Origin of the sequence: Microcoleus vaginatus FACHB-2002 (genome assembly GCF_040004035.1) — a bacterium.
Lineage (GTDB): Bacteria > Cyanobacteriota > Cyanobacteriia > Cyanobacteriales > Microcoleaceae > Microcoleus > Microcoleus vaginatus_C.
The window spans coordinates 1-115,343 of the sequence record NZ_JAMPLN010000008.1; the positions used below are offsets into that span (position 1 = coordinate 1).

Below are 115,343 nucleotides of genomic sequence, written 5' to 3' on the forward strand. Positions count from 1 at the left end.
AAAATAAGTTGTACTGTAATAATTAATTGTTAGTAGTTGTATTAAGTACCTAAACAAAATTAATTACACAACTCAATAATAATGATTTAAGTTGGTAAGCGGGATTAAACCGAGCTATGTAACAATATGTAAACAGGGCTAACTTAGCCACGCTTAGGGCTAAGGATACTTTACAATCTTTAACATAATTGTGTTTTACAGCGCCTACCTACTTAGCTACTTATTAAATTTACTCTTAACTAAGGTAAATTCGACTCCCTTGAGAGGCAAAATTCTGCATCTATAACTCTGAACCAAACTATAAAGTTATTTTTGCCCTTGGCAATTACGTAGCCGCCAAAATGTGGCTATTAGAAGACGAATATTGTCAAATTTTGCCAACGGCTGCTTGAGGTTGGGCCTGAATCAACTAGGCCAAGCTCGATCGCACTCCCTGCAACCTCGATCGAGATTCTCGCCCCATAGCCCAATTGTAAAGTTTTGTGACAATTTTAATTTGGTAGCTTTAGATACAGAATTGTCTGTTATAGTGATAGAAGAGAAGAAAAAACAAGCCCAACATTAATCTAAAGAATACGGAGGAACCCCATATGTCTACCGAAAATCAAGCTCGCTCTCTGATGATGCGCCACCACCAACTGGTGAAGAACCGGCAGCAATCCATGCTCAACCGCACCGCCACCGAAGTCGGGATGGAAGATACGCACTACTGGGGTCACATTCAAGGCAAACCGCAGCCCAGCTTTCAAGCCAGTTACGATCGCAGCAACGCCACTATGAGCTAGGGCAAGCTCAATTTCGACAATTGTCTACGAAGTTATTACCTATAATTTGGAGAAATCAGTTATGTCAACTCAAGAACAAGCCCGCAACCTGATGATGCGCCATCAACACGTCGTCAAAAACCGTCAGGAATCCATGCTGAGCCGTGTGGCTGCTGAAGTTGGTTTAGATGCTGGTTCTCCAGCGAGTATCGATCGCAAATAACTCCTTTTTTCAACGGCGAGATAGTTGAATCGAGTTTGTTGTTTGCCAGCTAAAAATTAATAATGTTCATTACAAAACCGTCGCGACTTCTTCTTGAGTTCTAACTCTAGATTGGAAGCCGCGATTAGTTTTATGGGGAATTGGGAATTGGGAATTGGGAATTGGGAATGGGAAATTGGGTTCAAAAGAATCTAAAATCTAAAATCTAAAATCTAAAATCGTTTGACTGAGCGCTCACGCCGAAGTCTAAAATCTAAAATCTAAAATCTAAAATCTAAAATGGTATAATCCCCTTTCAGCAGATTGAAGGCTACTAGGGAGGTCATCATGTCGGACTGGAAAGAAATTGACGGCGGAGTTACAGCACCCAGAGGGTATCGAGCATCGGGAATTACAGCGGGCTTGAAGCCTTCAGGCTTGCCGGATTTAAGTTTAATTTTGTCAGAGGTAGACGCGATCGCCGCCGGAGTCTTCACAACCTCCACTGTCCGGGCCGCTTGTGTGGACTACTGTCGCCAGCGTTTGCAAGCTAAACCCAGCGCGAAAGCAATTTTGTGCAATGCCGGACAAGCTAATGCTGCTACTGGCGAACAAGGTTGGGCAGATGCCCTCGAAAGTGCCAAATTGTTGGGAGAAGCGCTGAATATTCCTCCAGAATCTATTCTTTTGGCCTCCACTGGCGTCATCGGACAGCGGATAAAAATGGAGCCGCTGAGGGCGGGAATTCCCCGATTAGTTGCTGAGGCATCGGAAACTGGTTCCGATGCGGCGGCTAAGGCTATTTGTACGACTGATTTAGTGCCGAAAACGATCGCCCTGGAAACCATGTTTGGCGATCGACCCGTCCGCATCGGCGGCATTTGCAAAGGTTCGGGAATGATTCACCCGAATATGGCAACAATGCTGGCATTTGTAACTTGCGATGCAGCAGTGTCATCGCATTTGTGGCAAGAAATGCTGAGTCGGGCGGCTAACAGAAGTTTCAATCAAATTACTGTTGACGGCGATACCAGCACCAACGATTCGCTAATTGCTTTGGCGAATGGTCAATCCCGCACACCGGCAATTACGGAAATGGGGGCAGATGCTGAAAAATTAGAGGCGATGCTGACAGAAGTTTGCGTACATTTAGCAAAGGCGATCGCCCGTGACGGCGAGGGTGCAACTTGTTTGGTGGAAGTGCAAGTTAGTGGCGCGCTGGATGAAGTTTCTGCGAGTAAAATTGCCAAAACAATTGTCGGTTCTTCTTTGGTGAAAGCTGCTATTTTCGGACGCGATCCGAATTGGGGCAGAATTGCGGCGGCGGCTGGGCGGGCTGGTGTACCTTTCGATCAAGAGAATTTGCGAATTCAATTAGGGGATTTTTTGATGATGGAAAACGGACAACCTAAAGAGTTCGATCGCGCTGCTGCAAGTAATTATATGAAAGCGGCTGCGGAGGGAGAATATTTGAAGGCTGATACGGTTGTAATTCAGGTTAGTGTCGGGAGTGGCAGCGGTTTTGCAAAAGCTTGGGGATGCGATTTGAGTTACGACTACGTGAAGATTAATGCGGAGTATACGACTTAAATAAGTCCAGGCGGTGAGAAGTCCGGGCGGTTAGAAACCGCGCCTACACAAACAAAACCAGACGAGAGCGGGTTAAAGGCAAATTGCACACAATTTAAACTAAACTTCCCCCCGTGGGGGGAAATTAAAAAGTCTGAAACCTTTACTCACCGAGTTAATCTCAGCTTTTTTGCTCCTCATTGTAAAATCGCTGAAGCCCTTACAGAAATAAGCTTTTTATGATTTTAACAAAAGAGCGCTAAAAATTTTATTCAGACTAAGTTTCAAGACTTTTTAAGCTTATTATTAATAAGTCTAATATAAAGTTTGAAAACACGCCCTAACCAAAACTATCGGAGACAAACACATAGCCGCCACCATAACCAACATTATCATCCACTAATATTAAGCCCTCGTTACCCTGCGGATCGCCACTCTGAGCAAGTCCATAATTCACCACGCGCAACAACCGCTGCGGCGTAAACGATTCCAATTCCACAAAATTGCCTGCATCCAGCCATGCTAGTTCTTCTGCTGTTAAACTTTGCCTTACAGCGTCGGGTAATTGACGGGCGGTTTGTGCGATTGTTTGAGATTGTTGCACAAACATATCGCGGGTTGCTAAGATTTGACGGGGAGAAATTCCCAAATCAAAAATCGTCACCGCTTGATTCGCAAACCACTCTGGACTGGTTTGCAGTTGATGTACCAAGCCAACTCCAGCAGGGCTCGCATTGTGGAGTGCATAGACTTTTAAATCGGCATTACGGCGCAGCATTTCGATTACGGTGTTGAAGATGCTTTGGGGATAGCCACTAATACTAAGAATGGCGCAGTTGTTTTCAAAATGGACGTTGTTGGCAATTAGGAATTGAGCGATGTCGTCGCGGTCACAGATAATTGCGCGATCGAAGCTGTAGGCGCTGACTTCGCGATCGATGGTGGCGGGCAAAGCCTCTTGACGAGCCGCAGGCAGCAGTTTTTCTAATGTACCGTTCACTGTTTGCCAGTCTCGCAGCCATTTATCGCTCTGCGCTTGATTAACGAGAAATATTTCACCCGTTATCTGTGGGCGATTTTTTTGTGAAATGCCGAGCCAGTAGGAAAATAGCCCTAGTGTAATGGCTACGATGTATCCTGGAAAATAATTAAATATCAGGCTTCCTGAAATGCCCAGCACTAAAATAATTACCCCTAAAATCTGGAGATTTTTAGCATTATTTCTTCTACCGCGAATACCTATATCGGGAGATTTGCTGTAGTAGAAAAATAGCCATATCCAAATCAAATTGTAGAGAGCGAAGGGAATAACAACTGCGAATTGTGAGGGAAAAATAACAAGAGCGGAGGGAATGCCGAAGGTTCCCGCAAATAAGCTAAAAAAGAAGTAGAAAAAAATCCAACTGGTTTGTGGGGTGCGAGATTTAAGCTTTTGGTCAATAAAATACAAAAACTGTTTGTGCGTAAAAAACAACATATTTTGGCTCGAAATATTTTCGATTGCCTTTTTGAAAAAGGGATCGGTGAATGCCAACTTTTTATCAGTAACGGTATTGGGTTCAAAAACAAACGGATGGTTGCACTGTTTACAGCGACCTGAGTTCCTGATACGATCGCTCAAAATGTTGTCGGTATTACACTGGACGCATTTCATTCCCATTTCGGTTACTCCTGATTGATTTAATGGATTTATATCGTTGACGATTGTTTTGGAAGGATTTTACCGCAGAGGCCGCAGAGGGCGCAGAGGAAGAGAAGAGAGATAATAAGTAGAAGGAAGAAGGAAGTTCGGCAACGGATTATGTAACGGATGTAACGGATGTAACGGATGTCAGTCCGATGGAAGTCGCAAGAAAGAAGAAACTATGCCCAATGCCCAATGCCCTATTAAAATATTTGCCCGTTTAATAAAATAGAATAGTCTTCTCGCTGTCGAATTAATCGATCGCCCTTAGCATCAATCAACACCTCAGCAGGGCGGGGGCGGTGCAGAAAATGTGACGACATCGCATAGCCGTAAGCCCCGCTATCCAAAATCAGGATCGCATCTCCAATTTTGAGTTTCGGTAGCCAACAGTTGCGCCCCAAATAATCCCGCGAATAAGTCGTGTTGCCGCAAATATCGGTTTGATATCGTGATACATCCCCAGTTTCCCAAGTTGCGATCGCCCGATAGCCCCCGTGCACCGCAGGCACCGATAGATTTGATACAGTCGTATCCACGCCGACAATTTGCCTATCGCCCAACCACTTCACCGACACAACTTTCGCAAGCAAAACGCCACAACCTGCGATCGCCGATCGTCCCGGTTCAATCACCAACTCGATCGGGCGAGATAGCGCACTCAATCGTTCAGTAATCGCCGCACCAAACTCCCGCCAGTCAAACACCGCACCGCCTCGATAGGGATAGCCAAAACCACCGCCAAAATCGAGGGTTCGCCAATCGGGCAACTGTTGGGCGATCGCAATTAGGCGATCGATCACCTGGGTAAAAGCACTCGTGGCGTTAGTTCCCGTCCCCCGATAAAAATGCAATCCGGTAATCCTCAACCCCTGCTGCTGCGCGATTTTGTTGGCTTTCTCAAATTCGGCGGCACGTACTCCAATCCGACTGTCTCCCGTCAATTCCGGTGAGTTGAGGCGGAGTCCAATTTCGGCACGGATCGATCGCGGTTGACTCCCGGAATATTCGCAAAAATCTTGGAGTTGCGACAGACTATCGAAGTTAAATCGCTCAATCTTCCACTCGATTAATTGCTGAATATCCGCCCTGTTGAGGTTACTGCCAGTGTAGACGATGCGATCGCTAGTAAAACCGGCTTTCAGTCCCAAAAAAACATCCCCCGGTGTATTCGCGTGTAGCCCCCAACCAGCCTGCTGAATCAATTGCAACAGAGCAATATTGCCGTTGGTGACGCTAGCAAAATGAAACTGAACGTGCGGATAGTCGATCGATCGCGTAATATGCTCAAGGGTTTGATGGAGGATATCGCCCTGATAAACATATAAGGGCGAACCATAAGTTGACAAAAGTCGCTGGGCCATTGCTTCGGAGAACGGCGCCGAATGTGTTTTGGTTTCATTCTGTAGCAAAGATTCAGTCATATAGAAGAAGTTCGGCAACGGATTTTGTAACGGATGTAACGGATGTTCGGCAACGGATTATTTAACGGATGTAACGGATGTTCGGAACAGGGAAGATTGTAAAATCAACAGTCAACAGTCAACAGTCAACAGTCAACCTCCTTCGATATTTCCAAATGCGCTGCCCGATCGCCGGTGGCAACCAAAACACATGATCAAGCGATCGCTTAACCGGAATTTCGCCTAAAACCTCGGTTCGCCATGCCTGCCACATCAGCAGCAGCCAGAGATTATTGCCAATATAGCGATCGCGCATGGCAACTCCGAGTTGTCCCGATAACATCGAGTCGGCCAAATGGGGCTGCCAGCAATTTTGCGATCGCAACAGATTCGGATTCAGCCGATCGCCGATCGCAGCCCAAAACTCCCGGTAATACCAAACCTTCAACGGCACACCCATCCCGCGCTTTTCCCGCCAGACAATTTCCGGTGGCAGCCAGCGCTCGGAGGCTTTTTTGAGGATGTATTTTTCGCACGCACCTTGCAGTAGAAGCTCGCCAGGGAGTTGAAACGTCCATGCTGTGAGGTCGGGGTCGCAGAAGGGCGATCGCACCCACAAACCGCAAGCAAACGCCAATGCCGTTGCCCTCGGCTGAATATTTTGGGCACCTTTGAGCATCAGCGAAGCGCGCCGCAGCCTCGCTAGCAGGGAAGGACAGGTTTTGGGATCGATCGCGTCTTGCAGGTAAACGCTCAAATCGTGAGACTGGATGCGATCGAGCATTTCTGGGGAAAAAATCTGTTTTTCATAACCATAAAATCGCTGAAACGTCCGCAAATACTGCTGTTCAAAAGTTTCTTTTCCGGCAGGATGTTCTGCACTGTAAACTCCGTTGGCAATCAAAGGCTTGTTTGTCCATCCGGCAAATAGCTGATCGCCATTCTCGCCATTGAAGACAACTCGCACGTCTTGCGCCGCCGCCTGTTTGAGCAAAAACAGTGCAGCCGTCGTGCCGTCTCCATAGGGTAAATCGAGGGCTTTGGCGGTTGGCCCGATCGCCTGCAGGACGGCATCACCCGTCGCCGCCACTCGGATCAGCGGAATCTGGAAAAAGTCCGCCACCTGTTGGGCGTAGGGCAGTTCGGAATAGGCTTCGACACCAAAATCGAGGGCATAGGCGCGCACTTGCAAGCCTGCTTTCACTAGCAGCGCCGTCACTAGGGAAGAATCGATGCCACCGGAGAGTAAAACGCCCACGGGTTCGTCGATCGGCAAATCGGCCACTTGTCGATCGATCGCCTGTTGCAATAGCCCTTGCAATTGTGCGATCGCCTCATCCTCACTCCGCAGTAGTTGGGGCGCTTCTTGCCAAGCCGATGGCAGCGATTCCCTACGGGATAGCTTCGCCGCGCGTACTTTCGGCATATCGTTAACATCGGCGATTTCCCAAATCATCTCGCTTCCGGCTGCTACGGATGCAATTTGCTCGATCGGCGTTAACGGCGTGGGTACGTAGGAAAAACAAGCATAGCTGTGTAGGGCGATCGGGCTAATTTGAGGGGAAGCAATCAGCGGTAGCAGCAGTTGCAGGCGCGTCGAAAACCAAATCGTTTCTCCCAACTGCATCCAATAAAGCGGCACTCGCCCAAACGGATCGCGCCCCAGCCGTAGCTGTTGGGCTTCTACCGCCGCCCAAGCATCTCCCGGAAAATCCGTCGCCCAATCCCGCCCGCAAGCATTCAGCGTCACTCGATCGCCCGCGAGGACTGATGCAGAGGCGATCGCCCATTCTGATAATTTGCCCTGTCGGATGAAGTAGTCAGGCACTAAATGGCTGAGCGTTTTTGTGCGATCGCCCTCTCCCCAGTAGCCTATGAAATGTGAAGGTTTGCCGATCGCACCCATTAGATGTCTCCAATAATCATTGTGAAACAGGCCGGAAAGCCTGTTCAAAACAGGCTTTTTTGGATAAGTCTATTTAGATATCTCCAATAATCGTGGAACAGGCCGGAAAGCCTGTTCAAAACAGGCTTTTTTGGATAAGTCTATTTATTTCACAGTAAAAGGTTCACTGCTGATGACGCGCCCATCCAGGGACATCCGAACTTCCCATTTGCCTGGGGCAGCAGCCGATCCGAGATCGTAAAAGCAGTGCGTATTCCAAACGGCAGTATCGATCGTGCGAGTTTGATACCTGCCCTGATGAACAATGTCACCGCTGGGATTAATCCAGTCGCATTGTAAAGACAACTCACGACCGATCGGAGCATTTTTCAACGTCACCTGGTAGTAGATGCGGGGATTAATTTGACGGTTGACTTGAGTAAGGCTGTCACCGCCCTTTTGAGATAGGGCAATTCGGTCTTCTCCTCCCACAACTTGAGCAGTTTTTTGTTGCTGATTTTGCCCGAACAGTACGCCTATACCGATCGCAGAGATGACAACGGCTGTCGAGGCGATCGCGATCCAACGGTTGCGTCGCTGCTGTTGTTCTAGGGCTTCGCGGCGGCGCATTTGGGCGATCGCATCTTCTAAAAGCTCATCAGGAAGATTCAACTCCCGTAAAATTTCTCTTACCTGATCTGGGGCCAATTCTAACTCGCGCTGCTGCGATAACTTGTCGATTTCAGCGACTACCTGTGCTAACTGAGTTTGAGTGAGTCGAGTTTCCATAAAGTTCACGATTAGTATCTGTAATGTTCTTTCCCACTAGAAAGTTAAATATAGCGATCGCCTCTCTCTTCTTGAACTCAGCGCCCTCTGCGCTCTCTGCGGTTAAATTACTCATATTATTCAATAAACAGCTCTCTAATTCAATTCATAAAAATCATAACTTTAACCTCATAAAATTCATATTTATAGTTCTGGACGCATGGGTAATCATGCGAAACCGGTTTTTTTTACGAAAAGAGGCGTTGCCATCCGCAGAGTAGGTAAAAAACCCGGTTTCTTTGCCGGAGTGCGTCCAGGACTGACTTATATAAAATCCAGACTAGGAAACTCTTCTACTTTTTGGGAATCAGTTAAATTCAACTTTCCTGAATCTATTTTTTCTTGTTGGCGATTCAACCAAATTGCGTTTAATCCCGCATTTTTAGCACCACAATAATCAGCCTTGAAGCTGTCGCCGATATGCAACACATTCTCGGCAAGGCAGTTGTGCTTTTGCAAAGCTGCGGTGAAAATTTGAGACTGGGGTTTTGCTGCACCAACTTCGGTGGAAATTGTCACTGATGTGAAATATTCAGCTAAATTTAGTGCTTTTAATACTGCATAAATTCTGGAATCGAAATTCGATACTACTGCTAATTCAATTCCTTGTTGCTGCCACTTATTTAATGCTGGCAATACGTCGGGATAGACGAACCAAGGTTCGGCGGTGGCAAAATAAGCGTAGAGTTCGAGAAAGAATTTGGGAAAGTCTGAAAATTGGTTGAAAACGCCTGCTATTTGAAAAGCTTTCGCGGCAACTGCTTGCCACCATTCAAATTCTAGCTGGGGAATTTTGGCTAATTCTCTTCCGGGAAATGCCATCGGATTTGAGTCGGCAAAACTTTGGAAAAATGCTGCATTTAACTCTTCGTTAGAAACAGTTACTCCCCAACGGCGGGCAAATTTTCCGTAGACTTCGCCGACGCTGCCGCGCACGTCAAATAGCGTGCCTGCGGCATCGAGAAAAATAATTTTGGTCATTTGAGAAGAAAAAGGGAAGAGGAAAGAGGACTTATCGCACATCCGGTTGCATCGGAATGATTTAACCACAGAGGACACAGAGAACACAGAGGAAAAGAAGAGAAGAGAAGAGAAAATAGATTTGAATAATTCCTTCTTTCTTCTTCCTTTTTCCTTCTTCCTTCTAATTAGTTGTGTGCGGATTTACTATACCAGAATGATTGGCAATGTTGCCGGCAGGTTCAAATCTGCCTCCTAAATATTTGGCTAGGAATTCTTCGGCGATCGCATAAAAGTGCAGGCGATTTTCTGGCCGCGCAAATCCGTGTCCTTCGTCTGTATAAAGCACGTATTCTACAGGTTTGCCGGCTTGCTTCATGGCATTGACAATTTGCTCGCTTTCTGCTTCTTTCACTCGCGGGTCGTTGGCACCTTGGGCGATTAGCAAAGGTTTCTGAATGCGATCGACAAAAAATAAGGGCGAGATCGATTTGAGAAACTCTGGTTCTGTTTCCAAATTGCCGACGCGGTGATACAGACTTGCTTTTCTCGGTTCCCAGTAAGGGGGAATAGTTTGCAGCAGTGTAATCAAATTGCTTGGCCCGACAATATCGACGGCGCAGGCAAAAACATCGGGACTAAAAGTCAATCCCACTAAGGCAGCATAACCACCGTAGGAACCGCCCATAATCGCAATTTTATCGGGTTGGGAAATTCCTGTTTCTACAAGCCAATTAACGCCATCTAGCAAGTCGTCGTGCATCTTAGCGGCCCATTCGCGATTGCCGGCATTGAGAAAGGCTTTGCCGTAGCCGGTGGAACCGCGAAAATTGATTTGCAAAACGGCGTAACCTCGGTTTGCCAGCCATTGGGCTTGTGGATTGTAACCCCAGGTATCGCGTCCCCAGGGGCCACCGTGAACAAGCAAGACTGTCGGTACGGGTGTTGAGACACCAACCGGTTTTGTCAGGTAGCCGTGAATGGTTAAACCATCTCTTGCGGTGTAAGAAATGGGTTCCATTGATGATAGCGGTAGCCCTTCGAGTTTGGGTTGGTTGCTGAACAGAAAGGTGAAGGTTTTGGAGGCGCGATCGAACGCATAGTAGTAAACTGGGCCGTCGTCTGTCATGTAAGCGACTAGCCAAGTGGTATCGGCGAGGTTGCGGCTGGTGATGGAGAATTCGCCGGGGCGGAATTTGCCGATTTCCTCAAAATCCTCTGCTATGCTTTGGTCTAAAATCTGCCATTCTTGCTTGTCTTTGTAAAAGGAAACTGCCTGAATCTCTCGCTTGGTGGGGTGTATCAAAATATCGCCAACATCGTATTCTGGGTCAGAGGCGATCAAACTTTCTTGCTTGGTTTCCAAATCGAATGCGATCAAACGTTCGGTGTTAGCATCGTGATCGCCTCGGATGTAGAGAATTTTGCCGTTTTCTGAGAACATGACGGCAGCGCCTTCCTCATCGGGACCCCAGCTTCGCAGGCTTTCCCAAGACTTGTCCGCAGTTTCCCTCCATAGCAATTCTTTACCGCCGTCGGCAGTTGTGGCTGTGGCCGCCCGCACTTGAAAGTGGGCGTCAGCAGCCCAATTGACGATGTTACCTGGGTTGTCGGTGTCGAGTTCAACTGCACCGTTTTGCAGATTGATGCGGTAAAGATCGTGTTTGCGCCGATCGCGGATGTTCATTCCCACTAATATTTGATTGGGGAAGTTGCGGTCAACGGCGATCGGATGAGCTCGAACACCTTGAAATGGTGTCAAGTCGCGAACCAGATTTGACTGGATATTAACTGAGAATAAATGCCATTTTTCATCACCATCAATATCTTGCTGATAAATGAGTTCTTCGCCGCTGTAAGTCCAGAAAAAGATGCGGATGCCGCGTTTTTTATCGGCTGTTAGTTGGCGATCGTCTGCTTGACCGACGGTACGCAATTGCACTTGCAAGACGTTGTTTTCATCGGGTGCAATGTAGGCGAGATACTTGCCATCTGGTGAAAGTTGGGGGCGGGTTTTTTCAGGATTTCCGAACAGAATTTCCCGCTCGATTAACGGTGGCAGTTCGGTTTTTGGCTGTTCCACTGTAGAAGTTTGCATTGTTTATTGTGCGTAATATTCTATTATCAACTGTCCTGGAGGTATCTACGATTACTATCAAATTAGTTTGTAGTGAGGACGAAAGTCCTCAGCAAGCAGTGAAGGGCTTTAGTCTTCACTACAAACTTTCTCGATCGTGGTGATTGAGCGGATATCATATGACTGAGGCTTAAGTCCTACCCTCGACAGTCAACGGTCAACAGTTAACACTTAACTTTTAAGCAAATCCTGAATCGGTTTACTAATCCAATTGAAACCAACTTTTAGCTGATGATCAAATGTTGGCATCCGATATAGATAAGCTAAGCGGCGAGCAATGTGTGCTAGTTGTCCGTCGAGTTTAATTCCTAAACCGGCTAGGGTGGCGTTGTCAATTCCTAATGTCATCATTTCTCCTAGCGGCTGATAGCGGAAAGGAAGTAATGGGCGGCCGGTGAGGGAGGCCCAAATGTTCCAGGCGGTGTAGTCAGCTTGCTGGAAGGCTGTTTGGGCTGTTCCGGGGACTTTTTGACCAGTTGCATCGTAACATTCAGCTAAGTCTCCCAAGGCAAATATATCTGGATGGTCGATAATTTGCATCTGCGGATTGACGATTAATTGACCGCGCTGGTTTTGTTTGAGGGGTAGAGATCGCACTGCTTGACTAACTTGAGTTCCTACTGTCCACAGCACTATGTCTACGGGGAGAACATCTAATTGTCCTTTGTAAAGTAAGGATATTGTGTCTGCTTCGATCGCCTCTACTGCTGTTTCTAAGTCGATCCACACTTTCCGTTTTTCTAAAGCTTGGGTGGCGGCTTCGCGGTTAAACTCCGGCGATGTCCGCAGAATCGTGTCCCCTTGCTCGACTAACCGCACGCGACCTTTGTCTCCGAGTCGATCGGCTAATTTACAAGCTAATTCTACTCCCGCATAACCGGCGCCGACGATCGCAACCCGAATTTTATCGGTGTTGCTGGCTTCTAAAAACCGCAGTCTTTCTTCTAAGCGGTAGGCGTCGTCGAGGGTGCGAAATGAGTAAGCGTATTCAACGGCACCTTTGACCATATCTAGGGGGGTTTCGCCGCCTAAAGCTAAAACAAGGCGATCGCACGGAATTTCTGGCCCGTCGTGCAACTGCACTCGCTTTTCCTCCACATCGATGCCGGAAACAGTGCCTTGACAAAAGCGCACGCCTGTGTTTTCCAAGAGTTCGGCAAACGGCGGGGCAATTTCCCAGGTTTGGAGTTCGCCGGTCAGCAGTTCGTACAGCAGGGGAACGAACAAAAATCGATCGCGACGGTCAACTAGGACAATTTCGGGTTTTTCGGTTTTGGAGAAGGGTAACTGACTCAAGCGCAGGGCTGTGTAGAGTCCGCCGAAGCCTCCGCCGAGAATGCAAATCCGGGGTTGTTGTTGAGTCATGGTGTTTTGTTTGAGGGGCGATCGGTAGCAAGGAAACTTATCTTATTCTAACGAGAGTGAGGGAGTGGGGAAGGGGGAGAGTGGGAGAGTGGGGGAGTGGGAGAGTAGGGTGGGAAAATCTTCTCTGTTTCCCTAGAACCTCAACACCCATCCGTTAAATCCGTTAAACTCACCGAATACCACCATTCTCAATAAGCTTTTTATAGGCGGGATCTCCTGCCCAACCCCTACTCCCCACAAGAAAATGCACTTGTTGTGGAACAGGCCGGACAGCCTGTTCTTGATAATGGTGCTATTCGGTGAGTTAAATCCATTAAATCCGTTAGACAATGCGTTTCCGAACTGTTTTCTAATCTCTATAGCAATCCTAAATAATTTGTGAATTTCTTACTCCCTCCCCGCGGGTTCGGGGAGGGTTGGGGTGGGGTAAAAATTTTACGACTCATTTATAATTGCTATAGCCTTGATTAGCTTTACCTATTACCCGCCCTCAAATTTTCTGAATGTTCGCAGAACTAATTTTGTACTATATTAGTTTATAACGAATTATTTCGCACATTAAATTCACTTTTTATAGGGTCATCTACGCTAACACTTGCCCCCGCACTCACAAGTGAAAAAAAACCATGCAAACTTCTTCCAATTCTTCTAAATTTAAGAACGGCGATCACAATAACGAAGACGGCTCATCTTTGTTAAAAAGCGAAGAACGATATAAAAATTTAGTAGCTAATATTCCCGGTGCTGTCTACCGCTGTACCTGCGAGTATACGGACGCCGGGGAATTAACACGGACAATGGCGTTTTTGAGCGAGGCTGTTCAAGAAATATCAGGCTATCCCTCTTCTGATTTTATCAACGATCGCGTTCGTTCTTTTTCCAGCATTATCCATCCTCAAGACCGCCAAAATGTGGATACTACTGTCAAAAAAAGTGTAGCAACCAGAACTTCGTACATCCTTGAATACCGGATTGTCCGGGCTGACGGCGAAATTAGCTGGGTTTACGAAAAAGGCAAAGCTGTTTGCTGCGAGGCGGAAGAGGCTAGAGGAAAACAAGAGGGACAAGGGCAAATTGAGGGCTTGTTGTCGGCTGTGGTTTCGCCGGTTTCGCCGGTTTCGCCGATCGCAAATTCTCTGTGTCGGGTTGTCTATCTCGACGGAGTAATTTTGGATATTACGGAACGAAAGCGAGCTGAGGAAAACTTGCGAAACACTCAAGATTTTCTGAATGCGGTACTGCAAAATCTGCCGATTAGCGTCTTTATTAAAGATGCTGTAGAGCAAAAATTTATTTATTGGAATACTGCTAGCGAAGAATTGTTTGGCTATTCCAGGGATGAAGTGATTTTAAACAATGCTGCTGACTTGTTGGAGTCAGATCATGCCAATTACTTGCAAGCACAAGATTTAGAAGTGCTGGCAACGAGAAAAGGCGTCGATTTGCCCGAACAAACTATCGAACTTCCGCACCGAGGAAAGCGGATTTTGCACACGAAAAAAGTTCCTTTGTTTGACGATTCGGGCGCGCCTAAGTACATTCTGGGTATTGCTGAAGATATTACGGAAAGCAAAAAAACTGAAACAGAATTGTCGCGGTTGGCTATTGTGGCTCAAAAAACGCAAAATGGTGTGATTATTACTGATGCTCAAGGCTGCATTGAATGGGTGAATGAAGGATTTACTCGGATTAGTGGTTATGTGCTGGCAGAAATGCAGGGAAAAAAACCGGGTGATGTACTGCAAGGCCCTGAAACAGACCCGCTAACTATTGCTCAACTGCGATCGGCTTTGGCTGCCGGCGTGCCGTTTAATCAGGAAATCTACAATTACAAAAAGAATGGAAATGGTTATTGGGTGGCGCTTTCGATCGCCCCCATTTATCAAGAAAATGGGGAACTCGAAGGTTTTATTGCGGTGCAAACTGATATTACCGATCGCAAGCGAGCAGAGGAAACACTCAGGGAGAGGGAGAATTATTACCGCTGCATTGTCGAGACGGCTTCTGAGGGCGTTTGGATGTTTGACAGCGAAAGTATCACGACTTTTGCTAACTCTCGGATGGGGGAAATGCTGGGTTATACTGTGGAGGAAATGCTGGGGCGATCGCTATTTGAGTTTATGGACTGCGAGTCTAGGGAAATAGCTGAAAGTTACGTCCAGCGCAGGCGGCAAGGCCTTCGCGAACGCCACGATTTTAAGTTTACTCGCAAAGACGGATCTCACTTGTGGGCGATCGTGTCGGCGACGCCGATGTTCGACGGTGAGGGCGAATTTTCAGGTGTGTTGCGGATGATTACCGATATTAGCGATCGCAAACAAGCAGAAGCAGAATTGCGCCAAACTCTCAAAGAGTTGGAATTTGAAAAATTTGCTTTGGATCAATCGGCAATTGTCTCGAATACCGACGAATTCGGAGCCATTACCTATGTCAACGATCAATTTTGCGAACAATTTAAATATTCGCGAGAAGAACTGATCGGCAAAACCCACAGACTTGTCAATTCTGGCTATCATTCAGCAGATTTTTTCAAGCAGCTTTGGTCAACCATCCGCCAGGGAAAGGTTTGGCGAGGAGAAATGAAAAATCAAGCTAAAGATGGCACATTATTCTGGTTGGATACTACGATTGTACCTTTCTTAAATACGAACGGCGAACCCCATCAATATGTAGCAATTCGTAAAGATATTACCGATCGCAAACACGCAGAAGAAGCGGTGCGACTTTCCGAAAGTCAATTGAGGGCTAAAAATCAAGAATTGGCAAAAGCCTTACGAGACGTGCATAAAACTCAAAGCATGATGGTTCAAAATGAAAAAATGGTAAGTTTGGGGCAATTAGTCGCTGGCGTTGCTCACGAAATCAACAATCCAGTTAGCTTTATTTACGGCAACGTCATGCACGCTGACGATTACTTTAAAGACTTGCTAAAACTGCTCCAACTTTACCAGCAGGAATACCCGCAGCCCACACGGGCAATTCAACAAGAGATAAATGATGTCGATTTGAATTTTCTGCTCAAAGATTTGCCGAACCTGTTAAATTCGATGAAAATGGGAGCAGAGCGAATTCGCCAAATTGTGCTGTCACTGAAGAATTTTTCGCGATTAGATGAAGCCGAACAAAAGCAGGTGGATATTCACGAAGGGATTGATAGCACTTTGTTGATTTTGCAGCACAGATTGAAAGAAACGGCAGGGCGTCCTAAAATTTTGCTGCTCAAAGAGTTCGGCAATTTGCCCCGCGTACAGTGTTATGCAGGACAGTTAAATCAGGTTTTTATGAATATTATTGGCAATGCAATTGATGCTTTGGAAGAGGCAATGGAGACTGGACAGTGGGCGGAGGGGGAACAGGCGCCTATTCCTTATTGTCCTTCGCCGACGCTGCGGATTTGTACGGAGGTAAAATATGAACAGGATGCTTTGAGGCAAGCAGATTCTACTGTTTCTGATGATTCGATTCGGCATCCTTCTCATATTGTGATTCGGATTGCTGACAACGGGCCGGGGATTCCGATAGATGTTCACGAAAGGCTATTCGATCCGTTTTTTACTACGAAAGAACCTGGTAAAGGTACTGGTTTGGGGCTGTCGATCAGCTATCAAATTGTGGTAGAAAAACACGGCGGGCAGCTTAAATGCCATTCCGCACCGGGTCAAGGTACGGAATTTGCGATCGAGATTCCTGTGGGCAATAGTCAGTAGTCAGTAGTCAACAGTCAACAGTCAACAGTCAACTAATGAAATATAACGTAATTTACGACGGTAATTGCAATCTCTGTGTCACCTTGGTACAGTTACTAGAAACCTTAGACCAAGGCCAGCGGTTTGAGTATATTTCCATGCAAGATTTAGAGCAATTAAATCACTTTGGGATTACGTCTGAAGACTGCGAAATGGGGATGATTTTGATAGATGGCAACAGCCCGGAACGGCGCTGGCAGGGCAGCGATGCGGCGGAGGAAATCGGGCGGATACTTCCTGCTGGCGAGGTGTTTGTGGCTGCTTACCGGGCAATGCCGGGGATGAAGTGGATGGGCGATCGCGTGTACGAACAAGTCCGCGATAACCGCTATACTTTATTTGGCAAGCGATCGACTACTTACAAATCTGTTTATCCGGTTGGCTGTAGGTCGATCGACAATTGCGATAATAGCAAGGACTAAAGTCCTTACTACAAACAGGTTGGCCGAGAAAACTGAATTCCTCAAAAAGATTGATTAAACAAATCGAATATCTGCTGGCAAAAGTCTTTGAGTTTTTGCGCCGACTCCACCGCAGGTTCGGTTTGGCCGAGAAAATTCCAATTTTCCACAGTAGAAAAGTGCCACTGCTGACCGCTATGATCGTAACCGGCAGCCTCAACTCCGATCGCCCGCCGATATCCTTCCACCGGATCTTGGTAAAATCGGATTTGAATCAAAATGCTGCGGCTTTGCAGCAAGCGGCTTCTACCGGGAAAATGGAAGCCAATGTCGATCGAATCTGGATCTACAAGTTCTCTGGTATCCTGGTCATTCATCCAAGGTTTCAAATCGACTTTTGCATCCGGGAATTCGGACTTGAATAAATTAACAACCGCAGCAATTTTGCTGGCAACTTCTATATTTTTGGCTTGTTCGGCAGCGTTCACTCGAAAAACTCCTATCAAATATAGTTATTACATTTAGCTAATAATGTAACTGCATACTGCCGAATGTAGACTGTGAACAGCGGACTTTTTCATAAATAACTAGGCATTGACAAATTTTCATATATGTGTTGTGCCGTTTTTAGCCGAGTCTCGATCCCCCTAAACCCCCCTTAAAAAGGGGGACTTTGAGTATGCTCTTGTCCCCCCCTTATTAAGGGGGGTTAGGGGGGAGCTCCGGGTTTTAAAACACGCCATAGTTCCATAATCTTAATTCAGGGGAAGGGCGATCGTAAATTCTGAACCTTCTCCCAGCACCGATTCGCAAGTTAGTTTACCGCCGTGGGTTTCTTCCACAATTTGCCTGCTGATAGACAACCCCAAACCAGTACCTTTCCCTACTCCTTTGGTAGTAAATAAATGGTCAAATATTTTCGACTTGACCTCTGATGACATCCCTTGACCGTTATCTTTAATTTTAATCACCACGCTGTTGTTATCCTCCCCGATATGAGTGATAATGGCGATCGTATTCGGTAAAGCTTCAATTTCCGCGTAAGTGCGACCCTGATTGAATTCGTCAAAACACTCGATCGCATTTGCCAGCAAATTCATAAATACCTGATTTAGTTGCCCAAAATAACATTTAACTGGCGGGATATCTCCGTATTCTTTGATAATCTTAATCGCGGGGCGAGTATCTTTAGCTTTCAGGCGATACTGTAAAATCATCAAAGTGCTGTCGATACCGTCATGAATATTTGCTGACACTTTAGTCGCACTGTCAGCGCGGGAAAAAGTCCGCAAAGACTTGCTAATATTTCGGATGCGCTCTGTACCTGATTTCATAGATAAAAGCATTTTCGGCAAATCTTCGATCAAGTATTCTAAATCAATTTCCGATACTTTATCCTCTAACTCATCTCCAGGATTAGGAAATTTTTCTTGGTAAAGTTGTAAGCAATCAATCAAATCTAAGCTCGCCTCAGCAGCAGCATCAAGATTGCCCGCAATAAAACCAAGCGGATTGTTAATTTCGTGAGCAACCCCTGCAATCAAGTTACCGAGAGCCGACATTTTTTCGCTTTGAATGAGTTGCAGTTGCGCCTGTTGCAGTTCATTGAAAGATTTTTCTAACTGTTGAGATTTTTCTTTCTCGCGCGCGTACAAACCAGCATTTTCTACAGCAATAGCAACTTGAGAAATTAACACTTTGAATACTTCTACTCTCTCTGCTGTAAAAGCTCCTACTGTCAAAGCATTTTCTAAATAAATTATTCCGCGCCGCTGAGATTGATAAATAATAGGCAAACAGAGAATTGATTTTGGTTGATATTTCTGAATGTAGTTGTCCACTTTAAAAGGTTCGGCGACAGTCGCATTGTCTAAAACCAGATGCTTTTGACTGCGGTGTACGTAATTAATCAGAGACAGGGGAACATCTTGACAATTTTCTACGGGAATAGACGGTAAAAGTGTCACTTTATCCTCCGCAAAACTGCCAGTAGCTTCTATGCAGAGGATCTCGTTTTTCAGCAGCAGCAGCACTACTTTTTGAGCCGCCGCATTTTCTAAAATAATTTTGATTAATTTGGTCAACAATTTTTCGAGAACTATTTCACCGTTAATGGCTTCCGCCGACTTAATAAAAGTAGCTAAGTCTAAGAAATCACATAAACTACTACTGGTAGTATTTCCCGTGGCAGTGCGGGTGACATCGAGGGTTGGGGTTGGAATTGTGCGCGTCTGTGCTGCTAAGAAAGGATGTATTGATTCTAAATGTTTAACTTTAGCTATGGCTCCCCAATGGATATATCCATAATAGGCTTTAGTCAGATATGCTTGAGAAACTATCTCTTTACCCAAACCTTGATAAAATTCTCCTGCTAATTCATAGGCTAATGCTTCCTCTTGAATGTAACCGTTTTTAGCGGCTCCATCAATTGCGCGATCGTACAATTCCCTGGCTTCGGTATTTTGCCCTAAAACTCGCGCTGTTTCCGCTGCTACCAAGTCGTATTTGTGTTGATAGTTCATCGGAGCATGAACTGCCCATTTTTTCATCTTATTTTGGTTTTGCAGCACTTTTTCCAGATATTGCTTTTGTTCCCCTTTGCCAGTTGCTGGATACAAAGCTATGATACTGAGAGAGGAGTAAAAATTATTCAGAGAAACCACATAAAATCCGGCTGTGGCTTCTTCATATTTCTCAAATAGCCTTGAATTTTCCAAGGCTTCTCCGTAGTTTCTGAAGATAAAATTAAGCTGAGTTTTGGCATTATAAACCAAACTCACTAAAAAAAAGTTTTTATTTTCTATTAAAACGGGGAGCGTTTTTAATTCATTAAAGTTATCGCCGACTAAATGGCAGGGTTCGACAGCTTGACCGCGCAAATTGAGGGCTGTCTGCCTGCCTATACTTATATACTGTACAGCCATTTCTAGTTGAGATTGCTGCATTAGTTTCAGATACTTACCAGTCTCCTGCTCCACCAAATCTAGAGGCTCTCCTATCGATAGTTTTTTGAAGCAATATTCACCTATAGAATAACCCGCATATTCCAACTCTCCAGTTTCGATCCCAGCTTGAAAACCTTCTTTGAGCTCGTCTAATCCTGACTTGACAGAGGCTTTCCAGTGGTTAATAAAAGAACCAAAGGGTGTATAAACTCTACTTTTGATTGAACGGGATGGAAATTTGTCTAACAGCCTAATTGCCAGTTGACCGAATTGGTATGCCCAACTACTGTCCCCTAGCTTGTACATAACTACGCCATAAAAAACGTAGGCAATACTCGCGTAAGGCGAATTACCATATTTAATGCACAGCTTGACCATCCTAAATGCCAGCAGCGGTACCAGTGAGGGCTTGGCCTGAACAGCAGTGCTGAGAATCCCTGATAAAATCCGCATAGCTGCTTGTTTGTCGGGATCGGTCATTTCTGGCAAGTTAGCTAAATCCTCAATTCGTTTCAATCCCAAGCTCAGTTTTGTATTAATCATTCCCGCCACAATATTTAGCGCCTTGGGGTTTTGAGGAAAAGAAATGCCTAACAGTTTCAGCACTTCCAGTCCTGTATTGAGTGCTTCTACAAGTCTATTTTGAGCGTTATAAGACTGGATTTGAAGTTCATAAACATTCACTTTGTCCACTAAGTTTTTAGATTTTTGCAGTACAATATCAACCAGCTTTTTTGAATCTTCATAGTTGATGTTTAAGTATTCAGCTTCTGCTGTTGACTCGTAAATTGCTAACGTCAACTCATAGTGACTTTGCCAAGAATCTGCTGGCAATAATTCCATAGCAACCCGCAAATACCTAACAGCAGCTTCATAAGCAGCAGCAGCTTTTCCCTTGCGTCCAGCAGTTAAATTTAATTGGGCTAACTGCATCTTTTCTGCTGGCTGGCTAATCGTGTCTATTCCGACATTCAATTGATTGACGATATCAAAGATATTTTCTTCTAGCTTGTCTGGGGGAGTATTCTGTAACAGTAATTGACCTATCTTTAAATGGGTGGATTGCTTTTGGTCTTCGGGAATTAGCGAATAGGCGGCTTGCTGAACGCGATCGTGCAAAAATTTGTAACTAACCCGCGAAGTGTCTAACTTGAGATTGATTGATTCGGCTCGATCGAAAACTAAAGGAATGCGATAGGCATCGCTCAAAGGCAGAATTAACCCTGCTTGCAAAGCTGAATAAAGTTCAGTAGCTGTAGTATTAGCTGACTTTTCGCTAACAAGTGACAGCACATCTAGAGCAAATTTATCTCCCACGCAAGCTGCTAGCTTCAACACTTCTTGTGTGGGTGCGGGCAGCTTTTCAATGCGAGAAGCTACCAGTTCCACCACACTTTTATCGGTGATTCCAATGGCTTGGATTTCATCGATACTCCAATACCAGCCACTTTGACTTCCCTCATTGGTAATGTGATTAAATTCAAATTTCAAAAGAGAGTCTTGATAAAGTGCTTGGAGTAATTGGGTCAAGAAAAAAGGATTCCCACCCGTTTTATTCCAAATTAAATCGGCTAGATTTGTTACTTTTTCTGTGCAAGTGTTAAGTGTTTCAGTGACTAATTCCGTCACATTTACTAAATCCAGCGGTTGCAACACGATATTGTTGACTATTGTACCAGTTTTTTCAATTTCTTCTACAGTCTGAATTAAAGGGTGGGTGGGACTAACTTCATTGTCTCGATAGGCACCGATAAGCAACAAATATTCCTGGTCAGGGTCAGTTATCAGTATTTGCATCAACTTTAATGTTGCTGAATCTGCCCACTGCAAATCGTCTAAAAAGATAACTAGGGGGTGTTCTTTTTGGGCGAAAACGCGAATAAATTCTTTGAATACCCGATTGAATCGATTTTGGGATTCTACAGGGGCGAGTTCTGGGACTTCTGGCTGTTTGCCGATGATTAATTCAACTTTTGGAATTACGTCGGCAATTACTTGGCCGTCTGTTCCCACTGCTGTTAAAATTTTACGGCGCCATATTTCTAATGAAAGTGCACTTTCTGTTAGCAATTGCCGCAGCAAGGAGTTAAATGCTTGGATTAATGAGGCATAAGGAATGTTGCGTTTTAATTGGTCAAATTTGCCGCTGATAAAGTAACCTTTTGACCTGGTAATTGGCTTGCTAACTTCGTTGACTACGGCTGATTTACCGATGCCTGAGTAGCCTGATACTAGCATTAATTCGCTGCTTCCTGATGGGGCCGACTTTTTTTCTAAGGTTGCTGGTTTTTCTAACAAATTGTTAGCTAAACCCGCTCTTACACGTTCAAAGGCTGCTAGCAATTCATTAACCTGATTTTCCCGACCGTACAATTTTTGGGGGATTAACAATTGGCTGAGAATATCTAAGCGTCCGGGGATGAAGTCGGCAATTTCTCCGGTGGTTTCTAACTGATGCAAAGAAATTTCTAAGTCGGCTAACAATCCGGCCGCACTTTGATATCTATCTTCGGCATTTTTGGCCATCAATTTCATCACTATCTCAGAGATAGCGACAGGTATTTCTGAATTAATTTGATGGGGATATATTGGTTGAACTGCGATGTGGCTATAAACTATTTCTAAGGGGTCGTTGCTGGGGAAAGGCAATTTTCCTGTCAGCATTTCATATAATGTGATACCAAGGGAATAAAAGTCTGTGCGGTAGTCGAGGGTGCGGTTCATTCTCCCGGTTTGTTCCGGTGACATATAGGCTAAGGTGCCTTCGACTGAGTTGGGGTTGTTAAATTGCGGGTTTTCTTTGTTGAGTTTTGTAGCAATACCGAAGTCGGTGAGTTTTACTTGTTTTGTTTGCGAGTTAATTATGATGTTGCTGGGTTTGATGTCTTTGTGAATAATGTGCTGAAAATGCAGGTATTGTAAGGCTTTGACTATTTGGATGGCGATGTTTAAATTTGCTTGCAGGCTCAAGGTTTCTCTTTCCAGCAGTTTTGCGAGGGATTCGCCGCCAAAGTCTTCTAAAATGATTCCTAATCGGTGGTCAAATGTTTCGAGACTGATGGCTTTGACGATTTGTTCGCTGTCTAAATTTTGGCGGATTTGATATTCGTGTTTGAGCCTGGTGATGGCTTCGAGGGTGGGATATTCGGCTTTGAGGACTTTCAGAATTGCTGGGGGCGCGTCTGTCGGTGTTTGTCCGCGATAGATTATTGTTTCGACGCCTTCGTGCAGAGTAGAATTTATTTGGTATTCTGATAAGGTTAACATCACTTAACTTAGAAATTACTGGATCTAATTATTATTAGATTAACACTACTTAATCTGGATTTTATGTGATTCCGATCGTGTATTGGGCGATTCCAAATCACACGGAATATACACTAAGTGAAAATGTGGGCTTGCTCGTTTGTGTCAACCAACATATTATATGTAATATTGGTCTTGTGTGTGAGTGCCGAATGCTTTCGCTGCACCGTTTTTCAGGGGGATGGGAGCGATCGCACTCCGCGTCAAACAACAGGAGATGGGAGCGAACGCACTGGGTCTCAAACAGGCAATTGAACGGGTTATCAATCGCTGACTACTGTAACTTCACAGATAGTAGAAATAGATTCCGGTTCAGGCAAAATACGCACGCGGGCGAATTTTAAACCGCTAACTCCTTGTTGTGATTCTACCATGCCCGTCTGAACTTTTGGCTCTACCCAACCTTCGCGAGACAAGTAGCGCAAGTATTGCTGATATTCTTCCCACTCTTCCTCGGTGGAATAAACGACAGTCAACATCCCCGACTGGGTAATCCGCTCTTGTGCGTCTTTGTCAACGGCTTTTTCAATCCGCTTTTTGACAAGTTCGTAGCGGATGTCGCGAGTGCCTTTGACATCAAACATTTTTTCAGTATTTTCGTTGTGAAAAATGTCGATCGTGGTATTCTGCACTAATACTAAATGTGCGAGTTCCATGTTAATTTGAGACTCGGCTTGCAGGCGAAAAACTGTGCGACCACAATCGCAAATAGCTCGCAGTTGTTCGTACCGCAAACTGTGTAGGTGAAACTGACTAAATTTGGGATCGATCGATTTTCCTACATAAATCATGTGATCCATGCCGTCGGTGCATTCGATGTCGCAGTAGTGGGGCAAAATTTGCTGCATTTTTTCTTGCCAGCGGGCCCAGGTTTCTTGGAGTTTGGTGCTGATTAAGTTCAGCATTTGGTCGTAGCGATTGCGATCGCTGTAAACGCAGTTATGTTCATTTTCACAGGCTGCTTGGTAAGCTTCAACGGCTGCCTGAACCTTGGGCCCGCACTGCACAAAATAGTCAAAATATACTTCTAAATGCTCGTTTAAATACTCGGCGGCTCGCACCTCCATATCGACTGTTACTTTTTGTTTTAAATGCTGGATGTAGTCGAGCAAGTCGAGCCGCAGTTGCTCGCCGAGGTGGGTAGTTTGTGTTTCGCAAACGGCATCAACTATGACTAAACCTAAGCGGAATTGTTCGAGCAAATCAGTTTGAATGGCTCGGTTTCTTTCGTCGCTAGAACCGCGAATGTCCGAAATTCCGTACAGCGGATGAACGTCAGCAAATACGATTGTTTCTGGAGGCAGTCCCCAACTTCGCCTTTCTGCTTCTTGGGCGAACCGCCACTCGACTGCGGGGTGGATGTTGTGAATGTGGGTAAACCGCTCCTGGATGGCTTGCCGCAGGGCTGCAATGAAGGCGGGAATGAGTTCTTGGGCGTGTTGAGCGTCAATGCCGTTGAAGTGGTTTGGCCGATCGCACAACAGCCCCACGACTCCCAAAATCCGCACCCCGCACCCCTCACGGGTGACGGATTTGACTACCAGGGGCACCAGCAGCATCGATCGAGTTCCCATTCTCCGCAAAGTTCGATCGCACTCGGTTTCGCACTCCCTACGCAAGTCTGGCACATTCCAAACTTGATTTGCTGCTGTGGCCTTCAAAAAGTGAGAAGCTTCTAGGGAGTGCATTGAATAAAGAATCGGCTGCAAATTTTGGCCGTCTTTTGCAACTAATAGCTGTACCTGTTCGCCGTCGGGTCGCAGCAGCAAAGTGCCGTCAGCATTGAAAAGCGATCGCAAACACCGATCGATTTTCTCAAATTTGTCTGGCCGCAGCATCGAATCTTGATCGATCAATAACTGAGTCAGCCGCCGAATTTGCTCCTGCACAGTGACATCAAAACCTTCTAGCAGCAGCAAACCTTCTACGCGGTAATTATCCAACTGCAATCGATCGGCTAAATTTTCCAGTTGATTCGGCTGCATCAGCCAAGCTTCCCGTTCCGCAACAGGCATTAATTTTAAAGGGATATCCGCAAATTCATTTATTTTTGAGTCAATTCGAGTAATTTTTAACTGTTCCGAACCCAGCCAAAATTCTATAAATCTGGGTTCTCGGTGTTTGGGGTTTTTTACACTCGCCGTGACAGGTTCGTCTAGCACCCGCAAACCGTCGATGTCAATTTGATAATATTGCTTAAATACCCAGTGCAAAAGGTGGCGGCGGTACAATTGTTCTGCTGTTTTAGCGTCCCCATCCTCGAACAGTTGCAGCAGAGAGATGTCGGTTTCTGCAAACAAACCGTTGGTAGATTGAGTTGCCAAGGACGTTTCCTCCCAACCGGCTAAGCGGCAAAATGCTGCGTTAGCGTACCGCAGGGCAAAACTTCCTGGTTGCATTACTGCGATTAAAACACGGCGGTCGCCGAGAAATTGAAACAATCGCTGTAAATCTTGTTTCCACGTTTTCAAGGGTTCAATTTCAGAAGATTGACTGGGTACTTGGCCCGCCAAAGCTTCCAGTAGCTGTTCTATACTTGGTTCGCTGGGCAGGTTGTTACTGTCTTGCTTTGTTGGGACGATATCTGTCGCTGTCGATTTTACGGAGTTGTTGTTGTTTTGATGGGAAGACGATTTAGGAGTAGACATGAGTAAAACACCTGAAAGCAGTGGATTTTGCCAAAAAATGTCAGCGATCGACGATTATGGCTTTGTAAAGAACTTAGAGCCTGTTTGTAAAGTTTGTGTGTGGGTATCGGAAGCTGGGTTTTTTCTCGGAGGATGGGCCCAGGGACTTTTACTTTTCTTCACAAACAACCTGTCAGTCTCGACGTTATAGGTGATATTAACGTGTTTACCGCCTGGGGGGTAACACCCATTATAAGCGGTAGACAGTAGCGGATAGTGTCAGCAACTAATGCTATTTGACTCTGATGCGATATCTATAGCAGGTTTGGGTTGAAGGAAGCACAGCCCTGGTAATTGGTAATTGGTAATTGGTAATTGGTAATTAATAATTGGCAAGCTGGCGGCTGGTCACTAATTTAGCAAATAAACGTGCAACATAAATTCAAATATTAGTTGCTATTTGGCAATGCAAGAATTAACATATATAATACAGCTAACAGGATTTTTGAAAGGACATAGTTATGGCTTTAACGGTTAACAATCTCATTGCCGATGTGACGGGATTTCCTGTATTTGCTGGGGGCGGTCCACGTCTTTTGGCATTCGCTACATCAGATGATATTGACGTAAGGGAGGGAAATTTATCGTCTTTTCCTTGGGGAGTTTGGGGACTCGACGGCAACGATACTATAGGAGGTTCGTCGGATTCCAACGAACGTCTGTTAGGAAATAACGGCAATGATATTATCGCTGGTGGGGGCGGAAATGACATAATTTACGGCGGTAAAGATACCGACCTCTTGGAGGGAAATGAGGGCAACGATGTAGTTAGGGGCGACGCCGGAAATGACATTATCTTTGGAGGTTTCGGGAACGATATCCTCCGGGGAGGGCAAGGAGACGACGATTTAGTCGGCAATGAGGGCGACGATTTCTTGGTGGGCGATCGGGGAATTGACCTGCTCACGGGAGGTCTCGGTGCTGACATATTCGTGATCAGAAGCAACGATGAAGCATTTGGTATAAATGCAGCAGATGTCATTACCGATTTTAACTTTGACGAGGGCGATCGCATCGGTTTGACGGACGGTTTAACAGAACTAGACCTTTTCTTTGAAGACGACAATTTGATTGATTACGATAACGACGGAATTATCAACGACATGGTGATTGAAAACATAATTACCGGACAGATTGTGGGGGTAGTTTTAAACACCAACAACTTTGAACTTCTCGGTGCATTTGAACAAGCGAGTCCGTTTGCATTGGCAGTTAACGGTTCTCAATTCCAGTTTTTAGCTTAGTTATTTGTAGGTAATTAGACGAGCTCTAGAGCGAGTTCCGGGTAGGGACACGGCACTGCCGTGTCCCTACAGATAGGGGGCAATCTATCTATACGCCACCGTACTTTGCAGCATTGATATTAAAACATTTATGCCTTTAGAGGTTTTTTAGCCTCATCTAAAAGTAGAAATTCAAAATCGGGGAAAGTATATACAGCACTTTCCGATTTTATGAGGTTCAATTAAGTGAAAAGCACCTGATAGCTAAAGCTCATAAAATCCTATTTTTTAGACCTCAGCTCAAAAATAGTGACAGCGAACTTGGCAGAGAAGATGTCAAGCGAGAAAAGTAGCTGCCCGGTTTGGCGTTACTAAAAGTCTAGTTCAAAAACTGGTCAACCAACAACAAACTGAGGAAAATTTACTTCCCAAACAGAGGGGAAAACCCCGATTCAGTCATTTAACTGATGCAGAAACGGAAGTGAGAGAATGCTTTAGCTAGTCATCCCGATGCTACTTTGAGCGAATTGTGTGAATTATGGGGGCAGAAGACTGGAAAATGGGTGAGTCGGACTGCCTGTGTCGCCCCAAACAAAAATTAGGACTCACTCGAAAAAAAAACATGGTACAGTAGCCAAGCCGGAACAGAAAGAGTACAAAAACTCAGAGTTGAGTATTGGGAAAAAATCCGAAATATCGAGGCCCAAAACAAGCGTATTTTTAGACGAAACAGCGATGATGCGCTCGTTTGGCTAGCAGTCATGCCCATTCTCCTTTGGGGATAAGAATAGGAGGAATTAAACCATTTTATCGAGGAGCGTTCGTCACAGCTATTGGCGCAATGAATCTTAAGAAAGTGCTGGCAGTAATGACCCTGAAGGACTCAATGGACGGTGCAGCATTTTCTGTATTTATTGAGAAGTTTTTATGCCGTCAGTTGTGGCTCTTGTGCGGTAGTAGTAATGGATAATTTACCCGCCCATAAAGTAACCTCAATCAATTCAATGATTGAAAGCGTAGGTGCAAGGGTTATTTGTTTATCCCCTTAGTCTCCTGATTTTAATCCTATTAAAATAGGGTAGTCGCAGCTTAAATATTCTTTGCGAATGTTTTCTCCCAAGACCCCAGAGATGATTGACATGATCATAGCAGTTGCCCTTAATTTGATGAATCCGAACCCTTTAAGACATTGGTTCACTCATTGCTCCTACTGTACCTCATAGCATCGGAAAGTGCTGTAATATGGTGTCTGATTACACCCTCATTCTGCCTATTCAGGACGGCGAATGTCTGATGGGTTTGACCCATCAGACATTCGCCAACAGTCTCTTTCTATCGCCGATTTTTATCTTAACTTTTTGAGTTTCTTCAAGTGCGATCGCCTCAAGTTTTCCACCAACTGCCGCAACTGGTTCAAATTACCCGCTTCGCCGCCATACTTCCACCGCACGTAAGCTTGCGAAACTTCATCAATCACCTCAGCTTCATCAGTTGCATGATTGCCGCGCATTGCCTCAGCATATTCCAAAGGCGTTTGAGCTTTCTGCTTGGCAAATCCCCTACTCGCCAAATCCTTCAACATTTCCTGATAAACCCCCTCCACCGGCGGCAACTTCGCCAGCCAGCGGCGGTGGCGCCACTTGCGCCACAGTTGCCAAATTAACCAGCCAATAAAGCCAAAGGCGATCGCAGCAATCAAACCAGTAAATAACCCCACCCAACCCTTAGCAAACTGTCCCAGAAACCAGCCCACAATCAAAGTTATCCAGCCAATTACAAAACCTATGACTGAATCGAGCCCGCTTCTGAGAGGAGTCGGTAGCCAACCCGCGACCCACTTCCAAAACGATTCCAGCGCACTAAAAGTCTGGTTGTCTTCCACCGAAGCCGGAATCAGCGGATAACCGGGAATCGGATTAAAACCAAACCAGCCGTTATTGGGAAAATATACCTCCGTCATCAAAAAAGCATCGGTATTTTTCACAACGTAGTAACCAGTAAACGGGTTAAATTCCCCCGTATCGAAGCCGCCCGCCAGTCGCGCCGGAATCCCGATCGATCTTAGCATAATTGTCAGTACCGTCGAAAAGTGGTCGGGATATCCACCTGTAACTTTTTTGCCATCCTGGGTATTTTTGTAACCAAACAGAAAACCCTCCACTAAATCTTCACCTTCCTCTAAGTAAGGCAAAGCTTTTTCTATTTTATAATTAGGGTTTTGCTTCAAATATTGAGCTAAGTACAAAGCTTTTTCGTAGGGAGAATCGATCGGTCTGTCCGACTGAGCTACTCTAGTTCTTGCCGCCAATATTTCTTCTGTTTTTTCTCGCACCTTCTGGGCAATTTTCGGCGGCACATCCAAATAGAAGTTGCGAATATTTTTCGGGTAATTAGTGCCAGTTTTCCCCAACAAAGAGCGATCGCGAAAAGGTACATTAGAAATAACTGTATAAGTCACACCCTCTCCCAATTCCGCAGGCGCTCGCAAACCCCCCTCCGCATCAACGGCCACCTCTGGACTGGGAAAATAAAGCTCCTTCGGCTTGTTTAAAGCCGGAATCAAATTAGGCAATGGAGCAACAATAGTATAACTTTGAATCACCTCTTGAGTCCGAGGCGCATTGGGAAAAGGATTCAAATAAAATTGATAAGACCAGCGAGGTCTAGTAACCTTTTGAGCTTGTTCGTTGCGAGAAATTTCCCAACCCTGACCGGTGTATTTGTCAAAGCCTAATACCCGCCAAAAACCCGCAGCCTGCGATCGCACCCGCATCACCACTTGGGGTTTCATTTCCCCCCGCAAATTTTGATTAATGCGCTGGTTGAAACCGTAATAAAAAGTAGAGTCTACCTCTCCTGGCCCAGAGTCTGGGTTTCTCCCCCTTCCTCCGCCAGTCCCTTTTTCATTTCCCCCTCTAACATACCCCGGATTCAGAATGCTGCGCTCGTCAAACTCCCCCTGATATTCAATAGGAGCACTCACCGGAAAAGTCCGCAACTGATAGCCAGGGAGGCGTGGCAAAAACGCAAAAATAGTCAGCCCCAACCCGACAGTTATCAGCAGCAGCCAAGCAAAATTCTTTGGGGATAAAGTAGCAGCAAATAGCGACAGGCTTTCATTTTTCCCTTTACCTTGTGCTTTTTCGCCAATGGCTTCTGGCTTCACAAATCCCAAGCGCGATCGATAATCCAAAACTAAAGTCGGAAGCGCTAAAGCCAAAAACACGAACAACAGCGGCGCAAAAGTCAAGGTTTGGCTGAGAGTCGCTGCTACCCCTAACAAAATTAGCCCGATTACCATCGAGTAGCCTAAATCCTTGCGACGAGGCAAATCAAAACTGTGCAGAACTTGAAGTTGGATTAACAGTTGCGCCAAAACTAACCGCGTATCATTCAATTCTCCCACCAAGCGGCTAAAAAAAGCGAACAGCGCCACCAGCATTCCAATAGCTATGCAGAACTTAGCAGCTACATTGCGATCGCGGCGGCGATACCAACTCCAAGTTGCTCCCACAATACTAACAGGCACAGCCCACAGGTTCAGGGCTTCTTCAGCAGCAACGTCAGTAGCTACAATTCCCACAATTACCAACAACTGAACTAGGATTCGCAGCAGTAAAGAATCCTCAATCACCGGCGGAGGCATGGCCTCAATCTGCTCCCACAGCTTACCCAAAACAGGTATATTTCGCAGGTTATCAGTTGTCATGTGCACCCATCCAACTATTGTAGATTTTAGATTTTAGATTTTAGATTAAATCCACAGATAAATCTGGGTTTGACCTAATCTCTAAACCTTATTTCCCTGTCAAACGCTTTTAGATTTTAGATTTAATCCACAGATAAATCTGGGTTTTAACTAATCTCTAAATCTTATTTCCCTGTCAAACGATTTTAGATTGAATCCACAGATTAACTTCACTGATGAATCTGGGCGCTTCAACTAACATCTAATTTTTTTGGCTTTCCACGACCGAAGTCGGGGAATTGCATTTGTTTTTGTGTGAGGTCAAACCAGCGAGTAAAAACCTAAATTATTTACTCTAATTACCCCTTTCTAGTTGCTATCTTGTCCTGCCCAAATTGGACGAATAGCAAACATCAAAGGTCTGGTCTCGAAGTTTTGGAATCGAACTTCTAGAGCATAAGTCTTGTTCGGTTGTGGGTCAAACAACTCCACACTTAAATGCCCGGAATTCGGACGATGTGCAGTTGCTTCGGCATCTTCTCCCTTTAGTTCCAAACTTCCTGCCCCCGGAAATTGGCAGTCAACTCTTAAACACGGCATTGGTTGTTCTCTGTTGCGGTTCGACAGGTATTGAGCCTCCAGAGTCAGCGAACCCAAACCAGTCAGCCACTCCCGCGAAACCGGCGGCTGATTCACAGGACAATCCAAAGTTAGAGAATCAATGATTTCCCTGGCTGCCAACAGCGACAGCACCATTTGTTGATCGGTACTCGCTGCTTCGTAATTCGGGAAATCTTCTAAATCTAGAAGTCCCCGCAAAGAACCTCGGAGCACTAAACTAGCTAATTCGTTGAGTTCCTGAGACTGGCCCGGAAATAAGCCATCTACAGCGCGCACTAACTTTGAGCCTTCCCGCAGCGACGACATTACCAGTTCCTGACAAGGTTCTAGCAGTTGAGCAAAAACCTTTTGGGCGATCGGAATTGGCAGGCGGCCCCACCTGATATTTTGTAGTTGGGGAGTCCAGAGGTGTAGGGGGGGAACCCATTGCGGGGCTACATCGTCTGGGTAATCGTGGTCGTAGCTTTTGAATTCTGTTTCCCAGGGGAACAGCGGCGGGTTGGATTCAATTTCGGCTCTAAGCCTTTCTTTTAACAAGGTCTGAAAACGGTCTTGCACGGTCGGTATTTCTCCAATTGTCTGCGGTTGTGCGGGTGCATTGCTGTGCGCCCCCACTTGATAGTCCAGCGGGTCTGGTTCGTCCCATTCCCAGTATTCCACCCCGGAATTCTCTTCTGTGTCGCCCCACTCTTCTGAGCGAGGGGATGGATTGAGGTTTTCCTCATCTTCGTTAGAGGCATTCGCGATCGGCGCCTGCAATATCCAGTCTAAAAAATGGCGATCGAAAGCCTCTGCATCCCTGTTCGTTTCGTTATTCATCACTAGATGCCCCTTCTCCGGAATCTGAACGATTTCGCAATTCCCAGGCAAGTTCCAGCAATTTAAACCACCGTTTCTGTACCTGGGCTACCGTGCTGCCGAGGCTTTGCGCGATCGCTGACTCTGACAGACCTTGTTGTTTCAACTTTAGCAAACGCTGTCCTTCTGGGCCAATTTGCTCGCCAAAAGCCTGCCACTGAGAAGGCAGCAAACCTAGATTTCGATCTAAGTCTGCTTCCAGCCACTGGTGAACGAGTTCCCAGCGGTGCGACATGGCGAACCTGAGCAAATGGTACTTGAAGCGCTGCTGCAAATAATCTCTTTGGCGGGGAGTTATGCCCAAAAGCGACTCTATTTCATTAGTCGGCAAGTCTTGCAAGCGCAGCACGAAATAATCGGCGCAGTCTTGTTGATTGCGCTCTTTCAAGTAACCCACTAATTCGTCAATCACGTTTTGCCGCAGAGATTCTGACTCGTCGCCTAGGGGGCGAATTGCCGCCGAACCCTGTCCGGCCATCGCTTCCCGCACCGAGTGCACCGAGGTGTCGTTCCAAGTTTGGTCGGAATCTGAAGCCCCTCCGTCGGCGGCTTGTTCCATATCTACGGAGGTTTCTTTGGGCTGCTGCTGGGAAAAGGTTTGGGCCCGTAAAATAATTAGTTGCTGGCTGCGGTTCCGAGGTAAAGGAATGCGCCGCTTCCCGAAGCGCTCTACAAAGGCCATGTACTCTGCTAGTTCTAAGCGAGTGCGGGGACTGTAGGTGGGTGGTAGTTGGGTTTCGCGCCGGAATGCCTTTAAAGCTTCGAGATAAAATCCTTGCAAAAAATCTTTGATCAGTTCTACTCGCGCCTGATAGCTAGACTGCACCTGCGGAGGAGTGATGTAGCGATAGACGATCGCGCTGAGGGTACTGTGCAATTCTACTCGCCCGGGCCCGGAGCCTAAATTGTAATAATGCAGGCATTGTTGCAAGCGGTGCTGAGCGAGGCTCTGGGCTGAACCTTCTATATCTCCGGAGGCTTGAATCCGCTGGCTTTCAGTGCATATCCTGTTGACTTCTGCTGCGAGTCGCCCTGCTACATCTTGGCAGTTCTGCTCTGACGCGCGAGTGGACTTTTTGAGTTCGTCTAACAGCAGTTCAAATATGGTTTCCACGCTCTGGCAGATTTCCCGCATGATGGTTTACAGCTAACAATGAAAGTACCACAGTTAGTAAAAGTATGGATAAATCTTTCCTACCGCTACTTTACCCCGTATTCCCCAGATAGGACAAACTGCAATGCCCTCTTTCTCCTCCTTCGCGCAAACACAGAGGACGGCTTTTTTTATCTGTCCTGGAGGCGCCATCCGTTAAGAACCAGGTTTAAACAGTTGCCACTGCAACGATGCTTCATCAGAGTGTTGGGTTTGACAAAGCCTTCATGCGAGCCGAAAACGCTACACTGCCGTTGATACCTTCACTCTAGTCATTGTGGTGGTCACAGCAGCCCAAGTCTTGCTGAAGGTGAAGCGAGCAAACAGGTTCTCTCTTTCGGTCTACTAGATGGGGCCAAGGGTTTCACGGCTGTATTTGATCCGGGTCTTCAGCCACTTTTGCCATAAAGTCTCGACGGCGATCGCCCGTCTGTTTCTTGGCAGCATCCTTGAACGTCTATCTAACGGTTTGACTCAATATCATTTGTAGCATCCCAATCACACTGATCAGAAGCGCTCATGTCCGAACATCTGTTTCCTAGCCTTCTAGGATAAATAGGGTTATATTTAATTGCAAGTCCCTTATGCCGTCATTTAAACCCGATCGCACAATTAAGTGTGTGTGATGTTCGTTAACTTCGACATAAATTCCTTTATTTTTACTAACAATCAGAGTGCAGCCTTTTTATAGCCGGATTGAGCGGGGGCTCACCTGCCGCCCAATCGGTGTGCTCGCCAAACAAAGGGGTTCCGGAACAATAAGTTTCATTGCATCTATCTAAGGGTATCAATATTGCGATTACTTTCACCTGAAATGCTGATATTTTACTAAAGTTCGCTCGTCTTCCATCGTCCTCTGGGTTGATGTAAGTGGCTGGCGAAATTTGTTCTAATAGTAAAGTTAGAGTTGAAGGAACAATTTTCAATGCGTAAGTTAAACATAGGTCTATCTGACGAGCAACGTGCAGGCGTTATCGAACTATTGAATCACGACCTGGCAGATGCTTATCTGCTGTTAATCAAAACCAAAAAGTATCACTGGGATGTAGTTGGCCCACAGTTTAGATCGCTCCACCAGTTGTGGGAAGAACACTATCAGGCGTTAACATTAAATATCGATGCTATGGCTGAACGGGTGAGAACTTTAGGTGGCTATCCAATTGGTACTGCTGAGGGTTTTCTGAAGTATGGCTCGATTCAAGAACATATCGGCGATTTGCCTTTAGCGACCGAGATGGTGTCGCGTTTAGTTGACGACCACGAACTGATTATTCGCAATCTCCGCAAACACGTCGAACAGTGCGGTGAAGAGTTTAAAGATGACGGCACCGCAGACTTTTTGACTGGTTTGATGGAACAGCACGAGCAAATGGCTTGGATGTTGCGCTCGTTTATTGAAGGGGAATCCCTTGCGCCAGACGGCCAGCACCCAAAAGCTCAAACGGCTACAGCTTCTCACGCTTAGAGAGATTAAGTAGAAGGAAGAAGGAAGTTCGGCAACGGATTCGCAAGGGCGGATGTAACGGATGTAACGGATGTCAGTTGGATGGAAGTCGGAAGAAGGAAGAAGGAAGAATGGAAAACTTAGATGTTTTTATTTAACCCTCTTTCCTGATTCTTGATTGAGTAAGCTGGCATAATTAAACACCCTCTACCTTCCTATAAAACCCGGTTTATTCAAAAAACCGGGTTTTTCAATGTTGGTTTTATTTAGATTTTAGATTTCCTAAACTGTTGAATCGCATTCTTTCGTATACCTGCGACGGCAACATTCTGTGAGCCTTCGTCCGCGTCTCAATCCTCGCCAGTGTCGTCCCTTCACTCGATTCAGATGCTGGTTTTAACTCTAACCCTGATGCAGTTAGCGGTGTAACTATTATTTTTAATATACTTTCTATTAAGAGCCGATACAAATTATGGCGCAAAAGTGCCATAGATAAATCTTCTTTGAAAGCTCGGTACAGCCAAGATAATGTACTGCGGTGATTGCCGCTGCGGTTGCTTTTAACAGCTAAGTAAATGTAAAAATTGCTGCTAGACCAGCGATAAATGCTGCTGGGAATTCCGGGATGTTGCCGCCGGACATCTGCCATAATTAAAGAGTGAGATTTTGCCATTGCTGCATAGTTGCCAGAATACTTAGTTGGCTATCGGCAGATTGCCAACTAAGTATTCTGGCACGACTTTAAATTGATAATGTTCGGCTATGCGGAGGTTAAGTTCCCAGTCTTCGCAGCCTTAAGCGTTTTCTAGTTTAAGTTTGCCGTTGTAACCGCCGACTTTTGCAAAAAAACGCGGCGGATTAGAGATGAGCTGGCATTGCCTATAAAATATTTATAAACTAATGCTGTCTAAACTTCTCGTTCGATGGTGGAGTTATAAAATCCACCTGTGAGGAAGTCTTTTTCATTTATATCAACTGATACCAATTCACTATGAAGGTACACTAAATTTAGGCTAAAAGTAGAGGAGATGCAATATGGCCAACAAATTTAAGGTAGAAATTCAGGAAACGGTTGAGGAACTAGAGCATCGACTCGAACGGGCTATAACCTCCGTAAGTAAAGAAAAATTACTGCTATTATACTGGATTGCCACCAAAAAAATCAAAACAAGAGAAGAATTAGCCACGATGCTGAAGCGAGACGAATCAACAATATATCGTTGGTTAAGAGCTTACAAACAAGGTGGAATTACCTCATTACTCACAGTTAAAAAAGCTCCCGGGAAGACTCCACATATACCACCGGAAGTCAGAGAAAAATTAATCAAAAAACTGCAAAAACCAGAGGGGGAAACAAGTTATGGCAAATTACAGATATGGCTCGAAAAAGAATGCGGGATCAAAGTGAGCTATAAAGTCGTACATGACCTAGTTCATTATAAATTAAAATCTTACCTCAAAGTGCCAAGACCCCAAAGCAATAAGGTGAACGAAGTTGCACAGACCAACTTCAAAAAAAAACTGTGGGAGATTATCAAAGTAATGATTAAATATTTCGGAACAGGACAGCCTGTAAGGATATGGTGTCAGGACGAGAGTAGATTTGGATTGATTACTATGCAGGGCAGAATGATTACATTGAAGGGGATAAAACCCGTCGGAAAAAAACAATAGAAGCGAGGAAATTTCTATGTTTATGGAGTTGTAGAGGCATCAACAGGTGAACAATATTATCAAGAATTTTATCAGCTCAATCACAACTGCTTTCAAGAGTTTTTAAATGGATTTGCTCAAAAATACTCAGACTATTTTAATCTAATTATCATGGATAATGGTAGCTTTCATAAAGCTCTCTTATTAGACTGGCATGACCATGTAATGCCAATATATTTACCTGCGTATAGTCCTGAATTGAATCCGATTGAAAGATTGTGGGAACATACAAAAAAAGACCTGAAGTGGGCAAATTATTCGAGTTTAGATAAACTCAAAGAACAGGTAAATATAATTATCGAATCTCTCACGAATGAAGAAGTTTTATCTCTCTGTGGTTGGGACTATATCCTTGAAGCTATATTAAGTGCAACTTCATAGTGAATTGGTATGACCAGGAATAGACAACTCCGACAGATGGTGCTGAGTAAATCAGGAATTTCACGGGTTTTTAGAGGTTTTGGGTATACCAAATATCGTCGGCATCGAGGGGAGTAATATATTCGCCTTTTGATTTTTCAAGTGCTAGGTTGCCAGCGATGGCGACGCCGGCATTTGATTGGTGGGATAAGCTGACTCGGCTATCTTTTTGAGCAAAAGATTGGACTATTTCGGCTGTTGTATCTGTAGAGCCGTCATCAACTACTAAAACTTCTATGTTTTGATAAGTTTGAGATAAGACAGACTCTCAGGTTTTAGCAATAAAATTGTCAGCCTTGAAAGCTGGCATGATGGCTGAAACTAATGGCTGATTTAAAGTGTTTGGGGAGGTGTTCATGTAATATAAAAAATGGTTTAGGTAAAAGTTTAGGTTCGGAGCTAGCTAAGGGTATGTTAGCAAATTACCAAACCTCGATCGTACAGCGTCGGAAATTTTAAGAGGTATATTTAAAATATATTGCCAAAAGTCATAAAATGTGCAGTTAGTCCGCAGTCGGGATCGAGACTTGGTGCAGGAGTCACTCGCGGATGAGGTCTGTAAAAGAAATTTTACCGCGCAAGTGCTGACAGTCCCGGGTGTCCGTATAAACGATGTTTGATTTTATACGGTGTGCCTACTTATAAAATCAAAGTCTTGTGCATTGCAACACAGTCATACCAAAATGCAGGTGGGGCTTTTTCGCAAATTTACACAAACAATCATATATTTAAAGATTTTGTGAAGCTGTTGTCGGCATCCGGTCACTCTCAGCAAGCTATGGCTTAGAATACAGGTATCAGGGGGAAAAATCCAATGGAGAATGACCGCAAAAAATCTAGTTGAAGATAAACAGAAATCGAGTTATAAATAAAAAAGTAGAGCTAATTTTACCCTTCGTAAAGTAGCACCAATAAAATTCAAGCAAACTTTGGTTCCTGCAATTTAAATAATTTAGGTAATGATTTCTACCGCCGACCCCACTGTATCCATCATTATCCCAGTCCACAACGGGGGCGCTTACTTCCGCACCTGTTTGTCAAAACTGGCTCAAGCTGTGCCCAAACCGATCGAAATTATTGTAGTAGCAGATGGCGAAAGCGACGGTTCCTGGCGTCTGGCCAAGGAATTCGGCGCCAAAGTCATCAGGATTCCCGAATGCGGGGGGCCAGCGCGGGCAAGGAATTTGGGTGCCCAAGCTGCAAAGGGAGATATTCTGTTTTTTGTGGATGCTGATGTCGCTGTTTGTCCAGAAGCTGTGGGCTATGCGATCTCGGTGTTCAAAAATAATCCCTACTTAGCTGCTTTCATTGGCTCTTACGACGATGATCCTGGAGATCCTGATTTTCTATCGCAGTACAGGAACTTGCTGCACCACTACGTGCACCAAACCGGTAACGAAGAAGCTTCGACTTTTTGGGGCGCTTGCGGAGTGATTCGCCGGGAAATTTTTTTGCAGATGGGCGGCTTTAATGAGAGTTACCGCCAAGCTTCGATTGAAGATATTGAGTTCGGCTACCGTTTGAAACAAGCAGGTTATAACATTCGGCTGTGCAAAACATTGCAGGTGAAGCATTTAAAGCGGTGGAAACCTATAGGTATGGTGAAAGCTGACTTTTTCTACCGAGCACTGCCTTGGACCGAACTGATTTGGCGCGATCGCCAATTGAATAACGACCTCAACTTGCAAGTCTCGAACCGCATCAGCGTGATTTTAACTTATGCAGTCCTGCTGGCAATTTTGGGAACCTGCTGGTCACTGAGCTTTCTGCTACTGGCTGGTTTATTGGCCATACCCCTGGTAGCAATTAATGCACCGCTTTATCGATTTTTTCACCGTAAACACGGTATCCTATTTGCCTTGAAAACTATTCCGTGGCACTGGCTTTTTTACTTTTACAGCGGACTGGCATTCGCGATCGGCACTGGTCGCTACTTATACCAAAAAAAGCCTGTGACTGGCAAAGTTAGCTTGCCAGTATCCGCTCCATAAATTAAGGCCAATCGTCCTTTAACATCAGGTCGCTCGATAGTGTCTCAGGGTATTCACGGGTGCATATATCACTGTGACAAGTTATAAATAACTGTATAGTTTGGATCAAAAAGCTGGAGGTAGGCTGAGTGAAACATTATCCTGTTGCAATCGTCGGTGCAGGCCCTGCGGGCTTGACTGCTGCCTACGAGCTAGTCAAGCAAGGCATCATCCCTGTTGTACTAGAAAAAGGTGATAAAGTTGGGGGAATAGCTCGCACCGAAACCTACAAAGGCTATCGTTTCGACATTGGCGGCCACCGCTTTTATACTAAAGTTGAAGCCGTGCAGCAGTTGTGGCAAGAGGTACTGGGAAATGAGTTTATTAAAGTGCCACGATTGTCGCGAATTTTTTATCGAGGGAAATTTTTTAATTATCCGATCAGTGCCTTCAATACTCTCTTTAATTTGGGGATAATTGAGAGTACGCTGATTATTTTGAGTTATCTGAAAGTGAGAATTTGGCCACTTCGGGAAGAAAAAACTTTTGAACAATGGGTGATCAATCGTTTTGGCGAACGCTTGTATAAAACATTTTTTAAAACTTACACTGAAAAAGTTTGGGGCATTCCTTGTTCGGAAATTCAAGCAGATTGGGCGGCGCAGCGGATTAAAGGATTGTCCCTGACGACTGCAATTATTAATGCTTTGTTTGGCAGCAACGACACCAAAACATTAATAAAAGAGTTTGACTATCCGGCTTTGGGGCCGGGGATGATGTGGGAAAAGTTCGCCGAAGCTGTGGAGAATAAAGACGGCAAAGTTTATCTCGATACTAAAGTGGTTAGCTTTGAGCGTGAAGGTAATACGATTAAAAGTATTACTGCGGAGCAAAACGGAGAATTAGTTCAATATTCTGCTGATAATTTCATTACGAGTATGCCGATATCGGCGCTGGTAGCAAGAATGAAACCGCAGCCCCCCGAAGAGGTATTGCACGCCGCGCGATCGCTCAAATATCGAGATTTTTTGATTGTATCACTGATTGTCAATCGCAAGGATTTGTTTCCTGACAACTGGATTTACATTCACTCTCCCGAAGCCAAAGTTGGACGAATTCAAAACTTTAAGAATTGGAGCGCAGCTTTAGTTCCTGATGTCAACAAAAGTTGTTTAGGAATGGAATATTTCTGTAGCGTAGGCGACGAGATTTGGGAAATGTCGGACGCAGAACTTGTCGAATTAGCAACTCGCGAGTTGGTTGCTTTGGGGTTAGCAACAACTGCCGAGGTGGAAGATGGAGTTGTCATACGGCAACTTAAAGCTTATCCAGTTTATGATGGGGAATATCGAGGACACTTGCAGGTACTTGAAGGTTTTTTGAAGGGAATTGAGAATTTGCAGACGATCGGGCGCAACGGTATGCACCGATACAACAACCAAGACCATTCTATGCTGACGGGGATGCTGGCTGTGAGAAATATTCTCGGCGAAAAGCACGATTTGTGGGATGTGAATACTGAGCGATCGTACTATGAAGATTTTAGTGTCGATCGCTCAAAGGACAAAAAGGATTCGGATTTGATTTCGCAGTCAATATAGCCAGCCGAAATAGGGATTGCCATGAAAAAAGCGAACCTGCCAAACTTAATCGGCTTCGCAGCAAGCATCTTCTTGCTCATGCTTTCAGTGCAGTGGTTTGTCCCTATCCAACTCGACTTAATCGAAGCGATAGCCGCGATCGCTTCTGCTTGGAGCGTTTGGCTGCTTGCTAAAAACAATCCCCTAGGCTGGTGGATCGGCTTAATCGGAGTTATCGCCTACGCTGCGGTGTTTTATCAAGTTAAACTTTACGGCGAAGTTGCGATTCAATTCTTCTATTTAATCACGAGCTTGCGAGCAATTTATATTTGGCTGCGGGGCGGCGAAAACAGCACAGAAAAACTTGTATCTCGCATGGACCAACGCTGGCTCATCCTCACCGCAGTCTTAGTTACAGTAGGCGTATTTGGCTTGCGAACAGTATTAGTATCTTTGGGCGGTGCATTACCCTTTTGGGACGCTCTGACCACCGTCTTAAGCGCGATCGCCCAGTTGTACCTGATGGGACGCTATCTCGAAAGCTGGTATTTGTGGATTGTTGCAGACACGATTTACGTTCCCTTGTACGCCTCGCGCGGGCTATATCTGACGAGTATTTTGTACGCGATATTTTGGTTGATGGCAATTTACGGACTGCAAAATTTTCAGCGGATTTACTCGGAACAAAAGTTAAAACAGCAGCAATCTTTATGATACTGGGTGTTACTGTAGGCAAATTTTACCCCTTCCACAAAGGACACGACTACTTAATTCGAGAAGCTAAAAAAAAGGTTGACCGTTTAGTCGTTCTCGCCTGTTACAAAACAAATCAAGCAGTTGCAGGAAGCGTTAGAGCCGAGTGGATTCGGTTTTTGCATCCCGACGCAGAAGTTATCGAAGTGCTCGACGATTTGCCGGAAGCCCCCGAACCTTGGGCTCAGAGGACTCTTGAGGTGCTTTCCGGGCGAAAACCAGATATCGCTTTTACTTCAGAAGATTACGGGGAACCTTGGGCAAAACTGATGGGAGCTCAACACTTTGCAGTCGATCGCGAACGGCTCAAATTCCCGATTTCTGGAACGCAATTGCGATCGAACCTAGCCGAACACTGGCAAATGCTGACTCCCCCAGCCAAAGCCTACTTTGCCAAACGAGTCTGCGTGCTGGGTGTAGAATCGAGCGGCACGACTACCCTGGCACGATCGCTCGCACAGCACTACCAAACTGCTTGGGTTCCCGAATACGGCAGGTGTTACTGGGAAGGCAGGCAATATTCGCCCGAACCTGAAATTTGGGACAGCTATGAATTTGTAGAAATTGCCAAGAAACAAGCTGCTATAGAAGACGATATTGCTACTCGCGCTAACAAAGTCGTTATCTGCGATACAGATTCTTTAGCTACTTGTATTTGGCACAAACGTTACGTTGGTTCAGAACACCAGACAGTCGAGCAAATTGCAGACAGCCGCCGCTACGATTTGTATATTTTGACTCAGCCGGATTTCGGCTTTGTTCAGGATGGAACGCGAGAAAGCGAACATTTACGAATGACTATGCACCAGCAGTTTGTGGAGGTTCTTCAGAATAAAGGAAAGCGGTATATTACTGTCGGAGGAACGCACGAGTTGCGAATGTCGGAGGCTCTACGGGCGATCGATTCAGTGTTGGTGTTTGAAGCGTTAGAAAAGCTAGAGAATGAGGGATAAGTTTCGATCAAATTCCTCTACTAATAAATCGATTCGTCGCTCAATAGAAAAAAGCGATTCGTCTTTAATCTCGCAATCTAGTTAATATTTGGCAACTGTTGCACTGAGGCGATCGCGCATCTTTTGTTTGTGGGCGATCGCTCAACTATCATTAGGTAACAGCGGTAATAATACCTCTACTTGTACCAGTAAACTAGGCCAAACACTTGTAACAATATTCCAAATAACTTCTGGTCTCACTTGGCCATAACGGTGAACCCAAATATTTCGTAAGTTAATGGCATTTCGCCAATCAATGTCGGGATGGAACTGCTGAAACTCGCTCGAAATTCTCCGAACTCCCTCCCCCAAAATCCCCAACTGCCGCTCTACGGCACTTTGCATAAAAACACTTTCAAGATAAGTCTCGCAAATCGACCATCATCAGATTAGTTTGATGTTTGGGATAATTTTCCACTACCTGCCGTCTAGTAATGGTATTCAAGCAACTTAAACCATACGACCTATAAGCTCACGTGATTCAGTCCACGCATAAGTTATTTCATGTGTTTCTGGGTTTCGATACCATGACTCATCACAAGCACTATTTCTACTATACACACAAATCACTTGCGCTCCTTCTTTAAAGAGGTTAGGCGAGGTTGGATGGATGGTGTATCCTGCCAAGACGTTTCCAGGGTGCTGTCTGTTATCAAGGATCACACCAGTTCTATCTGGTCTTCGCTGTTGACAGCCTGGATCGGAGTATAAAGGCACATCTACCCAACGAACAGTTCTAACCACATTATCTGGCTTAACTTCTTCTATAGGCAAAGAGTCTTGATGATGTGGATCGTGAAGAATTTGATATGTAGGTTTAAAGATGACTGTTCCAGAAAAGTCAGAATCAATCAAATAGCTTAAACGTTGAAGTTTCTCTAAACTTAGGGAAGGAAGTTTGCGTACTATATCTTTGATATCAAGGATATCTCTTTGCGGATTAAACTCAAATAGATTGTAAGTGTTAAAAACCTGTGAATACTTATTTTGCTTCCTCCCTAGGATAAAAAACTTGAGATGGCTAAAATTTTCATACTGCTTTTGACGAATGAAAATTTCTATAGTCTCCTCAATCTTTTTTGGCGTCTTGGTAGCCGTGACTTGGAAAGCAACTTTTCTATAAGGGTCTCCTAAATCTATTGCAGGATATTTAGGTCCATCACCATCTAGATTGATGAGATCGTACCCGTATATAATATTGAGAAATTTGGCAATGAAAGATTGAAGAATAAAATTTTGATCGAGCAATCCGATCGCTCCTCGATACTCTACTGAATATTGTAAAATTGCTAAAAAATCACAAATTTTCTTTTGAATATCTTCCTGAACAAGCACCGATTATCCCTCTTTAACTCATGATTACAATTTTACTATAAATTGAGCCGGATCATCCCAACTACAGCGATGAGCAACTCCTGCCGGAATAATGGCGATGTCTCCGGCACTGCGCCTTTCTCGCTCCTGCTTGCCCTGTTTGGCGATCGCGTACCGGGTGCATTCGATCGCCGATAGGGATTTTCTAACCGATTCTTTTCAACCAAATCCACAGAACGATGAAATAAATGCTCTATCTCCTCCTGCATACTCAATAGATTGGATAGTGTGAGGCGGTGGGATAACTTATAGGTAACTAATACATCCACATCGCTATCAGGGCGAAAATCATCCCGCAGCACGCCCGCCAAACAGGGCAAATTCGACAATGTTCCAGCGCTGGCAAAATTGCGCGATCGCATCTAAAGAAACTTTTAGGCGATCGCTCACTACATATTGTAAATCCGCTTGTAACTCAATCATGGGCGAGTCAACCTCAGACTACAAAATTCAGAGAATCCAAGCATTGCTATAGCAGCCGCTAATTTACCACACTTGAGCATCCCAGACACATTTAAGTTTTCGATGCAAACAAAATTTACTAGACTTACTGATAAGATGAGAGGAGCTAGATTGAGAGGTCATCTTATGTCGCCGATAAAACAACGCCTTCTAGAAGCGATCGAACGGACTCCTGAATCGCTTTTAGAGCAAACTCTGACATTCCTGGAATTTTTGACCAGTCGGACACAGACCGCGCTCGCCCCAGACTTCGACTCGGATTTTGACTCAGACACCGACTCCAACGACAAAATCCTCGGTGACCTGAAAGCCTCCCTCCACCAAGCCAAAGCGGGACAAACCTTCCCCATCGAGGAGCTCTGGGACGGCATCAATGTCTGAGATGCCAGTCCAACTCAAATTCACGGCACTTTTCAAACGTCGCCTCAAAGGACTCGCTAAAAAGTATCGCCAAATTCAAACCGATGTTCAGCCCGTCCTCGATGAGCTTATCCAAGGAAACTTCATCGGAAACCAGATTGCAGGCACCCAATACACCGTTTACAAAGTCCGGGCTAAAAACAGTGATGCCCAAGTTGGTAAGAGCGGTGGCTATCGTTTGATTTATCAAGTTGAATCACCGACTCAGGTTGTTTTACACCTGATTTACTCGAAATCAGAACAAGCAAACGTCTCGGCCGAGGAAATCCAAACTGCGATCGCACAATACCAAGCAGAAGCAGGCGAATAAGACATTTTTCAAGTCTAAACTTTGGATATCGCCGACATTGATATCACATATGGCCCAAGTCCCGACCTTCTTGCGGCAGCAGTGTATCTTTGAGAGTTGACACAAATTTTTTAAACTTGTGCTAACTCTTGACTACATACTGACTAGAGTGAAAAATATGCAAAAACGCCAGCAACAAACCAACCAACCTATGAACTTTTCAGAAAAATCAGGGGGCAAAAGTCCCACATCCACAAAAACCAACCCAACACAGAATCTCGGCGTCGTAGGATTGCGGAAATTACTTTTTGCCGCCGGAATAGCCTCTCTGTGCGCTAGCTGTCAAAATCCTCAAGCACCCACCGCCACAACTCCCGGAGGCAGCCCCGGAACCAGTCCCGCAGCCACTCCCGTCGCAGTCAGCAACCCCGGAGACCCAAATACTGTCAAAATTGTCTCCATGCTGCCGATGACAGGCAGCGCCTTGGGTCAAGCTCAAACAATGGTCAACGGCATCCAACAAGCCCTCGCCGAAACCAACTCCAAAGCTTGCGACGGCAAAATCCAAATCCAATACGAAGTTTACGATGACGCCACCGCCGCCGCCGGCAAATGGGACCCGGCCCAAGTAACGTCCAACTCCAACAAAGCCGTCGCTGACGGTTCGGTAGTTGCCGTCATCGGTCACTATAACTCCGGTGCCGCCAAACTTTCCATTCCCGTGCTCAACCAAGCTAACATCGTCATGATCAGTCCGGCTAACACTTATCCGGGACTGACTAAACCAGGAAAAGGCGAAGCCAAAGAACCCAACGTTTATTATCCCGCAGGCACTCGTAATTTCACCCGCGTTGTCCCCGCTGACGACCTTCAAGGTGCTGTAGCTGGCAACTGGGCGAAATCTTTAGGGGTGCAAAAAGTCTACATTCTCGACGACCAAGAACTCTACGGCAAAGGCATCGCTGATGTTTTTGAAGCCACTGCTAAAAAGTTGGGAATTCAAGTCCTCGGAAGAGAGGGAATTGATATTAAAGCTAGCGACTACAAGGCGTTAATGAATAAGATCAAAGCTTTAAAGCCCGACCTGATTTACTTTGGAGGCACTACTCAAAGCAATGCCGGACAAATAATTAAAGATATGAGAAATGTCGGAATGACGCCTGATGCAGTTAAATTCATGGGGCCCGACGGCATCAAAGAGCAAGCTTTAGTTGACGCGGCGGGCAAAGATGCCGAAGGAATTTACGCTACTTTTGGGGGCTTGCCTCCTCAAGAATTGACTGGTGCGGGCGCGAAGTGGTACGAAAGTTACAAGGCAAAATATAATGCTGAACCGGAAGCTTATGCAGCTTACGCCTATGAAGCTGCTAAAGTTGCGATCGGCGCAATTAATAAAGTTTGCAAAAATGACCGCGCTGCTATCCGCGAAGCTGTCTTGGCAACTAAAGATTTTAACGGGGTACTCGGCACTTGGAGTTTTGACACCAACGGCGACACGAGCTTGACTACAATGTCAGGAAATGTTGTTAAAGGTGGCAAGTGGGAGTTCGTGAATGCGCTCAAGACGGAATAATTAATCAGAAGGAAGAGGGAAGTTCGGCAACGGATTTTATAACGGATGTAACGGATGTAACGGATATCGGGAAGAAGGAATAAGGAAGAAGGGATAATAAAAAATTATGCCTTTTTCCTTCTTTCTCCAATGTCCCATGCCCGATGCCCAATTCCCAATTCCCAATTCCCGATTCTCAATTCCCAATTACCAATTCCCAATTACCAATTCGTCAAAAACATGAATAACTGGAAAAGTATTCTCTTATATGTAGGTGTAGTTTATATAGTTTTGCTATTAGGCCCGATCGCAGGATTTGATTTGCCAAAAATTGTTGGAGAAATAGTCAGCAGTCCTGAAGTTTTTATCCAACAATTATTAGTGGGTCTTGTCAACGGCGCGCTAATTGCAATTATTGCTTTGGGTTACACGATGGTTTATGGCATTATTGAGTTAATCAATTTTGCTCACGGCGATTTATATATGTTGGGGGCTTTTGCTTCCCTAACTGTGTTCGGGGCTTTTGGGATGCAAGATGGCGCACCTTTAGGTATTGCTATACCGGTAATGTTAGTCGCTTTAATTGTATGTTCGGTGTTTTGTGCTGGGCTGAATATTGTTGTGGAAAAGTACGCTTATCGGCCCTTGCGAAATGCTCCCCGTTTGGCTCCTTTAATTTCAGCGATTGGAGTTTCTTTTATTTTCCAAAATATGGGTCTGTTTTGGGGAGGATTGAAAGCTTTTATTCCGGTGATGGGTTCTAATTCTGCTGCACCGAAAAGTTTTCCCGATTTGTTACCGCGAGTTGATATTTTCAAAGCTTTGGGAATTCAAACGAGTATTGTATTTACTACGAAAGATTTAATTGTGTTGGTGGTGGCGGTTGTATTGATGGTTTTGCTTCATGTTTTTGTGCAGTACACTCGTCTGGGAAAGGCGATGCGGGCAACTGCTCAAAGCCGCGATGCTGCTAAAATTATGGGCATTAATGTGGATCAGATTATTGCTCTGACTTTTTTGATTGGGGGAGCTTTGGCGGGTTCGGCTGGGATTCTGGTTGGTCTGTACAACAATACTATTGTGTTTACGATGGGGTTTACGGCAGGTTTGAGGGCTTTTACGGCGGCGGTTTTGGGGGGGATTGGCAATATTGTGGGGGCGATGTTAGGAGGGGTTTTGATTGGGTTGCTTTCGTCTTTGAGCGATCAGTATTTGTCGAGCCGCTGGACTAATGCTTGGGTGTTTGGGGTTTTGGTGGTGATTTTGGCTTTTCGGCCTGGGGGTTTGTTGGGCGAGAATGTTCAGGAGAAGGTTTGAAGTTGCAGTATGTTTGAGATTGGGTTGTAGTGAGGACTTTAGTTCTCATAAAATTTTGAGGACTAAAGCCCTCACTACAAACATTTTATAAATTTGTGTGAGCTTCTTTGATGAAGAGACAGAAGTTGGGTATCAGAGAGCGCGATCACGTTTTACGTTTTAGTTTTACGTTTTAAATATTCCCTGGTTTGAGCCAGCCAAAAACTTCGCCTAAAGTCAACTGCATTTCCGGCATAAAATTGGGCATCGGAAGTATATCTGTGGGTTCTTGCAAGGAAATAGGCTGCTGCCTTGCGGGATAGGCTAAAATGTTTTTTTCATCGGGATCGAGCAACCAACCCATCTGACAACCGGCATTCAAACAGTGCAAAATATTGTTTGTGACTTTGGTTTGGCTTTGGGCTGGGGACAATATTTCTATTGTCCAGTCGGGGTGAGCATTAAATGTATTGGCAATTTCGCCGTCAGCGTCTAGGGGAATGCGATTCCAAACAAAAATGGCGACATCGGGGACAATAGAACGTCCGCCAAACGTGCAGCGAAGTTCTGGTAGGGCTAGGGCAATTTGCGGTTTCTCTGCGATGTCGTTGGTGACTGTTACGAGTCTGCCTTGTAGTTTGCTGTGTTTTCCTTGCGGCATAGGTTTTTGGACGATCGCACCTTTGATGTATTCGCTAGCGGGTTTGGTTTCTGGGAGTTGCAAAAACTCGTCGAGGGTGATAGTTTTTTGAGGTGCTTCTACCATATAGCGATCGCCCGTTTGAAGTGTGTTGCGGTAACAGTTCCAGTATATTTCAATTTTCGATCGCGATCGAGAAACAATCGAGTTCAAAAGATTCTACACTGTAGCTAGCCCGCTCAGCAGTTTCCAGAGCCAGCGGTCGATCGACTTGCTTGAGGCAGAAGTTGGCACTGCGCGCGTCAGCCGCATCTATAACTGCGATTCCTAGCATTCTTTCATCTAACTACTGACTGCTGACTAATGACTAATGACTAATAACTTCTTCCTATGTCAAACAAGATAATTAAAGCAATTAAATCGACTGGTATTTTAGGGGCGATCGCCTCTTTGACTGTTTTGTTATTCGGCGGTTGGAGCGGCACCGTGATCGGCTGGCTGATGGGTACGGCGGCGGGCTTTATTAGCTGTCGGGCTCAGAAGGTTTACAGCCCGAAAATGGGTGCTACTATCGGCAGCTTAGCCGGATTGGGATTGGGAGTTTGGCTGTTAGTTGCGAGTGTGGTAGAAGGGGTTTTGATTAGACCTTTGTCTGGTCAACCTGCTGTTGCTTTGCCGACGACACTGCTGTACGGGATTTGCAGTTTGACGATCGCAATTTTGACCGCTACGTTAATGGGTGCTTTGCAGGGTTTGCAGGGAGAACGCCAGCGGCTGGCAACTCTGGTGACATTAGCTTTTATTCTAATTCTGTTTCCGTTTATCGACATTCAGGCTCAGACTGGCTGGATTGCTACTGTAGTACAGATTCAAATCTTTATTATGTTGGCGCTGGGTTTGAATATTACTGTGGGTTTTGCGGGTTTGTTGGATTTAGGATATGCGGCGTTTTTTGCGATCGGCGCTTACACGACGGCTTTGCTATCTTCTGGGCAGTTAAATATTGCTTGGAACTTTTGGGTGGTACTGCCGATCGCGGCCGGTGTAGCTGCGATCGCGGGCGTAATCCTGGGTATTCCGACACTGCGGCTCAGGGGCGATTATTTGGCGATTGTTACCCTCGGTTTTGGCGAAATTATCCCGGTTGTCTTTAGGAATTTAACGGCGATTCGCATCGACGAACCAGTCTCGAAGATTGTTGCGGCTGTTTTGGGTAAACCTGAGTTGGTGCTGTGTCTGGTTGGGTGCGATCGACCTTTTAACCTCACCGGCGGCGAAGCGGGAATAAACCCGATCGGGCGTCCCTCTCTCCCCATCGTCGGCACTTTCAGCACCGGCAACTACTTTCCCTGGTACTACCTAATTTTACTGTTAGTTGTCTTTGCTTACTTCATGATTTCGCGGCTGCGAGATTCCCGCTTGGGCAGGGCGTGGAATGCGATGCGCGAAGATGAGTTAGCGGCTAGTGCGATGGGCATTAACCTAGTCAAAACCAAACTTTCGGCTTTTGCGATGGGAGCGACGTTTTCGGGCTTTGCAGGCGCATTTTACGCCGCCTATATCAGCGCTATTTTTCCCAGTGTTTTCGATTTCTCGGTGTCGGTAATCATCCTGTGTATGGTGATTTTAGGCGGTTTGGGCAACATGACCGGGGTTATTTTGGGCGCTATCATTATCATGTCTGCCGATCGGCTTTATCTGCCACAATTAGCGCAAGTCCTCAAGGGTTTTCTGAATACTTTTGTACTCCCCAGGATTGCAATTCCCCAGTTGCGAGACTTTCTGGCCACCAGTTTAGACCCGATTCAAATGCGCTTATTTCTATTCGGCCTAACTCTTGTTGTCATGATGCTCGTGCGGCCGGAGGGGCTGATTCCTGATAAGATACACCAAGCTGAACTGCATTCGGATGGTGAAGCGAGCAATGAGTCTTTAGCAGATGCGAGAAGTCAATAAGTAGGTAAGGGCAAAAACCATAGTATTTTGTAGGCGGGTTTAGCTAAGAATCTAGGATGCAAGGGAGTTTAGGGGTGTAAAAACCCCGTCCCCATCTAATGTTGATTTGTAACCAACTACTTAGTAAGGGTGAAAGATTAGCCATGAAAAATGTAACTGCTACTGCTTTTATCGTTGCGGAATTTAGAGCAGAAGAGAATGAAGAGGTCATTCCTCTCTATACTGATCATGTAGTAAAAATATGGCTCAATGAGGAAACAAAAAAAATAGCTAACCAAATAGCTCAAAGCTCTCCCGCTGCTAAAGAAATGGTTAAGTTGCGGACTAAATATTTTGATGATGTTTTGTCAAATCAAATTTTAGGAGGTTGCAAGCAAGTAGTTATTTTAGGTTCGGGTTTGGATAGTCGCGCTGCTAGAATTAATGGAGAAAAAGTCACTTATTTTGAAATAGACGACCGCGCGACTCTTCAATTAAAAGAAGAAACTCTCAAAGCTAACAAAGTTACCGCCAATGTTCGCTACCTTCCCGGCAATTATGTAAAAGACGGTTTAATCTCCTTGCTGAAACAGAGTGAATTTGATTTCGCTCGACCGACATATTTTTTGTGGGAAGGCAACACTACCTTGCTTGACAAAAAAGATGTAATACTTGTGTTAGAACAAATTCGCGACAACGTTCAAAATTTCCGATTGTCCTTTGATTATATGTCGGAAAAGGTGATTTTGAGAACGACGGGCTACCACGATATCAATGATTACATAGATAAATACGAAAGTATGTATGCACCGTGGATTACTGGGTTTGAAAAAATTACAACTTTGGCTGACGAACTCAATCTCAAAGTTATTGAAAACTTTTCTACTGCCGATTTACACGCACAATATCGCCCTGGCCGTTCGCTAGAATCTAATCTTTTTAAGTTTTATTTTGTCTGTACGTTAGAAAATGTAGTAGGGGGCGCCAGTCAAGAGATTTGACTAAACTCAAACAATTTGCTGCTGAGGCACCTTATCAAAGCAAAGACGATCGCACTTTGTCTGTACGCTAGAAAATGCAGGAGGGTGCGTCAGTGATTTCTTGGACAATCGCAAACCATTTATTAGGTCAAGCGAATTCGTAAAGAATCAATAAGGTCATGTTTAGCCAACCAATCTTTTACCTCTGGCGTTAAAAGTCCCAGGGTAGCACCCTCATTAGCAGCCTCTTTCAGAAAACAGAGCACTGCTTCAGGAACCTCATCAGAATTTAAGCCATCCCAGCACTGCTTTAATTCCTCAATTAGCCGATCGACTCTTTCAAAATCCTCACTGCTTTCGGGAATTGAGTTTGATTCCTGAATTTGCAAATCTAACCTTCTAATCCGTTGGACAGTTGGCTTAAATGCCGAAACTTTATCCAATAAATTCAGGATTTCATTATTAGTGCTGGGCATTTTTTGACTTCGGTAGAGCTGCCAAGATTGATCCAATTGCCATCTCAGAGAATTTTGTAATTGCTCTATCCTAGAAGTGAAATTCTTTTTGTTGAAATTTTCATTTGGTGGTATAATCCATTCAGGATCTTTTTTAAATTCTGCCTCAACATTAACAATAAATGTCAGCAGAATCTCAGCTTTTTGAGTTAAATCAAAATTGGTAATTCCTTTTTGGCGAAAAGCTCTCAAAGATTGAACAAGAGGTAGAGTTTCAGCGACAGCTTGCTCAATCTGTTGTTGTCTAGATTGAAAACCTTGCAAATTTTTTGCATATTTCTGAAGATTAATTTGTTTTTGAGATAACTTAATCAGTTGAGTGGATTTTTGTAAAATCATACGATCTATCCTTTAATTTCAGTAATGAGATTTCGCAGTTTAGTTAATCCATCTTGAATAGCTCTATGGCAAGATTCTACTGTTGCACCACCTGACACTTCTAATTTCTCAATTCGGTTATTAACCTCGGTTATAGAAGCATCAAGAAAATTGTTAGTGCTGCCGACAAATTCGGAACCCTCTGTCATTGCTTTTTGATGATTTTCGCTGAGATACTTAAGCAGCTTGCTCGGTTTACTATCGGGATTATCTTTCTCAGCTTGCACGCGCTTCATTGTTTCTAAATAGCTAGAAAGCCCAACTCGTCTAAACTGTTCCAATACTGATTTTAGCTCATCGACACTCTTTCTGCCTCCAAATACACCAGATTCTTGCGAGCTATCGATCGCCCGCTTTACTAAATCGGTAACATCTTTTTTCTTGATGTCTTCCCCTAATTCAGCTACTAGATAATTGTAAACAGCAAGTTGGCGATCGCACTCTTCCTGAATTGCTTTTTCTAGCAGCTCGTCCGCAGCTTGACGCGCTTTATCGATTTCGGGAAACTTCTCTCGAACATCTGGCGGAATTTCACATTGAGGTTGCCAAGATTTGCTAACCTGTTTCAAAGGTTCCAAAATTTGAACAGTATCAATAATTTGAAATCTCGGAGAGCTACCTTTTGTGCAAGCTGTGCGACTGGTAACAATTTCTAGTAAAGCCTCGCGGTGTTTTTGTAAGCTATTAAATAGCTTTTTCCAAGTAGCTGAACGATTTTCTAAATCTTTTGCTTCTAAATCGAGAAACAAAGCATTAATCAAATCTTCAATCGAATTTGTAGGATGTCCTGCCATTGTTGCTGCGATCGCCAGTAGCTCAACTGCCGCAGGGACAGGGTTCCAGGGTTCCCCAGACTCGCGGGGATACAGGCGAATCTGCTCTAAAACATATTGACTCCATTTTTCCAGTTGTTTGGCGTAGGTGCGAAAGTAGCGATCGCCATCGGGGAACTTCCAATGCTTGTAATGGTTGTATTGTAAAATGCCTTGGAAGGCGATCGCGCTTTCTCGGAAATCATCAGGATCGTCAGGATTAAGAGGAAGAGATAGTTTAACTCCAGAAATAGTCTCTCTCGTAACTTTTGGACTGTAAAAAACCAAGTTGCGGCGCTTAAAATATTTACTCTCGCTACCAAAACTCCCCTGAAGCAGCATTTCTATATCCCATTCTATCCGCCCAAAGATAGCTGAGTAAATCAACTGTCGCAGTTCTCCACCGATATCTTGTGGGAGAATTTCTTGGTTATTCCAGCTATCAAGAATTTGCAGTTGTTTAGTCAGTTTGTCTGGAATTGGTGCGGCTGTTATCAGATTTTTTTCTGACTGAGATTGTGGATAAGCTTCATAATTACTAACTGAAGACCTAGACTCTTTAGCACGCGGAAATGATGGGATTTTTGTCGGCTGAACCTTCACGCCAAGCGCAGGAATATCAAATGCCGTGTGAACTTCTGGAGGTAAGTCGCAAAGCTCGTTACTATCCGTCCACAAATCGAGGAGAATTTGGCGGCGATCGTAGTTTTGTGAATCTTTGGCCTTAATATCTGCTTGCAGCATTGCACTCAGTCGCATTTTGCCAAAGTGTTCCCGCAGAGAGATAGAAGGAAAATTTCCTCGCTCAATATCAGCGGCTGAATTTTCTAGCGTCCATTTTAGAACATCTTTAATTAAAATGCGGGGGTTAAAATCTTGAGGATTTACTCTAGCAAGCATCTGTTCTAATGCCTTCGGAGTGAACGGATACAAACCAAAACCGTCCGCTTCTCCAAAACCTGCATGACAATCTCGTTGATGTTCGCATTCACTGCAAGCACTTGTAAGTGATTCCCTTTCTGAGTCTTCCTCTGTTCTGATAAAATTAGCCCAGTTGCGAATTGTTTTATCTTCTAAGCGAACAGCATTGAGGTATCGGGCAACGAATTTTTGGATATCTCCCTGAGTAATTAAAGATTGTTCGCCAACTGTACCGATATCGAGATTGACGCTGAATGTAACACGAGTCCGCACAGTGTCAATTAAACTTTGGAAATAACCTGTAGTGCAGGCTAATGCAGTTCGGATGGGACATAATTGTTTGCGTCCGGGTTGTTGAGGGCGCGCTAAAACAGCTTCTAAAACTTCGCGGTCAATTCCTTGCAATTTGGCAAAGTCTTCAATCAGTAAAACTAACTCTATTTCTTGTTCTGCTAGAGTTTCGCGAACTTCTCGGATTAATCTTTGCAAGTCTTCCCGTCCGAGGCTCAAAACCTGAGCGATCGCTTCATCTAAATGCCGATTCAACCAATCTACAGTTGCCTTTTGAGTATCCTCATCGCCAATTAGAAAGCTATAAAATTCCTGTGCTGGCTGCCCAGCTTTTTGCAAGTCTAAAACATTTAGAGGCAAGTCATAAAGCGAAAATTGCCGCCGTTCTTCAACAATTTCTACCGTATCTCGATGTCCGAGAATATGGACAACTAATTTATGAATAATACCTCCATCTTTTAGCCAGTGCTTTCGGAAAAATGGATCGTATAGTAGAGAGTCAACAGTATCAACGAGGTAATCTTCCAATTCAGAAAGTTTGGCGCGATCGCGCTGACCATTAGGGCCAACCGCAGCAGCAAGCTGATTCAGAAGTTGTTCCCGCGCTTGCGCTTCAGTCAAGGTGCTAGTGGCTCGATTTAGGCGTTTTCGATATTCATCAAAGCTGGCTCCTTCCATCCCTTCTAATATTAAGCTGATAATATCTTTGAGATTTGTTCCAATTTTGGGAATGAGCAAAACTCGGCGCTTGTCGGTCGATTTTATATTCGCTGCTAACCAGCGAATGAGGTGAGATTTTCCCGTTCCCGAACTTCCTAAAACTGGTACAAATGCGAAATCTTTTTCAGCGAGAAAGTCTTTCAGAAATTGTTCTTCACTGTAGGGAATGCGTGACGGTGCTTCGATAAGTTCCTGGCGGTACATCGAGATCGAATGGTGAGTTGCCAGAAATATATGATCCGGAGTTTGGGTAGCCTCCACATTCATGACCCAACGAACGCGCTCTAACTCCCAGCAAACAAATTTTGTAAACATTATGGTTCTACTCCTGTCCAGATAATATGAGAAATTCGTTCTGCGTTACCTACCCTTGGAAGGATGAATAAATCGGCATCCGACTCTTTTATAAGCTGGATGTAACCATCATCCTGAAGGCGAAATAAGGCAAAAGCCGTGCTAGTGGATAGGTGATTGGGTAGGCGAAGAGCTATTTTTTCTTCAACTTGTTCTCTAAATTTACCTGTTTCAAACAGAGGACATTTTTCGGCTAATCTATCAATAAACTCCCTAATAGAAAGTTTAGCTTGTGCTTCTCCTTGAAACAAATCTTTTAAATTGCGTCTGAGGTAAGCCGTTGGTTCAGGAACAAGAATTTTTTTATTTAACTCTAAAGCATAACCCCAAGCAAACCCTAAATAACACATCCAGTCCGCGACTTGACCGAACAGACTATCGCTGGATATTTTTAAATCTAAAGACTCAGCAACTCTCTGTTCTGCGACACGCTGTTCTACTTCTTCCCACGTACCGGGAGCATCATAAATATCTTGGGCTAAATACCATGCTATTAAGCGACCTAAATCTTCTTCATCTTCGTTATCAGAAGCAAAAAATAGCTGTACCAGCGTATCCGGTAACAACTTATCGCCAGTTTGAGGATGTCTGGATGCTGCGGGAAGATGACCATTTATAGCAATCTCCTCGTTTTCTTCGATTAATAAGTCGCACTTGATACTTTCTCGCAGTGCAGCATCAAACATCGGATGTTCCGCACTTTTGTTTCTCCCTTCTGATAATTTCTCTGGAGAAAGCAGGCGAGTGAGTTTTTCCCTGTTTTCACGCTGCTTGGGGGCTTGAAGCAAATATCTAAATATGCCTCGCATTCGGCTAGGAGCAGCCAAAGCAGTTTTTAATACGCTCATAAATTAACCTCCGTGCAAAAGTGGTTAAACATAAAGTATTTACCTGAAAAAATATCGATCAGCTTGCGGTCATTGCGACTGGGATCTCGTGTATCTAAGGGAAGCACGATAATCAGCGGCGCGTCAGAAGTTCGGTTTGGTGACAGATAGTTGTCAGGGATAGCCTTTCCGGGCGGATGAAAGATGAGGGTAGGAATGCGCGGCATCAGAATGGGTTGGTATTTTTCAAACAAGAATATAAAAGGATATGAGATGAGATTTGGTTCTTTAATAAATGTACTATAAAATTCCTGAGTCACAACTAAATTACTAATTCCTTGCTCGCTCAACCATTGAAAAAGTTGAGAATTTTTGAGTTTCCCATTTTTATCCTCCATAGATTCATAGAAAATCAGCATTAATTTATCTCCTGCTAGCAATCGTTCTAGTTCTTCACCTACCCAAAAATTAGGCTTTTGCCATACAGGTGATGGTGCGGGCATAATTCCCGAAAATCCTGATTCCCCCTTTTTTCTGCACACAGGACATCCACCACAAGCAGGAGAAATCCTAACCATTTTTCGCGGTTCTGGTATTGCACGATCGCGTATTGTGTAAGCTTCCGCTAATATTTCCGAAATACAGCGTTTTGGTCGTAAAGCCTCGCGCATCAATTCCAAATTTTTATAGCTCCAGTTTTGGCGGTGTTGGCGAATTGGTTCTACTTTACGTTCCCAGGTTTCGGCTTTCAGATGCGATTCATCTAAAATACGAATAAATCGGGATTCTCGGTGCAGTTTCCACGCTTTTTGATAAGCGTCTTTCGATTCAAAATTTTTTCTTAGCGGCGGTCGATCTGCATCAATTTCGATTAAACCAGCGCGACTCATCAGCGTTAAAGTGCGGATGTTCCAAGCCTGATTTTGTTCGCTGTTCATGTCAATATCTGCTAGTTGGAAAGATGGAGGAATATTGACGGGAACGCGAAACCGACCATCGGCAAGAATTGTTTTCTTTAAAAACATACTTTCCCACCGCTGCAAACCCCGTTCGATCGTAATTGCAGAATTTTCATTAAGATACTTGGCAATTTTTAGGTCTTCAGTGGTATGCAATGTGAGCGAGATTGCTGCCTTGCCATCTCGACCTCCTCGACCGACTTCTTGATAGAAACGATCGATAGTTTCTGGGATGCAGGCATGAATTACGGCTCGAACATCGGACTGATCCACGCCCAATCCGAAAGCCGAAGTAGCAACGACTATATCAACTCGTCTCTCGCGCAAGTCTTCAATCAGTTGAGAGCGTTCTGCTGCACTAGAATCTCCGGTCATAATGGCACACCGCTTGAATCCAGCACGCAACAAATCCTGTTTCCATCGCCTCACATCTTCGCGTTTGGTGGCGTAAACAATCAGAGGGCGAGGGAGATGATAAACAGCTTCAATTAGTCGCTGTTTTCTGATTTCTTCACTTTCACACCAAGCAAACCAGTAAGAAGGTTCGGGTCGCAACTGCACGGCAGATATCACTTGAAACGGGCCGGGTTTCCCGAATAAAGTTTCCAGGGTATCCAAACAGGATTCTGTTAGGGTTGCAGTCAGCAATAAAGTCGTAAAAGAAGTTAAACGCAACAAGTCTCTTCGCAATCCGGGAAGTTCTTGAAAGGCTGGGCGAAATTCATCGCCCCACTGCTCGACGATATGAGCTTCATCTATTACGAAATACCTCAACATTTTTGACATTGCGGCTTCATAAAGAGAGGGTGCAAGGGAACTCATCAAGCTTTCGGGTGAGGTGAAAACGATGCGCTGGGTGCCGTTGCGAATGCGATCGCGAATTTCCTTCCGTCTCTGTTGTCCTTCCTCAGACTCATCGCGATAATAGGCAGTCGCATGGTTGAAAAAGGGTTTCAAAGCTCGTTCTTGGTCGATCGCTAGTGCTGTAGTCGGCACAACGATCGCACTGACACCACCAGTTTGCGATCCCAAAAGCGCTGGCAATTGAGCGCAGAGACTTTTTCCCGAACCCGTAGGCAGATTAATCACAAGTGTCGCACACTCAGGAGCAGTCAAAACAGCACGAATTGCTTCGCGTTGCCCTACACTCCGATATTTCTTCAAATCCACCAATTCCAGAAACGGATCTCCCGCTACAGGCTCGTAGTTACGGCGATCTTCCTCTTTAAATACGGGTTTGTCTGGATGATATTGTTCGGAAAAATCCAGCCAATTTGGTTGCCAAGGATCAGCGCTAATTAAATAGTAATCCGAACCTTCACGCAAAATATTGATACCGCTTTGCCGCCAAATTTCGCGATTCGGGAAAGAAGAAGTCCGACGTACTTTTATAGTTTGGGGCATTCCGCCCTGCAGCTCATCTTCCCGCCGCAGTAGGTGACGCACTAAAGCAGCAATATCTCCTTTTCCTGGCGCGTTAGGAGTTTCCACAGCAGCCAAAGCATCAAGCAAACGCCTTTGACAAGCTTCTGAAAACTGACTTGTATCAGCAGGTAGATTACCTGTTTGTAGAATGTCTCTGAACTCTTGGAATGAATCAGTCATCACTCATCCCCCTCTTTCAGAAATTGAATGGGAACTCGCCCAGAAACAATGATAAATCCTACAGAATCAAGCTTGATTCGAGGATGGCGAATTCCTTCTAAAATAGCTTGACTTAAAGCAGTTTCTGTGTTTACTTCTTGCGCTAATAATGAATGCGAAGTTTGTTGGCTTTGAGCTAAGCGGTTAAGACGCAGGCGCAGTTGAGTAAGTCTTTTTCCTAGTTTCTGTTCGGCAATTTGGGCCTGTTGTTCGCAGAGTTCGATGAAAGAGGTGCGATCGCCCAACAATGTTTCAGAAGTCCGACGCGCCTGATGACAAAATTCCTGCCAATTATTAGCATCAATAAACTCATTCAGAATCGGCAATCGACTTTTCGCCAAGTTGTAATCTCGGCATGGATGACTGCTTTTACCTTTATAGGGACGTTGCAGGATATTGACAAGTGGTTCATCTTCAACAATGCTCATTGGTTCATACCGAGCATCCATGAAAATTGTCTCTATAATTGGGGGAAGTAGCGCATCTGTACGTCGCTTTAGAGCCTGGTATTTGTTATTATCTATCCCAAAATCTGTTAAAACTTTTTGGGCTATCTCTAAATTGGCTTCGACTATATAATTAAAGCGAAAACCGAACCATTCCATCCCTTCCCCAGCATCCCAAGATTCATCGCATCGCCATATAGCAAATGCTTGACCCCTGTCATCCCAATGGATATAAGATGCTAGTGCTTCCACAAATCCTTCCCCAATACGGTAGAGGTTGACACCAGGATATTGAGTTGATATTCTCCGGTTATAAGTACCAGAGGGTTGTGCATAAGCACCAAAGCGAGTTTGCAGATCGTGGATGGGAATTAGAGTGCGCTTAGTAGGTTGATAACGCCCTACTTTTTCTAAATTGGGATCGTCAATTTGTTTGAAGTGCAGTGCTTGACATATCCAGTCTTCTGTTGCTCGTTTAATTTCCTGATGGCGAGCATCATAATCATCTAAAGTTTGAAAATATTGGGTAGCGTTTTCATCCTGGGCATCTATTTCATCTAAAGCGTTTTGTTCGCTAATTTTTACCTGTTCTTCAGCAATTTGTTGTTGGATAGTCCCTATCATTTCCACTAGTCCACTAGCACCAGTTTGAAACAGAGTGGTTAGCAGTTCTGGTAGTTTTTCATCTACATAAAACTGGAGACTGGCAATTGATTGATGAAAGATGCCGAAACCGTCTTTTAATAATTGATACCAAGCATCGTGAGGGCTATCTTCTAAGTCTGAGCCGGCGAATACTGTAAATTGAACATTTAAAGGGCGACCAATGCGATCGATCCTACCAATCCTTTGTTCTAAACGATTTGGCGACCAGGGAAGATCGAAATGAATCATCCAATCAACAAATTGAAAGTTCCGACCTTCTTCAGCAGAGGAATCGCAAACAAGGATAAAACAATTTCGGTCATTTTTGAACTGGTTGAGGCTTTTCTCAACATGAGAACGAGACAGTCCTAATTGATGGCTAGCTACAGATGCCTGACCAAAGGTATCTGATAAGCACCGGAAAATTTCAGCGCCTGTTTGGGCAAAACTGGTGAAAATGACAATTTTAGGTAGGCGAGTTCCCGATATCGGTCTGCGAATTTGCTGTTGCACCTGTTCGAGCAATTTATGAAGGGTGCTGCGATAAGATTGAAGTTTAAAAGTCTCTGAAAGATGATAGAGTATCACTATCTTTAGTAATTCGAGGCGAGATCCTTCTTCTGAAGGTTGCTGAATAATTCTTAGTAAAGATTGCAAAATCTGTTCTTCCCCAGAAAATTTAGGGGTTTCTGTCAGAATGCGGATATTATCAGCACCAAATTCTTGAATCAAGGCAGAATGGGAAATGCCGCTTAAACGGGTTTCCAGCACTTGCGCTAAAATCCCTAACCAAGTCCCGCTAGCACGGAATAAAAGTAGAAAAATTTGCTGATATTGTTGTTGGTTAGGAGCGACTGTGCGCCATTCATCAATTAGTTCGTGAATTTCGGGCGATCGCTCATCTAAGTCATACTCTACTTTTGGTGTCACATTTCGGGCAAAAATTACATCTTCCACCGCATCGCGACGGTTGCGGAGCATTCGACGGTGTAACCGATAGGTGTCGCTGATGTGGGTGCGAATCGATCGCACAATTCGATCTCGATCGGCCGGGAGTGTTTCTTTAGAAAGCAAACAATTTTGTGATTCCTCTACGAGATTTAGCAGATATTTATCTTCAGCAAAAAGGTTTCGCAGTTGGTTGAGGTTAGTTTTAAGCACAAACGGATTTGCTTTCTCTTTAAATGAGAGTAAAACTCGACCAATTTGTTGGCGGTTTTTCACCCTCGCACGAAAACCTTCTAAATCATCAAGTTGATAGGTGATCGGATCGAGTAAGTGCAGCATCGCCAGGAAATCTTGCTCGTGATTGAGAACTGGAGTTGCAGATAATAGAAGTAGGCGATCGCTTTTATGAGCGAGGTGTTTGCAAGTCTGGAAACGCCTGCGCTGTATCGAATCTGAAGAGGTCGCCATTGCTGCAATATGATGTGCTTCATCTAAAATCAGGAAGCCCAAATCGGCATTCGGGCTCACTCGATCGACATCCTCAACTGCAAGTACCTGGACACGATTGTCCAAGTCAGAGACATAGAATTTATGTTCTAATTCTTGAAGCCACTGTTCCCGCAGGTATTGCGGTACAAGCACCACTGCACGTCCCTGCGGTTGATCGAGGAGATACTGGCGAAGAATAGCACCTGCTTCGATCGTCTTTCCCAGTCCAACTTCATCAGCTAAGAGGTAACGTTGGATGGGGTCTTCGAGTACGCGGCGGACAACTTCAACTTGATGAGGATAAAGGTCAATATTGGCAGAAATCAGCCCTGTCATCCCGCGACTGACAGCGCGTTGTTGGATGAGACACTGGACAAAAGCTAAACGTCGATCGTGAAAGTAGGGCGTTTCCTGACCTTTCATCGCTAGAGTTTCGATGGGGTCATCGATGGGTAGGTTGCAACGAACGTAAATTTCCTGTTCAGCAACTAATGCTATCTTTTTATCGGGTAGGTCGATTCGATACTGACCTTTGTCTTCGTCCCAGTCAAAAATTCGGCCAATTATCCATGTATCCTGGCTTTCTGGCTGGATGTAGCATCGTGTCTGAGGCGGGAGTTGAACTCTATAAAGCGAAGTTAAGGGTAAGGTTTTTTCCAAACGTTGCCCAATTGAGCAGAAGTATTCAACCGTTGCTGTAGAGTAAGATAGCTCGATAACTTTTCCGATTCCTAAGTCGTTGTTTGGCGATTTTTCTGCGGAGACGCTTCGCGATCGGACCAGCCAACCAAGCTTAATCATAGTTTCGGCCTCAACACTACCTCTTACTAGAGTAGCCGATCGCCATGAAAAACTAGCAGTGTAATTTAATTTTCCACCCTTTTTGTCCTTACACTCAAGGGGAAACCTTAAACCGAAACGCAGTCATGAAGCTTAGCCCAAGACTTTCTGTAACACATTCCGATCCCCAAATCTTTCCATGTCGTAATGAGCATCCCACCAGAGCCAAGCTGACGCACTTTAACAGAGCGGATTTGGTATTATATAGAATCCCAGCTAGAACAGCTTAACTAATATTAGGAATTACAACCAAAATGTCACTATTAGAAGCACAGCAACTTACAATGCGATTCGGCGGTTTGACTGCGGTCAACCAGGTTAGTTTAACATTGGAAAAAGGCTCGATCGCCAGTTTGATAGGCCCCAACGGTGCCGGCAAAACTACCTTTTTTAATATGCTGACGGGTATCTACAAACCGAGTGGGGGACAATTGGTACTTGAAAATAAAAATATCACGGGTTTGCCTCCGGATCGCCTGACAACTTTCGGCATTGCTAGAACTTTTCAAAATATCCGTTTGTTTAACAATATGACTGTGCTTGATAATGTTTTAGTAGGCAGACACTGCCGATTAAAAACAGGTTTGTTAGGCGCAATCCTCCGCACTCCGGCTGTGATGATTGAGGAACGAGAAGCTAAAATAAAAGCGCTCACTATGCTTGATTTTGTCGGTTTAGGTGCTGCTAAAGCGCCGGAGTTGGCAAAAAACCTTTCCTACGGCGACCAGCGCAGATTGGAAATTGCGAGGGCTTTGGCATCTGACCCGAAAGTTTTGCTTTTGGACGAACCTACGGCGGGGATGAATCCGAACGAAACGGCTGATTTAACTCGCTTTATTTACCGAATTCGCGATGAGTTGAATTTGAGTATTTTGCTGATTGAACATGATATGAAAGTGGTGATGGGAATTAGCGATCGCGTGAGTGTTATGGAGTACGGTACTAAAATTGCTGAGGGCACTCCGGCAGAAGTTCGCGCAGATCCTCGCGTGATTGAGGCATATTTGGGAAAAGAAGAAGATGGACATGGATAATGGGTATTGTGTGCCGACAGATAAGTGAGGTGGGCAGTGTTTATCCTGGGAATAAATGATATAATGTCCAGCCAATTAACCCAATAAAATTAGGGGCGGGTTTCACCAAAAATCTGTCATTCAAACCGATAATATTTATCAACCCGCCCAGGGCGACAGCATTTTATAACGAGCAATTCAACGGCAACGATAGGATGTGCGCCTCGCACACCCTACGGATTAACATTCGGGGTTTTTCCTAAACTTTTGATTTGACTTCCGACTTTGTTTTCTTGTGTTTTCTCTGCCTGACAAACAATCCTAAAAATATTGCAGTACCTAATACTGTGCTCGGTTCTGGAACTGCTTCTGCTTCTGCTTCTGTCTCTGCGATATTGTTCTTAACTTCTACTAACCTTAAGTTAGTGGCGCTGTTGAATGTCCGCGAATATACCCCAGAAGTGTACAGGAGGCTAGCTGCTGCACTTTCTTGAGCCAGAAAATTAAAGTTAATTTGTGTGGGTTTAAAGCTGTTGCTAACGAAGGCATTTCCATAAAAGCCACTAGAAGAGTCTAAACCGATGGCAAAGTGAAAAGAGTCTAACAAAATGTTAGTAACAGTGTTAATCACCCAGAAAGATATACTCCCATTCGCCCTAGCGCGTTCGGATTGGGGGTTGTCAACTGAGGTTAAAAGAGCTAAAAATGTCTGGAAAGTAAAGGAAAAAGTTTCTTCGGCATCAATGAAGAAGTCGCCGATCACTGCTGCTTGACTTTGGGCTAAACCGGAATAGTTATTCCCGCTGCCTATGACTGCACTTAGCGAGAGATTTGCTGCCAGCAATTCGTGACAGTTAGATATAAAAACTGCATCAGCAGTCGCCGCGCTAATAACTGAACCGCTGTTAGCTATGGCCTGAGTGTAAGTGTTAATGTTAGTAAATGTACCTGTGTCAGTCGGTGTGTGACTGATGTTGTCAATCATTACTGCTGCTGCAGAACCTGCTATTGTGGCAGCACGGCTGGGCGCTACACCTACACTCAAGCTGGTTACTAAAGGAGTTGCTAATAAAAATGCGATCGATCCACTAATGTGATTGAATTTCATGGTGAATTTCCTTAAATTTGAAACATTTTAAGTGTTGTTATTGGTGAGTTGTAGCGGTTGGTTTCGCTTACGTATCAATACTACCTATTTACTTAGAGATTTTTGTAAAGCTACTGTCAAGAAATCGTATGTTTAAGTAAAAATTATGTAAAGTTGGCCGCCACAGCTACTAAAAATACATTGTATGGGAGCTAGGGCTGGTGTCGATCTAGGTAAAATTACTGCTTACTCTAAAAAAGCTTGATTTTAAATAAATGCAATAAAATTTTATAATAAGTCGGGATAATATAATAAGGCACAAAGCAGAAAGAGTAATTATGTTGGAAATTAAAGACATTCACACCTACTACGGGAATATCCACGCTCTCAAAGGAGTATCGCTAACAGTCTCGCAGGGAGAAGTTGTGACATTAATCGGCAGCAACGGGGCGGGGAAAACGACCACTCTCCGCACGATTCAAGGACTGCTGCGCCCGCGCCAAGGCACTGTATTATTTGAGGGAAAGCCTTTAGAAGCACTATCTACAGAGGCGATCGTCCGTTTGGGGATTTCTCAAAGTCCCGAAGGGCGGTTGATTTTTCCGCGCATGACGGTGCAAGAAAACCTGGAAATGGGTGCTTATCTCCGCAATGATACTCTCGGTATCAAGTCCGATATGGAAAAAGCATTAAATTTATTTCCCCGTTTGCGAGAAAGAATTAGTCAAAAAGGGGGAACTCTCAGCGGCGGCGAACAGCAAATGTTGGCGATCGCCCGGGCTTTGATGTCGCGCCCCCGCTTGTTATTATTGGACGAGCCGAGTATGGGATTGGCACCGATGTTAGTCAGTCAAATTTTTGCGATCGTCCGCGATATTAATGCTGAAGGAACAACTATTTTACTGGTGGAACAAAACGCTCGCATGGCTTTAAGTGTAGCCCACCGCGGCTATGTCATCCAAACAGGTCAGGTTGTAGTCGCCGGTAGTGCTAGCGATTTGCAGTCAAATGAAACTGTTCGCAAAGCATATTTAGGTGAAAGTTAAATATGGGCCTTGGGCATGGGGCATTGGTTATTGAAACTGACAACTAACAACCAAAAACCAACAAATAACAAATAATATCGTTTCCGGTTGCATCGGTATTGTTCAAACAGTCAACAGTCAACAGTCAACAGTCAACAATTCCGGAGAAGTGCAACCGGAATTGATATAACACATTATCCTATTTGCGATCGCAACTTCCCCGTTTCCAATTCCGTCTCAAAAGCCGCCCGCACCTTTTCCCACTCTGCTTGAGCTTCCAACAGGCGATCGCGCGCCGTACTCACATCAAAAACCTGTTCCCCTCCAGACTCAACCGCCACGCGGCCCATATACTCCAACTCCTTGCAAACAGCAGAAAAAGACACGGCTCCTAAATTGGCGCTGCTCGACTTCAACGTGTGAGAAGCTAGCTTCAAACTATCAGCATCGCCGAGAAAAATAGCCTCCTTAATAGTTTCTAAATGTTGCGGTGCGTCTACCAAATATATCTTAATCAGCTCCCCCAAAAAATCTGGGTCTTCATCATCGTCTAGCTCGCGGAGATTTTGCAAAATATGAAAATCAATCGGCGAATCTGCTCCCGGTTGAACGCTCGAAGATGCCGCAGCATCACTGTCAACTTGATCGGAAATATCTTGATTGTTTTGCTCAGTAACCGCATCCAATTCATCCCGAATCAGAGGTGAGCACTTGCTTAAGGCGATCGCCAACTCTTCCCGACGCACCGGCTTAGTAATATAATCGTCCATACCTGCTTCCAGACACTTTTCGCGATCGCCCTGCATCGCATTAGCAGTCATCGCAATAATTCTCGGCTTCTTGTTAGCAGGCCATTCCTGACAAATGCGGCGCGTCGCTTCCAACCCATCCATGTTCGGCATCTGCACATCCATCAGCACAACATCGTAAGATTGCCGCTTCAGCGCCTCCAAAACCTCCAACCCATTAGCCGCAATATCAGCCCGATATCCTATCCTGTCGAGTAAATGCGTAGCGACTTTTTGATTCACCACATTGTCCTCAGCCAGCAAAATCCGAATCTGACTAGAATTAGTTGCATCCTGTCCGGCAGAATTCGCCGCAACCTGCCTCAAAACAGCAGGCGTCCGCTGCACGCGGTGTTGTTCTTGAGAATTTTCAAAATACTTCAGTCCCGAAGTCAAAGTCACCACATTTGAAGCTTCTCCCCTGCCGCTTCTGCCAGTAACATATCCAAAAACTTGCAGCAACACATTATAAAACTGGGACTGTTTTAAAGGCTTAGTTAAAAAAGCCGAAAAATGTACTTCTGTAGTTTCAAGTTTTTTCCAAACTTCCGCCTTACTTAAATAAGTAAACAGCACCAAAGGTAGTGCTATTTTGCGAGGGTTTTTAACGATGACATTCGGGTTTAGACCGTCGCCGCCGGACAACTGGCTCAGCTCAAATTTCCGAATCTCCACAGCCAAAGCCACACCGTCCATATCTGGTAGATTCATCGCCAAAATAGCTAAATCGAGCGGCGAATTTCCTTTGATGATTTCCAACGCCTCAGCACCGGAAGTTACAGCCACGGGTATCATTCCCCAAGACTCTGCCTGCCGGATCAAAACTTGCCGGTTAATGGCATGATGCTCAACAATTAACAAGCGCTTACCAGTGGCAAATTCGGGCCTTTTTTCCTCAGCCCGGATGTCATTCGCTTCAGCAGTCACCGTGAAATAAAAAATCGAACCCGAACCCGATATCGACGGCGGAGTAAATTCTGCAGGCGACCTTCCAGCAATACTTTGTCCGATCGCAGAAACGGCCGGTTGAGACTTAGAACTTCCCGGAGTAACCTGGCTGACAACCCACATTGTACCGCCCATCATATCGCTCAAACGCTGGCTGATAGCCAGTCCCAAACCCGTCCCGCCGTAATGTCGCGTTGTCGAAGCATCCACCTGCGAAAAAGCTTTAAACAGGCGATCCATCCGGTCTGGCGGAATGCCAATTCCCGTATCTTGGACAGCAAATTGAATCTCGTATTGTCTGCTACGTGCCACCTCTCTCTGGTTAATTGCTAGCGGTTGTGGCTCTAGAATATTAATTTTTTCCGGCAAACTATTAGCAGCTACCTGTTCAATTTGCCTAGCCGTACAGCACACCACAATTTCTCCAGATTCTGTAAACTTAACTGCATTGCCCAGCAGATTTACCAAAATTTGGCGCAGCCTCGTGACATCTCCTAAAATGTTTTTCGGAACAGAATCATCAATAAAGTAAGCCAGCTCTAAACCTTTTTCGGAGGCTCTCGGAGCCAGTAATTCTAGAGATTCTTCTATACAGTTTTGCAGCTCGAAGGGGCTGCGTTCTAAATCCAATTTACCCGATTCAATCTTGGAAAAGTCGAGAATATCGTTAATAATAGTCAGCAAAGCATCGCCGCTGGTACGAATTGTCTCCACAAAATCCCGCTGTTCAGGAGTTAATTCCATATCCAGCAGCAAGCCCGTCATCCCGATTACCGCATTCATCGGAGTGCGGATTTCGTGACTCATAGTCGCTAAAAATTCGCTCTTAGCTCTATTAGCAACTTCCGCCGCTTGTCGTGCTTGATCCAAAGCTTCATTTTGCTCGGCTAACTGCCGCTGTCGCTGAACTTCCGTTTCTAAAAGTTGTGCTTGAGCTAAGGTAATGCCGACTTGAGCGGCCACATCTTCTAATAGTTCTATTTCGTCCGGATTCCACTGGCGAGTTGCATCGCACTGGTGCAAAGTAATAATTCCATTCGGTTCTCCTTGATAGGAAGTGCGAACAGCCAACATAGATTTTAATCCAATGCGGCGGCACATCGGCCCCGAAGATTCCAGCAAAGGATCGGCAAACACATCGGGAGATGCCAGGGCTATATCTTCAGCGAGGAGTTTTTCTGTGTAGGGGTTATAAGTAACAGAAAGTTCTAAATCTAAAGCGGATTCGTGACCGGGTTCTAAGTATTCCGCAACGCAAGGAAGGTGGGGATAAGGTTCGGAAAGATAGGTGTGAATTGTACAGCGATTGACACCAAATACGCGGCCGATTTGGGTGGCGGTAGTTTGAAAAATTTCTTGAGTGTCTAAGGTCGATCGCACTTTTTGAGTAATTTGTTTGAGTAGTAAAACGCGCTGGTACTGACGTTGCAAAGTTCGCTCTCGCTCTTCGCGGGCAATTTCTGCGCCGATGTAATTGCCCATCAACTTTAAAATTTCAAAATTCAGCGGTTTAAAAGGAGATTTAGTGGTGCGAGAAGTAAAGCTCAAAGTGCCAAAAATTCGCCCTTGCACCATTACCCTCGTCCCCACAAAAGCCTCCAACTTGCGGACGCTGTAAGCGGGGTGGTTGCGCCATTGAGTAGTGCCGGCTGATTCGACAGAAATAGGTTCACTCGATCGCAAAACCTCTCGCTCAAAGGTTCTGCTCAAAGCAAAACCGTCTCCTTTCGCAAATCCAAAGGGAAAATCTTCCGGTACATAAGCCGCAATCACTTCGTAGCGATCGCCCAAAACCCTGCCCAACAGCCCGATATCCATCCCAAACTGACTACAGCCCATTGCCAGCAACCGGATCGTTCGATCGTCAAAAGAGCCTTCCGAGCTCACCATTACCTCGTAGAGCGATCGAATTGCCCGCTCGCTTTCCCGCAGTTCCTCAACTCCTTCGAGGCGGTTGCAGACATCGTGCAAAGTCCCGAAAATTCCCGCTATTTGGCCTTGCGAATTCCGCCGGACTTGGGCAAATAGTTCCACGGAAACAAAGCCGGAATTACTGTGAATTCCCAAGGAGTTTTTCCCCGGAACAGACTTGGACTTAAATCGCAGTTCTCGCCGTTCAAATTCCGACTTACCCGACAGCAAAGACTCCAATAAGTTTGCACATTGCTCGCGCTCATCTGGATGCACCCACTCTAAAAAATTAGTTTCCAAACTTTCGGACACCGAGAAATTCGTAATTTCCGTCCAAGCGCGGTTGAGAAATTTCCAAACCCCCGCCGCATCTATGTGAAAAATTACTGTTGCTTTCAAAGAGTCAAATAGATGGAATTGTTCTCGATCATGCTCGCGGTTTTTGACTTCAAACTGCTTGTTTGGAGTAATATCTGTATGAGTTCCTACTACCCGCAGCGGTTTCCCAGTAGCGCTGCGTAAAACTTGACCTCGGTTCAGCACCCAGACAGTGCTGCCGTCTTTACAGTACATCCGATATTCTGCTGCAAAATCCGGTGTCTTTTGGGCGAAGTGGTCTTCTAAAGCTGCCTTTACCGAGTCAATATCATCTCGGTGGATGCGACTCCACCATTCCGATCGGCGATTCGAGATTTCCCCTTCTTGGTAGCCCAGCATTTCTTGCCACCGCGCCGAATAAAAAAACTCATCTGTTTCGAGATTCCAGTCCCAAATCCCCTGATTATTGACTGCAGGGGGGAGATTTGGCCGCTCTACCAAACTGTGGTGAGAAATTTCAGCCACCTCGTAGCTATTTGCGGCTGTCCGCTGTATTTCTGCAGAGAGTTTTTTGTATTGAGCGTTGCTAGATTCTAGCTGGCGCTGCAAAGCGATCAAGCCAGAATGCAGAGATTTTGAATCCAGCGCTTGTAAAAGGATAGTTTTAGGATTGATAATCCCGAGCGGGTGATTTGTTTCGTTGATGACTAATAAAGGCAACTGGCAGTAGTGTTTTTGCAGCAGCGCGACGGCTGCTTCGAGGGTAGAGTGCGATCGCACCAGCGGCGGCGAACTGCTGCAAATTGCTGCCGCTTTAATTTTGTTAGAGTCTCTGCCCAGCGCCTGCAACTGCACAATATCCCGCGAACTTACCACCCCAACCAGTTTGTGAAGGTTGGGATTTGTAAATTTGGAATTGTGAGCCGCACCAGTCGAGTGTTGATCGGGGGTTTCAGTGATTAATACATAACTAACATTGTGTCTAAACATCAGTTGCGCCAAATAGCGAACCGAGGAATTAGAAGGAGCATGAATTATTCGTGAGGCTGCTATTTGAGGAATTTGATAAAGTTTAATTAAACTTGCAGGTAGCTCTAATTTCTGATTCACAATTGGCAGCGGCGGAGGAAACGCGAAAGCCGCAGGGGGCGAAGCGCTGCTAATTGCTTTTGGTGTCGATTCGCCAATTCCCTGCAACATTTGCACCAAGCTTTGAGAGCTAATTAAACCGACAAGTTCTTCAGTCTCGCTGACGACGGGCAAATGACTGATCTGATTTTTCTCCAGCAGATTTGCTAAGGCAAAAAAGTCGGGAATTTCCGATTCTCGGGCTACAGTTACGGTTCTGATCATGATTTGCTCGATCGCAAATCCCCTCAAAGCAGCGCCGATCGAATTTAGCTGTACGATATCTCGCGTTGTAAAAATCCCCAGCACTGTCTGGCTGCTCGGATAGGGAGCTTTTGAGCCGTTGAGACGCAGCCCATTGCCTCCTGCGTGTACCGCAGGCGGTATGCCGTTGTAAAAACCCGACTGTTCCCGCGATTGTGGGGAAGCCCCGTTGGTGGGATTTCCGAGTCGAGAATGCCCGCGCGGTTCTACCACGAGGACGTAACTGGCCCCTGTGCTGCTCATCAGCTCGATCGCCTTTTCTACAGGCGTCTCAGGGGTGACAGTGAGGGGATTGCGGTTGATGACCTGACTGAGGGAGGGAATAAACATCAGGGGGCATAAAAGTGATATTTGTTGGAAAAACCCGATCGCAAGCAGCAGATTGATTTAGAGGCTTTGCCCGCGAGATTTCCCAGCGCGCTCAAAGTTTCTGTACGATTAAACTCACCCCTACTTCCAGCATCTTGGCATTTAAAATTAATTCCGTGCCATATCCTGATCATTGACGGCTTCTGACTTTCAGAACCAATGCCATCTGCCAGAGGGCCCAGATGAAGGCGGACGGGTAATTCCTCGCCAGCCTAACTGCTGCGGGTTTACGAGCAAGAATTTCTGCGATTGTCTAGACTGCACCCTACTTTCTGCCCCTCAACGGAACTCTCGCTCGCATTCTGTTTGAGGCAAGATACCTGCACGCTACCAATTTACCAGCGACAGGAGGGGAATCACAACAGGACGACTTAGGTATGGCAACTGTGCAATTAGGGGTTCGAGGGTTCAAGGGTTCCAGGGTTCCAGGGTTCCGGGGCCAAACAGCCAGAAAATAAATAATTCTGAGCATAACTAATTCTATCTTATCCCAATTATGGCCGAGAGGATTTGAGCTTCAATTCTGGCGATCGAACTTGATGAGAATAGCGCTGTTCCCCGCCAGTGCAAAACTCGCATTGCCGCCCTTGAGCCTTAAGCTACCAACAACCTCATCCATTGTTTTAGAACTGAACTCCCGCACCGTGCCATTACCAGTTTTTATCAGCTCCGAAATATCAGCATTAACAGTGTAAGATGTTGCTCGGTCATTGACAACCAGCAAGTAAACATTCTTGCTAGCATCAAGAGTTGCAACTGCCATTAAATCCGAACTGTTAGTGATAGGAAAAAAGGTAGCTTTCCCGCCCTGCAAAGCACTAATTCCCATCCGCAAAGCATAGTAGCCTGCGCGCCGTTTTCCCCCGTCCCCTAGCAAACCTTCCGCCCCTGCGGGCTTGCCCCAGTCGTACAAACAGAATATGTGACTGCCGTCAATATAATTATCCCCCGGTTGGGAACCTCGAATCAAATTCTTAATCAAATTTAAAGCTAAAGATAAATCGCCGTAGCTCATGTTGTAAGTTCCCCATTCTCCTACCCAAAGCTGCGAGTTAGCGCGGACAGTACCGTTCATCCAGCCGCGCACTTTACGGGTGTAGTTAGAAATATCTGCATCGTAGTTGTGGACATTGACTGTATCGAAATAATTCGGTATTTCCTGCAAAGCACTAGCCGGCCAATTGCTGCCACCTACGGTTTTCGGGCCGTGGATGCGGTAAGTGCGATCGGGCAAATAAGTTTTATAAACAAAGTCGATCGCCTCTTTTGCCACCTTAACCAATTCAAAATAGTCAGCCCTAGTCCCGCCCCAACCCTGATCCCGATTATCCGGTTCGTTGTGAATTTCCCAATCATCAACGCGGTAATCATTGCGAACATTCAGCCAATAAACAGTAGCAAAAACGTGTTCCCACCACTCGTTCCAATCTTCTCCTGTGCGCGGCGGATTTAGTTGCAGCGCCCAACTCGGCTTCCAGCCATTATCTACATTGCGAATGCTGACAACCGGGCGAATATTTGCTTGTTTTAGAGTATTAAAAATAGTCCTGGCATTGCCTTGCCAAACCGTACCCGGTTTTCCCGACCACCAATAATCGCTACCCTGGGGCGGATTAGTCATAATCTGATCCCAATGTGCCCAATTAATTATATTTGGATTTGTCTTAATTTCGTCAATAGATGGCCAACCGTATTTACCGTCGTCGTCTTCGGCTTCCCACCGGGACATCCCGCCGTAAATGCGGTAGGTATTAATTCCCAAATCTTGCAAATCTTTGATGTCGAAATTGATATTGCCTTCGACTGCACCGATGTAGCGAGTGCTAACACCCGCAGCATTGCCGGAAATTTTAATTGTTTCGATGTTTTGAGAAAAAATTGTCGTTCCGCTGAACAACCCTATGCCAATAGCCATTAAAATGGCGATGGTAAAATTCCGAATAATTGTTTTTGATAACACGTGATTATTACCTACTAATTTAGGTTATTTTATGCCCCATGTAAAGAAACCTATCCCTAATCTAACTCGACGGGCGATCGAGTTTGTTAGCTGTTGTAAGAAAAAAGCATTAACTATACCAATTTTAATAATTGATACATAAAGTAACATAGCACGGGTAGCAGTCAAAAGTGAAGGTTCACATCGAACAACAACAGTAAAATATTTCGGTATAACAATTAACCCGATAAACTGCGTCAAATATCTGGCGGATGACAACGCCACAAGGAACCCAGACAGCGCTCATATTTGATATAGTTGTGTTAAAAAAAGATAGGTAAAACTAAAGTTAAACTCGACCTATCAAAATATATTTTACCTAAATTCTATCAGACTCACTTTCAAAGGCAACTATCCCGCTCTCAGTTTTTAGTTCTAGAAAGAGTGCTTAACCTCCAGCCCTCTCAAGGTAGGTTTTAAAATCTCTCTAATAGTCTAGAGATTTGGAATTCAGGCTTGAGGCTTTAAAAATTTTTAGTCTATTAACCAGCCCTGTCAAGGTGGTGAAGAAGACCCTCAAACCCGTGAAATATCGAAGGCTGCGATCGTTAAATCTGATTCTTTTAACAGGTGATTAAGAATCAACTAGGTTTATTGTCGATCGCCCAATGGTAGGATGAGGTAAAGCCGGTCGATCGCACCAATACGCTATGAGGGCAGTGTGCACCCAAAAACTACCAGATTTCAAATCGTTTGAGGGAGTTATAGACCAGGCTCGGCAGTCACCCCAGACAGGGCGGGTCATCAGCGTCAAACCGATCGCATTTGCCACATAACCGCAGCGTGAACCATCACTAAATTGCGCGCTGCGGTTATGCGGCAATGTTTTTTGAACACGGATTATATCTAGTGTTAGAGGAGTAAATGTTGAGATTTATTTGGCTGTTCAGTCGTCTTTAGACGACTGCGATCTGTGAGGCTGGAGTTTGAGCACCCGACGGGCTATAGCAAAAAGGGCGTTGCTTAATACAGGGATGAATTGAATAGTTCGGAATTGCCATCAGCCAAGTATGGTGAGTTTTGTAACTTCCGACAAAATTTGGTTCATACCGTTAATCAGCAACGCCGCAAAAAGTTCTTTGCCGTGTAACTGGTTCCCAGGCTCTTCCTAGGGACGAGGAAAAATATCTGCGTTAATCTGCGTGCATCTGCGGTAAAAAAACTCCCTTATTTCAACATCAAAGCAACTTCCTTAGCAAAATAAGTCAAAATTAAATCGGCACCAGCTCGTTTGATACTCGTCAAACTCTCCAAAATTATCCGCTTTTCATCAATCCAACCCAACTGTGCAGCAGCTTTGATCATTGCGTATTCGCCGCTGACATTATAAGCAGCTACGGGCAAATTAGTTGCTTCGCGCACTTGGCAGATAATATCCAGATAAGCCAAAGCAGGTTTTACCATCACAATATCTGCACCTTCTGCTATATCCAAAGCAATTTCTTTCAGTGCTTCTCGTGCATTAGCAGCATCCATTTGATAAGTCTTTTTATCTCCAAATTTTGGGGCAGAATCGAGGGCATCTCGAAACGGGCCGTAATAAGCAGAGGCATATTTTGCTGAATAAGCCAGGATTGCTGTATCGATGTATCCTGCCGCATCTAAGGCTTTGCGAATTGCGCCGATTCTGCCGTCCATCATGTCGGAAGGTGCTACCATATCCGCACCGGCGGCGGCTTGAGAAACTGCCATTTTTACTAAAACTTCTACAGTTGGATCGTTGAGAATTTTACCAGTTTCGTCAACTAAACCGTCGTGTCCGTGTGATGTGAAAGGGTCGAGGGCTACGTCGGTAATTACTACTATTTCGGGAATGTTTTGTTTGATAGCTTTGACTGTTTGTTGGACTAATCCTTCTGGGTTGTAGCTTTCGGTTCCGGTGTCATCTTTTTTGCTGTCTGAGATGACTGGGAAAAGGGCGATCGCATTAATTCCTAACTCCCAACATTCAGCTATTTCTTTTAGCAATAAATCCAAGGAATAGCGATAACAACCCGGCATGGATGCGATCTCAACTTTTTGCCATTCCCCTTCCATCACAAACATTGGATAGATGAGATCGTCAACGGTTAGGTGATTTTCCCGTACCATCCGCCGCAAAGCTGGTGTACGGCGGAGGCGGCGGGGACGGATGGTTGTGAGGGAGGGATTTTGATTGTTTGGAGTGGGAACGGCGGACTCGACGTTATTTGGGGCTGACATAGGAACTGGATGCAATAATGATAATCATTATTATTACATTCTTGCGCGCAGTGGTAGCGCCACGGAATTGAAAAAACAACTCCTCACGCCTGTGTGACAAGCTATTTCACCAATCTGTTCTATTTTGAGCAGAATAGCATCGCCGTCGCAATCGTAAAATATTTGTTTGACTTTTTGGATGTGCCCAGATGTCGCGCCTTTGTGCCAAAATTCAGAGCGTGAGCGGCTCCAATAGTGTGCTTCTCCTGTAGCTAGAGTCTGCTTAATTGACTCTTTGTTCATCCAAGCCATCATTAAAATGGTACCATCTCGATCGTCCTGGGCGATCGCCGGAATCAAACCTCGATCGTTAAATTTTAAAGCTTCAATCCATAAATATTTTTGATCCATATTCAGTTTACAGGAGTTGTATTTTCTCAAGTAAGATTTTTTACCGCAGAGGGCGCAGAGGGCGCAGAGGGAGGAAAGGGAAAGAAAAGAGAGATAACAGGATGGAAATCAAATTCTGACTCTCTTTTCTTTTGTCAGCGCGGGCGGACGAAAGTTTGTATATCAGCGAATTTTATTCGCAGATGATTCTAGTGAAAGCTTGATTTGTGCGCGATTAAACTCATAAATTCTTGACGAGTTTTAGCATCTTCAGCAAACACTCCCCGCATCGCTGAAGTCGCCGTCCAAGAACCGGACTTTTGTACGCCACGCATTACCATGCACATATGAGTAGCTTCGATAACAATTGCTACACCTTGAGGTTTTAGCAATCCTTGAAGTGCATCAGCAATTTGTGCAGTTAAGCGTTCTTGCACTTGCAATCTGCGCCCGTACATTTCACAAATTCGAGCAATTTTTGACCGTCCAATTACTTTCCCGTTGGGGATGTAAGCAACGTGGGCGCGACCAATAATTGGCAGGACATGATGTTCGCAAGAACTGAAAATATCAATGTCCCGCACTAACACCATTTCGTTAGCATTTTCTGTGAATACTGCTCCGTTGAGCAGTTCGTCGAGAGATTGACGATAACCTCCAGTTAAGAACTGCAAGGCTTTGACAACTCGTTTCGGCGTATCTCGCAACCCTTCACGGTCGGGGTCTTCTCCCAATCCTAGCAGCAATGTACGCACTGCTTGCCTCATGTCTTCATCTGAGACTGGGGGTTGAGATTGGGTAGAAATCGATGACACTACACCATTTGGAGAAGTTAGTTCTAGACGAGTAGATCAAGTCATGCTTGCAGTTTGTGAAATGTTTAACAGTGGATATGGACTTTTAGTTACTAGATACTGAGATTGACGCAATCTTAAACTAAACAACTGTTAAGTTGTTCTCGAATTTGAGCGGTATCTAAGTTACGGCCGATGACTACGAGTTGATTCTTAGGTGGAGTCAACCATTCGTAAGCATTTAGTTCATAGCGCGCGCCACTAAGTTGAAATATGTGTCTCATCGGACTTTCTTCAAACCAGAGAATGCCTTTTGCCCGAAATACATCTAAGGGCATTTCTTCTGTGAGAAATTCTTGGAATTTGTGGAGATCAAAAGGTCGATCGCTCTGAAATGATAGCGAAATAAATCCGTCATTATCTAAGTGATTGGAGTGATGTCCGTGATGGTGATGTTCGTGATGATGCTCATGATGGTGATGTTCGTGTTCGTGTTCGTGTTCGTGATGCTCGTGTTTTTCCTCAGTTTCAAAACTATCGAAAAGTTCTGCTTGGGTTAAACCTACACCCAAAATTAAGGGTAAAGGAACTTCACCATATTCAGAGTGTAAAATTCTCGATCCTTCTTTCACAGTGCGAATGTAAGCTTCTAATTCTTCTACTTTTTCTGAAGGAGCTAAATCGGTTTTGTTCATCAGCACGATATCTGCAAATGCTACTTGTTTTAAAGCTGCTTCGCTGTCAAAATGATCGGTGGTGAATGTTTCGCTATCGACTACGGTTAGTACAGAATCTAGACAGGTTAAATCCCGCAATTCCGTGCCGAGAAATGTCAATATAATCGGCAGCGGATCGGCAACTCCGGTGGTTTCAATTACCATGCAGTCGATACGGTCTTCCCGTTCTAAAACTCGGTATACTGCATCAACTAAGCCTTCGTTGATGGTGCAGCAAATACAGCCGTTGCTCAGCTCTACCATGTCATCTTCGGTAGAAATTAAAAGCTGTGAATCGATGTTAATATCGCCAAATTCGTTAACTAAAACTGCTACTTTTAAATCTTGGCGATTTTTGAGTATTTGATTGAGCAAAGTGGTTTTGCCACTGCCGAGAAAGCCGGTAATTATGGTTACGGGCATTCCTCTTTTGGGAAAATCGGAAATTAAATCTGGGGTTTGTACAGCGAGATTAGTCATTGTCCCTCATTGATTAATTGTAGAGGCCCTGCTGTTAGTTCAGAAAGCTGCTAAGTATCCCAAAGCTCTTGTGGATAGCACTTCCTAGCCAAAATTTAGGTGCGATCGCCTGTATCACACTCAATCGACTATGATAATCATTATCATAGTTTAGATGTGCTTTAAGCGCAAGCCCTAGAATTATTGCTCAGCTAGCTGATGACTCATAAACACTTCACTGTCATCCCTTTTCCAGATAAATCCCCTGTTATAAACGGGAATTTAAAACAATGTATTGAGGGCGAGTGCGATCGATAATTCCCTCCTCCTCCAGCCGACACATCAGGCGCGTCACCGTAATCCGCGTAATTCCCATCGCCTCAGAAATCTCTTGGTGAGTCAATCTCAGATCGATCAAAACTCCTTGTGCTACTCCCCGACCAAATTTTTTTGCCAACCAAGCTAATAGTTGCAACAGTCGATCGCGCAGACATTCGCTGCGAACAATGCAGAAAAATTCTTGAGTTTGCTGAAGATGTCGGAAAACTTCATCTAAGGATTGATAGCACAAATTTTGAGGAATGTAACTAATTTCTACATGAGTTTTGCTCTCAATTTGATAAGGTTGAACGCCTGACAACGACTGACCGAGTACGTCTCCAACTCCCCAATATCCGAGGGTTATTGGTGTTCCCTGTTCGCTCCAAGTCATGGTTCGGACGGCTCCCCGCTCAATTCGCAGTAAGCCGTTAAAGGGCATGGGTATCAACTGACGGCAGGTGAAAGTCTGCTGTCTGAGATTAGGGTCCAAGGCAGGAGTGTAGGTTAAAAGAGTCATAGGATTTAGGTTTAGCGTCACCGCTACTTTGGATAGAACGTACAGCTTAAGCTAATTGATAATTTATATCAACTAGCTGGAAGTAATTGCAATGCCCGACTGCTAAGCTTGAAACCCTTTGCGGGTGGTGTAAGAGACGTTTCGGAACTTGACAGTATCCGTGTCAGGGTCGTAGAGAGTATAATTTGCTTGTCCGCTGAGCCGACCCACATTCCCTACTCCGTTAGCGCAGCCCTCGAAGAGGATCGCCCTTCGCGCTGTTGCAGACACGGTTGCAGGCGGCTCTTGAGAGTCCAGAGTCATTACCCAGTTATTGATAATGGTGGGCTGTAATTGATACTCAAATGCTAAGCCCGATCGCCCGCAAAACAAAGTATTGGCATCAGCGCGGATAACGCGATGGAGCATCACAGGCGGCGGAGTCTCCGGGGTAAGCTCATCAGACGCGCTAACCGTACTCCCGTGAATCAACAAACAATCCAATTCATGAAAACCAAAATTCAAAGAGCGCAACCACTCTACAGTTTTCCGACTAACAGAACCCCAGAGCAACTTAATCGTATCTGTGCCGTATTTTTCTCGCAATTCTGCAGCATCAGGGCTAGAACCTATTCCGTGTAAGTTAAAACACTGTTCTTCCCACCACCCGATACAAATTTGAGGTTCGATTTCTCCTCGTTTGGGCGATCGGACTCGCTGCACTAATTTTTCGCAATCGGGATTCGGACCGACTAAATCGCCTAAGATATACAATTCGTCAACACGGATTCTCAGGCGCTTGATGTCAGCTAGTACAGCTTCATAAGCAGCCAGATTCCCTTCGATTCCAGTTAATATTGCCCAGTTTTTCATGTGTTTCAATTGTTGGTGATGTTAAAGGTTTTTGTGTGGTTAGTTTGGATGGTTTTTTCGGAATTTGTTTTGAACGGATATCTTACACCAATGTCAAAAAATTGTAGGGGCGGGTTTTACCAACCATAATCGCCAAAAACTAACAATCTCATAAACCCGCCCCCACCCAACGGTAAATCACAATCTACCTCTTTATTGAACAGTCAACAGTTAACTGTCAACTGTCAACTGTTTATCTACCTCTCACAAACATGAGTAGGATCGTCGGCTCTTTCTGCATATTCCAAACCCCTAGCCAAACGCCAAGCAAAAATCGGAGGTAAACCTTTTTCAATAATTGCAGCGCAAGTGGCTTGATAATCATATTCCACTTCTCGCAATATCACCTGTTGAGCATCAACATCGTAAATCACGTAGGTAGCATTCGGCCTGCAGTGGCGCGGTTCTCCCACGGAACCGACATTCACAATCCGCTTTAAAGGAACAGTAAAACTTAAATTTTTGTCTCCTTCGATGCTTGATCCACTGACTCGAACCTGCATATTTCCAGCATCTAAAGTGCGAACGTAGGGTACATGAGTGTGACCGCAAAACAGCACGTCAGCATCGGCAGAAAATACCCGCTCTAACGCAGAAAAAGCATCCATTGTCGGCAGTAAATATTCATGATTGCTGTGAGGGCTACCGTGAACGAAACACATATTGTCTTCTCGCAAACTGTGCGGCAAAGTGGCTAAATATTCCCGCGTTTCCGGGAAGATTTGACTGTTCGTCCATTCGTGAGCTAATTTGCCTCTTTTTTCTGCTAAAACTGAGGGATAGCTGCATTCGCATGAGTTCAAACCTTCGACAATATCTTGGTCCCAGCAGCCGACGCAAGTGGGAATGTCGAGGGAGCGAATCATTTCTACTACGGCGTGGGGATGCGGGCCGTAACCGACTAAATCTCCCAGGCAAAAGATTTTTTCTGCTTGTTGTTCGTCAATGTCTGACAAAACTGCATTTAAGGCTTCATAGTTGCCGTGAATGCAGGACATAACTGCTATTTTCATCCGGTTTCTTCTTCTCCTAATAATAGTGCTTGTTTGACTTGCTGTTGGTAATTCAACAGAATTGTTTCGGACAGACAGCAATCTTCTAGGGTTTGTCCTAATGCTGTTTCATCGAGATTTTCGCCGACAATTTCTATGCCGCTAAATCTTTGGGGCCGGCCTTCGAGCCAGCGGGGAAGTGGCAATTCTTCGTGGGCGGTTTCATTGAATTTGGCAGCGAAATCGAAGTAAAAAGATCGCCCGTCGGCTATGTCAAAAATGCCTTTGGCTCTGTGAACCTTGCCGTAGGCTCCTTGGGTCATTTCTTGGTACCAAAACAGATCGAGGCTGGCGGGATCGAGGACTTGTCCGCTAGCGGGGCTACGCCAAATTGATAGTTTTTCTGGTTCGCCGCTAACGGCTATTCCCTCGACAATTACATCTGCCCATTGATGCCATTCGGTGTCTTTGATTTCTGGCGGGACTACAGCAAATCGGCGGCTGGGAAAGCTTTGGAGTAGGTTTTCTACTGCTGTCAGTTGCAGGTAAAATCCCAGTTCGATATAAGCTGAAACGCCGTTGTTCAGGTGTTTGGCGAGCTCGGATTCTTGGTCGTCTGTCAAGGTAGTGATTTGCCCAAATTCGGCGGCGATGCAGGTTTGGTCGATCGGCACATTGCCTGTTCCGGGACACAAATAAAGTGCTGGCGAGGTTTCGGCTGCTAGCTGCTGTCGAATCCAGGTTGTTTTTCCGCTTCCGGGCGGGCCCGCTACGGCGGTGATTGTTGGTTGACTCATAAATACAATGATAATCGTTCTCAATCAAGTTAGCTCTTCTATATTTAGATTTAATTTGGCGGGCGGGATGCCCGCTCCACCAGGGTCAATCGATTTTAGATTTTAGATTTTAGATTTTAGATTTTAGATTTGAAGCATTGACCCCACGGATAAATTCGGGGCTTGTTTATCAGATACAGGTTTTTTATTTCTCCAGGGATGAATCCGGGGGCTTGTATCCTGGATGCTTTCGGTCAATCGATTTTAGATTTTAGATTTTAGATTTGAAGCATTGACCCCACGGATAAATTCGGGGCTTGTTTATCAGATACAGGTTTTTTATTTCTCCAGGGATGAATCCGGGGGCTTGTATCCTGGATGCTTTCGGTCATAGGATTTCAGATTTGAGATTGGTTCTGGGTGCCGGTGCGTCCTGGACTATAGATTTTAGATTGAAGATTCATCCTGATACGAAGGTAAAAGTATGTGATGCTTGTCACATACTTTTATGCGTTATATCATTGTGACAAAACTTAACAATTTGTTACATTTATTTACATAAAGCAACAAAACAAGGAAAAACACATGACTTCACGTAAAATGATGGTCGATGACCAAGGCCTGCTCAACAACTTCGCGATCGAACCCACGATGTATGTAGACGCCAACGTCAGCACCGGATTTACCGAGTATGCAGAGAAAGTTAACGGACGTTTTGCGATGATCGGATTTGTTTCTTTGCTGGCGATCGAAGTTTTGACTAAACAAAGCTTTATAGGCTTTATCAAAGATATTTTAGGATAGGGCGATTTCTCAGCTTGAGTTTTATTCAGAAATAGGACAACTTTTTACCTACAGTCTAGCCGCTGTTGCCCTAACAATTGCTTTCTGAGTCTATATTTTAAAGCTGTTTTACATACAACAAATTAGAGAATAAAGTCTCAGCAATTGTTGAGGCTTTATTTGTTACTTTTACATCCGTTACATCTTGTACACTGCTCGTTGCCGAACTTCCGTGTGCTATATCAATTCAAACAGCTTTGCTTGCCAAAAAATCTCTCATGTACCGATTCACTAACTGCGGCTGTTCCTGCTGCACCCAGTGGCTGCAATTAGGAATGTAATGAATATGAAAATCCCGGACGTAATCTGCGGTTCCATAGGTTAACTCTTTGCCGAGGGCGGCATCATTTTCTCCCCAAATCATCAGCGTCGGAACTTGCAGCACGCTCCAATTCTGGCGATCGAGAAATCCGCCAGCTAGATTGCGGTAATAATTGATAGTAGCAGTCAGAGCGCCCCGTTTGGCAGCCGCATCTTTGTAAGCTTCGATATCTGAGGGGCTAAAGGTGCTTTTGTCAACTGCCATACCTTCCAAAGCAGCCGAAATTACCTGATAGTCGCCCAACTGAATTAACAACTCCGGCAAAACTGGCAACTGAAAGAAAAAAATGTACCAAATTTTCAGCAATTGTTGGGGAGTGCGTAACCCTTCAGCCAACTTGGCTGGATGCGGTAGATTCATCACTATTAATTTATCGACCATTTGGGGATAAGCATAAGCAAAACTCCAGGCGATCGCACCTCCCCAGTCGTGACCAACTAAGACGCAACTTTCGTATCCCAAACCCTGAATAATGCCCTTGACATCTTGCACAAATTCGGCCATCACGTAAGCAGATTGATCGTGAGGTTTGTCGCTGTCGTTGTAACCCCTGAGATCCACAGCGACGACTTTATAATCTGATGCAAATTCCGGGATTTGATGCCGCCAAGAATACCAAAATTCAGGAAATCCGTGCAGCATCAGCATCAGCGGCCCAGAACCTTGAGTGACATAGTGCAGTTTAATGCCGTTCGTAGCGATAAATTCGTGTTTCCAAGCAGCTTCTAGCACAGACATATTTGATGCTTCCTCTAGCTATCGAGATAGCTTAGCAGTTCCTCTCTTTAAGAGGAACCAACTTTAGGCATATCTAGCAATTCTCCCAGCACTTGTAAACTCTTCCTTTTCCCTTCATTTGTGGAACAGGCGTCCCGCCGGTGGTTCTTCGCGCAAAAAAAGCCGTAGCTTGCGGCGCCCGACACCATCGCCCGTTTGCCAAAAAGATTGCTATCTCTGTCAAAATAATAGTATAATGTTGCTGGCATCCAGACAACTGTTAAGCCAAAAATTACTCATTTTCGAGCGCGCGAAAATCCCGAAGCGCAACAACTTGAGGTGTGATGATTGTGCAAGTTAAATAATTCAGATCGGGCGAGTGTACTAGGAATTAAAGGAGTTAATACTATGTCGGGCGATCGCCTGCAAAACATTGTTAACCGGTTGACAGATCGTCTAAAGCGCGATGTATTAGTTGAAAAATCCCTCTACGACATTCGAGAAGTTTTGCAGAGCGATCGCGCCGTACTGTACTATTTTTACAGACAGTGGCAAGGTCGAGTGACTTACGAGATGTTAAGTGCGATCGAACTCTCAATCTTGGGTTCAACAGGGCCAGACGAATGTTTTAACGATGAATACGCTGCTTTGTACCAAGCCGGCAGAGTTAAAGCAATTGCAGATATTGAAGTAGAACCAATTAACCCATGCCACCGAGATTTTCTGCGTAGCCTGAAAGTTCGCGCCAATTTAGTCGTGCCAATTTTAACGAACAAAGGACTATGGGGGCTGTTAATTGCTCATCAGTGCAGCGGGCCCCGCACTTGGTCGCGATCGGACATTGCATTCATGCAGCAACAAGCACAATATATGGCAATGTCTCCCACAATTCAAGATAGTTAATATTGAATGGCTTCAACTGCACTTTAAGCTCGAATCACTGTCACCGATCGCCCCATTGGAGTAAAATGAATCTCAGTGTTCCACCGTTGTTCGAGTTCCGGTGCATTCTCGCGGCGATCGCATATTACCAACCAACCCGAATCCTGTCCCAATCTAGCCAAATATCCATCTAACTGTTCCACACCTTTGTCTCTAAGAATAGTTAGCAACAAGGAGTTTTCGGATGCTGGGGGAGCGAAACCCAAAAATGATGTCTTGAGGAGACACGCCGCGTTGAATCAGTTCTCGATCGATATAGATTTCGGTACTGTTGTGTTGAATCCAGATTTGATTTTCGATGATATCGAGCTGCATAGCACACCCATAGATGCGATATTCGTCGCGCCATTCGTTGTGCATAACGAGGTATCTATCGCGGGCAATATCGAAGATTAACTGAGCATTTGCGTCATTTTTAGAAAAGTCTTCGAGAAAGTCACAAACAATTTTGCGGTATTCGTTTAGTCTATCCATTGGTCGATCGCCTCACGAGTTGGATTGTAAATAATTAGTCGGATTTCATAACGTTCGATGACAGTTTTTGCGGGTTCAAATCTGAGAAACATTTGGTACGTATCGGTGGGTACTGCCAGATACAGGACACGTTCTGGTTCGCTAGAGACTTCGATAGCAACGCGATAGTTGAGGAATTGACCGAGGGCGGTGTGGAATTCAGAAATAGTCGAGCCACCTGCGAAACTTTTGACTTCTACAGCTATTTTACGTCCTTCTTTCTCAGCGGCGATCGCTTCTTCGGCTGCAAGATCGATGTAGACATCAGCAACACCATAGCGTAACTGGTAGGGATCGTGGGTAATCTTCCAGCCATCTTTTTGTAGGGCGATTTTGACTGTATTGTGGAAGAGATCCTTTGCCATTTTTAGATTTTATTCAAGTATTTACATCGGATACTATCAGTACATATTATACCAGAATTTTACGCCAGAATAACTGTAACCTATCGTCCCCTTAGAGTAGTATTAGTTTCAGTTGTAAGGTGCATCAGATATTGTCACTCTCAATAATCGTTATAAAAGCTCACCTGACGCACCTTACAATTGGATTTTAGTATGCCAATTGCATAATTCCTGTTACTATTAACTAACAGCTACAGCCTCCCCTAAAGGATGCTGCTGCAAAACCGCTTGCAAATACTTTCCAGTATAAGACCTCTGATTTGCCGCCACATCCTCCGGCGTCCCCGCCACAATAATTTCGCCCCCCTTATCTCCCCCTTCCGGGCCCAAATCGATCGCCCAATCGCAGCACCGAATCACATCTAAATTGTGTTCGATTACCAAAATTGAATTACCCTTATCCACCAATCTTTGCAGCACATTTAACAAATGGTGAACATCATAAAACGACAAACCCGTCGTCGGTTCATCGATCAAATAAAGCGTCTTCCCCGTAGCGCGGCGCGATAGTTCCGTTGCCAATTTTACCCGCTGCGCTTCGCCCCCAGAAAGAGTCGGCGCCGGCTGTCCCAACTGAATGTAACCCAAACCAACATCAACCAAAGTTTGCAGTCTGGCACCCGCCCTGGGAATATTTTTAAACATTTCCAAAGATTCCTCTACGGTCATGTTCAAAACATCAGAAATCGACTTGCCTTTGTACTTAACTTGCAGCGTTTCCCGGTTGTACCGTGCACCCTTGCAAACCTCACACTGCACGTAAACATCCGGCAGAAAATTCATCGAAATCACGTTCACACCTTGGCCGCCGCAAGCTTCGCACCTTCCTCCTTTGACGTTAAAAGAAAACTGTCCTGCTTTGTAACCTCTTGCCTTCGCTTCAATGCTTTCGGCAAACAAATCCCGAATCACGTCAAAGACTCCCGTGTAAGTAGCGGGATTAGAACGCGGAGTGCGGCCGATGGGAGATTGGTCAATTACAATTACCTTATCAACCACATCCTCTAGAGAGCGTTCGCCTTTAGTTTTGAGGGCGTCCATATCGGGTGGTAAAGGCACTTTTTTGGTGATATAGTGTTGCAGCGACGGGTACAGCAATTCATTGATTAAAGTTGATTTTCCTGAACCGGAAACCCCCGTCACGCAGACGAGTTTTCCCAGCGGAATTTCGACATCGATATTTTTTAAATTGTTGCGCCTCGCATTTGTGATTGAAAGAGCTTTGCCGTTGCCTTTTCTCCTTTCATTAGGCGTTTCAATTACTCGCTTTCCCGACAAATAAGCACCCGTCAAAGATTCCTCTGCCGTTAGCAAATTTTCTAAACTTCCTTGCGATATAATTTTGCCACCGTGAACGCCGGCACCGGGCCCGATATCGACAATGTGGTCGGCCGCTCGCATGGTTTCTTCATCGTGTTCTACGACAATCAAAGTATTGCCTAAATCGCGCAATTTTGTTAAGGTTTGCAGCAGGCGAAAGTTGTCTCTTTGGTGCAGTCCGATGCTCGGTTCGTCCAAAACGTAGAGAACACCCGTCAAACCAGAACCGATTTGAGTCGCCAGCCGAATTCGCTGGGCTTCTCCGCCAGAAAGTGTCATTGCTGCGCGGTCTAAAGTCAGGTAATCTAACCCGACATCAAGCAAAAATTGCAGCCTTGCTTTGATTTCTCTCAGGGCTAAATCGGATATTTGGAATTGGCGATCGCTCAATCCCAAATTATTTACTCGTTCGCGGCATTCGCGAATCGAAATACTGGTTAAATCCACAATTCCGTACTGTCCCAACCGCACCGAAAGCGCCTCGGGTTTCAAGCGTTTGCCCTGACAAACCTCGCAAGAGCGATCGACCCGATACTGTTCCAACTTCTGCTTAATCAAATCAGAACCAGTATCGTCGTACTGGCGCTGCAACATGGAAATCACGCCATTAAAATCTCTCCTAAAATCAGTGCTGCCGTCGCGCTTTTTACTTTCTGCGCTGCGCTTAGACTCATTGCCGTACAAAATTACCCGCTGGTGTTCGGGCTTTAATCGATACCAAGGAGTGTCGATATCAAACCCGCAAGTATCCGCAATACTGCAAAGCAAAGAGAGATAATAGGAATTGTCTTTGTCTGACCAAGGCGCGATCGCACAATAAAGAGGCGCTTTCTCGTCGGGAACTACCAACTCCGGGGCAAAAGCCCGCAAACTCCCCAAACCGTGGCAGTTCGGACACGCGCCGTAAGGCGAATTAAAAGAAAATAACCTGGGTGAAAGTTCCTCCATTACTGCGCCGTGTTCGGGACAAGCAAAGTTTTCGGAAAATACGATCGGCCCCTGTGGTTGGGAATTTTCTTCAGTCGGTAACTCTTCAATTATCGCAATTCCCTCAGAATGGCGCAAACAAGTTGCCAGAGAATCAACTAAACGTTCTTCTAAACCGGGTTTTTTAATTAACCGATCGACAACTATCTCGATATTGTGCGTATGATTTTTATCTAATTCGATATTTTCCGAAAGTTCTAAAATTTCTCCGTTAACTTTGACGCGAATAAATCCTTCCGCAGCTAAACTCGACAATAATTTGCGGTGAGTGCCTTTTTTTCCGCGCACAACTGGTGCCAGAAGGTGAAAGCGAGTGCCATCGGGAAGTGCCATGACTCGATCGCACATTTCATCAATTGTCTGCGGCGCAATGCAGCGATCGCAAATCGGACAGTGCGGTTCGCCGGCTCTGCCGTAGAGCAATCTGAGATAATCGTAAATTTCTGTAACAGTGCCAACAGTCGATCGCGGGTTGTGAGAAGTTGACTTTTGGTCGATCGAAATAGCCGGACTCAAGCCTTCAATCGCGTCCACATCCGGTTTGTCCAACTGTCCCAAAAACTGGCGCGCGTAAGCGCTGAGAGACTCCACGTAGCGTCGCTGTCCCTCGGCAAAAATTGTATCGAAAGCCAGGGAAGACTTACCAGAACCAGAGACGCCAGTAAAAACGATCAGGCGATCGCGCGGCAGTTCCAGATCGATATTTTTCAGGTTGTGCTGTCTCGCACCGCGAACCCGAATCGTATTTTGGTTGTTAGAGTGAGAATTCGTCAAATTATGCCCGTTGCGGGATGCACTTGGCTGGCTGTTTGAGGTTTCGGCGCGTTGGGACATGAGAGTAGTGCAAAACAGTGCTTAACCATCTTAGCGCTGCCGATCGAATAGCTGGCATCCAAACTCAAGAATATCAAAGAATTGTCAAATAAGTTTCCGTCGGCCCGTCGGGCAAAACCTTCAAACTTTGATGCTTCAAATCCACTTCAATTCCCAGCGCTTCCATCGGAATCACGCCTAAAAGTGGCGTTTTCCCCTCCGGCAATTCCAAACACTCAAAAGTCCCTTCGCGGCCGCACAGAGAAATCGAAGCATCCCGAAAAATCCTCGCCTCACTAATGCCCGTGGCTGTTTCCACAACCACTTGCTTGAGGATTTTCAAACCCAGTCTGGCGATGACATCTTTAGGCAAACACAAAGTTGTCGCGCCCGTATCCACCAAAACATTTTCTAGAGTAACAGACCTCACTTGCTCGATTGGAATCAGATTATCTTCTGCTTTAGCTTCATCAATCCGATTCGTAATTACTAGGGTTGTGATAACTTTTCCCATTGGGGTTTCCGTAGTTGTTTCCATTACGTTCAAATTATCATAAATTGCTGCTTTAATTATAGCGCACATATTTGCACAGATTCTAGGGCGATGCACTCCCCATTCTGCACCGTCCCCTGACGAATAGCTCTGGCTAAATCATCAAATTATTGCACGCCAATAAACTTGTGAGTTTGCAAAGATAGCCTGTAACTAGGATTTTTTTTCAGCAATTCCAAAATAATGGGAATCGCTGAAATTTTTGAATTCCATTCTGGTTGCAAGAAAACCGGAATATTCACATTACTTGCCAAATGCTTGTGATAAAATTCAACTTCTTCGCCAGTGCTAATCACTAACTTGATTTCATTGGCTCTAGTCCAAAAAAGCTCTTGCACCGGATATTTAGGATTGACGTGTTCTTTAGGAGAAAGAGTAATCCAAGCCTGCGGGGAAACATCCTGCCAGCAAGCACCCGAAGTTTCAATACTCACCTGCTTGTCAGCTTCTAACAAAGCTTCAACTAACTCAGGCAAATCACGGTGAATGAAAGGTTCGCCGCCAGTAATGACAACTCTCGGAGACTGCAATTGAGCGAGCAATTGTGCGATCGACTGCGGTACAGACGGCAAACCTTTGCCCCCATTTGCATAGCCTGTGTCGCACCAAGGACACCGCACAGGGCAACCGGCCAATCTGATAAAATCAACTAAAGTCCCCGTCCAATAACCTTCGCCTTGAACCGTACACTGAAAAGTTTCATGAATTGGTAATTTTAGTTGTAAATTAGACACCCGAAGTTACGCCTCAAATCAATTAATTACGTTGTTTAGATAGAATATTCTTAAATTGTTATTTCTTCGCGGTTTGCAGCAATTAAAAACAGTCCTGGACGCATAAACGGGGTTTATGAAAAAAATTATCGGTTTTATCCCAGAAGCTTGACTCAGAAATCCGGTTTCTTCATAGCTTTTGTATGAGTCCTTAGAAATCCACCACAAACCGCAAATAACTCTTTAATTATCCTGTTCAGGTTCCATCAGAGTAGCCCAACGGCGTTTCAATGCCAAAGTCAGCCCGTCAGCAATGGGGACAACACTGAGAGTAACTCTGGGATCGTTACGCAATTTGTCGTTAAAAGTACGAATGGCGGTGGTGCTTTCGTCTTGTACTTGAGGGTCAGCAACTCGTCCTGACCACAGAACATTGTCAATTACAATTAAACCCCCATTGCGTACAAGTTGGAGCGATCGCTCAAAATAAGCCTCATAATTTTCTTTATCGGCGTCGATGAAGGCAAAATCAAAGGTTCCTGCTTGTCCCTCGGCTATTAGTTTGTCGAGAGTATTTATTGCTGGGCCCAACTGCAAAGAAATCTTATTAGCGACACCCGCAGCTTCCCAATAGCGTCGTGCGATCGCAGTATATTCCTCGCTGACATCGCAGGCAATAATTTGACCGTTTGGAGGCAGCGCTAAAGCTACGCACAGCGAGCTATAACCCGTAAAAACGCCAATTTCTAAGGTTTTGGTGGCTCCCATAAGCTGCACTATGAGCTCCATAAACTGACCTTGTTCGGGAGCAATCTGCATCATCCCCATAGGATGTTTAGCAGTTTCTTCCCGTAGTGAAGCGAGAATATCTGGCTCCCGCAGAGAAATAGATAACAGATAATCGTAAAGTTGATGTTCTAGGCCAAGAGTTGAGTTCGCCATCGGTTTGTCCTTGCTGCTCACTTTTGATTTTAGATTGTAGACGCGCAGTTAATGGAAATCGGAGACTGTAGAGTTAATTTTGGCACCTATTTTGGTGTGGCTGATGACAGGTTGCAGTAGCAGTGTCTCGGTTACACAGAGGCAACTTGCAAAACGCGCGCTCTACTTCCAAATCAGTTTATCTCAGCTACAGGTGATTTAGCACCTCTGGAAAATAAAAATGGATAGAAGGGAGCATTTTGAGATTGCTGCGTTGCTAGCAGCGTGTAACGCCGTTAGTGATAGCAGTTCAAAAAATGAATGCAACTCTACACAAGCTGCAAAGTCATACATAATAAGCTATTGCCCATCTCAAATTTCAAATAAATCTCAAATGGTATGAGTTGGGGAAAAAGTGACTGCATCCCGCTCGCGAAGTAGATGAACTGCGAAAAATATAAGTATGTCATTGCCAGTGAAATGAAGCAATCCCAGAGCTTGTGATTCGTTTACATTTTGTTACATTGTCAAGTTTTTTTGTGTCGCTCTACTTAATCGCCAATGAGTAATTATTCAGGACTTACGCACTCTCAAATCAGCAAACCCTTTCATTTAATTAACTCTTATGGATGGGTTCAAGCCCGTGTATGTTCTGGAACAAGCCAGGCGTCTGGGAACCCTTGTCTTCCTGAGTATTACTAATCACTAATAAACTGGGTTCAATAGGACGATTTCTTAACTGTCACACCTTATGAATCCATACCTAAACAACCTACCCTCAAATCTCAACTACCTTCCACGATTGAGGTAGAGCAAGTATTTGTGGGAAAAAACAGGTTTATCGCCACCCTTGCCCAGCACTTTTACTCATAACTAATGAACGGCCATTAATAGGACGCTCACTTAACTGTCACAGTTTATTACTCCAGACCTAAACCACCTACCCACAATCAAAACAACATTCCACCAAGGCATCGCTATGTATTACACTTTCGCAGGTTTTGGTGCCGTCACAGGCATATTTTTGCTGCTAGTTTTTGCCATTCTGCAATGGCTGCACGTCTCCGCCGGCAGTTTTATTGATTGGGTAATTGCCATTGCTATTTTTGAATGGCTGTTGTTGATAGTTACAGTTCCCTGGAATATCCACTTTGAAGCTAAAGAAGTTTTAGCGCAAGCCGCAGAATCTACTAAAAAAAACATTGTTGTCGATCAGGAACAACTCAAATACGTTACTGTATTAGTTAGCCGATCGCTCTTTGTGGCGATCGCACTTCACCTGTTTAGCGCGATCGCACTTTACGCCCTAGCGGCCGCCGGAATTAGTGCTATTGGCTATCTCAGTTCCGCTGCTGCACTGCTGTTAACTGTACTGCGTCCAGCTATTCGAGGTTATCAGTATTTAGCCCAGCGGCTGACAACTATCCGCCGCCAATTTTTGCACCCCCGCGAAGATATTGTCGAACTCCGTAGCCGCTTTGCAAAGTTAGAATCTACAGTTACAGATTTGGCCAATCAATTAAGTTCAGACAATCCGAATTCGTGGGTGGCTGTCCAAAATCGGGAACGGGAAGCTATCAGAAGAGAATTAACTACGGTATCCGCATCTCTACAATCTTTGCAAGCGACAAATCAGGCAGAACACACTAAACTGAGAAGAGATGCAGAAAGTGCGATCGCCCAACTCACCGATGACGGACAATTTCTCAACCACGTCCGCGAAATCATCCGCTTCTTTAAAGAATCCTGAAGTTAGTTGATAGTTGACTGTTGACAGTTGTCTGTTGACAGTTGACAGTTGTCATTAGTTACCAAGGCCCGATGCCCAATTCCCTATCTTTAGATAGATGCCAAATAGTCGCCGATAGTCAGGCTTTTAATAAAAACAGAATTTTATCAGTCTTCAGGAAGACTCAATCAAGGTATTTTCCCTAACAGCAATTTTTATCCAACTATAACCAAAGATAGTTTGTGAATGAGTTAGCTTTGGCATAATATTTAAATATAACGCAAAGACCTTTTTGAAAAGATAACCCAGGAATAAATCATGACTAATCGCCAACCCATACCCCCCAAAGAAGAAGTTAGCAAATCCACACCTGCCGACGAACAAATCGAAGCCAATATGGAAGCCCCCCACTACGACAGGGGCATTACTCCTGCGGAGACAGCAGCACGGCAAGAACGGGAAGGCGCTAATTTCATGCACACCACCAACGAAGGGAAGCAGAAAAGTGCAAAAACTGATGACCAAACCGATGACGAAAGCATTCACACCACAGATGGTTATACAGTAGACAAAGAAGGTCTGGTTAACAATTACGCGATCGAACCGGAAATGTACGTCAACGAACCGGGCGATTTGAGAGCAAAAGAAGAAGCCGAAGCCGCAGAACGCGCTCGAATTCTCGCAGAAATCAAAGATAAAAAAGGCGAGGAAGGAAAACTGACAATGGATGAAGACACCCGTGGCAAAGGGCCGGGGATTATCTAGATTGTGTGGTTGGTAGTTGCATTTGGGCGCGCGAGGTTGCAACAGCAAAGCAAAGGGGCGGGTTTTTATAGTTCCGGCAGTTATCGATCGATATTTCCGGTACAACCCAGCCTCTATTTTGTTTTGCACATCTGTTTTTTGAGTTGAGAGATTACATCGTACATCTCTCAATTACCGTATCAATCGGCAAGTTTTCAGACCCAGCTCAAAAACGCCTTAAAATTCCTCAAGGTTTAACATTTTCCCTCAGCCAATTAAACTTAGCCTCAGCTAGCGCCAAATTTTCCAGGACGTTAGGATTGATATCCTCTCGTTCAAATTCTGGTTGATCTAATTCAATATTGCGACCATATTCTATATGTCGGATCGTACCGCGCATCCTGTCTGCCAGACACAGTGAAATTCCATAATAAAACCGGGAAGCAAAGCCCATATCGTTTTGAAGTTTTATTACTAGCTGCCGCCTAGGAATTGCCAGCAAGTGAGTTTCTTCGATCGCCTTCACCGTTGCCAAAGGAGGGCGAGCGTCAATGAAAGAGACTTCTCCCACCAGTTCTCCGCTGGCTATTTTAGCGAGTTCTCTAGTCTGCTCAGCCTCGATTAAAACGCTCAAACTCCCATTCAAAACAATGTAGAGCGCATCTATCTGTCTCCCTTCATGTATCAAAATCCCGCCTGGATCTAAAACTTCCTTTTTGCCTTTATTGACGATCCAGTTGATATCGTCATTATTTAACTGGCTCAAAATAAAAAGTGCTTTTTTTCTGCTGCTGTCGGCCATAAGTTTTCGCTCTCGATCGCTTCTTCTTTCATATAAAATTTAGATGGTGCGCGATCGCAACTTCTTCCGAAGCAGTCCTCGCTCAATACAGTTTTTTTTACCCTGCCTAACTTATTCGCAAAACCCATATCCGGCAGGCTTTGCCAATAGCAGATGAATCACGCTGAATCATGATCTCTCAATACTAGCATTTGTTAAACAATCTTTTTTAACTCGATCGACCTCAAAAAACTCGTGTGAAATTTGCGTCTCAAAAGCAATTGGGTTCACCCGCCCAGCTTTGCTGCGGGATGGGGCGCGGCAGACAATGCTCCGCGCCCAGTCTTGCTCACTAAATCGATCGTAAATCAGGATAGCCGGCCAACATATCGTCAGCAGTCAGAGTGTCCCCGTTCGCTTGAGGAGTCCACAGCACCTCAACCGCCAGCAACTGCTCGCTCGATACTCCCCCAATCTGACGCAAAGCTTGGCGCAAATCTTCAGAGTTTTTCACTGCTGGCAATTGCAATTTACCTTGAGTACCGACAATCACCGTCACCACAATAAATTCCCCAGGCTCTGAATTCAAATCAGAAGCAACCAGCGCCCCATTTTCCTGTAAACCTGGCAGGATATTGCTGCTCCCTGCTTGGCGGAGCTGATTGTTATAATTGGAGAGCGTTTCTTCAGTAAATTTACTGCGTTCTGCCAAAGAAAGTTGATTAAACTTAGCTTCGGCTGCTTCCAAACGAGTTTGCACAGATTCAGCGCCCCCGTAAACCCAGTATTCAGGATGCCGCAGCAGCGCCAGAGTAGATTCTTGCAGCACTTGAGCGCGACCGGCTGCTGTATCGGTATCCGCTTTTCGCGCTAGGGCGTCGAGTTCGGCTTGCAAACCGCGGGCCTCTGCTAGCAAACCAACTTGCAAGCGGGCGACAGATACGGTGGTAGTGGCGGCGGTGTTGCCGAGTTCGTCAGTTCCGCCCCCGGCGCGGCGGAAGCTTTGGACGAGGAAATTAGCGATCGAAATAAAAATCAAAATCGAGAACAGGCCACCAAACCCGCCCCCAAAGCCAAAAAACGGCAGCAAGAACGGGAAACCAAAGCCACCTCCGAAGCCACCGCCCGGATAGTAGCCTCCTCCCGACGGCGCGTAAGTGCGACTAGGAGACGAGTAACTGCGCGCCGGAGCTCTAAAAGATCCGCCGCCGATGCGTCCTCCGCTGCGGGCAGCCAGAGCTCCGTCAGCGTTACCGAGGGCTAGCGTCAGTACCAGACCGATCGCAAATAGTGATTTCAAAAGCGGTTTCATCTTTGAAATTAGTTGCTTGTACATAAGACCGTTACTATTCGATACATTTATAATTTACAGTCTATCCTCGCTTCTGGGCAGCCTGGTTATAGGTATGAAGCCAGCGAGATATCCGTACCAACCGATCCAACCACACTTAGGCCTGAGTCTGCAAACGAGAAAAGCTAGAAAGGACTTGCATTCCTTACTACTTAATTCTTCCACTATTCTCAAGAGCCGGCTTTCCGGCCTGTTCCACAAAGACTGAATTTCTTGTGGGGAGTACGGGTTGGGATCTTCTAGCCCGCCCATAAAATGGTTATTGAGAATGGTGCAACATCTCAGTTACTACAAACAATCAACATCCTGGCTTTTACAGAACTTTACTTAAGTACAGGGCGATCGGCCAACAATAAGCTCTAGACTTTTAAAGAAGCGCCACGAGTCCTCAAAAACAGGGCTTTATCTACCGTAAAAAAAACATTATGTTTCCAACTCACCGCCCCCGCCGCCTCCGCAACCATCCCCAACTCCGCCGGATGGTACGCGAAAATATCTTGACAACCAGCGATTTAATTTACCCCCTATTTGCCGTACCGGGGGAAGCTTTTGCTAAAGAAGTCACCTCGATGCCGGGAGTTTACCAGCTATCGGTAGACAAAATAGTAGAAGAAGCAAAAGAAGTCTACGACCTCGGCATTCCCGCTATTATTTTATTCGGCATTCCCGCAGATAAAGACACAGATGCTACAGGTGCTTGGCACGACTGCGGCATCGTCCAAAAAGCGACGGAAGCAGTTAAAAAAGCCGTACCAGATTTAATCGTCATGGTCGATACTTGTCTGTGCGAATATACCAGTCACGGTCACTGCGGCTATTTGGAAGTCGGAGATTTAAGCGGCCGCGTCTTGAACGATCCCACACTAGAATTGCTGAAGAAAACCGCAGTTTCTCAAGCTAAAGCGGGTGCTGATATTATCGCACCTTCGGGAATGATGGACGGTTTTGTCGGAGCAATTCGCGAAGGATTGGACAGTGCTGGATTTGAAGATATTCCCATCATGTCTTACGCGGCAAAATACGCCTCAGCTTATTATGGCCCATTCCGGGATGCTGCAGATTCTGCTCCGCAATTTGGCGATCGACGCACCTATCAAATGGACCCAGGAAACGGCCGCGAAGCTCTTAAAGAAATTGCTCTCGACATTGCCGAAGGCGCAGATATGCTCATGGTTAAACCCGCTTTAGCTTACATGGACATCATCTGGCGCGTGAAGGAAGCAACTAACCTGCCAGTTGCTGCTTACAACGTTTCTGGGGAATATGCGATGGTGAAAGCCGCGGCTCTCAACGGTTGGATAGACGAAGAAAGAGTAGTGATGGAAACTTTGACAGGATTCAAGCGTGCTGGTACTGATTTGATTTTGACTTATCACGCCAAAGACGCCGCCCGCTGGCTGCAAAACTGATTCACTCGATTAGAGATTAGAGATTAAAGAATTGACTCCACAGCACAATCTTCGGGTGTTTTCGTGGAGTCAATACCTCTCTCGATAGATGATTTTTGAGCAATTAGGCAACAGACTAGCTATCACTTACGCTTACCGATAAACGACGCCTCGAAACCTGGTTTTTACAGTTTCCGTGGGCTGTAACGAAATAGACGTGAGAAAAAACCCGGTTTCTCTGCAGACAAACTCCAAACCCCTAAAAAATCAGTCAATCCCCATCTAAAATCTCAAATATCAAATATCAAATGGTATGAGTTATAAGTTGTGAATTTGGAGTCAAAGACTTTTTTACAAAAATCACCCCAAAAAGTATTAATAATCACCGAAATTAGTTAGAAAATATGTATGAATAAAAATAGTTTTGTAAATCGGGGATTAAATCATTGATTGTTCCCACGCAAAATCAACTATACCCGCTAAGACAGTAAAAGTAACACAGTTTAGATACAACTTGAAGGCAGATTGAGCATGACATCAACGACTAGGGATTCCAGTCACATTCAATTTTGTATAGGTCGCGATCGCGCAGACATCGTACAGATCCAACAACTATTTAAAGCCGCCGCCTTTTGGGCGAGGGAACGCAAGATAGAAGATTGGGAAATTGCGATCGCCAACAGCGAACCAGTGGTTACAGTTTGGGACGGCTCACGGGCGATCGGCTTTGCCAGAGCCACCTCAGATGGGATCTATCGAGCTACCATCTGGGATGTCGCCATTCACCCGGATTACCAAGGTGCAGGACTCGGACGCAAATTAGTGCAAACCGTCTTGAGTCACCCCCGGATGTGCCGAGTAGAGCGAGTTTACCTGATGACAACTTACAAGCAAAGCTTCTACGAACGCATCGGTTTTCAGCAAAACGCTAGCACCACCATGGTACTTGAAAATCAGCTTCTCGAAGAGAATCTCGAATTAGAAATTAGCAACGGCGAATTGCTAACTGCTAATTGTTAAATAATCACAACATTGGCACCAAAATCTATAATATGTAGGGTGCTCTTCGGCGCACCTTACTACTTATAAATTATCCACAATCAGGACACAGCAGTGCCGTTTCCCTACAATTACCGGCAATCAGGACATACCAGTGCCGTTTCCCTACAATTAATCGAGCGATAGTTATATTAAATCCGTTAGGATCGCAACGATCTAAATGGAGGACACGGCAGTGCCCTGTCCCTACAAAGTTCTCTCCCTTCTTCCTTCTTCCTTCTTCCTTCTTCCTTCATCACAAAGTTGCCAAAGGAATAGAACACTGAGTCCGGTTAAAATTGCACTCTTCGGACTCAGAAGGCACAGCCAGAACCTCCAACTTTCCGCTCATCAAACTTAAAAGAGTCTGATTCATCAATAACCTCATTCCAGAAGACACCTGAGAATTATCGCTGCTCTTGGTAACATCACACTCCAAATCGTGCTTCAGCAAATCCCAAGACTCGCTCCAAGCACTCACTGAACGCTGATCGTCCACCCAAATGTGAACGCATCCAGATTCCGGCGAAGCATGGGCAGAAACAGAAATACTCCCCTCCTCCATCTGAGCAACAGCAGTATCTACCAAATTGACTAAAACTTGCCTAAACCTCGGCAAATCTGCCAATACATAAATCCCCGGATCTGGCGGCAATATCTCCAAACGAATGCCGCGATTAGCAGCTTGCAAGTAAGTTAAATCATCAACCTCGTCAAAAACCTTAGCTAACTGAATCGGCTCAATATCCATCCTTTCAGTGCCGTGTTCAGTTTTAGCAACAGAGATAATTTCATCTATTAATTTCACCAGCTTGAGTGCCGCGGCGTGAGCTTGCTCGACAAACTCTCGTTCCTCAGCAGGATCGTCGCACAAATCCGAGAGAATTAATTGCAGCGTACCAATCATAGTGCTCAGGGGCGATCGCAACTCGTGAGAAGTTCGAGCCAAAAAACCCGCCTTAAATTGGCTCATCTCCGATGCCATCTGATAAGCCAATTGAGTTTGCTTAAGTTGGTCGGAAAGGGCATCAAACTTCTCTAAGTGAATTTCTTGAGGAGGTGGGGCTACTTTGGGCGCAGGTTCGGGCTGTTGCGAGCTTTTTTGCCGCAGGCGCCAAATCAAACTGCTTCCCAAACCCAGCCCCAGTCCCATACCTAAATATATAAAGTCGCTCCAGCCGATCGGCGCCATATTGCTTTGCCTTGGAGTTTAGCTTTTAGCATTCTAACTCGATCGCGCCTTGTCGCAATATTTCCCACTCGCTGCCCGTCCATTTAGCCACAGTCGAAGGCAAACTCGAAGCTGTTGCCGCTGTTGCTAATTCAGAAGGAACTAATGTCAAGACTTCGGGAAACTGAGCCTCAATTTCTGCCACCGACTCCAGAGGCGGCTGACCTGATAAATTAGCACTGGTAGTAGCCAAAGGGCCTGTCTGCTCTAGAATCTTTAGGGCAAGGGGAAGGTTAGGCACTCGTATTCCGATTGTAGTCGGGTCGATGGGATTCATCGCCGCCGGGACTTTTGGCGAAGCCGGCAGCACCAAAGTTAAGGCCCCCGGCCAATAGGATGCGGCTACTTGCTGCCACAAGTTTAACTCTGCTGGACTTCCCTGCACGTAGGGCCACAAGGCTTGGGCCGATGCTGCCATCAAAATCAGCGGTTTGTCTTGACTGCGACGTTTAGCTGCAAAAATCAACTCCGAGCGATCGGGACGCGCAGCCAAAGCGGGTACAGTATCTGTAGGAAAACTGACGATATGATTACCAGAAATTGCCCCTTGAATCAAGGAGTCGATCGAAACTTGTGTCATGCCATTTGAGATTTTAGATTTTAGAAGTACGACATATTCTTGAAACCTAACGTCGATACGCTAAGGCAAACCGATCGATTCCTGCTAAATCAGAAAATATCTGAACTCGATCGTAACTCCCGTGACTTTCGAGCATATCAGCTACCGCCTCAGCTTGTCCCGCCATCATCTCCACCAACCAAACTCCCCCGGATTCTAAATAATCGGGAGCCGTTTCTACCAAATGCCGGATGCAATCTAACCCGTCAAAACCGCCGTCTAAGGCCAGATGAGGTTCGTGCCTCAAAACTTCCGGTTGCAGGGTAAGAACCGTGCTGCTGGGGATGTAAGGCGGGTTAGAGACCATGCCACTAACGCTACCTTTAAGAAAGGTTAGGGGTTCCCACCACAAACCTTCATAAAAATTAATTCGCGATCCAAAACCCAAATTCTCAGCATTCAGTCGAGCAACTGCCAAAGCTTCCGAACTGCAATCTACCGCATAAACCTTAGCACTTGTCAACGCAGAAGCCAAGCCGATCGCGATCGCCCCGCTGCCCGTCCCCAAATCCACCCAATGCGATTTGGCAAATTCTCCCCCCCGAAGCTCGGATAAGTTTAAATCTTCTCCCCCCCTTAGTAAGGGGGGATTGGGGGGGGTAGATTTTTGATGGATATTTTCTGCTTCTAAACGGCTTTTAACAGCTTCTACAGCCAAATCGATCAGCAATTCCGTTTCAGGACGCGGAATTAGCACCGCCGGCGTTACTTTGAGCGAACAATGCCGCCAATGTGCAACTCCCGTTAAATACTGCACCGGCACCCGTTCCAGCAAGCGCCGCTGCCACAATTGAGCAAGTTCAGATAAAGACAACTTTAATTCAATTTTTGGCAAATCTTTAAACGACTCCAAACGCAGAGCCAACCTATCCAAACCAGCCAGCTCTTGCAGCAGCCAGTCGATTTCTGCTAGGGGAATGTCATAGGTAATCGCCTCTGTTTTAGCTTGATTCACCCACTGCCAAAGCTCTAAACCAGAAACAAACATAAGGCTTTTTAGTAATCGGTAATTGCTAATTGTTAATTGTTAATTGCTAATTGCTAATTCGTAAATAGTAGGTTGAGTCGAGAAACCCAACCTACTAATTAATGACTGATAACTGATGACTGATGCTGCTGGCTAACTATTAGCGAGCCGGTCGAGCTGGAGCCGGAGCTGGAGCCGGCCGAGCTGGAGCCGGAGAGGCCGCAGGAGCCGGCCGAGTTTGATTCGGAGCAACCTGTGGATTTTGGCCCGCACCGGCAGGTTGGAGCGATCGCACAAATTCCAGCGACTCCCGCGACGGAACCAAAATCATTTGGCTCAAAGACGGGTCATTTTCAGTGCCCAAAACTTCCAAAATCCTCTCCAAGTTCACCACCTCAATCTTAATTGTGGTATTCAGGTTCGGCTGCTGCTGCTTAAAAAGATCGACCATTTCCTGCAAGTCCTCCTTGTTAAAAAACAGGGGAAGCTCCTCTTTCTCGCCCTGCTGAATAGTCAAATAAGCATTTTCAGGGCCACCTCTCGCCAAAAACAGAGGTACACCGTTTAACTCGTTAACTTGTTGTCCAGTCTGCTGAAGAAGTGTTTTAGCCGACTGCACCTGCTGCGCAGCCGGAATAAAAGCAAACAGCAGCCGATCTGGCTGGCCTTTATTTTCTTGAGCGATCCGATAAATTTCCCCCAGCGACACGGGCGTCACCCGCGCAGACGCAGCCAACTGAGGATTTCTGGTTTTCAGTTGATCGACAAAAGCTTGAGCATCTTTCTGGCTGATGAAAATTCTCGCTACCGAAGCATTACCAGTTTGACCCTCACCCTGCTTGGGAACAGAATCGATGAAGAACCCACCCTGACCGTCTGTAATCGTAAATACCGGCACCGGGCGCAACTTTTCTAAAACTTGCGGCACAGGCAGTGCCACTGCAGACATCTTGCCAATTGGGGAGGGGCTCAGCAGAGTGCAGCCGACAATTCCCAATATTGCGCCCAAACGAACTAATGATTTCATGTTTTTTCCATCAGGAGCGATCCTGAAACACATTAACGCAAAGACTGGCGACTTAACACGATCGGCAAAAACTGCCTCAATTTGTTTTCATTTTGACGGAATGTAAACATCTGAGACAGTTCTGCTTGAATCTATTATTTAACATTGTGCGATCGGGATGACAGGATTTGAACCTGCGACATCCTGCTCCCAAAGCAGGCGCGCTACCAAGCTGCGCTACATCCCGGTGTTATAGTTAGCTAACCTCTAACCATTAACACACAAAACCGCTTGCTTGTCAAGCTTTATTAAATATTTAGCTCTCAATGCAGCTAAGGCGAAGTTTTTTTTCAGGTTGTGCAGTTTGACCCCAACCAAAAACCGATACCCGCCCCTGACTCCTATCGTGAACTGCTCACAATTTTAGAACCTAGTTCAAGCTCCCAGATTCATCTGTGGAATAAATCTCAAATCTCAAATAGTTCCTTCGACTGAGGGCAACTCGACTGACGGGGACTTGACCCCTCGACTGAGCGCCGATCGTCTGAGCGCTCGCCGAAGTCTCACGCCGCCGTCTCAAATCTCAAATCGACTGCCAATAATTGCCCAGGTTCCTAACGACCCTGATGCCGAGATACATCCACGCGTAACTGACCGCAGCGCACAGGTGCATTCAGTGTTGTCAGCGTCAATTTTGTATTGTATATCCTCAACAAATCAACGCCGACCTGCACCTCGCTTGCTAATCAGGATACCAAAACATACCTTTAATCCCCTCTGGATCGGACATAAAGCCCAAATTGCGGTAAAAGTCCACCACTTGAGGGTCAGCAAATAAGGTAATGTTGCTGATATCTTCACTGCGGAGTTTTTTAATGATGTATTTCATCAGCGCCTTGCCCATGCCTTTGCCCTGGTAGTCGGGATGAACTACCACATCCCAAAGCGTGGCATTAAAAGCATGGTCTGAAGTCGCTCTGGCGAAACCCACCAGCCGTCGCTGGCTGCCCCGCATCTCCCACATAGAGACGACTAGGAAGCTGTGCTGAATAGCTTTTTTGACTTTACGCAGGGGACGGCGGGACCAACCCACTGCATTACAAAGTTCTTCGAGTTCGTAGAGGTCAATGTCCCGATCGCAACTGAAAAAGATGCGAGCGTTGCCGCTGGCGGGTTTGCGAAACGTTGGGGAAAGCGGATCGCCTAACCCAACAGCCACATCTTCCTCAAAATCCGCTGTTTGGGGTACAGAGGCAGACTCAGAACTACTAAATAAGTTTTTCCAAAAACCCATGCAGGCGCGGTTAAGGTAGTAGAAGTTGGACGACGAGAAAGAGAACCAGACAGATAAACCCACTCCGATCGGCGTAGGATCAATTGCCGGTAGCCTCTTGAGGAACAGTTTACGGTACACTCATCTTACGCCGAAAACAGGGATTTGTCGTCCAACATTGAGTCTGCGCTTTTTTGATTCTGTCAAGTTTGGTAGAACTGTTCTGCTAGCCAGTGCCCGGACAACCCGCTTTTAAGGTAAAATTTGTTGCCGAACCAGGACAGAGGCATATTGGGAAATGCTTCTTTTGAGTGCCGCCGATCGCGCCGGAACTTATACCCTTGGTGGAAAATACCACTGGAATGGCGCAACGGTGACATTCTCGTGATAAGTTCTCAGACAGATTTGACTTTTGCTTTTAGTGAGGAGACGGGCACAATTTAAGTCGAATCGTCGAATCGAAAATCCCATTGCCATAAGGCATGGAAGAGTCAATACCAGTATATCTCCCGCACCTTCTCCTCAATTATGGCTTCGGGTTTAAAACCATCTACACTAGAACTTCTCAAGCGCTTTAACCGAGCGTTTCCACAGTTTTATGAGCAATTTGTCAGCAGCGAAATCCAGTTGCAAAACCTCAAATTAGCTTACCAACTTTACAAAACTCGGCAAGCAGTCATCGAAATCCGAGCCGAAGGTAACAAAAGTGCCCTGCATTTTGCTTACCGGAACCAGTCTTTTCTACTGAGCGATATTTTTGGAGTGCTCGCCGCCTACGGACTGACGATTCACAGTCTGAGTCTGTACGGTCAAATTTACCCGCCCATGCTGGTATTTATCAAATTGGTCGTATCTCGCGGTGGCAAGGTACTGGCAGATAAAACAGCAGAAAACGTCTGTAGAGCCGTTCGAGAGGCATTGGCGGGGCATTTTGAGGTTGAAGAGATGTTGGCGGTGGAATTTAATTTAGACGCGGGTTTGGAAGATGTGGCAACTGAATTCTACGTCGATCCGGTTTTCCACTTGCCAGCTTTGCTGATTGAAGCAGATAATCAACCTGGACTTTTTTACAAAGTTATGTATGCCATCTGGCAAGAGGATTTGTTGGTCGTAAATGCTAATTTGCTGGTTTGGCGGGGGCGAACTCGCCTAATTCTCTACTTGTTGGGGCCCAATGAAAGTTTAATTCCCGAGTATTTGGGGCAGAAAATCGCTGAGGGGGTGCGACAAAGATTGCTGGGCGAGCGATTTTAGGGCAAGCGGCCGATCCCTAAATAACTAGATTTCTATAAGTAGACATTAGTTTGCAGAAGTTGTCCAGTGAGATAGGATAAAAAGCTCGGCAAAATTGTTCGTACAAACGAGTGTAGATAGCGGTTCTCATAAACATGAGACACGCCGAAACGATGTTGTCAAGTTTTTTAAATTTGATGGCGTACTTTAAATTGAAGCGCAAACAGCGCGTGGTGAGTCGTAAAGCCCGATGTTATTACCGTATAAATGCAGTAAATAAGCTCGCACAAATACACGCAAAAGTCGCAAATATCCGCAAAGATGCGCTCATAAAATTACGTATTACTAGCCCACAATCATGGCAAACTAACAATATACAAGTAACTAATAATAGATTGAAACATTTGTGAATTTCACAATTCTGGTGATAGTTCAATAGTTTAATATGGGAACTAGGAATTTAAGGCTAACTAGCCTACAAAAATATTTTTTTGTCTAAATTGACACTGCTATTCCGATGGTCTACGACTTTCAAATCGGCTAAAGTTGGGAAAATTATTGCCGCAAAATGCCCTTAAAAAATCGCGCTGATGTATGTCCCCCTTGCGATCGTACAGCAGACACAAATTTGAATACTGCAAAAAACCTAGAACACTGGTTTGAAGGAATATTTATTCCAGGGCGATCGCATAAAAGGGCAAGCTATGCCAAGATTGCCCGTGCAGTGGACAAAAATCTTGTAGCGTCAACTTAAGACCGCGCGTTGCAGCAGGAAGTAAGCGGTAAATCGATAAAGTTGAGTCTTTTTGGCTTACTTATAGCGCTTCTTGGGTAGATGAGGTACACAATTCAACTGAAAAAGCTTGAGAACACAGGGTTTCGGCGTACTCTCTCTTTCTGAGAAAGGCTATACATAGGTTTACATAGGTCTTATGGAGCGGGTAGGATAAAAGTATGGCAACAATCGACATCCTAGGGGTTCGGCACGCTTACGATTTGACGGCTCCGACTGCAACTTCCCCGGTTCTGGTATTTGTCCACGGCTGGCTGTTAAGCCGCCACTACTGGCAACCTTTGACCGATCGCTTGGCATCAAACTATCAGTGCCTTACCTATGATTTGCGGGGGTTTGGCGATTCTCAATCGGACTCCGGCGACGATCGCCCATGTTCCGAACCGCTAAATTCCTGCTACACTCCCGCAGCTTACGCTCGCGATTTGGAACTTTTACTCGAAAAACTCGATATATCTTCTGCTTGGCTGGTGGGACACTCTCTGGGCGGTACGATCGCTCTATGGGGAGCCAGCAAATTGTCCGATCGCATTAAAGGCGTGGTGTGCATCAATGCAGGAGGCGGCATCTATCTTAAGGAAGAATTCGAGCGGTTTCGAGCGGTCGGCAAGCAGCTAGTAACAATGCGTCCCGCCTGGCTGCCTCACTTGCCGTTAGCAGATTACCTGTTTGCCCGCGATTCTGTAGCCCGCCCGATCGGCAGATCCTGGGGACGGCAGCGCTTGAGAGATTTCGTGGGAGCTCATCCAGAGGCAGCTTTGGGGGCTTTGTTGGACTCCACCACAGAACCGGAGATTCACCTGTTGCCACAAATTGTCTCCCAACTCAAGCAGCCTGTTTATTTTATTGCCGGTACTAAAGACAAAATTATGGAACCAAAATACGTGCTGCATTTGGCTAGCTTTCACTGGATGTTCCAAGGTTGCGGCGAGAATGTCCTTCAGCTTCCCGATTGTGGTCATTTGGCAATGGTGGAACAGCCGGATGCAGTGGCTAGTTATCTGCAAAATATTCTGAAAGAACACACGTGAACTACCAGGCACCGACCGCTAAGCGGTACCGTGCTGGCTTCCAACTTCAACCGGAACAGCCGATAACACGGAAGATTTCCTTCCAGCCTTCGGACTTACATTCCGTCCATTGGCAGTAGCGCTAGTTCCTAACGCTAATATTCGCAAGCCTTCCTCTCGAATGTTGATAGCTGCATTTACGTCTCTATCGTGCTTTGTCTGGCAGTTGGAACAAGTCCAACTGCGGAGGTCTAGAGGAAGACTACCCACCTGATTTAGGCAAACGTGACAAGTCTTACTCGATGGGAAAAACCGACCTATTTCTAGATAGGTTTTACCGTCTCTTTCCGTCTTGTATTTGAGTTGACGGGTGAATTCTGACCAGCCACAATCACTGATTGCTTGAGCTAGGCAGTGATTCTTCACCATGTTCTTGACTGCCAGATTCTCGACAATGATGACTTGGTTCTCGTTCACCAGTTTGCGAGATAGTTTGTGCTGGAAGTCCTTGCGAGAATTTGCAATTCTTTCATGCACCCGTGCCACAATGCGACGGGCTTTCTTGCGACGATTTGAGCCTTTCTGTTTACGGGATAGTTTTTGCTGCTTACGCTTCAGGTTTTTAGCGCGTTTCTTCAAGTGCTTGGGATTGTCGAACTTAGACCCATCAGACGTAATCGCAAAATGAGTTAGCCCGACATCAATTCCCACCGCTTTACCGTTTGAGGAAATCTCAACATCCGGTAAGCCATCATCAAATAACAAGGAAGCGTAATACTTCCCTGTACGGTTCATGCTAACTGTGACGGTTTTGACTTTTCCCTCAAACCTGCGATGAATCTTGGCAGAAACAACGCCTAACTTGCCGGGAAACTTCAGATGACCATCATCAACAATTTGAACTTTTTGTGGGTACTGAATCGATTGTTTATCGTGCTTTGATTTGAATTTGGGAAATGATGCCCGTCCTTCAAAGAAGTTGATAAACCCTCTCGACAGGTTCAGTGAGACGCTTTGCAGCACTTGGCTGTAGGTTTCACCTAACCATTCATACTCTTTCTTGAGCGCAGGTAAGCGACTGTTCATCCCAATCTGGGATAAGCCTTTACCCGTCTCTTTGTAGAGCTCGTTCGTTGCGTTCAGTGAATTGTTCCAGTACCAACGGGCACAGCCAAACGCCTTTGACAGCGTTTCTTTCTGCTCATTGGTCGGATAAATTCGTACCTTGACAACGTTTTTCATATATCTAGTTTAACACGAATCCCATTTACCGTAACTGGTTGTGCCGTAGAGGTTGGCTATTTCTTGCCTATCCCGATTGTTCTACAGCTTCGGTGAAGACCACAATCGGGACGGCAAGAAATAGCCTGGCTTTCATCCCGACGCTCAATCGAAGCGATTAGAGCGCGGGACGAACCGCCGAAGAGTTAAAACATTCTTCCCTGTTCCTTGTTCATTCTTACCTCTTGCTTCTTCCCTGTTCCTTCTGCCTTCGCCTAAATCTGTTATCTTAAATAGATAAGTCTGCCCGCTCGCCCTCTTCGGACAGACGTTTCGATTCAATAGTGGCTTTCAACTCTAAATTCTAATTCTGCTTAAATATCTGTGCGCGTTAACCTCACCGATCGGCAACAACACATCCTTTGGGCAACGGTTCGCCACTACATAGCTACAGCGGAACCCGTTGGCTCAAAAGCTTTGGCTGACGAATTCAACCTCAGCGTCAGCCCAGCTACAATTCGCAATGCGATGGGGACTCTTGAAAAAGCTGGACTGCTTTATCAGCCCCACACTTCGGCAGGACGAGTCCCCTCTGACTCTGGCTACCGAATTTATGTAGACCAGTTGATTCAGCCGTCTGATACGCTGGCCCGCAAGGTGGAACAGGTACTAGACCAGCTCAATTGGTCGGATGGTCGCATGGACGCGGCACTCCGCGGCGCTGCTCAAATCCTGGCAACTATCAGCGGTTACATAGCCATGATCACCATACCGCAAACCAATATGGCTTGCTTGCGCCACTTGCAACTGGTGCAGCTAGAGCCGGGAAAGGTGATGCTGATCGTGGTGACGGATGCTTACGAAACTCAGTCGGTTTTGGTGCAGTTGCCGAGAGACGCAGAAGGTAACACGCCTGATGTCGAAATCGTCGATCGCCAATTGCAGATTTTGTCGAATTTTTTGAACAGCAAGTTGCGGGGACGATCGCTCTCGGAACTCTCGACTGTAGACTGGAGCGAGTTAGACCGGGACTTTGAGCTGTACGCTGAGTGGATGGAAACCATGCTGACTGCTTTGAGCAGCCGCCAAAGCAATCCAACCTACACGCGGATTCTGATCGGCGGTTTGGCAGAAGCGCTGCGCTTGCCTGAGTTCTCGCAGTTGCAGCAAGTTCAAACCCTGGTGCAATTGCTCGAACAAGAGCAAGAACTGCTTTGGCCTTTGATTTTTGAATCGCCTGAGTTAGACACCCCCGGCAAGCGGGTAACGGTGCGTATTGGCTCGGAAAATTCCTTAGAACCAATTCGCGGCTGTACTCTGATTTCTTCCACTTACCGCCGGGGATCGGTGCCGGTGGGTAGTGTTGGGGTTTTGGGACCGACGCGGATGGTTTACGAAAATGCGATCGCGGTTGTGGAAGCTGCAGCCGATTATTTGTCAGAAGCTATTGGCGGAAATCGAGTGAGTTTTCCTGATGGCGAGCGAGGGCGATCGGATCATCCCTTGTTAGATGCACCCTAATTTGATAGCCCCAAGCTTAACTGGTTTGGGGTTTTATTGTCTGTGGACGTACTTGCAACCTGGAAAAACGGGGTTTTGTGACAAAAAACCTAGGCTTTTATCCCACATTCGGCATCCTGGGCTCTCACACAGCATAATTACGCAGAAAAATCTATCTTTAAAGTAATAAATTATGCCTTTAAAAAGTTCTTTATCCGTTAATGTACGGTATTATAGTATCGTTTATAGTTTTATTGCTCGATCAAAATAAGTAAAAACCGATAGTGAGAGTTGAGGGTGCGAAATGTGGGTTTTATACTATTTTTGGGGTAAGAAACTAAAGCTTCGCGCTTGACAAGAGAGTTTCGTAAACAACCCGGTTTCTGCGTCCATTAGCGGCTCGGAAAGTGGCAGGAGTTACGGGCGATCGACTTTCCAGCGATCGCGAGAAAGAGATGGCGATGGTGAGCGATCGGCCATTCACAGAAAGTGGTCGCGGAGCGTTAGTCGAACGGCGGGTTGAGCAGCCCAACTGACGAGTTTTGTTGGCAACCGGGTGGGCTGCTCAACCCGCTCTAGGGATAGCGGCTACGACCAATGAATAGATGAGGCGCGTACCCTGGGAGCGTCGATTCCCAAGGCAGCAGAATGTCAAAATATTAAGACATTTTAGAGAGTTCGTCAAAAACAACTAAAAAAGATTAGTGTGGAGATGAAAGCAATATTTCTTTTGGGAATAGCCCGGGTTAGACAATTGCAAATAACTTGCAGTGAATTTAGCTTGATTGCCACTCCAAAAAAAATTTAACCGCTGAGTTAAGATCGAAACGAAATTTAGGGAATTTTCTTTTAGCATTCAATGAAATCGACTGATAAAACTAAGAATACCTTTGCGATAACAACGCCTCTGTATTATGTAAACGATTTACCTCACGTTGGCAGCGCTTATACGACTATGGCTGCGGATGCCCTAGCCCGATTTGAGCGGCTGCGGGGAAAATCTGTTTTGCTGGTGACGGGGACGGACGAACACGGGCAGAAAATTCAGCGGACAGCCGAGAGTTTGGGACGATCGCCCCAAGCTCACTGCGATTCAGTGGTTCCGGCGTTTGAGGCGCTTTGGGAGCAACTCTCTATCCAGTACGATCGCTTCATCCGCACAACTTCGCGGCGCCACGAGTACATTGTCAAAGAATTTTTCCACCGCGTCTGGAACTCCGGCGACATCTACTTGAACCAGCAACAAGGCTGGTACTGCGTCTCCTGTGAAGAATTTAAGGATGAAAGGGAATTGTTGCCGGGAAATCGGTGTTCCGTCCACACCAGCAAGGAAGTTGAGTGGCGCGACGAGGAAAATTACTTTTTCCGTCTCTCGCGGTATCAAGACCAACTGCTGGCATTGTATGCAGAACGTCCCGACTTCATCGCGCCCGAAAGCCGACGCAACGAAGTGCTTAGTTTCGTCAACTCTGGACTGCAAGACTTTTCGATTTCTAGAGTGAATCTCGAATGGGGTCTGCCACTGCCCGTTGACCCCAGTCACAGCATCTACGTCTGGTTTGACGCTTTGCTGGGATACGTCACCGCCTTGCTAGATCCGGACAGCGACCCGATGTTGGAGAATGCTTTATCTAAATGGTGGCCGGTTGACTTGCACTTGATCGGCAAAGATATTCTTCGCTTCCACGCAGTTTACTGGCCGGCAATGCTGATGTCAGCAAATCTACCGGTGCCGGGTCGCGTTTTCGCACACGGGTTTTTGACCAAAGACGGCAAAAAAATGGGGAAAACGGAGGGTAATACTTTAAACCCTGTCGAATTGGTCAACAAATACGGCGCTGATGCAGTACGTTACTATTTCCTCAAAGAAATTGAGTTCGGAGAGGACGGCGATTTTAACGAAACTCGGTTTATCAATATATTGAATGCTGAGCTAGCAAATGATTTGGGAAATTTGCTTAACCGCACGTTAAACATGGCTCGCAAATATTGCGGTGCCTGCGTACCAAACGTGTTGGGAGAAAACATTGAGGGCGACAACCTTCTCAAGGCTATGAGCCTGGATTTGGGCGATCGAGTAGCGGGTTTTTACGAAGGCTTGGCTTTTAGCAAGGCTTGCGAAGCCGTGCTTGCATTAGTTCGAGCCGGGAACAAGTTTATTGACGTGCAAGCACCTTGGAGTTTGTACAAGCAGGGACAGATCGAAAGTGTTGAACAAGTGCTATATTCTGTTCTGGAATCTGTTAGACTAGCATCTTACCTTTTATCGCCGATTATTCCTAATATCAGCAACGCTATCTATCAGCAGCTAGGTTTTTCAATTGACTTTAACGATCGGGTTACAGTTAACAGTTTAGCGAATTTTGCAGCTCATGCTGCCTGGGGCGCTTTGCCGGCAAACCAAACTCTGGGGGAACCCCAACCTGTTTTTAAGCGGATCGAACTGCTGTAAACAGTACCTTCATAGTTGGCAGCCAGCGCTCTGGGTGTTATGACAGACTACGAATTAGCAGTTATTTCCTTACCAATCTTTCATAAAAATTGAGGCATAACAATCATGTTGAATAGAATAGAAAGCAATGACCTTTTTACGCCGGAACAGGTGCTAGAAAATCGGGGTCGAGTAGCAATTTTTATTGACGGCTCTAACCTTTTTTACGCGGCTTTGCAGTTAGGAATTGAGATTGATTACACTAAGCTGCTGTGCCGTTTAACTGCGGGTTCGCGGCTGCTGCGCTCTTTCTTCTACACGGGTGTCGATCGCACTAACGAGAAACAGCAGGGGTTTTTGCTGTGGATGCGCCGCAACGGCTACCGGGTGATTTCTAAGGATTTGGTACAGTTGCCAGATGGTTCTAAGAAGGCGAATTTGGATGTAGAAATCGCTGTGGATATGATGGCTTTAGTGGGGTCTTACGACACGGCGGTACTGGTGAGCGGTGACGGCGATTTGGCTTATGCTGTAGACGCTGTGAGCTATCGCGGTGTGCGGGTTGAGGTGGTGAGTTTGCGATCGATGACCAGCGACAGTTTGATTAATGTAGCCGATCGCTATATCGATTTGGAGATGATTAAGGACGACATCCAAAAAACATCTCGTCCTAATTATGCTTACCGCCCTTTGTCAGGTCTGAGCTTGATGGAGGAACACGACGACAGATAGGGATGTGGTAATGGGTAATCGGTAACAGGTAATGGGTGATGGTTAATGGGTTGAATTATTGAGAATTAAAAGTTAAAAATTTAGACAAAACATGACACATTTTTAATTTTTGATTAAGCGTTTTTCAATAGCAAATTATCAATTACCAATTCCCCATTCCCAATTCCCAATTACCGATTACCAATTTCCAATTGCCAATGATTAATCTCAAATCCCAAATTCCCAATCTCAGATCCCCAAAATTGAGGCTGCTATTTTTACCAGCACTGATTTTGGGGATTGGTGCTTGTGCGGTTCCGCAAGAGACTCAAAAAAACAAATTAGCTGAGGATCTCCAAACTGCTCAACAGTCAAACAGCACTTTAACTTTAAACAAAGTAACTCTAGAACAAGCAAACGAAAAGGGCGAGACGTTCTGGAAAGTCAACTCGCAAAATGCCGTTTACAGCAAAGACAAAAAAATAGTTAACGTTCAGAAACCTGTGGGCAAATTGTTTCAAGACGGCAAAGAAATTTACGATATTCAGGGAGAAACGGGGCAGGTATTTCAGGAAGGAAATCAGGTTTTTCTCAAAGGTAACATAGTCGCTACAGACCTGAAAAATGGAGTCGTCTTGCGGGGAAATGAGTTGGAGTGGCGACCAAAAGAAGATGTTTTAGTTGTCCGCAATAATTTGACGGGAGAGAACAAACAGGTGACGGCTTCAGCGAAGGAAGCGCGGGTTTTCAGCAGGGCTAAGAGGATGGAGTTATTCGGTTCGGTGGTGGCAAATGTTAAAGATCCGGTTTTGCAATTGCGAACCGAGCACTTAGTGTGGTTTGTGGATCAACAAAAAGTAAACAGCGCCCAACCGACTCAAATTGACAGATACAAAGATAAAATAGTAACAGACAGCGGTTTTGCCGACCAAGTAGATGTAGACTTAAAAACCAAGATTGCGACGCTGACAAAAAACGCTCAGTTGATGCCATCAGACCCGCCGCTGCAAATAGAAAGCAGTTTGATGAGTTGGAATTTTCCGGCGCAATCTGTGGTATCGCCTGGGCCTGTGAAGGTTTTGCACCGTGTGGAAAAGGTGACGATGACTGGCGATACGGGGCGGGGAGATTTAGAGAAAAAAATTTTTTATTTGACGGGAAATGTAGTAGGAATCGGGGAAAAACGTCAAGCTCAATTAAATACCGATCGCGTAACGTGGTATTTAACTAATCAGACTTTTGATGCAGAAGGAAATGTGGTTTACAAGCAACTAAATCCGGTGTTTAATTTGACTGGCCCGAGGGCGGCGGGAGAGTTGAAAAATCAAACTGTGATTGTCAAAGGCGACGGTGGCGGCGGCCAAGTGGTTACGGAATTTGTACCGGACGAGTATAAGGGAACTTTGGGACAGTAGAGAGGGTTGCGATCGCAGATGCGGGCAGATGAACACCCATCAACGCAAATCTAATTAAGATTAGATTGAGTAAGCAGGGGTTGGGATGACAACAAATTTACAAACAATTTTAGAAAGGCTTGATGAACCTATCTTAATTGACGGATTAAGTTGGAGAGAGTTTAAGGCTGTTGAACTGCATATCTAGCCTCCGGGGGTGCGACTGCCGTTTTGAGATGGGGTGTTGGAGATTAGACGTATCCCTGGAAGAAAAAACGAAACTGCCAAACACCAGATTTCAATGCTATCTCGCTCAGCCCCCTACGTTTCCGGCGATCGCCCGTGCAGCCAAATCTTCTTAAGCTTCGCATCTGATTCAACCTGAACTAATGGCACTGTTGAGTTTAGGGTTGGTTTAGGCACCATGCACGATAGACTATTAAGTTATTGTGCATCTAGGTTCCCATTTCCTCTATTTGAGAATCCTTGTGCGACGGGCCAGAGAGCCCCTTGAAAAAAAAAGCGCAATTTAGCTGGCGTAAGCTTAAGACTTACGCATACAACCCCCAAACCCTTTTTCCAAGAGGGCTTTCAAGTTCCCCCTTTTTTAGGGCAGCACGGCGAAGCTGGGTTTGAGACCCTATAGTTCGTAAGTCCTGACTATAATTGTATGCTTAGATCAATTAGTATTGAGGTCAAGACCTACAAGTGAATGAAGGTGTACTCAATATCCCTGAAATCGGCAGGTAGGCTCACACTACAACCCCAAGCAAAACATAGCACATTTGACATTTATGGAGATGCCGTCTCAAATGGGGGAGCTGTTTTTTTTTATCAATTTGCAAACTGTATCAGTATTAGCAGCTCACTTCAGCCCGCTTATTCAACCATAAGATATCATTAAACCAATTGGCGTTCAAGAGAGAAGGAATCAATAATTTTCCTAGAGCTGACTTTCAATGACCAAGGGTGAGCGACTGTTGTTATTGAAATAATCCAAATACTAAAATGACTCCGCCATGACAGTAATCGCAAGTGAGAATGAAGTGGCAAAAAGCCCTCAAAAAATCCCGCTGCGCCTTGTGTTAGTCGTACCATTCGTCCTGCAAATCTTTGCCGCTGTGGGACTGACAGGTTGGCTCTCGCTACGCAACGGCAAAACAGCCGTCAACAACGTTACTAGCCAATTACGAACGGAGGTAGTCGCCCGCATCAATCAACAATTAAACACTTACTTGGAGACGCCCCATTTGGTCAATGCCATCAGCGTCGATGCCATTCGCCGCTTTGGATTATGGAATCCCGGCAATATGAGTTCTATGAGAAGTTACTTCTTCTGGCAACTCAAGCAATTTTCCACCGTTAGTTACATCAGTTTTGGAGGGGAAAGAAAAGAATATGCGGGTGCTGGATATAAGGATGATGGCAGTGTTGTTGTTGAAATAACTGATCGATCTACTAATTTCATTAATACGATCATCAGGGCAGATAAAGAGGGGAACCCGACTCAGTTTAAGGAAACTCACCCAGACTACGATCCCCGCATTCGACCCTGGTATAAAGCCGCAAAAGTTGCAGGCAAACCCCAATGGAATAAAATTTATCAATATTATATTCAACCTAGCCTCGGAATCTCCGCTAGCCAACCTGTTTACGACAAAAATGGTACTTTTCGAGGAGTCGTAAGTACCGATCTGTTTCTCTCAAAAATCGGCGATTTTCTCCAAACTTTAAAAATTGGTAAATCGGGAAAGACTTTCATCATAGAACGCTCTGGCTTGCTAGTGGCTTCTTCCACCGTCGAGAAGCCATTTATCAGCAGCAAAAATAGCCAAAAAACGCAAAGATTAAAAGCGATTGAAAGCAGCATACCTTTGATTAAGGGTACAGCGCAGCATTTAATAGAGCGCTTTGGTAACTTCACAGAAATTGATAGCAACCAGCAATTAGACTTCATCCTAAATGGTCAGCGGGAATTCGTGCAAGTATCCCCATTCCAAGATGGTCGAGGTCTTGATTGGCTGATTGTTGTTGTCGTTCCAGAAGCCGACTTTATGGAGCAAATTAATGCCAATACCCGTAGCACAATCTTACTCTGCGTTTTAGCACTCGTGCTAGCGACGTTGTTAGGAATCCTTGCTTCCCGGTGGATTACCCATCCGATTTTTCGGTTAAGTCAAGCGAGTCGAGCGATCGCCAACGGTGAATTAGACCAAAAAGTAGAGGTCAATAGCATCGATGAACTGGGAAGTCTGGCTCAATCTTTTAACCAAATGGCACTGCAATTGCGCGAGTCTTTTGCGGCTTTAGAAAAGACCAACTTAGATCTAGAAAATCGAGTAGAAGAACGGACACTTGAATTAAAAGAGGCAAAAGTTGCCGCTGATACGGCTAATCACGCCAAGAGCGAATTCCTCGCCAACATGAGCCATGAACTTCGCACCCCCCTGAACGGAATTCTAGGATACGCTCAAATTATGGAACGCGATAAAACTACCACTCCTAAACAAAAAGATGCTATCCAAATTATTCACCAATGTGGTTCGCACTTACTCACCCTGATTAACGATATTTTAGATATTTCTAAAATTGAAGCCAGTAAAATGGATCTTGACACTTCTAGTTTTAATTTGACTTCTTTTCTGATGGGGGTTGTGGAAATGTGCCGCATCAGAGCCGAACAAAAAGAAATTACGTTTAATTATCAAGTATTAAATCAACTTCCTAACGCTGTCAATGCTGATGAAAAACGACTGCGCCAAGTTTTAATTAACCTTTTGGGTAATGCGATTAAATTTACAGAAAAAGGTGGGGTTATTTTTAAGGTAGGCGTAATTGGTCAGGGGGAAGACTCCGACCAATCACCCCTGACTAAAATTCGTTTCCATATCCAAGATACTGGAGTGGGGATGACACCAGAACAGTTAGAAAAAATATTTTTACCGTTTGAACAA

At 45.3% G+C, this 115,343-nt stretch carries 92 protein-coding genes, 1 tRNA gene and 2 pseudogenes (1 of these 95 running past the window's edge); 39 read left to right on the forward strand and 56 right to left on the reverse strand.

Annotation, left to right across the window (positions count from 1 at the left end; translation table 11 throughout):
• The first annotated feature begins 590 nt into the window (after window positions 1-590).
• The 3 genes from gifA to argJ all read left to right on the forward strand — a co-directional run bounded on the left by gifA (window position 591) and on the right by argJ (window position 2,556).
• Window positions 591-785, forward strand: coding sequence for a glutamine synthetase inactivation factor IF7A (gifA, locus tag NDI35_RS09295; RefSeq protein WP_006631905.1), 195 nt, complete (start codon window positions 591-593; stop codon window positions 783-785).
• A 61-nt stretch (window positions 786-846) separates the two neighbouring features.
• The gene (locus tag NDI35_RS09300) at window positions 847-987 is read left to right on the forward strand and encodes a hypothetical protein (RefSeq protein ID WP_015176121.1); all 141 of its coding nucleotides are present in this window, start codon (window positions 847-849) and stop codon (window positions 985-987) included.
• Between the two features lie 327 nt (window positions 988-1,314).
• Window positions 1,315-2,556 (forward strand): bifunctional ornithine acetyltransferase/N-acetylglutamate synthase, encoded by a 1,242-nt coding sequence (gene argJ, locus NDI35_RS09305; protein ID WP_445312484.1) that lies wholly within the window; start codon window positions 1,315-1,317, stop codon window positions 2,554-2,556.
• A gap of 319 nt (window positions 2,557-2,875) precedes the next feature.
• On the opposite strand, the gene NDI35_RS09310 is transcribed toward argJ, so the two are convergent.
• The 7 genes from NDI35_RS09310 to NDI35_RS09340 all read right to left on the reverse strand — a co-directional run bounded on the left by NDI35_RS09310 (window position 2,876) and on the right by NDI35_RS09340 (window position 12,797).
• Window positions 2,876-4,195, reverse strand: a complete 1,320-nt coding sequence (locus tag NDI35_RS09310; RefSeq protein WP_445312485.1) for a toprim domain-containing protein — start codon at window positions 4,193-4,195, stop codon at window positions 2,876-2,878.
• Window positions 4,196-4,422: 227 nt separating this feature from the next.
• The gene (locus tag NDI35_RS09315) at window positions 4,423-5,643 is read right to left on the reverse strand and encodes a diaminopimelate decarboxylase family protein (protein ID WP_445312486.1); all 1,221 of its coding nucleotides are present in this window, start codon (window positions 5,641-5,643) and stop codon (window positions 4,423-4,425) included.
• Between the two features lie 118 nt (window positions 5,644-5,761).
• A complete protein-coding gene (locus NDI35_RS09320; protein WP_445312487.1) occupies window positions 5,762-7,528 on the reverse strand; it encodes an asparagine synthetase B family protein in 1,767 nt (588 codons plus the stop codon).
• A 144-nt stretch (window positions 7,529-7,672) separates the two neighbouring features.
• The gene (locus tag NDI35_RS09325; RefSeq protein WP_445312488.1) at window positions 7,673-8,296 is read right to left on the reverse strand and encodes a DUF3859 domain-containing protein; all 624 of its coding nucleotides are present in this window, start codon (window positions 8,294-8,296) and stop codon (window positions 7,673-7,675) included.
• Window positions 8,297-8,599: 303 nt separating this feature from the next.
• Complete coding sequence (locus NDI35_RS09330; RefSeq protein ID WP_445312489.1) at window positions 8,600-9,316, reverse strand: HAD-IA family hydrolase; 717 nt, start codon at window positions 9,314-9,316, stop codon at window positions 8,600-8,602.
• A gap of 163 nt (window positions 9,317-9,479) precedes the next feature.
• Window positions 9,480-11,393 (reverse strand): S9 family peptidase, encoded by a 1,914-nt coding sequence (locus NDI35_RS09335; protein WP_445312490.1) that lies wholly within the window; start codon window positions 11,391-11,393, stop codon window positions 9,480-9,482.
• Window positions 11,394-11,603: 210 nt separating this feature from the next.
• Window positions 11,604-12,797, reverse strand: coding sequence for an NAD(P)/FAD-dependent oxidoreductase (locus NDI35_RS09340; protein ID WP_445312491.1), 1,194 nt, complete (start codon window positions 12,795-12,797; stop codon window positions 11,604-11,606).
• Between the two features lie 626 nt (window positions 12,798-13,423).
• Here NDI35_RS09340 and NDI35_RS09345 point away from each other — a divergent pair.
• Window positions 13,424-16,504: a PAS domain S-box protein gene (locus tag NDI35_RS09345; RefSeq protein WP_445312492.1), complete on the forward strand. Its 3,081-nt coding sequence runs from the start codon at window positions 13,424-13,426 to the stop codon at window positions 16,502-16,504.
• 35 nt (window positions 16,505-16,539) lie between these two features.
• The gene (locus NDI35_RS09350) at window positions 16,540-16,965 is read left to right on the forward strand and encodes a thiol-disulfide oxidoreductase DCC family protein (protein WP_445312493.1); all 426 of its coding nucleotides are present in this window, start codon (window positions 16,540-16,542) and stop codon (window positions 16,963-16,965) included.
• Window positions 16,966-17,006: 41 nt separating this feature from the next.
• Here the strand turns inward: NDI35_RS09350 and NDI35_RS09355 are convergent, their stop codons facing one another.
• The gene (locus tag NDI35_RS09355; protein WP_333219933.1) at window positions 17,007-17,432 is read right to left on the reverse strand and encodes a Tery_1686 family protein; all 426 of its coding nucleotides are present in this window, start codon (window positions 17,430-17,432) and stop codon (window positions 17,007-17,009) included.
• 267 nt (window positions 17,433-17,699) lie between these two features.
• Complete coding sequence (locus NDI35_RS09360; protein ID WP_445312494.1) at window positions 17,700-23,156, reverse strand: trifunctional serine/threonine-protein kinase/ATP-binding protein/sensor histidine kinase; 5,457 nt, start codon at window positions 23,154-23,156, stop codon at window positions 17,700-17,702.
• 184 nt (window positions 23,157-23,340) lie between these two features.
• On the opposite strand from NDI35_RS09360, the gene NDI35_RS09365 reads away from it, so the two are divergent.
• Window positions 23,341-23,469 (forward strand): hypothetical protein, encoded by a 129-nt coding sequence (locus NDI35_RS09365; protein WP_445312495.1) that lies wholly within the window; start codon window positions 23,341-23,343, stop codon window positions 23,467-23,469.
• On the opposite strand, the gene NDI35_RS09370 is transcribed toward NDI35_RS09365, so the two are convergent.
• On the reverse strand, window positions 23,459-25,843 hold the full coding sequence (locus NDI35_RS09370) for a GAF domain-containing protein (RefSeq protein ID WP_445312496.1): 2,385 nt from the start codon (window positions 25,841-25,843) through the stop codon (window positions 23,459-23,461). The two genes, NDI35_RS09365 and NDI35_RS09370, sit on opposite strands and share 11 nt — an antisense overlap.
• On the opposite strand from NDI35_RS09370, the gene NDI35_RS09375 reads away from it, so the two are divergent.
• Both NDI35_RS09375 and NDI35_RS09380 read left to right on the forward strand, forming a co-directional pair.
• Window positions 25,842-26,033 carry a hypothetical protein gene (locus tag NDI35_RS09375; RefSeq protein ID WP_445312497.1) on the forward strand — a complete coding sequence of 64 codons (192 nt, stop codon included), beginning with the start codon at window positions 25,842-25,844 and terminating at the stop codon, window positions 26,031-26,033. The genes NDI35_RS09370 and NDI35_RS09375 overlap by 2 nt on opposite strands.
• A gap of 310 nt (window positions 26,034-26,343) precedes the next feature.
• Window positions 26,344-27,126, forward strand: coding sequence for a calcium-binding protein (locus NDI35_RS09380; protein ID WP_445312498.1), 783 nt, complete (start codon window positions 26,344-26,346; stop codon window positions 27,124-27,126).
• Between the two features lie 1,324 nt (window positions 27,127-28,450).
• Here NDI35_RS09380 and NDI35_RS09385 read toward each other — a convergent pair.
• The 3 genes from NDI35_RS09385 to hetZ form a co-directional block, all read right to left on the reverse strand.
• Window positions 28,451-30,814, reverse strand: a complete 2,364-nt coding sequence (locus tag NDI35_RS09385; RefSeq protein ID WP_445312499.1) for a transglutaminase TgpA family protein — start codon at window positions 30,812-30,814, stop codon at window positions 28,451-28,453.
• A gap of 348 nt (window positions 30,815-31,162) precedes the next feature.
• The gene (locus NDI35_RS09390; protein ID WP_445312500.1) at window positions 31,163-32,233 is read right to left on the reverse strand and encodes a hypothetical protein; all 1,071 of its coding nucleotides are present in this window, start codon (window positions 32,231-32,233) and stop codon (window positions 31,163-31,165) included.
• A complete protein-coding gene (hetZ, locus tag NDI35_RS09395; RefSeq protein WP_445312501.1) occupies window positions 32,226-33,407 on the reverse strand; it encodes a heterocyst differentiation protein HetZ in 1,182 nt (393 codons plus the stop codon). Before hetZ ends, NDI35_RS09390 begins: the two co-directional genes overlap by 8 nt.
• A 943-nt stretch (window positions 33,408-34,350) precedes the next feature.
• Here hetZ and NDI35_RS09400 point away from each other — a divergent pair.
• On the forward strand, window positions 34,351-34,890 hold the full coding sequence (locus tag NDI35_RS09400; protein WP_445312502.1) for a Dps family protein: 540 nt from the start codon (window positions 34,351-34,353) through the stop codon (window positions 34,888-34,890).
• A gap of 241 nt (window positions 34,891-35,131) precedes the next feature.
• Here NDI35_RS09400 and NDI35_RS09405 read toward each other — a convergent pair whose 3' ends face one another.
• Complete coding sequence (locus tag NDI35_RS09405) at window positions 35,132-35,542, reverse strand: hypothetical protein (protein ID WP_445312503.1); 411 nt, start codon at window positions 35,540-35,542, stop codon at window positions 35,132-35,134.
• Window positions 35,543-35,904: 362 nt separating this feature from the next.
• On the opposite strand from NDI35_RS09405, the gene NDI35_RS09410 reads away from it, so the two are divergent.
• Window positions 35,905-36,543 carry an IS630 family transposase gene (locus NDI35_RS09410; RefSeq protein WP_445312504.1) on the forward strand — a complete coding sequence of 213 codons (639 nt, stop codon included), beginning with the start codon at window positions 35,905-35,907 and terminating at the stop codon, window positions 36,541-36,543.
• A gap of 15 nt (window positions 36,544-36,558) precedes the next feature.
• A pseudogene (locus NDI35_RS09415) lies at window positions 36,559-36,963 on the forward strand (transposase); the annotation flags it as partial.
• Between the two features lie 70 nt (window positions 36,964-37,033).
• Here the strand turns inward: NDI35_RS09415 and NDI35_RS09420 are convergent.
• Window positions 37,034-37,258, reverse strand: a pseudogene (locus tag NDI35_RS09420) (glycosyltransferase family 2 protein); the annotation flags it as partial.
• A gap of 703 nt (window positions 37,259-37,961) precedes the next feature.
• On the opposite strand from NDI35_RS09420, the gene NDI35_RS09425 reads away from it, so the two are divergent.
• The 4 genes from NDI35_RS09425 to NDI35_RS09440 all read left to right on the forward strand — a co-directional run bounded on the left by NDI35_RS09425 (window position 37,962) and on the right by NDI35_RS09440 (window position 42,258).
• The gene (locus NDI35_RS09425) at window positions 37,962-38,993 is read left to right on the forward strand and encodes a glycosyltransferase family 2 protein (protein WP_445312505.1); all 1,032 of its coding nucleotides are present in this window, start codon (window positions 37,962-37,964) and stop codon (window positions 38,991-38,993) included.
• A gap of 128 nt (window positions 38,994-39,121) precedes the next feature.
• On the forward strand, window positions 39,122-40,573 hold the full coding sequence (locus NDI35_RS09430; RefSeq protein WP_445312506.1) for an NAD(P)/FAD-dependent oxidoreductase: 1,452 nt from the start codon (window positions 39,122-39,124) through the stop codon (window positions 40,571-40,573).
• A 21-nt stretch (window positions 40,574-40,594) separates the two neighbouring features.
• The gene (pnuC, locus tag NDI35_RS09435; protein ID WP_445312507.1) at window positions 40,595-41,266 is read left to right on the forward strand and encodes a nicotinamide riboside transporter PnuC; all 672 of its coding nucleotides are present in this window, start codon (window positions 40,595-40,597) and stop codon (window positions 41,264-41,266) included.
• The gene (locus tag NDI35_RS09440) at window positions 41,263-42,258 is read left to right on the forward strand and encodes an AAA family ATPase (protein ID WP_445312508.1); all 996 of its coding nucleotides are present in this window, start codon (window positions 41,263-41,265) and stop codon (window positions 42,256-42,258) included. Before pnuC ends, NDI35_RS09440 begins: the two co-directional genes overlap by 4 nt.
• A 141-nt stretch (window positions 42,259-42,399) precedes the next feature.
• Here the strand turns inward: NDI35_RS09440 and NDI35_RS09445 are convergent, their stop codons facing one another.
• The 4 genes from NDI35_RS09445 to NDI35_RS09460 all read right to left on the reverse strand — a co-directional run bounded on the left by NDI35_RS09445 (window position 42,400) and on the right by NDI35_RS09460 (window position 44,094).
• The gene (locus NDI35_RS09445) at window positions 42,400-42,672 is read right to left on the reverse strand and encodes a HepT-like ribonuclease domain-containing protein (protein ID WP_445312612.1); all 273 of its coding nucleotides are present in this window, start codon (window positions 42,670-42,672) and stop codon (window positions 42,400-42,402) included.
• 75 nt (window positions 42,673-42,747) lie between these two features.
• Window positions 42,748-43,632 (reverse strand): SMEK domain-containing protein, encoded by an 885-nt coding sequence (locus NDI35_RS09450; protein WP_445312509.1) that lies wholly within the window; start codon window positions 43,630-43,632, stop codon window positions 42,748-42,750.
• Between the two features lie 35 nt (window positions 43,633-43,667).
• Entirely contained in the window at window positions 43,668-44,000 is a 333-nt protein-coding gene (locus NDI35_RS09455; protein ID WP_445312510.1) for a nucleotidyltransferase family protein, read from the reverse strand.
• On the reverse strand, window positions 43,960-44,094 hold the full coding sequence (locus tag NDI35_RS09460) for a hypothetical protein (RefSeq protein ID WP_445312511.1): 135 nt from the start codon (window positions 44,092-44,094) through the stop codon (window positions 43,960-43,962). The genes NDI35_RS09455 and NDI35_RS09460 overlap by 41 nt, the downstream gene beginning before the upstream one ends.
• Window positions 44,095-44,259: 165 nt before the next feature.
• Here NDI35_RS09460 and NDI35_RS09465 point away from each other — a divergent pair, with 165 nt between their 5' ends.
• From NDI35_RS09465 to NDI35_RS09480, 4 genes are all read left to right on the forward strand, one after another.
• Window positions 44,260-44,514: a hypothetical protein gene (locus NDI35_RS09465; RefSeq protein WP_445312512.1), complete on the forward strand. Its 255-nt coding sequence runs from the start codon at window positions 44,260-44,262 to the stop codon at window positions 44,512-44,514.
• Window positions 44,507-44,863 carry a type II toxin-antitoxin system RelE family toxin gene (locus NDI35_RS09470; RefSeq protein WP_445312513.1) on the forward strand — a complete coding sequence of 119 codons (357 nt, stop codon included), beginning with the start codon at window positions 44,507-44,509 and terminating at the stop codon, window positions 44,861-44,863. The genes NDI35_RS09465 and NDI35_RS09470 overlap by 8 nt, the downstream gene beginning before the upstream one ends.
• 157 nt (window positions 44,864-45,020) lie before the next feature.
• A complete protein-coding gene (locus NDI35_RS09475) occupies window positions 45,021-46,415 on the forward strand; it encodes a branched-chain amino acid ABC transporter substrate-binding protein (RefSeq protein WP_445312514.1) in 1,395 nt (464 codons plus the stop codon).
• Window positions 46,416-46,634: 219 nt separating this feature from the next.
• Complete coding sequence (locus NDI35_RS09480) at window positions 46,635-47,711, forward strand: branched-chain amino acid ABC transporter permease (protein WP_445312515.1); 1,077 nt, start codon at window positions 46,635-46,637, stop codon at window positions 47,709-47,711.
• 172 nt (window positions 47,712-47,883) lie between these two features.
• On the opposite strand, the gene NDI35_RS09485 is transcribed toward NDI35_RS09480, so the two are convergent.
• Entirely contained in the window at window positions 47,884-48,456 is a 573-nt protein-coding gene (locus tag NDI35_RS09485) for a Uma2 family endonuclease (RefSeq protein ID WP_190736740.1), read from the reverse strand.
• Between the two features lie 49 nt (window positions 48,457-48,505).
• Window positions 48,506-48,664: a hypothetical protein gene (locus NDI35_RS09490; RefSeq protein ID WP_190736729.1), complete on the reverse strand. Its 159-nt coding sequence runs from the start codon at window positions 48,662-48,664 to the stop codon at window positions 48,506-48,508.
• A gap of 56 nt (window positions 48,665-48,720) precedes the next feature.
• Between NDI35_RS09490 and NDI35_RS09495 the strand changes: the two genes are divergently transcribed.
• Both NDI35_RS09495 and NDI35_RS09500 read left to right on the forward strand, forming a co-directional pair.
• Complete coding sequence (locus NDI35_RS09495) at window positions 48,721-50,286, forward strand: ABC transporter permease subunit (protein WP_445312516.1); 1,566 nt, start codon at window positions 48,721-48,723, stop codon at window positions 50,284-50,286.
• Window positions 50,287-50,429: 143 nt separating this feature from the next.
• Complete coding sequence (locus NDI35_RS09500) at window positions 50,430-51,266, forward strand: class I SAM-dependent methyltransferase (protein ID WP_445312517.1); 837 nt, start codon at window positions 50,430-50,432, stop codon at window positions 51,264-51,266.
• A 122-nt stretch (window positions 51,267-51,388) separates the two neighbouring features.
• On the opposite strand, the gene NDI35_RS09505 is transcribed toward NDI35_RS09500, so the two are convergent.
• The 5 genes from NDI35_RS09505 to dpdE are packed head-to-tail and all read right to left on the reverse strand — an operon-like array spanning window position 51,389 to window position 61,995.
• On the reverse strand, window positions 51,389-52,099 hold the full coding sequence (locus NDI35_RS09505; protein WP_445312518.1) for a hypothetical protein: 711 nt from the start codon (window positions 52,097-52,099) through the stop codon (window positions 51,389-51,391).
• Between the two features lie 5 nt (window positions 52,100-52,104).
• Window positions 52,105-55,197: a protein DpdH gene (gene dpdH / locus NDI35_RS09510; protein ID WP_445312519.1), complete on the reverse strand. Its 3,093-nt coding sequence runs from the start codon at window positions 55,195-55,197 to the stop codon at window positions 52,105-52,107.
• Window positions 55,197-56,084 carry a protein DpdG gene (gene dpdG, locus NDI35_RS09515; protein WP_445312520.1) on the reverse strand — a complete coding sequence of 296 codons (888 nt, stop codon included), beginning with the start codon at window positions 56,082-56,084 and terminating at the stop codon, window positions 55,197-55,199. The genes dpdH and dpdG overlap by 1 nt, the downstream gene beginning before the upstream one ends.
• Complete coding sequence (gene dpdF, locus NDI35_RS09520; protein ID WP_445312521.1) at window positions 56,081-58,627, reverse strand: protein DpdF; 2,547 nt, start codon at window positions 58,625-58,627, stop codon at window positions 56,081-56,083. The genes dpdG and dpdF overlap by 4 nt, the downstream gene beginning before the upstream one ends.
• Window positions 58,627-61,995 carry a protein DpdE gene (gene dpdE / locus NDI35_RS09525; protein WP_445312522.1) on the reverse strand — a complete coding sequence of 1,123 codons (3,369 nt, stop codon included), beginning with the start codon at window positions 61,993-61,995 and terminating at the stop codon, window positions 58,627-58,629. Before dpdE ends, dpdF begins: the two co-directional genes overlap by 1 nt.
• Before the next feature lie 293 nt (window positions 61,996-62,288).
• Here dpdE and NDI35_RS09530 point away from each other — a divergent pair, with 293 nt between their 5' ends.
• A complete protein-coding gene (locus NDI35_RS09530; protein ID WP_445312523.1) occupies window positions 62,289-63,068 on the forward strand; it encodes an ABC transporter ATP-binding protein in 780 nt (259 codons plus the stop codon).
• Window positions 63,069-63,306: 238 nt separating this feature from the next.
• On the opposite strand, the gene NDI35_RS09535 is transcribed toward NDI35_RS09530, so the two are convergent.
• On the reverse strand, window positions 63,307-64,155 hold the full coding sequence (locus NDI35_RS09535; protein WP_445312524.1) for a PEP-CTERM sorting domain-containing protein: 849 nt from the start codon (window positions 64,153-64,155) through the stop codon (window positions 63,307-63,309).
• Window positions 64,156-64,472: 317 nt separating this feature from the next.
• Between NDI35_RS09535 and NDI35_RS09540 the strand changes: the two genes are divergently transcribed.
• On the forward strand, window positions 64,473-65,180 hold the full coding sequence (locus NDI35_RS09540; RefSeq protein WP_041623339.1) for an ABC transporter ATP-binding protein: 708 nt from the start codon (window positions 64,473-64,475) through the stop codon (window positions 65,178-65,180).
• Window positions 65,181-65,353: 173 nt separating this feature from the next.
• On the opposite strand, the gene NDI35_RS09545 is transcribed toward NDI35_RS09540, so the two are convergent.
• The 11 genes from NDI35_RS09545 to NDI35_RS09595 all read right to left on the reverse strand — a co-directional run bounded on the left by NDI35_RS09545 (window position 65,354) and on the right by NDI35_RS09595 (window position 80,942).
• A complete protein-coding gene (locus tag NDI35_RS09545; protein WP_445312525.1) occupies window positions 65,354-70,846 on the reverse strand; it encodes a response regulator in 5,493 nt (1,830 codons plus the stop codon).
• 556 nt (window positions 70,847-71,402) lie between these two features.
• A complete protein-coding gene (locus NDI35_RS09550) occupies window positions 71,403-72,845 on the reverse strand; it encodes a hypothetical protein (RefSeq protein WP_445312526.1) in 1,443 nt (480 codons plus the stop codon).
• A gap of 613 nt (window positions 72,846-73,458) precedes the next feature.
• Window positions 73,459-73,707: a hypothetical protein gene (locus tag NDI35_RS09555; RefSeq protein ID WP_445312527.1), complete on the reverse strand. Its 249-nt coding sequence runs from the start codon at window positions 73,705-73,707 to the stop codon at window positions 73,459-73,461.
• 344 nt (window positions 73,708-74,051) lie between these two features.
• Window positions 74,052-75,086: a porphobilinogen synthase gene (gene hemB, locus NDI35_RS09560; RefSeq protein WP_445312528.1), complete on the reverse strand. Its 1,035-nt coding sequence runs from the start codon at window positions 75,084-75,086 to the stop codon at window positions 74,052-74,054.
• 33 nt (window positions 75,087-75,119) lie between these two features.
• Window positions 75,120-75,476 carry a phosphoribosyl-AMP cyclohydrolase gene (hisI, locus tag NDI35_RS09565; RefSeq protein ID WP_445312529.1) on the reverse strand — a complete coding sequence of 119 codons (357 nt, stop codon included), beginning with the start codon at window positions 75,474-75,476 and terminating at the stop codon, window positions 75,120-75,122.
• 188 nt (window positions 75,477-75,664) lie between these two features.
• Window positions 75,665-76,270, reverse strand: a complete 606-nt coding sequence (folE, locus tag NDI35_RS09570) for a GTP cyclohydrolase I FolE (protein ID WP_445312530.1) — start codon at window positions 76,268-76,270, stop codon at window positions 75,665-75,667.
• Window positions 76,271-76,386: 116 nt separating this feature from the next.
• Window positions 76,387-77,445, reverse strand: a complete 1,059-nt coding sequence (locus tag NDI35_RS09575) for a CobW family GTP-binding protein (RefSeq protein WP_445312531.1) — start codon at window positions 77,443-77,445, stop codon at window positions 76,387-76,389.
• Window positions 77,446-77,692: 247 nt separating this feature from the next.
• The gene (locus tag NDI35_RS09580; protein WP_445312532.1) at window positions 77,693-78,262 is read right to left on the reverse strand and encodes a Crp/Fnr family transcriptional regulator; all 570 of its coding nucleotides are present in this window, start codon (window positions 78,260-78,262) and stop codon (window positions 77,693-77,695) included.
• A gap of 102 nt (window positions 78,263-78,364) precedes the next feature.
• A complete protein-coding gene (locus NDI35_RS09585) occupies window positions 78,365-79,114 on the reverse strand; it encodes a metallophosphatase (RefSeq protein WP_445312533.1) in 750 nt (249 codons plus the stop codon).
• Window positions 79,115-79,350: 236 nt separating this feature from the next.
• A complete protein-coding gene (locus NDI35_RS09590; protein WP_445312534.1) occupies window positions 79,351-80,166 on the reverse strand; it encodes a metallophosphoesterase family protein in 816 nt (271 codons plus the stop codon).
• Window positions 80,163-80,942 carry a GTP-binding protein gene (locus NDI35_RS09595; RefSeq protein WP_445312535.1) on the reverse strand — a complete coding sequence of 260 codons (780 nt, stop codon included), beginning with the start codon at window positions 80,940-80,942 and terminating at the stop codon, window positions 80,163-80,165. The genes NDI35_RS09590 and NDI35_RS09595 overlap by 4 nt, the downstream gene beginning before the upstream one ends.
• Before the next feature lie 564 nt (window positions 80,943-81,506).
• On the opposite strand from NDI35_RS09595, the gene NDI35_RS09600 reads away from it, so the two are divergent.
• Window positions 81,507-81,725 (forward strand): CAB/ELIP/HLIP family chlorophyll-binding protein, encoded by a 219-nt coding sequence (locus NDI35_RS09600; protein ID WP_445312536.1) that lies wholly within the window; start codon window positions 81,507-81,509, stop codon window positions 81,723-81,725.
• 226 nt (window positions 81,726-81,951) lie between these two features.
• Here the strand turns inward: NDI35_RS09600 and NDI35_RS09605 are convergent, their stop codons facing one another.
• Both NDI35_RS09605 and NDI35_RS09610 read right to left on the reverse strand, forming a co-directional pair.
• The gene (locus NDI35_RS09605) at window positions 81,952-82,824 is read right to left on the reverse strand and encodes an alpha/beta fold hydrolase (RefSeq protein ID WP_445312537.1); all 873 of its coding nucleotides are present in this window, start codon (window positions 82,822-82,824) and stop codon (window positions 81,952-81,954) included.
• A gap of 47 nt (window positions 82,825-82,871) precedes the next feature.
• Entirely contained in the window at window positions 82,872-83,072 is a 201-nt protein-coding gene (locus NDI35_RS09610) for a hypothetical protein (protein ID WP_445312538.1), read from the reverse strand.
• A 139-nt stretch (window positions 83,073-83,211) separates the two neighbouring features.
• Here NDI35_RS09610 and NDI35_RS09615 point away from each other — a divergent pair, with 139 nt between their 5' ends.
• On the forward strand, window positions 83,212-83,706 hold the full coding sequence (locus NDI35_RS09615; RefSeq protein WP_445312539.1) for a GAF domain-containing protein: 495 nt from the start codon (window positions 83,212-83,214) through the stop codon (window positions 83,704-83,706).
• 23 nt (window positions 83,707-83,729) lie between these two features.
• Here the strand turns inward: NDI35_RS09615 and NDI35_RS09620 are convergent, their stop codons facing one another.
• The 7 genes from NDI35_RS09620 to NDI35_RS09650 form a co-directional block, all read right to left on the reverse strand.
• Complete coding sequence (locus NDI35_RS09620; RefSeq protein WP_445312616.1) at window positions 83,730-83,915, reverse strand: hypothetical protein; 186 nt, start codon at window positions 83,913-83,915, stop codon at window positions 83,730-83,732.
• A complete protein-coding gene (locus tag NDI35_RS09625) occupies window positions 83,899-84,219 on the reverse strand; it encodes an element excision factor XisI family protein (protein ID WP_445312540.1) in 321 nt (106 codons plus the stop codon). The genes NDI35_RS09620 and NDI35_RS09625 overlap by 17 nt, the downstream gene beginning before the upstream one ends.
• Window positions 84,207-84,623: a XisH family protein gene (locus NDI35_RS09630; protein WP_445312541.1), complete on the reverse strand. Its 417-nt coding sequence runs from the start codon at window positions 84,621-84,623 to the stop codon at window positions 84,207-84,209. Before NDI35_RS09630 ends, NDI35_RS09625 begins: the two co-directional genes overlap by 13 nt.
• A 219-nt stretch (window positions 84,624-84,842) precedes the next feature.
• Complete coding sequence (gene uvrA, locus NDI35_RS09635; protein ID WP_445312542.1) at window positions 84,843-87,803, reverse strand: excinuclease ABC subunit UvrA; 2,961 nt, start codon at window positions 87,801-87,803, stop codon at window positions 84,843-84,845.
• A 73-nt stretch (window positions 87,804-87,876) separates the two neighbouring features.
• On the reverse strand, window positions 87,877-88,320 hold the full coding sequence (locus NDI35_RS09640; RefSeq protein WP_445312613.1) for a retroviral-like aspartic protease family protein: 444 nt from the start codon (window positions 88,318-88,320) through the stop codon (window positions 87,877-87,879).
• A gap of 122 nt (window positions 88,321-88,442) precedes the next feature.
• Entirely contained in the window at window positions 88,443-89,069 is a 627-nt protein-coding gene (locus tag NDI35_RS09645) for a 7-carboxy-7-deazaguanine synthase QueE (protein ID WP_445312543.1), read from the reverse strand.
• 222 nt (window positions 89,070-89,291) lie between these two features.
• Window positions 89,292-89,990 carry a class I SAM-dependent methyltransferase gene (locus NDI35_RS09650; protein ID WP_445312544.1) on the reverse strand — a complete coding sequence of 233 codons (699 nt, stop codon included), beginning with the start codon at window positions 89,988-89,990 and terminating at the stop codon, window positions 89,292-89,294.
• Between the two features lie 958 nt (window positions 89,991-90,948).
• Here NDI35_RS09650 and NDI35_RS09655 point away from each other — a divergent pair.
• Together NDI35_RS09655 and NDI35_RS09660 are read left to right on the forward strand one after the other, a co-directional pair.
• Window positions 90,949-91,719: a hypothetical protein gene (locus tag NDI35_RS09655; RefSeq protein ID WP_445312545.1), complete on the forward strand. Its 771-nt coding sequence runs from the start codon at window positions 90,949-90,951 to the stop codon at window positions 91,717-91,719.
• Between the two features lie 297 nt (window positions 91,720-92,016).
• The gene (locus tag NDI35_RS09660) at window positions 92,017-92,463 is read left to right on the forward strand and encodes a hypothetical protein (protein WP_445312546.1); all 447 of its coding nucleotides are present in this window, start codon (window positions 92,017-92,019) and stop codon (window positions 92,461-92,463) included.
• Between the two features lie 226 nt (window positions 92,464-92,689).
• Here the strand turns inward: NDI35_RS09660 and NDI35_RS09665 are convergent, their stop codons facing one another.
• Together NDI35_RS09665 and NDI35_RS09670 are read right to left on the reverse strand one after the other, a co-directional pair.
• Window positions 92,690-93,244, reverse strand: a complete 555-nt coding sequence (locus tag NDI35_RS09665) for a cyclic nucleotide-binding domain-containing protein (RefSeq protein ID WP_445312547.1) — start codon at window positions 93,242-93,244, stop codon at window positions 92,690-92,692.
• A gap of 331 nt (window positions 93,245-93,575) precedes the next feature.
• Window positions 93,576-94,559, reverse strand: coding sequence for a DUF1517 domain-containing protein (locus NDI35_RS09670; protein ID WP_445312548.1), 984 nt, complete (start codon window positions 94,557-94,559; stop codon window positions 93,576-93,578).
• A gap of 440 nt (window positions 94,560-94,999) precedes the next feature.
• On the opposite strand from NDI35_RS09670, the gene hemB (NDI35_RS09675) reads away from it, so the two are divergent.
• Entirely contained in the window at window positions 95,000-95,983 is a 984-nt protein-coding gene (gene hemB / locus NDI35_RS09675) for a porphobilinogen synthase (RefSeq protein ID WP_445312549.1), read from the forward strand.
• A gap of 510 nt (window positions 95,984-96,493) precedes the next feature.
• Entirely contained in the window at window positions 96,494-96,982 is a 489-nt protein-coding gene (locus NDI35_RS09680; protein ID WP_445312550.1) for a GNAT family N-acetyltransferase, read from the forward strand.
• A 274-nt stretch (window positions 96,983-97,256) separates the two neighbouring features.
• Here the strand turns inward: NDI35_RS09680 and NDI35_RS09685 are convergent, their stop codons facing one another.
• The 6 genes from NDI35_RS09685 to NDI35_RS09710 form a co-directional block, all read right to left on the reverse strand.
• Window positions 97,257-98,192: a sensor histidine kinase gene (locus tag NDI35_RS09685; protein WP_445312551.1), complete on the reverse strand. Its 936-nt coding sequence runs from the start codon at window positions 98,190-98,192 to the stop codon at window positions 97,257-97,259.
• A 25-nt stretch (window positions 98,193-98,217) separates the two neighbouring features.
• Window positions 98,218-98,811: an L-threonylcarbamoyladenylate synthase gene (locus tag NDI35_RS09690; protein ID WP_445312552.1), complete on the reverse strand. Its 594-nt coding sequence runs from the start codon at window positions 98,809-98,811 to the stop codon at window positions 98,218-98,220.
• A 46-nt stretch (window positions 98,812-98,857) separates the two neighbouring features.
• Window positions 98,858-99,838, reverse strand: coding sequence for a N5-glutamine methyltransferase family protein (locus tag NDI35_RS09695; protein WP_445312553.1), 981 nt, complete (start codon window positions 99,836-99,838; stop codon window positions 98,858-98,860).
• A 139-nt stretch (window positions 99,839-99,977) separates the two neighbouring features.
• Window positions 99,978-100,844: a Tic22 family protein gene (locus NDI35_RS09700; protein WP_445312554.1), complete on the reverse strand. Its 867-nt coding sequence runs from the start codon at window positions 100,842-100,844 to the stop codon at window positions 99,978-99,980.
• Window positions 100,845-100,996: 152 nt separating this feature from the next.
• Window positions 100,997-101,070: transfer RNA gene (locus tag NDI35_RS09705), tRNA-Pro, on the reverse strand.
• 495 nt (window positions 101,071-101,565) lie between these two features.
• Window positions 101,566-102,117: a GNAT family N-acetyltransferase gene (locus NDI35_RS09710; protein WP_172187348.1), complete on the reverse strand. Its 552-nt coding sequence runs from the start codon at window positions 102,115-102,117 to the stop codon at window positions 101,566-101,568.
• A gap of 246 nt (window positions 102,118-102,363) precedes the next feature.
• On the opposite strand from NDI35_RS09710, the gene NDI35_RS09715 reads away from it, so the two are divergent.
• From NDI35_RS09715 to NDI35_RS09730, 4 genes are all read left to right on the forward strand, one after another.
• The gene (locus tag NDI35_RS09715; protein ID WP_333157763.1) at window positions 102,364-102,540 is read left to right on the forward strand and encodes a hypothetical protein; all 177 of its coding nucleotides are present in this window, start codon (window positions 102,364-102,366) and stop codon (window positions 102,538-102,540) included.
• 84 nt (window positions 102,541-102,624) lie between these two features.
• Window positions 102,625-103,350 (forward strand): hypothetical protein, encoded by a 726-nt coding sequence (locus tag NDI35_RS09720; RefSeq protein WP_006631881.1) that lies wholly within the window; start codon window positions 102,625-102,627, stop codon window positions 103,348-103,350.
• A 547-nt stretch (window positions 103,351-103,897) separates the two neighbouring features.
• Entirely contained in the window at window positions 103,898-104,083 is a 186-nt protein-coding gene (locus tag NDI35_RS09725; RefSeq protein ID WP_445312555.1) for a hypothetical protein, read from the forward strand.
• A 200-nt stretch (window positions 104,084-104,283) separates the two neighbouring features.
• Entirely contained in the window at window positions 104,284-105,153 is an 870-nt protein-coding gene (locus tag NDI35_RS09730) for an alpha/beta fold hydrolase (protein WP_445312556.1), read from the forward strand.
• An 18-nt stretch (window positions 105,154-105,171) separates the two neighbouring features.
• On the opposite strand, the gene NDI35_RS09735 is transcribed toward NDI35_RS09730, so the two are convergent.
• Window positions 105,172-106,374 (reverse strand): RNA-guided endonuclease InsQ/TnpB family protein, encoded by a 1,203-nt coding sequence (locus NDI35_RS09735; RefSeq protein WP_445312557.1) that lies wholly within the window; start codon window positions 106,372-106,374, stop codon window positions 105,172-105,174.
• A 357-nt stretch (window positions 106,375-106,731) separates the two neighbouring features.
• Between NDI35_RS09735 and hrcA the strand changes: the two genes are divergently transcribed.
• The 6 genes from hrcA to NDI35_RS09765 all read left to right on the forward strand — a co-directional run.
• On the forward strand, window positions 106,732-107,874 hold the full coding sequence (gene hrcA / locus NDI35_RS09740; protein ID WP_445312614.1) for a heat-inducible transcriptional repressor HrcA: 1,143 nt from the start codon (window positions 106,732-106,734) through the stop codon (window positions 107,872-107,874).
• A 386-nt stretch (window positions 107,875-108,260) separates the two neighbouring features.
• Complete coding sequence (locus tag NDI35_RS09745; RefSeq protein ID WP_445312558.1) at window positions 108,261-108,389, forward strand: hypothetical protein; 129 nt, start codon at window positions 108,261-108,263, stop codon at window positions 108,387-108,389.
• 323 nt (window positions 108,390-108,712) lie between these two features.
• Window positions 108,713-110,305, forward strand: coding sequence for a methionine--tRNA ligase (metG, locus tag NDI35_RS09750; protein WP_445312559.1), 1,593 nt, complete (start codon window positions 108,713-108,715; stop codon window positions 110,303-110,305).
• 105 nt (window positions 110,306-110,410) lie between these two features.
• Complete coding sequence (locus NDI35_RS09755; RefSeq protein ID WP_006631885.1) at window positions 110,411-111,016, forward strand: LabA-like NYN domain-containing protein; 606 nt, start codon at window positions 110,411-110,413, stop codon at window positions 111,014-111,016.
• 197 nt (window positions 111,017-111,213) lie between these two features.
• Window positions 111,214-112,410 (forward strand): LPS export ABC transporter periplasmic protein LptC, encoded by a 1,197-nt coding sequence (lptC, locus tag NDI35_RS09760; protein WP_445312560.1) that lies wholly within the window; start codon window positions 111,214-111,216, stop codon window positions 112,408-112,410.
• A gap of 998 nt (window positions 112,411-113,408) precedes the next feature.
• A protein-coding gene (locus NDI35_RS09765) for a hybrid sensor histidine kinase/response regulator (protein WP_445312561.1) crosses the window boundary here: on the forward strand, window positions 113,409-115,343 show its 5' portion. It continues 864 nt past the right edge of the window; the window shows 1,935 of its 2,799 coding nt (coding positions 1-1,935); it begins with the start codon at window positions 113,409-113,411; the stop codon falls past the right edge of the window.

What these genes read in the sequence shown, in the direction of transcription:
- NDI35_RS09405 (WP_445312503.1), bottom strand. Translation starts at nt 35,542, where the DNA reads ATGGCAAAATCTCACTCTTTAATTATGGCAGATGTCCGGCGGCAACAT.
- NDI35_RS09505 (WP_445312518.1), bottom strand. Translation starts at nt 52,099, where the DNA reads ATGATTTTACAAAAATCCACTCAACTGATTAAGTTATCTCAAAAACAA.
- NDI35_RS09390 (WP_445312500.1), bottom strand. Translation starts at nt 32,233, where the DNA reads ATGAATAACGAAACGAACAGGGATGCAGAGGCTTTCGATCGCCATTTT.
- NDI35_RS09500 (WP_445312517.1), top strand. Translation starts at nt 50,430, where the DNA reads ATGAAAAATGTAACTGCTACTGCTTTTATCGTTGCGGAATTTAGAGCA.
- gifA (WP_006631905.1), top strand. Translation starts at nt 591, where the DNA reads ATGTCTACCGAAAATCAAGCTCGCTCTCTGATGATGCGCCACCACCAA.
- NDI35_RS09380 (WP_445312498.1), top strand. Translation starts at nt 26,344, where the DNA reads ATGGCTTTAACGGTTAACAATCTCATTGCCGATGTGACGGGATTTCCT.
- NDI35_RS09410 (WP_445312504.1), top strand. Translation starts at nt 35,905, where the DNA reads ATGGCCAACAAATTTAAGGTAGAAATTCAGGAAACGGTTGAGGAACTA.
- NDI35_RS09695 (WP_445312553.1), bottom strand. Translation starts at nt 99,838, where the DNA reads ATGTTTGTTTCTGGTTTAGAGCTTTGGCAGTGGGTGAATCAAGCTAAA.
- NDI35_RS09325 (WP_445312488.1), bottom strand. Translation starts at nt 8,296, where the DNA reads ATGGAAACTCGACTCACTCAAACTCAGTTAGCACAGGTAGTCGCTGAA.
- uvrA (WP_445312542.1), bottom strand. Translation starts at nt 87,803, where the DNA reads ATGTCCCAACGCGCCGAAACCTCAAACAGCCAGCCAAGTGCATCCCGC.
- NDI35_RS09425 (WP_445312505.1), top strand. Translation starts at nt 37,962, where the DNA reads ATGATTTCTACCGCCGACCCCACTGTATCCATCATTATCCCAGTCCAC.
- NDI35_RS09465 (WP_445312512.1), top strand. Translation starts at nt 44,260, where the DNA reads ATGTCGCCGATAAAACAACGCCTTCTAGAAGCGATCGAACGGACTCCT.
- NDI35_RS09710 (WP_172187348.1), bottom strand. Translation starts at nt 102,117, where the DNA reads ATGGGTTTTTGGAAAAACTTATTTAGTAGTTCTGAGTCTGCCTCTGTA.
- NDI35_RS09685 (WP_445312551.1), bottom strand. Translation starts at nt 98,192, where the DNA reads ATGGCGCCGATCGGCTGGAGCGACTTTATATATTTAGGTATGGGACTG.
- NDI35_RS09670 (WP_445312548.1), bottom strand. Translation starts at nt 94,559, where the DNA reads ATGTACAAGCAACTAATTTCAAAGATGAAACCGCTTTTGAAATCACTA.
- NDI35_RS09480 (WP_445312515.1), top strand. Translation starts at nt 46,635, where the DNA reads ATGAATAACTGGAAAAGTATTCTCTTATATGTAGGTGTAGTTTATATA.
- metG (WP_445312559.1), top strand. Translation starts at nt 108,713, where the DNA reads ATGAAATCGACTGATAAAACTAAGAATACCTTTGCGATAACAACGCCT.
- NDI35_RS09665 (WP_445312547.1), bottom strand. Translation starts at nt 93,244, where the DNA reads ATGGCCGACAGCAGCAGAAAAAAAGCACTTTTTATTTTGAGCCAGTTA.
- hemB (WP_445312549.1), top strand. Translation starts at nt 95,000, where the DNA reads ATGTTTCCAACTCACCGCCCCCGCCGCCTCCGCAACCATCCCCAACTC.
- NDI35_RS09660 (WP_445312546.1), top strand. Translation starts at nt 92,017, where the DNA reads ATGACTAATCGCCAACCCATACCCCCCAAAGAAGAAGTTAGCAAATCC.
- NDI35_RS09530 (WP_445312523.1), top strand. Translation starts at nt 62,289, where the DNA reads ATGTCACTATTAGAAGCACAGCAACTTACAATGCGATTCGGCGGTTTG.
- hetZ (WP_445312501.1), bottom strand. Translation starts at nt 33,407, where the DNA reads ATGCGGGAAATCTGCCAGAGCGTGGAAACCATATTTGAACTGCTGTTA.
- NDI35_RS09360 (WP_445312494.1), bottom strand. Translation starts at nt 23,156, where the DNA reads ATGTTAACCTTATCAGAATACCAAATAAATTCTACTCTGCACGAAGGC.
- NDI35_RS09640 (WP_445312613.1), bottom strand. Translation starts at nt 88,320, where the DNA reads ATGGAAACAACTACGGAAACCCCAATGGGAAAAGTTATCACAACCCTA.
- NDI35_RS09490 (WP_190736729.1), bottom strand. Translation starts at nt 48,664, where the DNA reads ATGCTAGGAATCGCAGTTATAGATGCGGCTGACGCGCGCAGTGCCAAC.
- NDI35_RS09440 (WP_445312508.1), top strand. Translation starts at nt 41,263, where the DNA reads ATGATACTGGGTGTTACTGTAGGCAAATTTTACCCCTTCCACAAAGGA.
- NDI35_RS09735 (WP_445312557.1), bottom strand. Translation starts at nt 106,374, where the DNA reads ATGAAAAACGTTGTCAAGGTACGAATTTATCCGACCAATGAGCAGAAA.
- NDI35_RS09595 (WP_445312535.1), bottom strand. Translation starts at nt 80,942, where the DNA reads ATGAGTCAACCAACAATCACCGCCGTAGCGGGCCCGCCCGGAAGCGGA.
- NDI35_RS09400 (WP_445312502.1), top strand. Translation starts at nt 34,351, where the DNA reads ATGCGTAAGTTAAACATAGGTCTATCTGACGAGCAACGTGCAGGCGTT.
- NDI35_RS09725 (WP_445312555.1), top strand. Translation starts at nt 103,898, where the DNA reads ATGCCCTTAAAAAATCGCGCTGATGTATGTCCCCCTTGCGATCGTACA.
- NDI35_RS09575 (WP_445312531.1), bottom strand. Translation starts at nt 77,445, where the DNA reads ATGACTAATCTCGCTGTACAAACCCCAGATTTAATTTCCGATTTTCCC.
- argJ (WP_445312484.1), top strand. Translation starts at nt 1,315, where the DNA reads ATGTCGGACTGGAAAGAAATTGACGGCGGAGTTACAGCACCCAGAGGG.
- NDI35_RS09370 (WP_445312496.1), bottom strand. Translation starts at nt 25,843, where the DNA reads ATGTCTACTCCTAAATCGTCTTCCCATCAAAACAACAACAACTCCGTA.
- dpdF (WP_445312521.1), bottom strand. Translation starts at nt 58,627, where the DNA reads ATGACTGATTCATTCCAAGAGTTCAGAGACATTCTACAAACAGGTAAT.
- NDI35_RS09330 (WP_445312489.1), bottom strand. Translation starts at nt 9,316, where the DNA reads ATGACCAAAATTATTTTTCTCGATGCCGCAGGCACGCTATTTGACGTG.
- NDI35_RS09545 (WP_445312525.1), bottom strand. Translation starts at nt 70,846, where the DNA reads ATGTTTATTCCCTCCCTCAGTCAGGTCATCAACCGCAATCCCCTCACT.
- NDI35_RS09590 (WP_445312534.1), bottom strand. Translation starts at nt 80,166, where the DNA reads ATGAAAATAGCAGTTATGTCCTGCATTCACGGCAACTATGAAGCCTTA.
- NDI35_RS09625 (WP_445312540.1), bottom strand. Translation starts at nt 84,219, where the DNA reads ATGGATAGACTAAACGAATACCGCAAAATTGTTTGTGACTTTCTCGAA.
- NDI35_RS09375 (WP_445312497.1), top strand. Translation starts at nt 25,842, where the DNA reads ATGAGTAAAACACCTGAAAGCAGTGGATTTTGCCAAAAAATGTCAGCG.
- NDI35_RS09730 (WP_445312556.1), top strand. Translation starts at nt 104,284, where the DNA reads ATGGCAACAATCGACATCCTAGGGGTTCGGCACGCTTACGATTTGACG.
- NDI35_RS09475 (WP_445312514.1), top strand. Translation starts at nt 45,021, where the DNA reads ATGCAAAAACGCCAGCAACAAACCAACCAACCTATGAACTTTTCAGAA.
- dpdH (WP_445312519.1), bottom strand. Translation starts at nt 55,197, where the DNA reads ATGTTTACAAAATTTGTTTGCTGGGAGTTAGAGCGCGTTCGTTGGGTC.
- NDI35_RS09755 (WP_006631885.1), top strand. Translation starts at nt 110,411, where the DNA reads ATGTTGAATAGAATAGAAAGCAATGACCTTTTTACGCCGGAACAGGTG.
- NDI35_RS09580 (WP_445312532.1), bottom strand. Translation starts at nt 78,262, where the DNA reads ATGACTCTTTTAACCTACACTCCTGCCTTGGACCCTAATCTCAGACAG.
- NDI35_RS09585 (WP_445312533.1), bottom strand. Translation starts at nt 79,114, where the DNA reads ATGAAAAACTGGGCAATATTAACTGGAATCGAAGGGAATCTGGCTGCT.
- NDI35_RS09320 (WP_445312487.1), bottom strand. Translation starts at nt 7,528, where the DNA reads ATGGGTGCGATCGGCAAACCTTCACATTTCATAGGCTACTGGGGAGAG.
- NDI35_RS09630 (WP_445312541.1), bottom strand. Translation starts at nt 84,623, where the DNA reads ATGGCAAAGGATCTCTTCCACAATACAGTCAAAATCGCCCTACAAAAA.
- NDI35_RS09655 (WP_445312545.1), top strand. Translation starts at nt 90,949, where the DNA reads ATGTATTACACTTTCGCAGGTTTTGGTGCCGTCACAGGCATATTTTTG.
- lptC (WP_445312560.1), top strand. Translation starts at nt 111,214, where the DNA reads ATGATTAATCTCAAATCCCAAATTCCCAATCTCAGATCCCCAAAATTG.
- pnuC (WP_445312507.1), top strand. Translation starts at nt 40,595, where the DNA reads ATGAAAAAAGCGAACCTGCCAAACTTAATCGGCTTCGCAGCAAGCATC.
- NDI35_RS09485 (WP_190736740.1), bottom strand. Translation starts at nt 48,456, where the DNA reads ATGGTAGAAGCACCTCAAAAAACTATCACCCTCGACGAGTTTTTGCAA.
- NDI35_RS09610 (WP_445312538.1), bottom strand. Translation starts at nt 83,072, where the DNA reads ATGCCAGCAACATTATACTATTATTTTGACAGAGATAGCAATCTTTTT.
- NDI35_RS09615 (WP_445312539.1), top strand. Translation starts at nt 83,212, where the DNA reads ATGTCGGGCGATCGCCTGCAAAACATTGTTAACCGGTTGACAGATCGT.
- NDI35_RS09540 (WP_041623339.1), top strand. Translation starts at nt 64,473, where the DNA reads ATGTTGGAAATTAAAGACATTCACACCTACTACGGGAATATCCACGCT.
- NDI35_RS09600 (WP_445312536.1), top strand. Translation starts at nt 81,507, where the DNA reads ATGACTTCACGTAAAATGATGGTCGATGACCAAGGCCTGCTCAACAAC.
- NDI35_RS09335 (WP_445312490.1), bottom strand. Translation starts at nt 11,393, where the DNA reads ATGCAAACTTCTACAGTGGAACAGCCAAAAACCGAACTGCCACCGTTA.
- NDI35_RS09470 (WP_445312513.1), top strand. Translation starts at nt 44,507, where the DNA reads ATGTCTGAGATGCCAGTCCAACTCAAATTCACGGCACTTTTCAAACGT.
- NDI35_RS09650 (WP_445312544.1), bottom strand. Translation starts at nt 89,990, where the DNA reads ATGGCGAACTCAACTCTTGGCCTAGAACATCAACTTTACGATTATCTG.
- NDI35_RS09690 (WP_445312552.1), bottom strand. Translation starts at nt 98,811, where the DNA reads ATGACACAAGTTTCGATCGACTCCTTGATTCAAGGGGCAATTTCTGGT.
- dpdE (WP_445312522.1), bottom strand. Translation starts at nt 61,995, where the DNA reads ATGATTAAGCTTGGTTGGCTGGTCCGATCGCGAAGCGTCTCCGCAGAA.
- hisI (WP_445312529.1), bottom strand. Translation starts at nt 75,476, where the DNA reads ATGGATCAAAAATATTTATGGATTGAAGCTTTAAAATTTAACGATCGA.
- NDI35_RS09720 (WP_006631881.1), top strand. Translation starts at nt 102,625, where the DNA reads ATGGCTTCGGGTTTAAAACCATCTACACTAGAACTTCTCAAGCGCTTT.
- NDI35_RS09605 (WP_445312537.1), bottom strand. Translation starts at nt 82,824, where the DNA reads ATGTCTGTGCTAGAAGCTGCTTGGAAACACGAATTTATCGCTACGAAC.
- NDI35_RS09300 (WP_015176121.1), top strand. Translation starts at nt 847, where the DNA reads ATGTCAACTCAAGAACAAGCCCGCAACCTGATGATGCGCCATCAACAC.
- NDI35_RS09700 (WP_445312554.1), bottom strand. Translation starts at nt 100,844, where the DNA reads ATGAAATCATTAGTTCGTTTGGGCGCAATATTGGGAATTGTCGGCTGC.
- NDI35_RS09680 (WP_445312550.1), top strand. Translation starts at nt 96,494, where the DNA reads ATGACATCAACGACTAGGGATTCCAGTCACATTCAATTTTGTATAGGT.
- NDI35_RS09310 (WP_445312485.1), bottom strand. Translation starts at nt 4,195, where the DNA reads ATGGGAATGAAATGCGTCCAGTGTAATACCGACAACATTTTGAGCGAT.
- dpdG (WP_445312520.1), bottom strand. Translation starts at nt 56,084, where the DNA reads ATGAGCGTATTAAAAACTGCTTTGGCTGCTCCTAGCCGAATGCGAGGC.
- NDI35_RS09350 (WP_445312493.1), top strand. Translation starts at nt 16,540, where the DNA reads ATGAAATATAACGTAATTTACGACGGTAATTGCAATCTCTGTGTCACC.
- NDI35_RS09315 (WP_445312486.1), bottom strand. Translation starts at nt 5,643, where the DNA reads ATGACTGAATCTTTGCTACAGAATGAAACCAAAACACATTCGGCGCCG.
- NDI35_RS09495 (WP_445312516.1), top strand. Translation starts at nt 48,721, where the DNA reads ATGTCAAACAAGATAATTAAAGCAATTAAATCGACTGGTATTTTAGGG.
- NDI35_RS09535 (WP_445312524.1), bottom strand. Translation starts at nt 64,155, where the DNA reads ATGAAATTCAATCACATTAGTGGATCGATCGCATTTTTATTAGCAACT.
- NDI35_RS09345 (WP_445312492.1), top strand. Translation starts at nt 13,424, where the DNA reads ATGCAAACTTCTTCCAATTCTTCTAAATTTAAGAACGGCGATCACAAT.
- hemB (WP_445312528.1), bottom strand. Translation starts at nt 75,086, where the DNA reads ATGTCAGCCCCAAATAACGTCGAGTCCGCCGTTCCCACTCCAAACAAT.
- NDI35_RS09385 (WP_445312499.1), bottom strand. Translation starts at nt 30,814, where the DNA reads ATGACAACTGATAACCTGCGAAATATACCTGTTTTGGGTAAGCTGTGG.
- NDI35_RS09340 (WP_445312491.1), bottom strand. Translation starts at nt 12,797, where the DNA reads ATGACTCAACAACAACCCCGGATTTGCATTCTCGGCGGAGGCTTCGGC.
- NDI35_RS09460 (WP_445312511.1), bottom strand. Translation starts at nt 44,094, where the DNA reads ATGATTGAGTTACAAGCGGATTTACAATATGTAGTGAGCGATCGCCTA.